Genomic DNA, 111,895 nt, shown 5'->3' on the forward strand with positions numbered 1-111,895 from the left:
GCCGATCAGACCCATGCCGTATAGCTGGCCTGCCTTTTCTTCGAATCGACGGATCAGCAGCATCTCGCGGTAGTACGTGGTCAGTTCTTCCGCAGAAACATTTGGTTTCTTTGTGGTTTTTCGCGCAGCCATAGTGGCGAACTCCCCCTTTCGGCAAGATAGTTTAGCGTTAAACTATCTATTAAAGCATTTCCTGCCGCCTGGCGAGTGATAATGTGACGCAGCGTCGCTTTACGCGCCTTCTGGCCGGGAGAATTGAAAAAAACAAAGGGTTACTAAGATTTTTCGACGAAAAATCTCTACGACCCTCAGCGAATGACGATTTCGTCCGCGCGGATCATCCCGAGAACGGATCGCGCCTGTTGATCCAGCAGGTCGAGGTCCAGATAGGTGTCCGAAAGCCGACGCGTCAGGTTTTCCATCTCGGTGATTTCCGCCCGCAGCTCCGCCAGATCGCGTGACAGGGCGTCCCGTTCCGCTGCAATTTCGACACGTCGAAACAAGCCGAAATCGCCCTGCACGGCGGCGAAGGTGAAATACACACCCAGCATGAATGCAACCATGAAGAAAACAACTGCGCCCAAACCGGGCCGACTGGAACGGGACACTCTGCTTACCGCCGTATGAATACTGCCTCGAAACGAGCCCTTTCGCGGGCTTCTGTCAGCACTATGTCACAGGTGATTCGGCTTGTGAATCCCTTATGTCGCCAAATATCGCCATCAGCGGCAATTGTGATTGCATGGCCTTCTGTTGCGGGTTTGAGAAAGCAGGAAGCAGAACCGGCACGGTTGCGGGTCTCATGGCAAATCGCGTGGAATACCATGAGAGGTAACTACGAACCGCAAGCTCCGCCAAAAGCTCTCCCGTGGCTTACTGCTCGAGTGCCGCGACACCGGGCAGGGTTTTGCCTTCCATCCACTCCAGAAACGCGCCGCCTGCTGTTGAGATATACGAGAAATCTTTGGCTGCATCCGATGCGTTCAACGCTGCAACCGTGTCGCCGCCACCGGCAACCGAGACGAGTTTTCCAGCGCGCGTCAGCTCTGCCGCCTTGAGGGCCGCCGCGTTTGTCGCCGCGTCAAAGGGGGCGATTTCAAACGCGCCGAGTGGGCCGTTCCAGATCAAAGTCTGGCTCTTGTCAAAAATCCCGACAACAGCTGCGACGCTTTCGGGACCTGCGTCCAGGATCATGCCGTCTTCGGTGCATTGGTCCGCAGGTAGAATCTGATGCGGCGCGTTGGCTTCGAATTTTTCCGCCACAACAATATCGGTGGGCAAAACAATGCTGCAGCCCGAGGTTTCCGCCTTCGCCATAATCTCGGCAGCGGTGTCTTTCATGGCGGTTTCCGCCAGCGACTTACCCACATTCACCCCTTTTGCGACAAGGAAGGTATTGGCCATGCCACCACCGATCACCAAATAGTCGACCTTGTCGATCAGGTTGCCCAGCAACTCCAGCTTGGTCGATACCTTCGCCCCGCCCACAACGGCTGTTACGGGGCGTTTAGGCGCACCCAACGCGCCCTCCAGGGCCTCCAACTCGGCCTGCATCAGACGACCAGCACAAGCGGGCAGCAAACGCGCGATGGCTTCGGTCGAGCTGTGGGCGCGGTGGGCGGCAGAGAAGGCGTCGTTGCAGTAGATGTCGCCCAGCTTGGCCATACCAGCAGCCAAATCGGCGTTATTCTTGGTTTCGGCCGCGTGGAAACGCGTGTTCTCAAGCAGCAGCACCTGTCCGGCCTGCAATTGCCCGGCAGCCAGTTCGGCCTCAGCCCCGACGCAATCGGCGGCGAACAGAACGGTGGCACCGAAAGCGCTTTCAAGGGTCGGGACCAATTGTTTCAAGGACAGTTCTTCGCGCCGCTCGCCGCCCGGTCTGCCGAAATGCGCCAGCAGAATCGGTGCACCACCCGCAGCAAGGATATCGCGCACGGTCGGCACGATGCGCTGAATGCGGGTGGCGTCGGTCACAACACCGTCAGCAACCGGCACGTTGATATCCACACGCACCAACACGCGTTTGCCGCTTAGCTCCATGTCATCCAGTGTTTTCCATGTCATCGTGCTGTCCTTGTTCTGCAAACCGGTTTAGGCGGTTCTTTTCCTGCATTTTGCCCTCAGGTCAATGCGTCACTTGGCATTCACGCGCATGGCGCATAGGTATTTGCGCAAGACAAACGACAGGAGGGCCAGATGGCCGAGATCAAGGATCCCGAAAACACAATCATCATCGAGCTGAAAGACGGCAACGTCGTGATCGAGCTGCTGCCGGATGTGGCCCCTCAGCACAGCGCTCGCATGAAAGAGCTGGCCCGGGGAGGGGAGTATGACAACGTGGCGTTCCACCGTGTGATTGACGGCTTCATGGCGCAAACCGGTGACGTGCAGCACGGCGATATGGAAGACGGGTTCAACTTGCGTATGGCGGGTACTGGCGGATCATCTCTGCCGAATGTTCCGGCGGAATTCTCGAAGCTGCCCCATGATCGCGGCACGTTGGGTGCGGCGCGGTCTCAGAATCCGGATTCGGCCAACTCGCAGTTCTTCATCAATTTCAAGGACAACCATTTCCTGAACGGCCAGTATACGGTCTATGGACGCGTGATTGACGGGATGGAACATGTGGATGCCATCGTGCGCGGCGAGCCACCCGCAAGCCCTGACCGCATGATCAGCGTCAAGGTGGCCGCCGATGCATAAGCTGGCCGCTGTATTTGCCTTGCTGGCCAGCCCCGCGCTGGCCACTGGGCTTGAGATCGAAATCGAAGGCGAGGGTGCCAATGGCACAGTCACCATTGACCTGTTCGATGATCTGGCCCCGAAACATGTTGAACAGATCAGCACTCTTGCCGCCGAGGGCAAATATGATGGCGTGGTGTTCCACCGCGTGATCGAGGGCTTCATGGCCCAGACCGGGGATGTAGAGCATGGTTTGCTGGGCAGCGATCTGCGCCGCGCAGGCACAGGCGGCTCGGATCGGCCAGATCTTCCGGCCGAGTTTTCGGATTATAACTATGACCGGGGCGTTGTCGGTATGGCCCGCGCGCAGGACCCCAACAGCGCGAACTCGCAATTCTTCATTATGTTTGCGCCGGGCCCGTTTCTGAACGGTCAGTACACTGTGGTCGGTCAGGTGACCGAGGGTATGGAGGTCGTGGATTCGATCAAACGCGGTGATGGTCCAAACGGCGCGGTGATCGGTCAGCCGGACGTGATGAAGAAGGTTACTGTCACGGAATAGGAAACTGGCCCCGGTGCTGTTTCGCATCGGGGCCTTTCCCGCCCGGAGCCGATCTCGAGCAATGTGCGCAACTGCTGAACGCAGCCCGTATCGCTGACATATGACCACGAAATTATGGTTTAGAAGCGGAATGCGTTCGCCAGCGGTTGCTCCTGGATACAGTCGGCGGGTGGTTTACGGGCGAGCTCGTTGACGGACAAGCCCCCACTAAATTATGCTTTTTGAATGACCAGCGGAAAGTATTTTGACGATCTGTCAGTTGGAGACACCTTCGAAACCGGTGGGATTGCACTCACCGAAGGCGCGATTATCGACTTTGCACTTACCTACGACCCGCAGCCTTTCCATGTGGATAAAGTGGCGGCGGCAGAGTCAATTTTCGGTGGGATCATTGCCAGCGGCTTTCAAACCATTGCTCTTACCTTCCGGCTGTTTCGTGACACGGGTGTTCTAACCGGCACGAACTTGGGCGGCCATGGCATGGACGAAGTGCGGTGGATGGCGCCGGTATTTCCGGGCGACACGCTCCGCGCGCGCGTCTCGGTCGAGGTGCTCACGCCATCACGCTCGAAGCCCGATCGCGGAACCGTTCGATTCCGCTATCGGACTTACAATCAAAAAGATGTCGAGGTGCTCAATTTGATCATGGACCACGTAATGGCGCGGCGGGCGTAAGCCTGTCTGCCGTTATGTCGCGGAACGTGGGTCTGGACTTGTAAGCCATCAGTCGTCGCCCATCGCCCGCCAGATCACCGCACCTATGGCGGCTCCGATCAGGGGGGCAACCCAGAACAGCCATAGCTGCGCAAGGGCAGGGCCATCCGCGAACAGGGCAACACCGGTAGAACGCGCCGGGTTGACGGATGTGTTTGTCACCGGGATTGAGATCAGGTGAATCAGCGTCAACCCCAGACCGATAGCGATCGGGGCAAATCCTTCGGGTGCAAAATTCGACGTCGCGCCAAGAATAATGATGATGAAAAACGCCGTCATCACGATCTCGGTCACCAGCGCGGACATCAGCGAATACCCTTCGGGGGATGCCGCGCCGTATCCGTTAGAGGCAAAGCCGCCAACACCTTCAAACCCGGGCGCGCCACTGACGATGAGATAGAGGACAACCGCCGCAGCAATTGCGCCCAATACCTGTGCGATCCAATAGGGGATCAGGTCCTTCGCCTCAAACCGCCCGCCGATCATCAACCCCAGGCTGACCGCCGGATTGAAGTGCCCGCCCGAGATATGTCCGACCGCGTAAGCCATGGTCAGGACGGTCAGGCCGAAGGCAAAGGATACACCCAACCAGCCGATACCGACATCGGCCACACCGGCCGCCAGCACCGCGCTGCCGCATCCACCCAGCACCAGCCAGAACGTGCCGAAGAATTCGGCCATGAGTTTTGATGACATGAAAAGCCCTCCAGAAATCAACAAGTTTCAGGGTAATGCAGAAATTTTGTTTTGTGAAACTGAACTATTGGGCTCGTACGGAACGGTAACTCATGCCCACGAATATCGGAAAGGCCACTTGGGGGATTTTGCCACGCGTTTTCGCGGCCATATCCACGCAACACTTCCGGGTTTCGCACGAATTTCGCGTTATTTGTGGGTGGTGGCGGTGACAATTCCAACCACATCTTCATTACTGTTTCCGAAACAAGCTCATGTTCACGAAAAAGTTGACTGACCGCTAGGAATGAGGCGAAATTGTGGCGGGTTTGGGTAACCAGTGTGTGGGATAAGTGTTATGAAACTAAGATATTTGAGGCAACTTGCCGTTGCCTCTGTGATGGCCGTTGGCCTCACTTTGATTTCAGAAAAAGCAGAAGCAATGTCGCTGCCAAGCGTGACCGGAGATTATTCGGGCACGTATAATCTTGGGGATGCGTTTCCGTCGCATGGTCTATGGCTTCCCAATTTTAAGAATGGGGCGTCAACAACATGGACCGTGACAGACGGTAAATTGAAATACGATCAGAATGCCGGAACATTGAACCTGTTGGGCAATGTGACCAATAATTCAAACTCCGCTCTGAAACTGCAGTTTGACTTTAGCCTCAATCAAATCGCGCATGCCGGGTCACCGGCGTGTGGCAGGCCCGGTTGTTCCAATCCGACGCCGGACATGGTCTCAAACGTCAAATACTTCGATTTCAGCAGCGCCATTTTGCGCGGGGTATCTGGCGTATTGTCAGGTTTGACCCTCGATCTGGCGATCAAGCCGGCCGATGGAACAAAACCACCACAATTCGGTTATGGCGCGAACTGGGTCGACCTGAATTTCGGGTATTCCAATTGGTTCTACTGGACGGCATCGGCCGCCGAACTGGCGACGTATGGGCTCAAGTCCACCGGGGGGTCCGGTGATGTGAACTTTAACGTGTCGCCCGTGCCGCTGCCGGCAGCTGGTTGGTTGATGGTTGCGGGCATCGGGTCGTTGGGGGCAATGCGGCGCTGGCGAAGACGACCGGCCACAGCCTGACAAAACAAAACGCCGCAAAATCAGTTTGCGGCGTTTTTCTTTAGATTGAATTCAGCGCGCTTACTGCTTCACTTCCGCTGCCGGATTGGCACCGGCTTTGCCGCTGCGGCCCGGGTTCAGGGGGTCGTCCTGGCGTTGCACGGAACCTTCGAAATGCGCGCCGCTTTCGATTGCGATGGTTTTGTGGATGATGTCGCCTTCGACACGCGCGGTCGAAGTCAGGCGAACCTTCAGGCCACGGACGCGGCCCACGATGCGGCCATTGACCACAACGTCGTCAGCGGTCACTTCGCCCTTGATCGTTGCGGTCTCACCGATTGTCAGCAGGTGCGCGCGAATGTCGCCTTCGACCGTGCCTTCAACCTGAATGTCACCCGAAGTTTTCATGTTTCCGGTGACATGCAGATCTGATGACAGAACCGATGCCGGAGGTTTCGGCTTGGGTGCTGTGCTGGGCCTTGATTCAGCGGGGGCAGGGGCCGCCGGAGTGGCCGGAGCCGCAGGTTTTACTGCCTCAGTCTCTTTTGAACCGGGCTCGTTGATTTTGCTCTTAGAAAACATTTCTCGCAGCCTTGATATAGGTCATTGGGTTAACAGGTTTACCGTTCACGCGCACTTCGTAGTGAAGGTGGGTGCCGGTCGACCGTCCGGTGCTACCCATATCAGCAATATGATCCCCGCGCGAGACCCTTTGACCAACCTTTACGCGTAACTTCGTGTTATGCGCATAAAGTGTCTCAATTCCGAAGGCGTGCTTGATCTTGACCAGTCGTCCGAAGCCCGATTGCCAGCCCGCATGTGTGACCACACCGTCGGCAGTTGCGAAGATATCGGTGCCTTGTGCACCGGCAAAATCAGCACCATTGTGCATCCGACGACCACCTGTTTTAGGATCGCGGCGGGTGCCATAGCCACTGGTAAAGCGGACTGCTGCGCGCACCGGGCTGGCGAAGGGGGCCTTTTCGGCAGCGATGCGATAGAGGTTCAGCTGATCCATCTGTTGCAGCAGGGTATTGGCGCGCACCTCGTCGGGGGTCAGTTCCTCACCGCGGGTGCTGAAGGATAAAGGGGTCAGCGGACCGCCCATACCGCTATACCCGCGCCGGACCTCTTCAAGGATTCGATCTGTGGGCATGCCTGCGCTGCGGAACATCTTGTCCAGCGGCTCGACCGAGATCACCATGGCCTCTTCCAGCTGGCGGAAGATTTCATCGCTGCGTTCCTGCATCAGCCGGATTTCCAGTTCCAGTTCATCACGCTGATCCAGTGCGCCTTGCGCGTCGGTGGCAATCTGGTCGCGCTGCGCGGCGGTTCGAGCCAGCGCATCAGTCATGAATGCCATCTGGGCGGGGTTGGCGGCGGCCATCATATATGCGCCGCCGCCTTCGGCTGCCTGTTTCAACTCTGCCAGCTCGACGCGCGCGTCTTCGCGTTGTTTCATTGTCGCGCGCAGTTTGGTCTGGATCACTTCGATCCCGGTTTCCAACTCATGACGGCGGTTTTCCGAGGCCAGAAGTTCCGATTGCATGACCGAAACCTGCTCCAGCGCCGCATTGAAGCGATCATGGGCGGCCAGTGCTTCGGCGGCGCGGGCGTCCCGCTCTGCCGACAGGATGTTCAGCCGCTCCTGATAGGTTGCCTGATCCCGTTTCGCCTGTTCGCGAAAATTGCCTGACCCGATGTTGTCCATCAGCAGGATCGCGGTAGCCACGGCGGTCCAGCCCACCATCACGGCAACACCCGCGACTGCAACGAATTGCGTCTCGGAACTCAGCCGGATGAATCGTGTATCTGTGTCGGATTTCAGGAAGACCCGGCGTTCGGGAAAGCGTCGCTCGAGCCATGCATGTAGTTTTATTGCCAGACGTGTCCGCACGCGTCTTACCTCAATTGTCCCCATATCCCGGAGCCGGTCGTGAGTGAGTAGCCGCTCCTTGGCCCGATTGCTTAATGGGGCAATTGGTGTTGGGCAAGTTTGTTAACCAATCAACAGTTCCAACCGGAGATTTCCCGCACATTATCGGCGGGAAATCGCCGAAAGCGATGGAAAAGTCTCAATCCGCTACAACTCCCGGTGGCGGCAGGTCTTCGGTCAGCGGCCAGTAGAAATCCGGCGGCAGCCCGGCCTCGGCGCGCTTTTCCTCGTTGAAGGGCGGTTTGAGTGGGCCGTGGAAGTAACGGCGGACCAACTGGTGGAACACGTCCTTGGGATCGGCATTCTCGCGTCCGCACAGAAAATGGAACCATTTCGAACCATAGGCCACGTGGCCAACTTCTTCGGCGTAGATCACTTCCAGCGCTGCCACGGCGTCGTCTGCCTTAGCCTTGCGGAAGATGTCGATCATGCCCGGTGTCACGTCCAGCCCGCGCGCCTCTAGCACCATGGGCACGACGGCAAGACGCCCCATCAGATCCTCTGCGGTATCTTCGGCGGCGCGCCACATCCCGGCATGGGCGGGCAGGGCACCGTAATGGCTGCCCATCTGTTCCAGACAATCGCAGACCATCTCGAAATGGCGCGATTCCTCTTCGGCGCATTTGACCCAGTCATCATAGAATCCGAAGGGCATGGTCACATGCCCGAAACGCGCGATGATGTCCCAATGCAGATCGACGGCGTTGAGCTCGATATGCGCGACCGCGTGCAACAAGGCGATACGTCCGGCTTCCGATCCGGGCCGCCTGCGCGGCACGTCGCGGGGTGACAGAAGTTCGGGCTGTTCCGGGCGCGCTGGGTTGAGCGGCGGAGAGGCCGTGCCGACCGCGATGTCGGGGGCTTCCCCTTTGCGGGCGGCAAACCAGGCGGCGGCATGGCGTTTGGACAGGGCAGTCTTGTCCCGACCGTTGGCTGTGGTCAGAACCTCGGTTGCCATCTGAGTCAGCGTTTTGGTCATTTGCCCCACCTGAATGCCGCGCGGCGGTCTTAAACCTGAACACCGCGCGGGTCGAGAGGTTATAGCGCCTGCACCGCCTCCAGCACTTCGTCGACATGGCCAGGCACTTTGACCTTGCGCCAGACGCGGGCGATGCGGCCGTCAGCGTCGATCAGAAAGGTTGCCCGCTCGATCCCCATGGATTTGCGGCCATACATGTTCTTTTCGACCCACACACCATAGTCTTCGCAAACGGTTTGTCCTTCATCGGACAGCATGGTTGTGGTCAAGGCGTGTTTGGCTACGAACTTGTCATGTTTGGCAACCGTATCCTTCGAAATGCCAAAAACGTGAGCACCCGCATCCGTGAACTGCTGCAAATGCTCGGAAAAACCGATGGATTCCTTGGTGCAGCCCGGCGTATCATCGCGGGGATAGAAGAATAAAACGACTTTTTGGCCACGTTGGTCCGACAGTTTGACCTCGCCGCCACCATCTCGGGGCAAGGTAAAGTCGGGGGCGAGGTCTGAGACGTCGGGCATGAGAAAACTCCGGCTGACAAAATGAACGGATGCCATCTATCATAGGGCGCCGCAGACGGGTTGAAAGACGTGAAACGTAAATTGGTCCAGCAAGAACAGCAGGATGCCGATCCCAAGGGCAAAGCGCCGCGCAAAAGGTCGCGTCGGCGCAAGGCCGGGATATGGGCGGGTGGCGGTGTTCTGATCCTGACCTTGCTGGCGGTGCTGACAGCGTTCATGGTCGTTGGCCACAACTTGCACGCCCCCGCATGGGTCCGTGACCGGGTCGAAGCGCGTCTGGATACCGCTTTGGGAGGGGTGCAGGTTCGCTTTGGCGATGTGAGCTTTGTGATCCATAAGGGCTGGCGGCCAAGGCTGCGGCTGTCGGATGTGCAGATCAGCGACGCAGCGGGTCAGCAGATAGCTGAAGTGTCGGACCTGCAGGCGTCGCTTGCCATGAGGCCGCTGCTGCGGGGTCAGGTGCGCCCAAAACGCATTATCCTGCAGGGCGCGCAGATTGCATTGACGCGCGGGCTGGACGGTGCCTTGTCGATGACGGTCGGAACCGACAGCGCGCCACTGGGGCAGGCGCCCAATCTGGCCGAGCTGATCGAGGACACGGATATCATGTTCCAGTCACCGGTCCTGTCGGCGTTGACCGCCGCCCAGATCGACGCGATCACGTTGAATTTTCAAGACCTGCGTCAGGGCCGGTCCTGGGTGCTGGATGGCGGTCATATCCAACTTACCCGGAACCAGCGCACGGTGCGGCTGGCGACCGGATTCTCGGTCCTGTCGGGGCGCGATTTCGTCAGCTCGATCGAGGCGAACTATACCAGCACGCTCGACAGCGCCGAAGCGCAGTTCGGTGTGTCGATCACCGATCTGCCCGCCGAGGATTTGGCGGGGCATACCCCTGCACTTGCCTGGATGGAAGTTCTGACCTCGCCCATCTCCGGGGCGTTGCGCGGCAGTATGGATCAGGACGGGGCGCTGGGTCCGGTGTTTGCAACGCTCAATCTGGGCGCAGGGGCCCTGCAACCCAACCTTGAAACCGTGCCGGTCAAATTCGAAAGCGCGCGAACCTATTTTACCTATGATCCGGCGAAACAGATGCTGGACTTCAACGAGGTTTCGATCAACTCGGCCTGGGGCAAAGTGCAGGCCGAAGGCAAGGCCTTCCTGCAAGGGGTCGAGGCGGGTTCGCTGGACAGTATGGCCGCGCAGTTCCAGCTGAGCGGCATTCAGATCAACCCCGCAGACCTGTTCCCCGAGGACCTGACGCTCAAGCGCGCGGATCTGGATTTTCAGGTCAAGCTGGAACCATTCCAGCTGCGTCTGGGGCAGATGACCGTCGAGGATGGCGCGCATCGTCTGTTTGTGAACGGTGCGCTGGAAGGGCAGACCGAAGGCTGGGCCGCTCAGATCAATGCACAGATTGACGGGATGTCGTCGCAACAACTTTTGAATTACTGGCCCGAATTGCTGGCACCCAAGCCGCGTCTTTGGGTGACGGAAAACCTGTATCAGGGCGAAATGTCAGATCTCGATTTCGCCCTGCGCCTGAAACCTGACGAAAAACCAGACGTCTATCTGGATTTTGAATTCGAACAGACCGAGGTCCGCTTTGCCAAGACCCTGCCGACGATACAGGACGCTCAGGGTCAGGCCAGCCTGCTGAATGGCCGGTTCACTGTCACCGCGCAAGAAGGGATCGTGATTGCTGATGAAGGCGGCGCGGTCGATGCGTCGGGGACGTCGTTCATCATTCCCGACACCGATATCAAGAAATCAGCCCCGGCCATCGCGAGGATACAGGCACGAGGAAGTGTGACAGCTGCTTTGTCTTTGCTGGAGCGACCGCCACTGAACTTGCTCAGCAAAGCCAATCTGCCGGTCGAACTGGCCGCAGGTCAGGTGCAACTGATCGGCACGCTGTCGCTGCCGCTCAAGAAGGGCCTCAAGTTCGAAGACACGCAGTTTCACTTTGATGGCAACCTCGCCAATCTGGACAGCACCAGGCTGGTGCCCGGTTTTGATGTCAGCGCCGGGCTGTTGCAGCTGGACGGGGATCAATCGGGGGTCGAGATCAGTGGCGACGGCTATTTCGGGGATATCCCGCTGAAGGCGCAATGGCGGCAGCCTATCGGCGGAGAGACCGCGCAGCGCAGCCAGTTGGTTGGTCAGATCGAACTGTCGCCGCGTTTGATGGATCAGCTTAACGCGGGGCTGCCCCGTGGTATGTTGACCGGGTTGGGCCAGGCGGATTTCACGCTGGGTATCGGCGCAGGGGCACCGCCCAAGCTGACCGCCCAGTCCGATCTGGTCGGTGTTGGTCTGGCCATTCCCGAACTGGGCTGGCGCAAGGCCGCCAGCAGCAGCGGTACTCTGACCACCGAAGTGACGCTGGGATCGGCCCTCAGCGTGGATTCGCTGCGGATCAACGCGTCGGGACTGCGGGCGCTGGCATCTATCTCGTTCCGCGACGGCGGCTTTGACCGCGTCACCTTCAGTTCTTTTGAGTTGGGAAACTGGCTGGCGGTTCCGGCGGTCCTGATCGGGCGAGGGTCGGCCGTACCGGATATCCGTGTTTTGGGAGGCGTGCTGAACCTGGCTAAATCCACGATCGGCGAAGGCGACGGGGGTGGCAGTGGCGGCGGCGGGCAAGGCCCGAAGCTGGATGTGAAACTGGACCGTTTGCAGGTGACCGAGACGGTCGCGCTGACCGGTCTCAATGGCGCGTTTCAGACAACCGGCGGTCTGACGGGTGGGTTCACTGCGCAGGTCAACGGCGGCGCGCCGGTCAAAGGCCAAGTGACCCCGCGGGCAGCGCGCAGCGCGGTTGAGCTGACCTCGGCGGATGCGGGCGCGGTTTTGCGTTCGGCGGGGATTATCACGCAGGCGCAAAAGGGCACGCTGGATCTTCAGCTTGAACCTGTCGCAGGCCCTGGCAATTACGACGTGGACCTCAAGATCAAAAACACCCGGGTCAAGGACGCCCCGGCCATGGCGGCCTTGCTGAACGCGATCAGCCTTGTGGGGCTGATCGACGAAATGGCCGGACAAGGCATCTTCTTTTCCTCGATTGACAGCAAGATGCGGATCACCCCGACTGAAGTCAAAATCCTCAGCGGCAGCGCCGTAGGCCCTTCGATGGGTTTGTCTTTTGATGGTACGGTCAACACGGTGGCGGGTCTTCTGGACCTGCGCGGCGCGATCTCTCCGATTTATCTGGTGAACGCCATTGGCAGCGTGCTGACCCGAAAGGGCGAGGGGGTGTTTGCCTTCAACTATACGCTCAAAGGACCATTACGGGACCCGAAAGTGTCGGTGAACCCGCTATCGGGGCTGGCCCCGTTGTTTTTGCGTAACCTGATGCGTGCGCCGGCCCCCACGGTGTCAGACGGACCAAACGCTTCGCCTGTGAACAGGGATAAACCCAATCCCGCGCTGCTTCACCGGGGCGAAGACCGCTAGCGATCAGCGGTGGCCGAATCTGTTCGGGCCTTGTAAGGCGCGCGCATGAAGCTGAGTGATTTCGATTTCCACCTGCCTGAGGACTTGATTGCCACCCGACCCGCCAGCCCCCGCAGCGCGGCGCGGTTGCTGGTGGCACAGGGCGAGCGCATCGGGGACCGCCATGTGTTCGACCTGCCAGACATCCTACGGCCCGGTGACCGTCTGGTGTTGAACGACACGCGGGTTATCCCGGCAAGGCTCAGCGGGCGACGGCATCGCAATAGCGCTCAGGGCCCGGTGTCCGCCGCCATCGAAGCCACATTGCTGGATCCGCAAGCGGATGGAAGCTGGGCGGCCCTGATCAAGCCTTTGAAAAAAGTGAGGCCGGGGGAAGAGATTGTGTTCTCTGACGATCTGACCGCCCAACTGGACCGGGTCGAGGGCGGGCAGGCCTATCTGCGGTTCAACCTGACCGGCGATGACTTTGACCGCGCGCTGGAACAAGCAGGCGCGATGCCGTTGCCGCCGTATATCGCCGCCAAACGGGCGGCAGATGAACAGGACAAAACCGATTATCAAACCGTCTGGGCGCGCCGGTCAGGGGCCGTGGCCGCCCCCACTGCGTCGCTGCATTTTGACGAGGCATTGTTGCTGGAACTTGAAGTGCACGGTATCACCTTTACGCATGTCACACTGCACGTCGGTGCGGGGACCTTCCTGCCGGTCAAGGTCGAAGACGTAACGACCCACAAAATGCATGCAGAATGGGGACAGGTCAGCCCCCAAGCCGCGGCCGAGATCCAAGCAACCAAAGACGCAGGCGGACGCGTGATCCCGGTGGGCACGACAGCATTGCGGTTGATCGAAAGCGCATCGCGCGAGGGCGCTATCCAGCCCTGGGAAGGCGAAACCGATATCTTTATCTATCCCGGCTTTCGGTTCCACGTGACCGATGCGCTGATGACCAATTTTCACCTGCCAAAATCCACGCTTTTGATGCTGGTTTCCGCGCTGATGGGGCAGGACCGGGTCCGGGCAATTTACGATCATGCAATCTTCAACCACTATCGCTTTTTCTCATACGGGGATGCGTCGCTTTTGATCCCTTAACCGTGTTTTTTTGACAGAGTGTTAGGACAAACTCGTAGACAAATCTGATCAGCACGGTCTTTGATCGCACCACGACAACCACACATCGACACGTTTGGACACACGATATGCTTCAGGTTCTTTCCAGCGCATGGGCGCTCTTGCTCGGTATGGGGTTGCTGATGGTCGGCAACGGGATGCAGGGCACATTGCTCGGCGTTCGCGGCGAGATTGAGGGGTTTTCGACCCTGCAGATGTCATTCGTCATGTCGGCCTACTTTCTGGGCTTCCTCGGAGGCTCGCGGCTGGCCCCCGAAATGATCCGCCGGGTCGGGCATGTGCGTGTCTTTGCGGCGCTGGCCTCGTTCATATCGGCTGTGATGATCATGTATCCAATGCTGACTGATCCGATTGCATGGTTTCTGGGGCGCGTGGTGATCGGATTCTGTTTTTCGGGCGTGTATGTCACCGCCGAAAGCTGGCTGAACAATGCGGCCAGTAACGAAAACCGGGGGCAGGCGCTGTCTTTGTACATGATCGTGCAGATGACGGGCGTGGTCAGCGCTCAGGCGCTGCTGCTGCTGGGCGACCCGGCGGGCTACGAATCTTTTGTCATTGCCTCCGTCCTCGTTTCGATTTCGTTTGCCCCGATTCTTCTGTCGATCTCTCCGACTCCGGCCTTCGACACCACCAAGCCGATGACGCTGCGCAAACTGATGGAGACCTCGCCGCTGGGCTGTGTCGGGATGTTCCTGCTGGGCGGCATCTTTTCAGCGCAATTCGGCATGAGCGCCGTCTATGGTGCCGAGGCGGGTTTGACGCTGGTGGAAATCTCGACCTTTGTTGCGGCGTTTTATGTGGGCGCGGTCGTCCTGCAATACCCGATCGGGTGGATTTCGGACCGAATGGACCGCCGCATCCTGATCCTGACGGTGTCTGCAGTCGGGGGTGTCGGGGCGCTGATCGGCATGGTGTTCGGGCTGACCTTCTCGATCCTGCTGGTCGCGGCCTTTATCATCGGCGGTATGACCAGCCCGCTTTATTCGCTGCTGATCGCCTATACCAATGATTACCTCGAATATGACGACATGTCGGCGGCCTCAGGCGGGTTGATCTTTATCAACGGCCTGGGGGCGATTGCCGGACCCATTACCACGGGCTGGTTGATGGGGGCAGGCGTTGTCGGGGCACAGGGTTTTTTCCTGTTCATTGCGGCATTGATGTTCGCAATGGCGCTTTATGCGCTCTACCGCATGACACAGCGGGCTTACGTGCCGGTGGATGAAACCGGAACCATCGCTCCGATCTATCCAACTTCCTCGCCGGTTGCGCTGGAGGTCGCGCAGGAAGTTGCGATCGAGGCGGCGCAGGATGAGGCGGATACGCAGGAAACCGCCTGAACGCCGGATTTGTGACGGTGATGTTGCAATATGTTACTGTCGCAAATCTGTTAAACGGATTTAAATGACGTTACGTCCTGGGGAGGACAATTACGGAGTCAAGGGCATGGTTGGTCCTGAAGAAGTATTGAGTTTTTGGTTGGATGAGATCGGCCCAGATGGGTGGTATCTGCAGGATGAGGCGCTGGACGCCAAAATCCGGGAAAAGTTTTTCTCAACATGGCAGGCCGCATGCGAAGGCAAGTTTTCGCTGTGGTTGACCTATCCAAGCGGCGCGCTGGCCTACATCATTTTGATGGATCAGTTGCCGCGCAATATGTTCCGCGGCAGTGGAAAGGCCTTTGCATCAGATCGCGCTGCGCTGGCGGCGGCGAAAGCGGCAGTCGACAAGGGGTGGGACCTCAAGATCGACGAACCGGCCCGCCAGTTTTTCTATCTGCCGATGATGCATTCGGAAAACCTGTGTGATCAGGAACGCTGTGTGCGTCTGATGCTGGAAAGAATGCCCGAACATGGCGCCGGTAACCTGCTGCACGCACGTGCGCATCGTGAGGTGATCAGAACCTTCGGTCGTTTCCCGTATCGCAACGAAGCGTTAGAGCGCCCCACAACCGAGCACGAAGCGGTCTATGTCAGCAATGGCGGATATGGTGCAACGGTTAGGGCCTTGCAAGCCGCGCGCTAAGAGGCGGGCTGACAGCCACGCAACTCGATCAGCTTGTTCGTCGCGACCTCGGCCGAGGTCGTGATTGCGTGGTTTATCAAATCCTCGGGGCGTTCGGCCAGGCCTGCCATTCTTTGCTGCGTGTCCGACAGTTTTTCGGTCACATTGTCCAGTTTTTGCAGCGTGGAGTTAAGCGCTGCTCTGCTTGAGACATCTAGTGCGGTGTCTTGATCCCGAAGGGCAGACAGGTTTGCAGACAGCCCCGCAAGTTCCTGGCGAATGCCTTGCGCTTGCTCTTGCAGGGGTGCCACGACCTGAAGATTGTCAGCAAAACCGTTTTGAACATTCTCGACGGTCTGGGCCAGCTTCCATCCCAAAAACAAGCAAATCGCCAACAGGATCAACGTGGCATTCAGCAAGGCGAGAAGAAGGTCTTTGATGGTTTTGGCCATGGTATCCCCTTATAGAAATTGCGAAATCTCTGCGCTCGGAACTTCGGTGCAATCCGGTTCTAGCCTTTGACACCCACCGGGTATAGGCTGAAATCTGCACATGAAGGAAAAAATGACCCTGCGTCACATATGTCGCGGGTGCGAATGTTGATGCGGTAAAAAAAATAGTTTAACGGTAAACTAGTTTTTCAACCGACCTGGGCCGAGAGGTAAACATGGCTGCACAATCCTTTGATCTGATCGTAATCGGGGCAGGCCCCGGCGGGTATGTGGCCGCAATTCGGGCCGCACAACTGGGCCTGAAAACGGCCGTGGTCGAACGCGAACATCTTGGCGGCATCTGTCTGAACTGGGGTTGTATCCCGACCAAAGCGATGCTGCGCTCGTCCGAGGTGTTTCACCTGATGGAGCGCGCCAAGGATTTCGGTCTGAAGGCGGACAAGGTTGGTTATGATCTGGACGCGGTCGTCAAACGCTCGCGCGGGGTTGCGGCACAGCTTTCTGGCGGTATCGGACACCTGCTGAAAAAGAACAAAGTCACCGTGGTGATGGGTGAGGCGACGATCCCGGCCAAGGGCAAGGTCAGCGTCAAAACCGACAAAGGCACCGAAGAACTGACGGCAAAGAACATCGTTCTGGCCACGGGTGCGCGGGCGCGCGAATTGCCGGGTCTCGAGGCAGATGGTGATCTGGTCTGGACATACAAGCATGCGCTGCAGCCACCGCGGATGCCCAAAAAGCTGCTGGTCATCGGCTCGGGCGCCATCGGCATCGAATTTGCCAGCTTCTACAACACGCTCGGAGCGGATACGACCGTCGTCGAAGTAATGGATCGGGTTTTGCCCGTGGAAGACGCGGAAATCAGCGCCTTCGCCAAGAAAGCGTTCACCAAGCAGGGCATGACCATCATGGAGAAGGCGATGGTCAAGCAACTGGACCGCGCCAAGGGCAAGGTTACCGCGCATATCGAGGTCAAAGGCAAGGTCGAGAAACACGACTTTGACACCGTGATCTCGGCTGTGGGTATTGTCGGCAATGTCGAAAACCTCGGGCTTGAGGCGTTGGGTGTGAAGATCGATCGCACTCATGTGGTCACGGACGAGTTCTGCCGCACCGGGGTCGAAGGCCTATATGCCATCGGCGACATCGCCGGCGCGCCTTGGCTTGCGCACAAGGCGAGCCATGAAGGTGTCATGGTGGCCGAGTTGATCGCAGGCAAACACGCGCATCCGGTCAAACCCGAAAGCATCGCGGGCTGCACCTATTGCCATCCACAGGTCGCCTCGGTCGGTTATTCCGAAGCCAAAGCGAAAGAGCTTGGTTATGATATCAAGGTCGGCCGTTTTCCTTTTATCGGCAATGGCAAGGCGATTGCGTTGGGCGAACCTGAAGGCCTGATCAAAACCGTCTTTGACGCAAAAACCGGCGAATTGCTGGGTGCGCATATGATCGGTGCGGAAGTCACAGAGATGATCCAGGGCTATGTGGTGGGTCGCCAGTTGGAGACCACCGAAGAAGACCTGATGAACACGGTCTTCCCGCACCCGACTCTGTCAGAGATGATGCACGAAAGTGTCCTGGACGCCTATGGGCGCGTGATTCACATGTAAATCACAGGGGGCTCTGCCCCCGCCGCGGCAAGCCGCGACTCCCCCGGGATACTTATAGCCAGATGAAGCAGGGGATCCTTACTTCATCTGGCCAAAAAATATCCCGGAGCGCGAGGCAGAGCCTCGCTTAAGATGCTTGACTGCTCAGAGCATCCAGAATTCGGGCCCAGGACCGAATGCCTTTGTGGAAGCTCTTGACATCATATTTTTCGTTTGGTGAGTGAATGGCGTCATCGTCGTTTGCGTAACCCACCAGCATCGAATCCAACCCGAGAACAGTGTCGAAATAACCAACTACCGGGATCGAGCCGCCCATCCCTGTAAAGACCGCCTCGCGCTGCCATTCATCGGACAGCGCATTGCGCGCAGCCTCGAATTCCGGGCGATCGAGGTTCATGACCGAGGCCGGAGAACCTTCCAGATCATTGTCCCAGACCACTTTGGCGTCAGGGGACAGACGATCTTCGACGTGTTTGCGAATTTTGTTTCGAAGTGCATCCGGGTCCATATCGCCGACCAATCGGCAGGTGATTTTGCAATGCGCCTCGGACGGGATCACCGTTTTTGAACCGGCGCCGTTATAGCCGCCCCACAGCCCATTGACCTCAAGTGTCGGCCGGGCCCATTGCTGTTCGAGTGTCGAGTAGCCTTTTTCTCCATGTGGCTGGGTATAGCCGACAGATGTGAGATATTCGGTCTCATCAAACCCGCAGGTTTCCCATTGACGCAATTGATCCGCCGGGACTTGCTGAACCCCTTCGTAGAAGCCCTCGACCGCGACGCGACCGGTGTCCTCGTCATAGAATGAGGCAACCAGGCGTGACAATTCCCGCAGTGGGTTCAGGCCCGGCCCGCCATAGTGTCCGGAATGCAGATCAATGCGGGGGCCGATGATGGTGAACTCGTCCTTGAGCATGCCGCGGAGTTGCGACGCAATCGATGGTACGCCGCGCGAAACCATGGATGTGTCGCAGACCAGCGCAAGATCGGCCTGCAATTCCTGCTTGTTGGCTTCAAGGAACGGGACAAGGGAGGGCGAGCCGGACTCCTCTTCCCCTTCAAAGAAAAAGGTGATGCGGCAGGGCAGGGTGCCATGCACTGCTTTCCATGCGCGGCAGGCCTCAACAAATGTCATCAATTGACCTTTGTCATCCGATGCGCCGCGTCCCCGGATCACTTGCCCATGATCGGTATCTTCCAGCGCTGGGTCGAACGGATCGCGGTTCCACAAATCCAGCGGGTCCACCGGTTGCACATCGTAATGGCCATAGAACAGGACACGCGGCCCATCACCTTCTCCAACATGACCAACAACCATGGGGTGGCCGGGTGTCACGCGTTTTTCAGCGGCAACGCCGATGCTCTGAAGATCGGCCACCAGCCAGTCGGCGGCTGAATCAACGTGATCCTTGAACGCGGGATCGGTTGAGATCGACGGGATGCGCAGAAATTCCATCAACCGGTCGATTGAGGGTGTCAGGTCAGTGTCGATCCTGTTCAAGACGGCTTCGAGCGACATGAGGGTCTCCTGAAAATGTGGGGTTTGGCGCTGACCCTAACAGGGCTGCCCCGGGCGTCCAGTCTGATTCAATGGAAAGCACGGATGCCAAAGGATATCTTCGTATTCGAAATTGCCGTGACCTGCGTCGTTTCCTCGCGTCTGATAGACGTAAGTTTACTTGTCGGTGCCGGTCCAAACCTATATTTGATGCAAATCAATGATGCGTTTCCTTTGGGGTTGTAGGTGATTGGCCCATAAGGAACGCAAAGTCGCCGACACAGGACCGCCTGTAGACCGTGACACATAAAGTCGCCCGGCTGCCGCGAACAGAGGCCGGGCATTCAAGGAGGGTCCGGTGGACTATACTGCTCAGCTCGATTCAGCGATTGCCAAGCTGCATGACGAAGGACGTTACCGGACCTTTATCGATATTGAACGTCGCAAAGGGCATTTCCCGCACGCAGTTCGCACCTGTCCGGACGGGTCGCAGCAGAATATCACCGTCTGGTGCGGCAATGACTATTTGGGGATGGGTCAAAACCCGGTTGTGCTGAACGCCATGCACGAAGCGGTTGAGGCGGCAGGGGCCGGGTCGGGCGGGACACGCAACATCTCGGGCACCACCGTTTATCACAAGCGGCTGGAGGCCGAGCTGGCGGATTTGCACGGCAAGGAAGCCGCGCTGCTGTTCACCAGCGCCTATATTGCCAACGACGCGACCCTCAGCACATTGCCCAAGCTGTTTCCCGGCCTGATCATCTACTCGGACGCACTGAACCATGCATCGATGATCGAAGGCGTGCGCCGCAATGGCGGGGCCAAGCGGATATTCCGCCACAACGATGTGGCCCATCTGCGCGAATTGCTTGAAGCGGATGATCCTGCCGCACCCAAGCTGATCGCATTCGAATCGGTCTATTCCATGGATGGGGATTTTGGTCCGATCGAAGAGATTTGTGATCTGGCCGATGAATTCGGTGCGCTGACCTATATCGACGAAGTGCATGCGGTTGGCATGTATGGCCCGCGTGGCGGAGGCGTGACCGAGCGTGATAATCTGGCGCATCGCATCGATATCATCAACGGAACGCTGGCCAAGGCCTATGGTGTGATGGGCGGCTATATCGCGGCCAGCGCCAAGATGTGCGACGCGGTACGCTCTTATGCGCCGGGCTTTATCTTTACAACTTCACTGCCGCCTGCGGTTGCCGCGGGTGCAGCGGCTTCGGTTGCGTATCTCAAGACCGCGCCGGAACTGCGCGAGCAGCATCAAACGCAAGCCAGTATCCTCAAGCTGCGCCTGAAGGGGATGGGATTGCCGCTGATCGATCATGGCAGCCACATTGTTCCTGTGATTGTGGGCAACCCCGTCCACACCAAGAAATTGAGCGACATGCTGCTGGATGACTACGGAATCTACGTTCAGCCGATCAACTTCCCCACTGTTCCGCGCGGAACCGAGCGCCTTCGGTTTACGCCTTCTCCGGTTCATGGGCCTGACGAAATGAACCGCCTGGTTCAGGCGATGGACGAACTTTGGTCACATTGTGCGCTAAATCGCGCCGAACTTGCTGGATAACCTCACGCTAAAGTGTGCAACGCGTTTGCCGCGTGTTAAGCTTAGGTAACAAAAGTGACGGACGAATCGTAATGGGAACGATTCTCCGTTAGCGTGAAACACGCGGCAGGCAGAATGGGGCAGCAGGATGATTGGGCGCAGATCACAGCGCGATTCCGAAATAGACACGGACGTCAGACCGAAAGGGTTTGACGACTACGAAGTTAGTCTTGGCGATGTCATGCGCGGCGAACGCGCGACAATGGGCAAGTCACTTCTGGACGTGCAGCGTGAACTGCGGATCAAGGCCAACTACATCGCCGCCATAGAAAACGCCGATCCCGACGCTTTCGATACCCCTGGCTTTATTGCCGGATATGTCCGGTCTTATGCCCGCTATCTGGGTATGAATCCCGACGAAACCTTTGCCACTTTCTGCGAGGAAAGCGGGTTTGAGGTTGCGCATGGCATGTCGGCCGAGGCTTCGGTGGTCAAGAAAGTCTCGGGTGGGTTGCCGTCTCGCGGGCCTATGGGACGCGATCCATTCATTTCTCCGAACACACCTTATATTCCCGGTCGCGAATCCGTAGTCAGCCAGATTGAGCCGAGGGCTATTGGATCGACTCTGGTTCTGCTGGCGGTGATTGGTGGCATTGGTTATGGCGGCTGGTCGGTTCTGAACCGTATTCAGCAAGTCCAGGTCAGCCCGGTTGAACAGGCGCCTGTGGTGCTGACCGACCTTGACCCCCTGGATGCCGCCCGTGTTCAGCCGCAGAGTGACGAAGTGGCCAGCGCAGAAAACCCAAGTGTTGAGGCGCTGGACCGTCTGTATCGTCCGCAAGCGTTGGACGTTCCGGTTCTGGTCGCGCGTGATGCGCCGATCTCGACTCTCGATCCGCGCACCGTGGGCACATTCCGGCCGCCGGAACCGCCCAAGATCGAAGTGGCTGAGGTTCACACGGTGGTGCGTCCTGATCTGCCGCAGGTTGTCGAAAAGATTGATACAACCTTGAAGATTGTGGCGGTTGCCCCAGCTTGGATGCGTGTCACTGCCGTGGATGGCAGCGTAATTTTCGAAGGCACGCTGGGCACCGTCGAACAGGGCAACACGTTCGAGGTGCCGTTGACCGAGGAGCCACCGCAATTGCGTGCCGGCGCTTCGGGATCGGTTTATTTCTCGATGAACGGCGAACATTTCGGCCCTGTCGGCGCGCCGGGCACTGTGGCCAAGGGTGTTGTGTTGTCGAAAGATGCCGTGGCTGAAAACTTCTCGGTTGCCGATCTTGAAGCCGATCAGAACAGCGCGCTCAAGCAACTGGTTGCGGAATTGCAGACCCGGGCGACAGAAGAGCCCACCGAGTAATCGGGCCATTGCGGCACAGCATCTGCCGGACTATCTAAAGGCGCAACCAAGGCAGATGCGAGCCCGTTCCCATGTCTCTGAACCACGTGCGCCCATGGCGCGATATCTATCGCCGTAAATCCCGCCAGATCATGGTCGGAAACGTGCCCGTTGGAGGCGACGCGCCGATAGCCGTGCAGACCATGACCAACACGCTGACCACTGATGTGGCAGCAACGGTTGCGCAGGTGCAGGCGGCAGCCGAGGCAGGCGCGGATATCGTGCGGGTGTCGGTTCCGGATGAGGCCTCCTCGAAAGCGTTGAAAGAGATCGTGCGGGAAAGTCCTGTGCCGATCGTCGCGGATATCCACTTTCATTACCGACGCGGGATCGAGGCTGCCGAGGCTGGTGCCGCCTGCTTGCGTATCAACCCGGGAAACATCGGTGACGAAAAACGGGTGAAAGAAGTGATCGCCGCCGCGCGCGACCACGATTGCTCGATCCGTATCGGGGTTAACGCGGGGTCGCTGGAAAAGCATCTGCTTGAGAAATATGGCGAACCTTGCCCCGAGGCGATGGTCGAAAGCGGGTTGGAGCATATCCGTATTCTTGAGGATAACGACTTTCACAACTTCAAGATAAGTGTGAAAGCCAGCGATGTATTTCTGTCGGCCGCCGCTTATCAGGGCATTGCCGAGGCGACCGACGCGCCGATCCATCTGGGTATTACCGAGGCCGGGGGGCTGGTCAGCGGCACCATCAAATCCGCCATCGGTCTGGGTAACCTGCTGTGGATGGGCATCGGCGACACGATCCGCGTCAGCCTGTCCGCCGATCCGGTAGAAGAGGTGAAGGTCGGATTTGAAATCCTGAAATCCCTGGGCCTGCGACACCGCGGTGTAAACATCATCTCATGCCCCTCCTGTGCGCGGCAGGGGTTTGACGTGATCAAAACGGTCGAAGCACTTGAGCATCGGCTGGAGCACATCAAGACCCCCATGAGCTTGTCGATCATCGGCTGTGTCGTGAACGGCCCGGGCGAGGCGCTGATGACCGATGTCGGCTTTACTGGCGGCGGGGCCGGGTCTGGTATGGTGTATCTGGCAGGCAAGGCCAGCCACAAGATGTCGAATGATCAAATGATCGATCATATCGTGGAGCAGGTCGAGAAAAAGGCCGCCGAATTGGATGCGGCAGCTGAAGCTGCCGAATAATCCAGGAAAAACTGTCACGCTGCCTGAACACTGGGAAGCTTCTAAGACCGTATTTCACGTTTGAAGATTTTTTCGAACCCCGAGATTCGATGCCATATTGTTGCCCAAGTCTGAATGAAGAAAGCCTATATAATAAAAATACTTAAGGGCATTACTTAATGAAATTAACTTGCAGTATCGCGGTGCTTATGTGCGTCGTGTTGGCGGCGTGCAGCAGTGGCTCGGGCGAGTTAGACCGCTATCCAAGACAGGTGGTTGTTCCGGTGCCAGACAACGTCGCCCAGACGAAGCTGCGATACCTGTCCGCCGGTTTGGCACCGGGTCGTACTGGCGACGCTGTCGATAGTCTTATCGTCACCTTAACGGTTGGGGGTCAGGGAAAACCGCCCAAAGATAAACCGCAGGTCCTGGCTGATCCGATTCTGGCGGCTCGGGTCGCAGAATCGCTTTGGGACGGAAGCGACCCCAAAGCCGCAATGAGTGTCGCACAACAGGTCGCCCGTGCAACCTATTGCCGATCCGGTCCGATCACCGCCAATACACGTGTCCGGCGCATCACCAATCCGCAGGACATCAATGCAGTTCTGGCGGAAAGCCGCAGGCAGGGGCGCGATGTCATTCCCGCCGGGATCCGAGGAGAATCTGTGCCCGCTGTGCAATTCCGTTCGGATGGGACGAACAGATGGGTTGTTTGGCTGAAATGTAACGCACCCTTTCCATACTGAGGGTGCGTTTCAAAGTTAAATTTTGGGCGGGGGACGGCGGTTTCCGCTCCTCGCCGGAATTACCCCTGTTCGGCGCGCACACCGTCTGCAATCTGCAACATCTGGTCGGCGGTCAGATAACCGCGCAACATCTCGGTGCCCAGAACAAACGAAGGCGTGCCCGAGATACGCATCCGCTGCGCTAACTCGCGAGTTTGCGCGATCTCGGCGGTCACGTCGTCACTGTTCATGGCCGTCAGGATCGCGTCGCTGTCCAGTCCCAGCCCATCCGAGATACGGCGCAGGGTCACCTCGGACGGTTCGCCGCTGAATTCCAGCAGCGCGTCATGGACCTGTTTATAGGCATCATCCCCGGCCACTTGCTTTGTAGCAATGGCAAAGCGCGAAGAGATCACCGAGGCGTCGCCCAGAATCGGAAGTTCCTTGATGACCAACCGGATGTTGCCATCTTCGGCCAGCAGGTTAGCGACTTCGGGAACCGCACGGCGGCAATAGCCGCAGCGATAGTCCATGAACTCGACCAGAGTGATGTCGCCATCGGGGTTACCGCCCACCCAGCTATAGCCGTCGTTGAACAGATCGTCTGCATTGGCAGCCACCAGTTCTTTGTCAGCGGCGGCCTCGGCGGCGGCGTTGCGCTCTTCGAGGATGTTGACCGCCTCAATGATGACCTCGGGGTTTTCCAGCAGGTATTCGCGCACCTGCGCGCCAAACTCGGCCCGTTCTGCGTCGGTCATCGCGTTCAGGTCCAGTGCCTGTGTGGGACCTGCGATCAGGGAAAGCCCCAGAAGGGCGGGTGCAGCATGTCTGAGGATCATTTCCGTTTCCTTTTCTTTTTTGTCGCTCTTTCGGAAGCAATCAACACATCCTGTGCCCTTTGCCAACCCGGAGAGCCGACGGGAAGCCGCGCAACTGCGCGTTTTGCATGGATACCTGCATCAGCCATCTTGCCTTGCAAGGCATAACGTTCAGCGGTCACGGCAGACGCCATGCCATTATTACCAACTTGTGAATACGCGACACCCAGATCCCGCATCAGCCGCGCATTGCGATGATCGCGGGCGCGTGCTTGCTCAAGCATATCCAGTGCATCTTTGGTCTGGCCATCAATCAGCAGGGCCCGACCATAGCCCGCCAGGACCAGCGGATCGTTGGGTGCCATTTCGACCGCCTGACCATAAGCTGCAACGGCTTCTTTTATCTGCCGGTTTTCCAGCAGTATCTGCCCTTTGAGCTCATAGTAAAACGCATCATCCGGTCGCAGCGCCAATGCGCCGTCAATGGCGGCGCGCGCCTTGGCCAGATCGCGGTTCTGGTGATGGGCGGAGGCTTCGCGCATCAAACGAATGTCCTGAGCCGTTTCTTCTTTCGCACGCCGCATCGTCCAGGTCGGCGAGCGCAGGAAGGCCGAGAGCTTGCCCTTCACCCGCGAAAACCAATAGTCGGCATTCTGGTTGGGTTGTGCCTGATCTCCGAACTCGTCCATGAACGCCTCGGCGGCGCGCAGACGTTCGCGGCTGGTGGGGTGTGAGCGCATGTAGGGGTCTTGATTGGTCTCGCTCAGAAACTCCTGACCGGCAAATTTCCGGTGCAGCTTGACCATGCCGCTGGGCGAAATGCCTGCCCATCGCAAATAGCTGGCGGCGCTGCGATCGGCCGACGCCTCTTCGGCGCGCGTATGACCCAGAAAGCTGCGCAGGGCGGATGATGTGGTACCGGCAGCGATCCCGGCTGCCGCCTGGCCGCCTCCGGCTGCGGCGGTGATCAGTGCAAGCGCAGTGCCCAGCCGGGCGTTGCGTTCCGCTGCCCGCAGGTTTTCGACCCGCCGTGCGAGGTGACCGTTGGCGATGTGCGCGGCCTCGTGCGCGATCACGGCCTGCAGCATTTCGGGGCTGTCGACCGCGAGGATCAGACCATAGTTCACATAGATGGCGTTATAGTCCACGACGAAGGCGTTGAACGTACTGTCATTGACCACAATGATGCGCACCTGATTGGTGTTCAGACCCGCGGCGCGCAGGACCGGAAACGCCAGTTCGCGCAGACCGTGTTCGATATCGGCATCCCGGATCAGGCTTTGGGCCGCGCTTTGCGCAGCACTTGTGATCCATGTCGCTGCAATCAGCAACAGGGCCGGGATTGACGCCAGCCTGGATACACGCTCAAAAGCCATGAACGCAATGTGGGAGATGGGCATGCGAAACTCAACCCGGTCCGAGGTCGATCCCTTTATCGTGATGGATGTGATGGAGGCCGCGCGCCGCGCCGAAGAGGCCGGTCGCCACATCATTCACATGGAGGTTGGCCAGCCCGGCACCGGCGCGCCCAAAGGGGCGACCGAGGCGCTTGCGAAGGCAATGGATCAAGGCCCGCTGGGTTACACGGTCGCTCTGGGACTGCCTGCGTTGCGACAGCGTATCGCGCGACTTTATGGCGAATGGTACAATGTCGATCTGAACCCCGAGAGGGTGGTGATCACGCCGGGCTCATCCGGCGGTTTCCTGCTGACCTTCACGGCGCTGTTCGACAGCGGAGATCGTGTCGGGATTGGTGCGCCGGGATATCCGTCTTATCGACAAATTCTCAGGGCGCTGGGCCTGGTCCCGGTCGATCTGCCCACTGCGCCGGAAAACCGGTTACAGCCAGTGCCAGATGACTTTGCCGGGCTGGACTTGCAGGGTCTGATGGTGGCTTCACCTGCAAACCCCACAGGAACAATGCTTGATCACGCAGCGATGGGAGCGTTGATTGACGCGGCTCAGACGCAGGGGGCCTCGTTCATCAGTGATGAAATCTACCACGGTCTGGAATACGAGGCGAAAGCTGTCACCGCGCTGGAACTGACGAATGAGTGCTATGTGATCAACTCGTTCTCAAAGTATTTCTCGATGACCGGCTGGCGTGTCGGATGGATGGTGGTGCCCGAGGATCAGGTGCGCGTCGTCGAACGGATCGCTCAGAACATGTTCATCTGCGCCCCGCATGCCAGTCAGGTCGCCGCACTTGCAGCGATGGAGTGCGAGGATGAATTGCAGGCCAATCTGGACGTGTACCGACGCAACCGCGCGCTGATGCTGGAAGGGCTGCCAAAGGCCGGTTTCACCAATATCGCACCGCCGGACGGGGCCTTTTATGTTTATGCGGATGTGTCTGATCTGACCGATGACAGCCGTGCCTTCGCGGCCGAGATTCTGGACAAAGCCGGGGTCGCCGTGACTCCGGGGCTGGATTTTGACCCGCGGCGCGGCCATGGAACGTTGCGGTTTTCCTACGCCTGTGCAACCGCGGATATCGAAGAAGGTCTGCGTCGCCTGCATCGTTTTATGTCTGAGCGTGGCGCGATCCCGGAACAGGTGTAAGGCGTTCACAAAACTGCCTCGGTGCGATAGTCTGGCGGTCAAACGATCTCGGGAACACTTGAGGCCATGAGCAGGATTTTCTACGCCATCGCGCTGGTATTGGCGATGACCAGTGCTGCATTTGCGCATGATTTCAGCGCACTTGCGCGTATTTTGCCAGATGACAGCCGCATCCGCGATGACGGGCGTGCAGGGGTGGTTGTCGAACTGGGCCTGAGCCAGGGTGTGCCCTACCGCGTTTTCACGCTGCGCGACCCTTACCGCATGGTGCTGGATTTTCAGGAGGTCGACTGGACCGGTCTGACACGCGACACGTTCTTGCAAACCGATCGGATCAGTGGCGTGCAATACGGGGCTTACGTGCCCGGTTGGTCACGCATGGTGCTGGATCTTGGCGCGCCGCTGGCGGTCGAAACCGCCGATATGCGAGTGGATGAGGGCGACGGCTCGGCCAGGTTGATCTTGCACCTGAAAGGCACCGATTTCGATCAGTTCGCGGCCACTGCCGGGGCACCGCGTCAGCCGGGCTGGGACTTGCCACCGCCCGAGATTGTTGCGACGCGACGTGACGCGGACGGGTCACGCCCTTTGCGCGTTATGTTGGATCCCGGTCATGGCGGCATCGATCCGGGGGCCGAAATTGCGCAAATCAACGAAAAAACCCTGATGCTGACCTTCGCCCGCGAATTGCGTGAGCTGTTGTTGCGGACCGGTGGGTTCGACGTGGTTCTCACTCGATCCGACGACCACTTCGTATCCCTGGAACGGCGTATCGCTTTGGCCCATCGGGCCGGGGCGGATGTGTTCATCTCGCTGCACGCGGACTGGCTGTCGGAAGGCAGGGCGCACGGGGCAGCGGTGTATACACTGTCCGAGGATGCTTCGGATGTGGCTAGCCACAAACTGGCCGAGCGCCATGATCGCGGCGACCTGATTGCGGGGATCGACCTGAGCGGTACCGATGATCAGGTCGCTGATATCCTGTTGGACATGGCCCGTCAGGAGACCAGGCCGCGCACGGACGCTCTGGCGCAGGCGTTGTCGCAGGGCATGACGCAGCAGGGCGGGCCGATGAACAGCAAACCGGTGCGAACGGCGTCTTTTTCGGTTCTCAAGGCGGCAGACATACCGTCCGTCCTGATCGAACTTGGATTTCTGTCCAGTCCTCGCGACCTGAAAAACATTCAGAATCCGGATTGGCGCATGGGCATGGCGCGCGGCATTCGCGACGGGTTGCAACGCTGGCGTCAGGATGATGTGATCAATCGGTCCCTGATTGGCCAGTGACCCGACGGCGTAAACCGGCTAATATTGGCCATCGTGTTTTGACCCTGAACAGGGTCGCTCCTATATAGGCGGCACCGCGAGCAAAAGGCAGTAACGTGATCCGTTTCATTCTTTCGTTTTTCGGGGCGATCTTCAGCCTCGTAACCCTGGGTATCTTCATGGCCGCACTGGTGATCGGTGCGGTGTTCTGGATGTATGGGCGCGACCTGCCCAGCCATGAATCGCTGGCGCAGTACAAACCGCCGACGATCAGCCGGATTTATTCCGGCGAGGGTCAGTTGATCGATGAATTCGCGCAGGAACGCCGCCTGTTTACGCCTTCCGAAGAAATTCCCGATCTGGTGAAACAGGCGTTCATCTCGGCGGAAGACAAGAACTTCTATACGCATCAGGGTTATGATCCGCGCGGGATCGTTGCCGCAGGCGTCGAGGCGGTCCAATCCAAGGGCGCGAATGTCCGCGGCGCGTCCACGATTACCCAGCAGGTGATGAAGAACTTTCTGCTGTCCGGCGACCGTCAGGCCGAGCGAAAGATCAAGGAAATCATCCTGGCCACCCGTCTGGAAGATACGCTCGACAAGGAACAGATCCTTGAACTCTATATGAACGAGATCTTTCTGGGTCAGAACTCTTACGGCGTGACGGCAGCGGCGCAGACCTATTTCAACAAGACGCTGCAGGAACTGGCCCCGCATGAGGCTGCAACACTGGCGTCGATGCCAAAAGCCCCGTCAAACTATCACCCCGTGTTCGAGAAACAACGCCTGCTGGACCGCCGAAACTACGTTTTGCGTGAGATGAATCAGAACGGATATATCGACGCGTCAACCTATGAGACCGAGGTTGCCATGCCGCTGCGCTCGGTCCAGAACGGCGATTTTGAAAGTTTCCGCACAGCTTTGCCGCCTCGCGACTACTTCACCGACGAAATCCGCCGCCAGCTGAGCGAGGATTTCGGTGAGGGTGAGTTCTTTACCGGCGGGTTCACCGTACGCGCTTCGGTGGACGAGGAAATGCAGGTCGAGGCGGCCAAGGCCCTGCGCGTGGCATTGCAGAAATACGACCGCTCACGCGGTAAGTGGCGGGGCACCGGAGAGGTGATCGCCGATGAGACGCTGGCGGACGAAGCCAAGTGGCGCGAGGCCCTGTCGACGCTGGAAATCCCGCGTGATGTGGTACTGCCAACGCAATGGTATCCGGCTGTTGTGCTGAACGTGGCCGAGCAATCGCTGACGGTCGGAATCGAAGATGGCCCTGCCGACGGGACAGTTCCACGCTCGGATATCCAATGGATGCAGGGCAATTTCTTCGACAATTTCAAACGGGGCGATGTCATTCTGGTCATGGCGGGCGAAGACGGCCAATGGTCGGCCCGTCAGGTGCCCGAGGTACAGGGTGGCTTTGTCGCGATGGACGTGAACTCGGGCCGCGTGCTGGCGATGCAGGGTGGGTTTTCCTATCAGGATTCGGTGTTCAACCGTGCCACGCAGGCGCAGCGGCAGCCTGGGTCCAGCTTCAAGCCCTTCGTCTATGCCGCCGCTCTGGACAGTGGCTATAGCCCGGCGACAATCGTTGTGGACGCGCCCATTGAGGTGAACACACCGCAGGGGCTCTGGCGTCCCAAGAACTCGTCGAACAAGTTTTACGGCCCGACACCGCTGCGCACCGGAATTGAACAATCACGGAACCTGATGACCATTCGTCTGGCGCAGGAAGTGACCATGCCGGTGGTCGCAGGTTATGCCGAACGGTTCGGCGTCTATGACCGGATGGGCGCGTTCCTTGCGAACTCGCTGGGGTCCGAGGAGACGACGCTTTATAAGATGGTCGCGGCCTACGCGATGTTCGCCAACGGCGGTGAGCGGGTTGAGCCCACACTGGTCGACCGCATTCAGGACCGCTTTGGCAAAACCATCTATCGCCATGACGACCGCCAGTGTCTGGATTGTAACTCAAGCTGGTTGGAGCCTGACGAGGCTCCGACAATCGAGACAAACAGGTCTCAGGTCATGGACGCGATTACCGCCTATCAGCTGACCTCGATGATGAAAGGCGTTGTGGATCGCGGCACCGCATCCAGCTTTGTCAATTTGCCGGTGCCGACGGCGGGCAAGACGGGCACGACCAACGACTCGAAGGATGCGTGGTTCATCGGGTTTACATCCAACATCGTGGCCGGGTGTTACATCGGTTATGATCGCCCGCGCCCCATGGGACGTGGCGCCTATGGCGGCACCATGTGCGGCCCGGTCTTCCAGAGCTTTATGGAACACGCGACCGAGAAATACGGTGGCGGCCCGTTCGACGTGCCAGAGGGCGGACATTTCATCAAGATCGACCGCTTCAGCGGCGCGCGCCTGCCCGAAAGCGCGACCGGCGACTATGTGGTCGCCGAGTATTTCCGCGATGGCGTCGATGGCTTCATCGACCGCGTCTATGACGGCGGCTTTGCGATGGGCTCTGATCTGCCGTTGTTCGAAGAGGCCAGTTCGGGCCGTCAGGTAACCACCTCGACCGGGAACACGATCACGGTTGGCCCGAACGCCAGTCAGGGCGATCTGCAGGGCGGCGGGCTTTATTGACCCGCTGCCTCCAGCAACAGACGCAACAGATCGGCTTCGGGGTCGTGCCCGATTGTTCCACCAGCCCGCCAAAAGATTGAAAGCGCACATTTAGCGGCAGCCCATTTCGCAAGCCGGTCGCGCGATACGTTCAAAGCACCAGCATAGAGCGTCAGACATCGTTCGATCTGTTCCGGACGCCGGACCAGATCTGACATCCCCTTGGGGTGGCGCAGGGCATTGGCCAGCTCAAACGCGCGATCGCCCACATAACCTTTGGCGTCAATGACCTTAGGTCCGGTGTTTGTCAGGATCACATTGTCGGGGTGCAGATCTCCGTGCAGCGGAACGGGGTTTGTTTGGTTGTCGAGCATATGATGCGCAAGATCGCAGGCCATCTGCATATCGGCTTTCAACCCCACCGGACAATCCGACGAGAACGCGAAGGTGTAGAGGGGGCCAAAGATATCGCTCAGGGGTCGCCATGCCGGATGATCGGGAATTGGTGCTGAATGGAGCCGTTCTGCCGTTTCAGCAAAAAGGGACAGTGCCTGCATTATCTTGCCGTCGCGGGCCATGTCGCCGAGTGTCGGGCCGCTCAGCCATTCCATGAGGACCGCGTTTTCTGTCTCGGCCAGAATCCTGACGGCACCGGCACCGTTCCACATCCGAAGAATTCGAGTTCCGGCGGCTTCGTTTCCACGATCCTGGCGATTGTAGAGTTTGAGGGCCGCCATTTGCCCGTCCTGCGTCCGGACCTTCCACACGCGCGCATGGCCGGTTTCCGAGACCAGAATGGCCCCGCTCAGCCCCCATGCATCAAGGATATCCGCCAGAGCGGCAGGCATTCGCGTCTCCTTCATCTTGTGGTGGCCTGAACCTCTTGCTATCACGCAGGCCTGATTGAGCAAGTTGGGACGTAACCATGCGCGCGGAAACCCAGAATATCGTGGCGGACATCGAAAAGTCGCTGGAGCTGTTGTCGCAGCGCATGGACTATGAAACCGCGCCGCACCGGCTGGAAGAGTTCAACGCCCGGGTCGAAGACCCCAACCTGTGGGATAACCCGGAAAATGCCCAGAAACTGATGCGCGAGCGTCAGATGCTGGTGGATGCCATTGAAACCTACGAGTCGATCAAGACCGATCTGAGCGACAATATCGAGTTGATCGAACTGGGTGAAATGGAGGAAGACGAAGAAGTCGTCAAAGACGCCGAAGATGCGATTGCCAAACTCGGCGCGAAAGCGGCCAAGAAAGAGCTTGAGGCGTTGCTGGACGGTGAAGCGGATGGCAATGACACCTTCCTCGAGATCAACTCGGGCGCCGGAGGGACAGAAAGCTGTGACTGGGCCTCGATGCTGGCGCGGATGTATGTGCGTTGGGCCGAGAAGAAGGGCTATACGGTCGAACTGCAGTCCGAGACGGCTGGGGAAGAGGCTGGAATCAAATCCGCAGCTTACAAGATTTCCGGCCATAACGCCTATGGCTGGTTGAAATCGGAAAGTGGTGTGCACCGGCTGGTGCGCATCTCGCCCTTTGATTCCGCGGCCAAGCGGCACACCTCTTTCAGCTCGGTCTGGGTGTATCCCGTGGTCGATGACAATATCGAGATCGAAGTGAACCCGTCGGATATCCGGATCGATACCTACCGGTCGTCAGGTGCGGGTGGGCAGCACGTGAACACGACGGATTCGGCCGTGCGGATTACCCATATCCCGACCGGAATTGTTGTGACCAGTTCGGAAAAGTCGCAGCACCAGAACCGGGATATCGCCATGAAGGCGCTGAAATCGCGGCTTTACCAGCAAGAGTTGGACCGGCGGAACGCGGATATCAATGCGGCGCATGAGGCCAAAGGTGATGCGGGCTGGGGTAACCAGATCCGGTCCTACGTTCTGCAGCCTTACCAGATGGTCAAGGATCTGCGGACGAATTTCGAAACTTCTGACACCAAAGGGGTGTTGGACGGTGATCTCGACGGGTTCATGGCCGCAACGCTGGCCCTGGATGTGGCAGGCAAAAGCCGGTCCGAAGCGCAGGGCGATTAGGTCGGGCAGGGGGCGCTGCCCCCGCCGCGGCAAGCCGCGACTCCCCCGGGATATTTTTGGCCAGATGAAGCCGGGGCGGGTGCGCGGTCGGATGGGAAAAGATACATCTAAACAGTGGGTTTAAATGCCGGGACGGCTTGGCTAGGCTGGTTGGTAACCGCTGATGAGGACGCTCGAGCCATTGATGGACCTGACCCAGATTTCTGCCCAGACCCTGCTGGCTGATTTGGCCGATCGACGCGTGTCCTGTGCGGAGGTGATGCAGGCCACGCTGAATCGGATCGGACAGGTCAATCCTGATGTGAATGCCATTGTTGCGATGCGCGATGAGCAGTCGCTGTTGGCAGAGGCGCAGGCGCTGGATGCAGGACCCGTTCGGGGGCCCTTGCACGGTTTGCCGATGGCGGTCAAGGATCTGGTCAATGTGGCGGGTATCGTGTCGTCGCAGGGCTCGCCGTTGTTTCGGGATTTTGTGCCCGAGGTGGATGATCTTCCGGCGGCGCGCTTGCGGGCGGCGGGGGCGATTTTGATCGGCAAGACCAATTCGCCGGAGTTTGGATTGGGATCGCACACTTTCAACCGGGTCTATGGTGCGACCAGCAATCCCTATAATGCCGAACGGACCTGTGGCGGGTCGTCCGGGGGCGCCGCGGTCGCGTTGGCAACCGGAATGCTGGCCTTGGCGGACGGCTCGGACATGATGGGCAGTTTGCGCAACCCTGCCGCGTGGAACAATGTGTACGGTTTTCGGCCAAGCTGGGGCGTGGTTCCGTCAGAGCCTTCAGGCGATGGATTCCTGCATCAACTATCGACATTGGGTCCGATGGCGCGGTCACCGGCAGATCTGGGGATCTTACTGGATGTCACGGCCGGTCCGGATGCAAGGCTACCCAACAACAGCCCCTTTGAGAACGGCGGCCTGGTGCTGCCATCTGACCTGTCCGGTATGCGGATTGGGTGGCTGGGGGATTGGGGCGGCGCATTTCCGTATGAGGCGGGTATTTCGGATATCTGTCAGGATGCACTACGGGTCTTTGCCGAGCTTGGTGCCCATGTGGACGAAGTGGCCCCGCCGTTTGATGCCGATCTTATCTGGGAGAGTTGGATCACCTTGCGATCCTGGTCGATCGCGGCGGGGTTAGAGCCGATGTCCGAGCGAAAGGACGCGCTGAAAGACAGTGCTCAGTGGGAACTTGACCGGGGGTTGGCGATGAGCGCGATGGAGATACATCGCGCCAGTGTCATCCGGTCGGACTGGTTTCGTAAGGCAGTTCGGGTGTTTGAAGATTTTGATGCGCTGGTCCTGCCATCGGCTCAGGTCTGGCCATTTCGGATCGATATCCCCTATCCGACTGAAATCGCGGGCAGTCTGATGGACACTTACCATCGCTGGATGCAGGTGGTGACTCCGGTCAGCCTGCTGGGTCTTCCCTGTCTGGGCATGCCCGCCGGATTTGGGATCGATGGGTTGCCGATGGGGATTCAGCTGTTTGGACCGCGCGGGTCGGACGCGCGCTTGTTGTCAATGGGCGCGGCCTATCACGAAGCCACAACCTGGCCGCAACGGCGACCGGCATTTTAGACATCTTCGGGGAGGAGAGACCGAGAATGGAGAGACAGTTTGGTGTACCGACGTTGAGACCCGTGGACACCGCGATGCTGAAAGAAGCGCTGCGCCAGGCGGGGCGGGATTACCGGCGCGCGCCGCTTTTTGGCTTGATCTTTGCAGGGTTTTACGTGCTGGCCGGTTGGGTGATGGCATGGGTGACCATTCAGTCGGGCACGTCTTTCTGGCTGGTTCTGGCCGCGATCGGATTTCCGCTGATCGGACCATTTGCTGCGGTCGGACTGTATGAGGTGTCGCATCGGCTGGATCAGGGCGAGCCCTTGGATTCCGCAGCAATTTTTGGTGTCGTCGTCCAGCAAAGTCGCCGGCAATTGCCGTCTATCTGTGCCATCATAGTGGTCATGTTCCTGTTCTGGTTCTTTCTGGGCCACATGATCTTTGCCTTGTTCATGGGGCTGTCCACCATGACGAACGTGTCGTCTTCTCTCGAAGTGTTTCTGACGCCGAACGGGGTGACCATGTTGGCTGTGGGAACCGCAGTCGGCGCCGTGTTTGCGATCCTGCTTTACATGATCACGGTTCTGTCTATTCCCATGTTGCTGGATCGTGAACTGGACTTTGTCACCGCCATGATCGCCAGTTTCGCCTATGTCAGCGCCAACAAAAAGGTGATGCTGGGATGGGGGGCTTTCATTGCGGTTATTACTTTTCTGGCGATGATCCCCTGGTTCCTGGGGTTGTTTCTTGTCCTGCCTCTGCTGGGGCATGCCAGTTGGCATCTGTATCGTCAGATATCGGAACCGCCCGCAAGCGCTTAGAATTTGGAAGGTTATGGGTCGCCGGGCCAGCGATTATAGCCGGGGCTGAACCGTCAGGACTCCGACGTGGGCGCAGAGCTCGGCGGAAATCTGAGATGAAAATCGGAACCATCAGAGTAAAGTGCGCGGCGCGCAATGCGTAATGCTGTCGGCAGATCTGTGCCTATGTGGTGCAACTCAACATGCTGCGGTCTGACATCGCCGCCGGTTTCGGCAGACAGGTCGAAACCTTTCCCAACCCAGATACGCGCGTCGAGCCCTTTTTGCTCAGACACTACGATCATCCGGCCCTGTCGCGCGTCTTTTCGTGTGATCAACGCACACACATGGGTTTTCGTTCCAGCGACAAAACCCATGACTTTGCGGTGGTGTGGTGACGCGGACGCCGCAAGTGCGCGCGGCTCGTATCCCCGCACCAATGTGACACCGCCGATCTGTCGAACGAAAAGCAGGCGAGACCTGGATACCTCGTTAACAGTGGAATGTGCCTCCAGAAGCAGAAAGAAGCCGGTCGGCAGGGACGCTCGGTTCTGATGAGACATGAACCAGTTCAAAGCCTCGGCTGGATGATCCAGAGGAGGGTCAATTTCGTCCAGCGGTTTCAGCAAAATGCGCGCATCGACGTTGAAAAACCGGCAAATACGATCCAGTACGTCCGGCCGGGGAAAGCTCTCTCCTGCGAGATAGCGATTGAACTGGGTCCGATTGATTCCCAACTCACGGCACAATGCCGAGACAGAAGGATAATCTTGAGCAAGCCGGCGCAAGTTTGCGCCGAACATGGCGCGCAAGTCAGCGGGACTGCGAGTGGTTTCAGTCATGTCTGTCCCAGTTTGATCTTGGCATTCAAAAACATGACGTACACAGCCTGAGGGCTGCATTGTCGTTCTGCGAAATCGTTAAAAGACCCCTGCAAGCAATCCCCGAGGATCACTTGAGGCCGCAGGCTATACGTACTGCCAATAAAAGCAACATATTAAAGCAGTTATGTTTGTGTTTTATTTATATTATGCCTGCATTAGGTCTAATTGCACTGTTGCAAAGACACAGGCGGGCCGCGTTTCTGCGCGCGGGACAAAGGCTTTCATCTGGAATGAGATGAAAGCCCCTGATCTGTCAATCACCGCGCAACAAGGCGGCGACACCGGTGCGGGCCACTTCGATCAGGCCCAGCGGACGCATCAGATCCGCGAAGGCATCGATTTTATCCGGCGCGCCTGTGATCTCGAAAATGAATGAATTCAACGTGCTGTCGACCACGTTGGCGCGGAAGATATCGGCCAGCCGCAATGCTTCGACCCGCTTGTCGCCTTCACCAACGACCTTAATAATCGCCAGCTCCCGCTCGACCGCAGCGCCTTCGACTGTCAGGTCATGCACGTCGCGTACGGAAACGATCCGACCCAGCTGTGCCTTGATCTGTTCGATCACCTGCGGCGTACCCGTTGTCACGATGGTAATGCGGCTGAGGTGGCCGGTGTGATCAACCTCGGCCACGGTCAGGCTGTCGATGTTGTATCCGCGCCCCGAGAACAACCCGATTACACGGGCCAGAACACCCGGTTCGTTCTCGACCAGAACGGCGATGGTGTGCTGTTCCTGAACGTCCGAGAAGGTGGGGCGTAGATTATAGGCCGAATGGCGGGTAGAGCCTTTTTTGATGTGTAGAGCAGACATGTTGGATTACTCCGGATAGACAATATACATGGTGCGCCTCAAGTCAGAGGCTCGGTTGAGGCTGGTGTGCGCAATCGTCGAATGATCGCTGCACAACAAACAATGATCGCGGCTGACGCAACCGGGGCAAAGGCCGCGCGCATTTCAAACTGGTCAAAGTCGGTAAAGAACATGACCACGAATGCGGGGGTGATCCCGACCCACATGAAGCCCGCCAAAACCAGCCCTGCCGGGCTGGAGCCAAGCACACCTGCACGCAGCAAAAAGAGGGCGGCGGCCGCGATCAGTGTGGATTCATAAAACCACAAGTAGGGGCTTGCACAGATAATCCCAAGCAACAAAGTGGCGACGCGCAGATCAAAGCAGATTTTTGGGCTGCGCCAGGTCACGAACACAACCAATGCTGCCAAAACAGCCAACACCCATTGCATCGACAATGCCATTGCGTCGGGCAAACCCAGCCCTGCGAAAATCGAATAGGCGCTGATCATAAGATCATTGGCACTGCTGGCGCTTCTTACATATTCGACCTGTAAATCCAGCAGAGCGCGCAATTCAGACCAGTATTCGACGCCAACAACGAAAGTGGACAGCACCGTGATCGCAATTGTTGTGACGGCTGCAGAGAAAAATGTTGCCCAGGACCCCGATGCGATCAACGCGATTGGGATCAGAAGTCCAAGCTGGGGCTTCAATGTCAGCGCGCCGATCACGATACCTGCCCAAATCGGTTTACCGTCCCGAAGAAGAGCCAACGCGCCGATCAGGCCTGCAATCCACAAGACGCTGGTTTGTCCTGTGGTAAGATTGGGCATCATGGCAGGGGCCAGCGCGAACCCGAGCCAGACAGGAGTTACTCCGCCCGAAAAGGGGCGATATGCGGCCAAAGAGGCCAGCAAAGATATTGCGGTGAAGACCGCCCATGCCACTGAAAAGTGCAGGGCTCCCAAAGGTGTGAGGACAATCAGGAAACCTGCTGGATATATCCATGGCATCCAGTCTTCGTTGATGATCTGGTGCGTTTGCATGAGCTTGTCCATGTCAAGCGCGTCCAGGGGTGCTCCGGATATGGCAAGGCGCGAAGCTGCCCAAAACACCCTGAAATCTATGTTCAGGGCGATTTTTCCATCGCGGACGATTTCCAGATAGCTGGTATAATTCCAGATGATGCAGAACAGGATCAGAAGTGCAGGTACCAACGTTCCGGCTTGCCACGCGCGGCGACTTTCAAACATCGACAGGCGCGCATCGGCGTAGTCCTTTTCGGTACGTATGTCCGTATGCATCTGAGCGCCTTGTCGAATTGAAGTTAAGCTGACGTTTTGTCGGCCGGGTCTGAAAAAAGTCAGACGAGAACTGATCCCTTCGAGTCGATCACGCCCTGCGTTTCAGCCTCGCCCAACAGCATCTCGTTATGGGCCTTGCCTGACGGGATCATCGGGAAGCAGTTTTCATGTTTTTCGACCAGACAGTCGAAGATGACAGGACCGTCATAAGCGATCATCTCCATGATGGCGTCATCCAGATCGGCGGGGTCGGAACACAAGATGCCCTTGGCACCGAACGCTTCGGCCAGCTTGACGAAATCGGGCAGAGCCTCGGACCAGGAATGCGAATAGCGCTCGCCATGCAGCAATTCCTGCCACTGGCGCACCATGCCAAGACGTTCGTTGTTCAGGATGAATTGCTTGACGGGCAGACGGTACTGCGCGGCGGTGCCCATCTCTTGCATGTTCATCAACCACGAGGCTTCGCCAGCCACATTGATGACCAGCGCATCCGGGTGCGCCATCTGCACGCCGATCGAGGCCGGGAAGCCATAGCCCATAGTGCCCAGACCACCGGATGTCATCCAGCGATTGGGGTCCTCGAACCCCAGATACTGTGCGGCCCACATCTGGTGCTGACCGACCTCGGTCGTGATGTAGCGGTCGTGGGTTTTCGTCAGCTCTTCCAGACGTTGCAGCGCGTGCTGCGGTTTGATCGTCTTTTCACTGTTGGTGAAAGCCAGACAGTTGATCTTGCGCCACTCGGCGATCTGGTTTTGCCATTGCTGAACGTTGGCCGCATCTGTTTTGCGTCCGCGTGCTTTCCAGACCTTCAGAATGTCTTCCAGCACATGGGCTACGTCGCCCACAATCGGGATGTCCACGCGGATCACTTTGTTGATCGAAGATGGATCGATATCCACATGTGCCTTGATCGAATTTGGTGAAAACGCGTCGATCCGCCCGGTGATCCGGTCGTCAAAGCGGGCACCTATATTGATCATCAGGTCACAGTCATGCATGGCCATGTTGGCCTCGTAAAGGCCGTGCATGCCCAGCATTCCCAGCCAGTTCTTGCCCGAGGCCGGATAGGCGCCAAGACCCATCAGGGTCGAGGTGATCGGAAAACCGGTCGCGTCCACCAACTCGCGCAGCAACTGGCTGGCGGCGGGGCCAGAGTTGATGACGCCGCCACCAGTATAGAAGATCGGCTTTTTCGCGATCTCCATGGCGGCCACCAGTTCGGTGATCTCTTCCAGATCGCCTTTCAGAACCGGTTGGTAATGCGAGGTCGACGGCTTGGGCGCACTGTATTCACCGGACGCAAACTGCACATCCTTGGGGATGTCGACCAGAACCGGGCCCGGACGGCCCGATGTGGCGACATGGAACGCTTCATGGATGGTTCCGGCAAGCGAATCCGTGTCCTTGACCAGCCAGTTGTGCTTGGTGCAGGGGCGGGTGATGCCGATGGTGTCAGCCTCCTGAAAAGCGTCCGAGCCGATCATGAAGGTGGGCACCTGACCGGTCAGAACAATGATCGGGATCGAATCCATAAGCGCATCGGTCAGTCCAGTCACCGCGTTGGTCGCGCCCGGACCCGAGGTCACAAGCGCGACACCCGGCTTGCCGGTCGAGCGCGCATAACCTTCGGCGGCGTGCACGGCTCCCTGTTCATGACGCACCAGAATGTGGCGAATGTCGTTTTGCAGAAAGATTTCATCATAGATGGGTAGGACGGCGCCGCCGGGATATCCGAATACTGTGTCCACGCCCTGATCCTTGAGGGCCTGAACCACCATCTTTGCGCCGGTCATCTCACGTGTCATCTGCTTTGCTCCGTTCGCGACATGTGTCTTGCGTTGTGCCAAAAAAAAGCCCCCGAGTTTCTCGGAGGCGCATGGGTTCGATTATGGTTTACCGTTACCGGCCCATGCGCGTGGTTCCTACGATTACGACTAGCGTTCTCATCGCCAGAGGCTCCTTTTCTGCTGGACCGGACATTATGGGCGGGCGCGAGGGGCGTCAACAGGCAATTGTGCAAATTTTCTATCTCAGGCGATCTATTTCGCGACATTTTGTTGCGTCTGGCGCCGCCTACTCGGAATTTCCGCGAAATTGATGGGGGTTAACGGTGCTGAATCGGAAATATTCGTGGGTCAAATGCGTCAGGGCGATGTCCGAAACAGGCATGATGACCGGCGTGCTCTGCGTCAGGCTGTTCAGACAGAGGATGAGTGAACGAGGGTTGTCATGCTGCACGATCTGGTGGATTTGGGCCGGTATCCGATCGATTGCCCGGGCTCGCATGCCTATGACCGGCTGATCGAGGACCTGCGCCGTGATCTGGGTCAGGACGGCTGTGCGGTGCTGCCGGGCTTTGTTCATGAGGCAGGGCTGACACAGCTGTTGGCCGAGGCCGACGCGGTTGCGCCCAACGCCCATCGCTCGTTCAACCGGACCAATCCGTATTTTACCAAGGATGACCCGCGTTTTGGTATCGGGCACCCTTTGCGCCGGTTCTATGACCGCTCAAACGCCTTTGTTCCGGCTGACAACTTTGCCAAGGATGGCCCGCTGCGCCGGATATACGAATTCGAAGGCTTCATGCCGTTCATCCGCGCTGCCCTGAACGAGCCCGAAGACCGGTTCTTTCGCTATGATGATCCGCTGGCCGATGTGATCATCAATGTGGTGGAAGAGGGGCAGGGGTTTCCCTGGCATTTCGATACCAACAATTACACGGTCACGCTGGCGATCCAAAATGGCGAAGAAGGCGGGGCGTTTGAATACGCTGCCAATTTGCGAAGCGCAGATGATGAGAATTTTGCCGCCGTCACGTCGGTTCTGGATGGCAATATGGGGCGGGTGCGCAGGCTCGAGTTGCAACCGGGTGATCTGCAGATCTTCCGGGGCCGGTATTCCCTGCACCGTGTCGCGCCGGTTAGGGGCGCGCACAAGCGTTATGTGGGAATATTCTCGTTTGTCGAAGCACCGGGCATGTGTGGCAGTGTCGAGCGGACCCGGCAGTTATATGGCCGCGTGCTGCCGCAACATCATGCGCGCGATGGCAACAGGACGGATCGGTTGCTGGACTGAACTGTGATAGGCTGAACCAAACTGTGTCAGGAGGGGACATGCCGCACCTGTTGGGCCTCACGCCATTTGTTTTGTGTTCCTCGTTGGAACGGCAGATCGCGTTTTATTGCACGCGGCTTGGGTTTTCCTGCACGTTCCGGCAGGAGAACTACGCCTATCTCAGGCGTGATCCGGTGGCCATTCGTCTGCTGGAATGCCCGCCACGACCGGATGGCAAACCGCTGGGTGCCGATCAATCTTTCTATATCGACGTAGTGGATATTGTTGCCTTGTATGACAGCCTTCGTCCGGGGTTGGAGGATTTGCCGGACGGGCGTATACGCGCCCCGTTTGATCAGCCCTATCAGCAGCGCGAGTTCCACGTGATCGATGAGGATGGAACGCTGATCTTCTTTGGCGAGGATATTCGGAGCAAAAGCTGACCCAAGCCGCTCCCGCCCGGTGTAGACACGCCTGCGGCGCGTCTTCGCCGGTTGGGCCCGGCAGCGCGTGCCGCGCTGCGGTCAGAGGCCGGAACCGGTGCCCTGCAGAACCCCATGCTCCAGCGCATAGCGGGTCAGACCGGCGGTTGAGGAAATGCCAAGCTTGCGTTTGATATTCTTGCGGTGCGTTTCGACTGTTCGGACCGAGATATCCAGTGTCTGGGCGACCTCTTTGTTTGATTTACCCTGCGCAAGCTCCAGCAGAATGGTCTGTTCCCGCCCGGTCAATGCCTCGCGCGTGTTGCCGTCCTTGGGTTCCAGCGAGCCGCTGGCCCCGGTGCAAAGATAACGCTCGCCCCGCATCACCGCGTCGATCGCCTGTTTGATCTCATCGGTGGGCACATCCTTGAGGATATACCCGCGCGCGCCATGGCTGAGGGCGGTCGAGATATACTCGGGGCTGTCATGCATTGACAGGATCAGAACCCGCGTGTCGGGCGCGCGCTCCAGAATGATTTCGGTCGCGCTCAGCCCGTTCAGGCCCGGCATGTTGAGGTCCATCAACACGACATCCGGCCGCAGCGCATCGGCCTGATCCACCGCCTCCTGTCCGCTTGAGAGTGTGCCGACCACTTCGATTTCGTCATAGCTTTCCAGAAGTGACTGGATGCCTTCGGCCACCATCGGGTGGTCATCGACGATCAGTACGCGTACCGGTTCTGTCATCATGAACCTGCCTTTCGGGTTGGGGTTGCGTCATCCTGAGGCGACAGCAGATGGCTCAGCGGCAGGGTCACTTCGATCACCGTGCCACTGCGTGTGCCGCGGGATGACAGGATGCGCAGGGTTCCGTCAAGCCGGTCCACACGTTCCTGAATGTTACGCAGACCGATCCCGGTGCCGGCTGAGCCCGGTTCATTCCGCAACCCGCGTCCGTTGTCGGTGATGCGCATGGTGGCGCCTTTCTTGTGTCCTCTCAGGTCGATGGTCACTTGGGTCGCGCCGGAATGGCGTTCGATATTGGTCAACGCTTCCTGCGCGATGCGGTAGAGGGCGATCTTGCTGTCCTGGTCCAGCCGGTTGCGGAATACCACGGTCGAAAACTCGGTTTCAACACCGGTGCGTTCCCGGAAATCATCGGTCAGCGCTTTCAAGGCGGGTCCCAGGCCCAGATCATCCAGAACCCCGGGCCTCAGGTCTCGGCTGATCCGGCGCACTTCGGTGATCGCGGTGCCTAGATTGTCGATGCCTTTCTGCAAAGGTTCACGTGCCCCGTCTTCATCCCCCTTGATCAGCCGACGGCGCGCATTGTCCAGCGCATAGCGGACGCCCACCAATATCTGACTGATGCCGTCATGCAGTTCGCGCGCCACCCGGCCACGCTCTTCTTCTTGGGTGTCGAATACTCTTTGCGTCAGTTCCTTGAGCTTGGCATCCGCCAGACGGCGTTCGCGAATATTGAGCAACATGCCCGAGGCAAACACGATCAGTACGGCGGCCAGAACGATACCGCCAATATACATGAAAGTGCGCCGAACCCGGGTTTCGACCTCGGCGCGGGCATTGGCCACGGTCGCCACGATGTCGTCGATGAACACGCCGGTGCCCACGACCCAACGCCAATCCTGCAGGCCGACCACATAAGCGATCATCTGCGCCTCTTCTCCGCTTGACGGTTTCTGCCACATGAAATTGTGCCAGCCCGCACCCTGACGGGCCAGACGGATAAACTCGTCGACCACAGGGGTGCCGTCGCTGTCGGTCAGGCCTTCCCAGTTTCGGTTGATGAATTCGGTCTGGCGTGGGCTGACCAGGTTGTTGCCGTCATAATCGTAGACAAAGAAAAACCCGTCCTTCCCATAGATCATCGCCGACAGGATCTGGGTGACCAGACTTTTTGCCTCGGCGTCATCGGGCGCGGCGCGTCCGTATATGTAGGCAAAACCGTTGCGGGCCTGCGTAACATAATTGCGCAGCTCGGCCCTTTTTGCCTCGATCAAGCGTTGTTCAAGTGCCTGGATTTCGCGTTCGGCTGTCGCGCGGGATTCGTAGGTGACAAGTGCGGCAATGGCGGCCACCGCGACAATCAGCGGAATCGCAGCCACAAGCGACAGCTTCTGTCCGTAAGTCAACCTGATTAGGTTTCGAACTCCTCCCATAGCCGAATCGATACGCAAGCTGCGTGGAAATTGCAAAAACATTGGGCCAAACCGGGTGATCTGGCCCCGGATCGGTGCCAACTGGGATCACATTGAGCCTTGAGAGGGCATTGAGTGCGCAAAAAAGGGCGCGTCTACGCAGTTGTAGGTATTCACATTCCCATGCCCCTGATTAGGCTGCGCACACTGACAACGACTGACCCGGTATGTGCCGGGTATTGAATATGCAGGGGAGGAACACTCATATGGATCGTCGTTCATTTCTGAAAACATCTGCTCTGGGCGGCTCGGCAGCTGCGGCCACCACGCTGGCGGCACCGGCTTATGCGCAGGGCAATCGCACCCTGACCATGGTGACATCTTGGGGTCGCGGTCTGGCTGGTGTGTTTGACAGCGCGCAGCGTTGTGCCGACAGCATCAACGCCATGTCCGATGGCAGCCTGACGGTTGACATCAAGGCGGCAGGTGAACTGGTTGGCGCGTTTGAGGTGTTTGACGCGGTATCGTCCGGTCAGGCGGACATGTACCACGCGGCGGACTATTACTTTGTCGGTCAGCACCCGGGCTATGCATTCTTCACGGCCGTGCCGTTTGGCATGACCGCGCAGGAACTGGTGAACTGGTACTACCATGCCGGTGGTATGGAGCTGCATGACGAGCTGGGCGAAATCTTCGGCCTGAAATCCTTCCTGGCCGGTAACACCGGTGCACAGGCAGGTGGCTGGTACTCGAAAGAGATTAACAGCCCCGAAGACTTCAACGGCCTGAAATTCCGTATGCCGGGTCTGGGCGGCAAGGCGCTGGGCAAACTGGGCGCATCGGTGCAGAACATCCCGGGCTCGGAAGTGTATCAGGCGCTGTCGTCCGGCGCGATTGACGGCACCGAGTGGATCGGTCCCTGGGCCGACGAAAAAGCCGGTTTCCAGGAAATCACCAAGACCTACTACACCGCTGGCTTCCACGAGCCGGGCGCAGGTCTGTCGCTGGCCACCAACCGCGACGTGTTTGATGAACTGACACCAGCACAGCAGAAGATCATCGAGATCGCCGCCGCCGAAGCGCACCAGTGGAATCTGGCGCAATTCCTGGCCAATAACGGTGCCGCTCTGCAGCGCCTGCAGGCTGGTGGTGTGAAGGTTCTGGAATTCCCCGACAGCGTCTGGGATGCCTTCGGTCAGGCCAGCCAGGAAGTGCTGGACGAGAACATGGGCGACGAACTGTTCAAGAAAATCCACGACAGCGCAATGTCCTCGATGGCCGCATCTTCGGCGTGGCAGAACCTGTCGTCGGGTGCCTACACCACGCAGCGTGACCGCGTACGCGGCTAAGCTGACTTGCAACAAACAGACCGGTTTCCCCGCTTGTGCGGGGAGGCCTTTCCCGTTGCGCAAAAGCGGTTCGGACTGACCGCGTTCAACAAAAGTGCAACCGAGACGACCTGGGGACAACATGCAGGACGATAACGGTATCTCGTTTTTCGGCGCCCTGTGGAATGGACTGATCTGGTTCATTCAGAACATTGCCGAAGCCTTCTATAACTTTGGATACGCGATCACGCATCCGCAACTCTGGCTGGACTGGTCAGACAAACAAGCCATCATGCGCTTTGTCTATTACGGCGGGTCGATCGAGTTTTTTTTCGTGATCTTCGCAGTCTTTCTGGTGGTGACAGCCGTTGGCCTTTACCGCAACAGCTTCATGTGGGGCGTGGTGCGGGTGCTGGAAGGCTTTGCCAATACCACAGGCCGCTTCTTTGCATGGGCAGGCTTGCTGATGGTGATTCAGCAGATCGTCATTGTCTTTATGCAGCGGGTTTTCGCGCGACCGGATATGAGCTTTGGCTTTGGTATCCCGTTTCAGATGGATATCAGCTGGTTTGCGGAAGAACTGAAACTCTACAATGCCATGGTTGTTTGCCTGTGCTGTACCTACACCTTTGTGCAGGGCGGCCATGTCCGCGTTGATCTGGTCTATGCGGGCATCAGTCACCGCGCCAAACGTGTGGTCGACATGTGCGGGGCCGTGTTGTTCATGATGCCGATGGCGGTGCTGACATGGATGTATGGCTGGTATTTCATGTGGCGGCACCTGATCGTGCCGAAACCTTCGGCCAGCGACACACTGGACCGGCTGGTAGCCAAATCCCGTGCCCTGCGCTGGAATGTTGAAACCATCGGCTTCAGCCCCAACGGGTTCAACGCCTACTTCCTGTTCAAAATTCTGCTGGTCGCCTTTGCGGGCATGGTCTTCCTGCACGCGGTCGCCTTCCTGTACCGGTCGTATCTGGAATTTGTGGAAGGGCCGGAGAGTGTCGGGAAATACCTCGACAAGGACAGCCTTGGCGAAGGTGAAGAAGCCTATGAAGGCGCGCATTAGGGACGGAGACCCAGACTATGCTATTCGGACTTGATGGCGTCGAGATCGGCCTCATAATTGTATTCTTCTGCCTTTTCGGAGGCATCCTGTCCGGTTTTCCGGTGGCCTTCGCCATCGGCGGGGCCGGGATCATTTCCTTCGGGATCATCGCCGCGCTGGACAGCGCCGGGCTGCTGATCCACCAGGCCATCGATACCGGCTCGCAAGCCTATCGGGATCTGGTGAATTCGGGGGTCAAACCGGACTCGGTGTCCGTGTTCCGATACCCGGACCTGCCACGTATCGCTGAGCCGGTCTTCGTTCAGGGTTGGGAAACGGCGCTGGACCGCAATGTGTCCTTCATCGTGAACCGGATGAACGAGCGTGTTCTGGCCGGGCAGTCCATCGAGACCCTGCTGGCCGTTCTGATGTTCGTTCTGATGGGTATCACGCTGGAACGCTCGAAGATCGCAAACGACCTGCTGACCACGATGGCGCGTGTCTTTGGCCCGCTGCCCGGCGGTCTGGCGGTGTCGATTGTGGTTGTGGGCGCGTTCCTTGCCGCCTCGACCGGGATCGTTGGCGCGACCGTGGTAACCATGGGCCTGTTGGCCCTGCCGACCATGTTGCGGAACAATTACTCGCCGGAACTGGCGACCGGTGTGATCGCGGCCTCGGGAACGCTGGGGCAGATCATCCCGCCATCGATTGTGATCGTTCTGCTGGGGACACTGGCCGGTGATCTTTACTCTACTGCGCAAGAAACCCGCGCCGTCGAGGCAGGCTGTACCGACGCGCTGACCTATCTGGGTGAACCTGCAGTGGTTTCGGTGGGGACGCTGTTCCAGGCGGCGCTGCTGCCAGGCATTATGCTGGCGCTTCTCTATGCACTCTATGCCTTTGGCTATGCGATGCTGAACCCGGATAAGGCGCCGGCTGTTGAGATGGCTGGCGGCAGCGGAGAGCCGATCACCCGCTCGGAAGGGCTGATCTGGTTCCTGGGCGCACCAATTGCCCTGATTGCAGGCGCGTTGTTGCTGGGCAGTGCCGGTGTCATCGGCAGTCAAAGTACAACGGTTTCGGCCTTCTCGGATATCGGAGAAGGGGCGTCGCTGCGCACCAACGTGTCGGAAGAGTGCCAGGCGTCGATGATCGAGCTACATGGCCAGTCGGCCTGGGATCAGGCGGTGGCCGAGCAGGAGGCGCTGGATGCCGCCGGTGGCGCCGCAGAGTCGCAGCGTCTGACTGAGGAAGAGCTGCTTGCCGCACGCGAAGCCAAGATTGCGGCCGCCGCGCCAATTGGCAACGGTGTTGCCGTGATCGTGGTGCTGCTGGGCCTGACGCTGGTGCTGGGCCGTGGGATCGCCCCGTCGAAATCACCGCAGCCCTTGATCCTAGGGGCCATCGGACTGTTGCTGATGCTGCTGGCCGATGTGTTGCTGATTGCGCCCACGACATCGTCTGGCGCAACCTTCCTGCTGCTGGCCTTGCCATTTGCTCTGGCGATCTACGGCTGTAAGGAAGCGGCGATCCGATGTTCCTCGAATGACCTGATCCGGGTGGTCTTCCCGCCCCTGGTTCTGATCATCGCGGTTCTGGGCTCGATTCTGGGTGGCATCACCAACCCGACTCCTGCGGCGGCGCTGGGTGCAGGCGGGGCCATCATGCTGGCGGCCTATCGCAAGCTGCAGGATCAGGGAAAATCCGGCATGGTGATCATCTGGTCGACCTTTGCCATCATCATCTGTTTGTTGTTGGGGGTGAACTTTGACCTTCGGATCAATCAGGGCGGTGTGTCGGTTGAAAGCTGGATCGCCTTCGTCTTCGCATATTCGACATATCTATATGCGCTGTTCGGCCTGTTGTTCGGGTGCTGGGTGCTGTTTGCGGGCGGTGTTCTGACACCGGTTGTCCGTGAAACCGCCAAGGTGACGTCGATGGTGTTCACCATCCTGATCGGGTCCCAGTTGCTGAACCTTGTGGTGATCTCGTTCGGCGGAGAGCACTACATTCAGCAATTCCTCAAGAGCTTCGACAACGAGTTCACGGTCTTCCTGATCGTGATGCTGGTGCTGTTTGTTCTGGGTTTCGTGCTGGATTTCCTCGAGATCATTTACATCGTGATCCCGATTGTGGGGCCGGTGATCTATGGTGGGTCATTCGATCCCAAATGGGTCACGATCATGGTTGCGGTGAACCTGCAGACCTCGTTCCTGACGCCACCGTTCGGGTTCGCGCTGTTCTATTTGCGCGGGGTGGCGCCCAAAGAGGTGACGACAGGGCATATTTATCGCGGGATCATTCCGTTTGTGATCATTCAGGTGGTCGGGATCGCGATCTTGTGGTCATTCCCGTCCATCGTGACCATTGTGCCGGATCTGATCCCGAATTGAGCCGGAAAACGGAAAGAGCACGATAAAAAGGGGGCCGTCGGCCCCCTTTGTTATGGAAGGGGCCAGCCCCTTCTTGGCCGTTGGCCAATTCAACCCCGGGATATTTTTTGGCCAGATGAAGAAGCGGATCAGAGGCAATTGCAAGGGTGCCCTAGTGCACCGGCGCAGCGGAGGGTGTCGCGATGAGTTCAGGACTGTCCGGGATCGTGAGATGGGGTCGATGCGGATTGCCGGGCGCGTCAGCCTTTGGTGGGGTGCCGGTCGGGCAGCTGGATATTTGCCACTTGCTCGGCAATCGGTGGCGACGAGAGCGGGTGGTGCGAGGTGTCGGTGAATGCTTCAGGGTTGGCAATTTTGCGCCACTCGCCGCCCAGATAGGCCTGCAGGCCCGAGAACTTGGCCTTGTAGCCCATCTTGGGGCTGCCCGGGACCCAATAGCCCAGATATACATAAGGTAGCCCCGCCTCGCGCGCGATCTCGATATGGTCGAGGATCATGTAGGTGCCCAGCGATTTTTGTTGAAACGCGGGTTCGAAGAACGAGTAGACCATGCTGAGCCCGTCATCCAGAACATCCGTGAGGCTGACAGCGATCAGTTCGTCCGTTTCGGGGTGGGCATATTCAACCACGCGGCTGCGGATCGGAGTTTCCTCGATCATCGCGGCGAATTCGAACACATCCATATCGGCCATGCCACCATCGGCGTGGCGGGCATCAAGATAGCGTCGGAACAGATCGAATTGTTCATCCGTTGCCCAGGGCGAGGTGGCGCGGCGTTTCAGGTAGGAATTGCGTTTCGTGGCGCGTTTCTGGCTTTTGCTGGGACGAAAGGCCGAGATGTCGATCCGGGCGGACAGGCAGGCGGCGCAATCGGTGCACGAGGGGCGATACAGCACGTTCTGAGATCGACGAAACCCTTGCTGCGAAAGACAATTGTTCAGCCCGTCCGCACCTTCGCCTTGCAGTGCGGTAAACAGCTTACGTTCCATTCTGCCCTCAAGGTAAGGGCAGGGCTGGGGAGCCGTCACATAGAATTGTGGCGCAATTGGCAGCGTGTGTCGCATGAAGGGTCCGCGTTTCCTCGGGCCGGATGATAGCAACCGTTCCCGGGTCCGCCAAGCCCTTCACGCAGGTGATTTTCAGGCGCGTTGGTTGATCATGACCGTGCCAAGAAACGTGTCGGTCAGACCCTGACACCGGGCGCTGGTCATCATCATGATGACCGAGATGATCTGAAGGATCGGAAAGGCCATGCTGACGAAGTATCCGGCGGTATGGGCAACCGCCTTGCCGGTATCCATCCGTTCGCCAAATGCGTCGCGCAGTTCGATCCCCATGAAGCGCATTCCCAGCGTCGCTGACCCGTTCGAGATGGTGACGACGCGGTAAATGAAGCTGAGCACGGCATAGATCAGGGCCAGAAAGAACAGGCCCAGCCCGGCTGTAAACAGGATGGCCACCGTACACAGCAGCGAGATGAAAGCGATATCAAACAGCCATGCGAAGAAACGCTTGGTGGCGACGGATTGGTAGAATTCCGGCTGGCTGTCGGGATCAGGCAGGTTGGTCATGTCTTGGTCCGGTTATTGGTCAAAGGCACCCTGTCCCGAAGATCGGGACAGGGCAAGGCTGGATCAAGCAGGTTGTGCACCGTTTTCGGTGTCATCGCGATTGTCGCGGGCGCGTTCGTCCATGAATTCATCGAACTCGGCCTTGTCCTTGGCTTCGCGCAGACGGTGCAGGAAGGCCTCGAACTCCTTCTGCTCGCGCTCCAGCCGGGCCAGCGTATCGGCCTTGTAGGCGTCAAAGGCGCTGTTGCCGGAAGGTTTCATCGCGCTCATGTGACTGTTCCAGGACGTACGGCGGCTGCAGGATTTGCTGAACATGCGTTTGCTCCAGATCATATAGGCCAGAAGGGCCAGGCCAACGGGCCAGAAGAAGATGAAACCAAGAACCATAGCGGCGATCCAGGCCCCTTTGCCCTTGGCGTCCATCCAGGTTTCAGCGCGGTGCAGCCATCCCGGATTTTGAGGGACGGCGGTTTCAGACAATGCGGTCATTTTGATCTCCGGGTTGATGTAAATCTTATTCACATTGTCTAGATGGGGAGCCCGGCTGGCGATGCAAGAGGTGAATGTGAAAAAGATTTACATTTATGTGCGGTGGCGGTTGATTGGTTGACCTCGGTTCGGATCAGGCGCAGGTTCCGGCTATGAACAATACCGAGACTACATCCCCTCCGTCGCTTGCTGAAATTCTGGATCTCGAGAAACAGGTGTGGGCGGCTTTGGTCGAAGGGGACGCCGCTGCGGACCGGGCGTTGCTGAGCCCTGATTTCCTGGGTGTCTATCCCAGCGGGTTCGCCAACCGGGATGATCACGTGGGTCAGTTTGCCGACGCCCCGACCATGGCGCGGTTCGACCTCAGCGACGAAAGGTTGCGCGTTCTGGCACCGGACATTGTGCTTCTGTCTTATCGTGCAGATTATCAGCGCCCTGGCGCGGACAAAGGGGAGGCCATGCTGATCACCTCGCTATGGGAACGGCGCAATGGCGTCTGGATCAACAGTTTCAGCCAGGATACCCCGTTGGAGGACCAATGACCGGGCCAATCGCTATCCGGCGTATGCCGCATCCGTTTGATCCGTCGCTGGGCGAAGAGACCAGACAGCAGGTCGATGTGGGGCCGGATCACGGTGACCTCATTGCGGGTGCTGCAGGGTCGAGCCCCTACCTGAAAAGTCTGATCGAGCGCGAAAGAATGTGGCTGCCGGAGGCTTTACAGGACCCGGATCAGGCGCTGGCACAGGTGATGGCAACAGCGCAGGAATTGCCCCGGGATCAGTTGAAACCGGGATTGCGTCAGGCCAAGCGGCAGGTGGCCTTGTTGACGGCCCTGGCCGATCTGGCAGGGGCTTGGCCTTTGGAGAAAGTCACGTCGGCGCTGACGGATTTCGGCGCTTTAGCCGCTGATGTGGCCGCCAGGGCCGAGATCGAGGCCCTGATCCGGCGCGGTAAACTGCCGGGTATGACCGAGCAAGACGCCGAAACGGCCGCCGGTATGATCATTCTGGCGATGGGGAAGATGGGTGCGCATGAGCTGAACTACAGCTCGGATATCGATCTGATCGTGCTGTTTGACGAGACCCGATTCGACCCTGATGACTTTTATGAGGCGCGTCAGGGGATGGTGCGGGCGACGCGGAATTTCTGTGCCACGCTCAGCGAAAAGACGGCAGACGGGTATGTGTTTCGCACGGATCTGCGTCTGCGGCCCGACCCTGCTGTCACCCCGGTCTGCATCGCGGCTGAGGCTGCCGAGCGGTATTATGAAAGCCTCGGTCGCACGTGGGAGCGAGCCGCCTATATCAAGGCGCGGCCCTGTGCCGGAGATGTCGCGGCAGGCCAGCGCTTTTTGGATACGTTGCGCCCCTTCGTCTGGCGGCGGCACCTGGACTTCGCTGCCATTCAGGACGCGCATGACATGCGCCTGCGCATTCGCGAGAACAAGGGAACGGGTGGGGCCCTGACCATTCCGGGGCACGACATGAAACTGGGGCAGGGCGGTATCCGCGAAATCGAGTTTTTTACCCAGACCCGACAGTTGATTGCCGGGGGGCGCGACCCCGATCTGCGTGTACGCGGGACGGTGCCGGGGCTGGCGGCTTTGGCCGAAAAGGGATGGGTTCCCGAGGACGTGGCCGAGAAGCTGACCGATCACTATCGCGCGCATCGCGAAGTTGAGCACCGCATTCAGATGGTCCACGATGCCCAGACCCACAAAGTGCCGCAGTCGCCGGACGGTATTGAACGGGTGGCATGCCTGATGGGCATCGACAGCACCGAATTGGCCGCGGACCTGACCCGCCGCCTGACCGAGGTACATGATCTTACAGAGGGGTTTTTTGCGCCCGGTGCCGCAGCCTCCGTGCCATCGCCCGAGATTTCCTTTGATAAGGGCGTCATGGCGCGTTGGAGGACCTATCCGGCGCTGCGTTCGCAACGCGGGGCCCGGATATTCGAGCGGCTGAAGCCTGAATTGCTGACGCGCCTCGCCAAGACCGCGAAACCGGATGAGGCGCTGCTGGCGCTTGACGGGTTCCTTTCCGGCCTGCCCGCCGGGGTGCAGCTGTTTTCTCTGTTCGAGGCCAATCCGCACCTGATCGATTTGCTGGTCGACATCGTGGGAACCTCGCATGCGCTGGCGGCGCACCTGTCGCGCAATGCCTCGGTGTTTGATGCGGTGATCGGAGGCAGTTTCTTCGATGACTGGCCGGGAAAAGACGCCTTGCAGGCTGATCTGGAACAGGCGCTGCAGCAAGAGGCGGACTATGAAAGCCAGTTGGACCTGGCCCGGCGGTGGTGCAAGGAATGGCACTTCCGCGTTGGCGTTCACCATCTGCGTGGCCTGATCGCCGGAACCCAGGCGGGCCAGCAATATGCCGATCTGGCCAGTGCGGTCATCGCCGCCATTCTGCCCTGTGTCGAGGCGCAGTTTGCAGCCAAGCACGGACCTGCTCCGGGGCGCGGAGCTGCGGTGCTGGGCATGGGATCGCTGGGGGCAGGGCGGATCAACTCGCAATCGGATCTGGATATGATCGTGATCTACGATCCGTTGGATCAGGATATGTCCGACGGTCCGCGCCCGTTGGCCACCCGCACCTATTATGCGCGGTTTACGCAGGCTTTGATCACGGCGCTTTCGGCCCCGATGTCTCAGGGGCGGCTGTATGAGGTAGACATGCGCCTGCGCCCCTCGGGCAATCAGGGGCCGGTGGCCACCAGTTGGGCCAGCTTTACCAACTATCAGCAGAATGAGGCTTGGGTGTGGGAACATCTGGCCCTGACCCGCGCACATGTGGTGGCCGGTGACGCGGCCCTTGCAGATGATATCGAGGCGTTCCGCACCGCGCTTCTCGCGCATCCCAGGGATCGTGCGCAGGTGTTGCACGACGTGGCCGAAATGCGCGCGCGTCTGGCCGCCGCGAAATCGCCCGCTGGTATCTGGGATGCCAAAACCGGAGCCGGGCGCATGATGGATATCGAGCTGATGGCCGAGACCGGAGCCCTGCTGGCCGGACTGGCGCAACGCGATGTGCATACCGGTCTGGACGGTGCTGTCGCAGCTGGCCTGTTCGATGTCGCGCAGGCGCAAACGCTGAAAGACTGCTACGATCTATGCTGGTCGGTACAATGCGCGGCCCGGCTGCTGTCGGGCAAAGTGATTGAGGCCGACAAGATCGGTGAGGGTGGCGCGGCTTTTCTGTGTCGGGCCACCGGGTTCGAACAGGTCGAACAGCTTCAGGCCGCGCTGCAGGAAAGTTACGACACTGCCGCCGCGCTGATCGGCACAGTGATTGCAGAGGATGACAATGGCGCGCAGTGACGATCCCAACGACCACAAGGGCCTGATCCGCGAGGCCTATAACATCGACGGCATCTCGTTGCCCGAATGCCGGAGCATCTTTCTGGACTGGGCGCTGAGCCTTCCGGCTGATCGGGATCAAAGGCAGGCACTGTCGGACCTACATGCGCTGTATTCGGCACAGGCGGCAGATCACCCGATGACACAGGTGCTGGCCGAAGGTCTGCAGGCGGCGCAGGCTCCAAAACGGCGCGGCGGCTGGCGCGCGCGTCAACGCTAGGGCTTTCCCCCATGTGCATTCGCCACTAAGAGGGCGCTATGACCCAACCCGACCGCCCCCGTATCCGATTGAAACCCAAAGCCAATGCGCGCGGTCTGCGCCACGGCTTCCCTTGGGTTTACGCCAATGACATCGTGGCCGACCGACGCACCCGAAAAATTCCGGCAGGGGCTCTGGCGATTCTTGAAGATGACAAGCGCGCGCCCATCGCTCTGGTGGCGGTGAACCCGGCCTCGAAAATCATGTGTCGCGTGCTGGATCGCGACCTGACCGCCGAGTTGACTCTCGACTGGTTCGAAACCCGCTTGCGCCGCGCGCTGGATATGCGCGCTCGCGTCTTCGACGCGCCTTACTATCGCCTGATCCATGCCGAGGCCGACGGGTTGCCCGGTGTCATCATTGACCGTTTCGGCGATACCTGCGTGATTCAACCCAATGCCGCCTGGGCCGAGACGTATCTGCAAACCCTGACAGATGCGCTCATCTCGGTCACCGGGGTCACGACGGTTCTGAAAAACGCCTCAGGCCGGACCCGTGGTCTGGAAGGCTTGGACAATGTCAACCAAACGCTGCGCGGAATTGCACCCAAGGCACCGGTTTCGGTGCCGATGAACGGCGCGACTTATATGGCGGATCTGACAGGCGGACAAAAAACCGGCCTGTTTTATGATCAACGCCCAAACCATGCCTTCGCCGCGCAGCTGGTTACACCGGGCGCACGAGTTCTGGACGTGTTCAGTCATGTCGGCGGCTTCGGTCTGGCCATGCTTGCAGGCGGTGCGGATCAGGCGGTGTCGGTCGATGGATCCGCGGCCGCGCTTGCCCTGGCCGCACAAGGGGCGCAGGCGTCGGGCGTCGCTGATCGCTTTGAAATCCGCCAGGGTGATGCGTTTGACACGCTGACAGCGCTGGGCGAGGAACAGGCACAGTTCGACGTGGTCATCTGCGACCCACCCGCCTTCGCGCCCTCGAAACAAGCGCTGGACGCTGGACTGCGCGCCTATGAACGCATTGCCCGCCTGTCCGCGCCGCTGGTTAAACCGGGTGGCTATCTCGGTTTATGTTCCTGCTCTCACGCGGCCGATCTTGGCCGGTTCCGGGATGCATCTTCGCGCGGGATGGGCCGGGCCGGGCGGCAGGCACAGCTGATCCATACGGGCTTTGCCGGACCTGATCACCCACAATTGCCGCAACTGGCCGAAAGCGGCTATCTCAAAGCCGTGTTCTATCGCCTGTGAAAGCGGTCCTCGATACCTGCGTCATCTACCCGACGGTGATGCGCGAGATGCTTCTGGGTGCCGCTAAACTCGGACATTTCCAACCGATCTGGTCTACTCGAATTCTAGAAGAATGGGCCCGCGCCGCCCGCAAACTGGGACCAACGGGCGAAGAACAGGCGCGTGCGGAAATCGCCCTGAGCCAGACCAACTGGCCACAGGCCGAACACCCTCCGGCACCGGGCCTCGAACACCGCCTCTGGCTGCCGGACGCAGCCGACATACATGTCCTCGCCACGGCCATTTCTTCTTCCGCCGACATGATCGTGACGCTCAATGCAAAGGATTTTCCCAAAAACATACTGGCTGAAGAGGGGCTCAGCCGCCGCGATCCCGACGCCTTGTTGTACGGCTTCTGGCAAGCCGATCCCCATGGTCTCAGCGAAATGGCGAACCGCGTTCTCACCGAAGCCAACCGGCTTTCCGGCGATCAGTGGACCTTGCGCACCCTGATGAAAAAAGCGCGCCTGCCGCGTCTCGGTAAAGCCCTGTCAACCTGAGCTCCACCTCCCGATCTTCATCTTTTCAAAAATACTCCGGGGAGCGCGAGGGGCTGGCCCCTCGCTGCACGAACGCTAGCCTTCTGCCCCCCACCGCTTTTCCAAAACCTCCAGCGCCGCTATCCGCTCATCGGTTTTGGGGTGACTCATCAACCAGGCCGGCGTGACCCCCGCCCGCTGCTGTGTCAGATCTTCCAGCTTGTGAAACAGGGATTTCTGCGGTCCGATCCCGATCCCGGCCTTGGTCAGCAAAGCGGCGGCATATTCATCCGCCTCATATTCATCTCCGCGCGACAAGCGCGAGGCCAGCAGATGCGTCAGCATATTCGCAATCCACGCCCCCACAAAGGGAATGAACCGGTTCAACAGCATCATCAACGCCGCCCGCAGCGCGTTTTGGCCGGAAAAATCAATCATCCGCCGCCGCGCATGTCCCAGCGCGACGTGGCCCAACTCGTGGGCAATCACGCTGGCCATCTCCTCGGCCGATACTTCTCCGTTGCGAAACTTGCGGTAAAACCCGCGTGTGATGAAAATCCGCCCGTCCGGCGCGGCCAATCCGTTCACCGGGTCGATTTCGTAGATGTAAACCGGTACCCGTTCGATCCCCAATGCCGCAGCCAGCCTGTCGGTCATACGCTTCAGCGCCGGGTCGGCCAACTCCGTCGATTTCGCATCCAGATCCCGATGCGTGCGCCAGACGGAAATCCGGTACATCACAATGGCATAACCAACAGCCAGCAGGATCGGTGTCAAACGCAGCATGAACTGGATATGGGGGTCTTTGCCAAAGAGAGCAAATCAAAATCGGTTTTTGGGTTTCGCTTCCCAGAAAATTGCCAGCTCAAGCGGTAGAGCGTTGCCATTCGACGCAGGCTGTTACGATCTGTCCCTGAAAAACGACCTCAGCCGCGCTCAGCTGCAGTGTCCCGTCCAGGAATCTTACCTGACGACGCTGTTCTGTCCCGACCCAGTTCGGAAAAGAAGCCTGCGTGACGCGATGTATCACGTGATCGCCGTAATACTCATATGGTCCTGCATAGGTGAACTGTGACTTGAAGGCCGCTGAATCCTCGGCTTCTGTTCCGCCAAATGGGTCGCTTTCTTTGAACAACCGCCGGTCTGCCGCCATAAGGTGCACAAATACAAACCCATCCGGAGAGTAGTTGATGTAACCGCTTGCGTTCGGCCCCAAGGGATAGAGGCGTTGGCCGGATTCGGTCTCGTTATACCAATCCATCAACGACCAGGTCCCGGTCAGCGGTGTCGTCCCTTTCATCGGGTCATCTTTCCATGAATTGCGCTTGGTGGCGGCGCGTTGCCCATGTCTGTTCGGTGGGGCGCGGTCAGACAATCGGGATTGCGTGGCCGGTCAGTTTTTGAGGGCATACCTGTCTGCTTCTTCAAACACATCGATCACACGCGTGCCCGCCTTGATCTTGCCGCCATGCTCGATTCCGGTCGGAATGGAATAGCTGTCGCCTGGGCGAAATACTTTGGTCGAACCATCGATGGTCAGTTCGATCTCGCCTTCGATCACAGTTCCCCATTGCGCGCCGTGTGCATGTGCAGGAAGTTCCATATCCTTATGAAAAGTGAAGAATGCAACCAACCCTGCCTCGGATTTGATCACTGCCGTGGTGACGACGTCCTCTGGGAACGGCACGTCGAGTCCTGGAAAGTCTGTGATGAATTTGGGGAAAGACATAAGGTTATCCTGAAAGGTGGGTCGGAAAATCTGGACACTACCTTGGCAGCGCAGGATTTCAAATGCAATTGTCGTGGTCTTTTTCTTTGAGCCAAGTAAGCGGTCTATCGCGTCAGCTCGCGCATGCCCTGTTCCAGCCCGGCCAGAGTCATCGGCACCATACGGTCCTCGAAAATCTCGCGGATCATGCCGACCGAGTGGGTATACTCCCAATACTTCTCGGGCACCGGGTTGATCCACAGATTTGACGACCACTGTTCGCGGGCACGTTGCAGCCAGACCTGCCCGGTCTCGGGGTTCCAGTGTTCGCTGGCACCGCCGGGATAGGCGATCTCATAGGGGCTCATCGACGCGTCGCCGACAAAAATGCATTTGTAGTCGGGCCCATAGGTGCGCAACACCTCATGGGTGGAGGTTTGCTTGTCCCAGCGGCGGCGATTGTCTCGCCAGACGCCCTCATACAGGCAGTTGTGAAAGTAGTAATATTCCAGATGCTTGAACTCGGTCCGCGCGGCCGAGAAAAGCTCTTCCACCACTTTGATATGCGGGTCCATCGAGCCGCCGACGTCCAAAAACAAAAGCACCTTGACCGCGTTGTGTCGCTCGGGGCGGGTTTTGACGTCCAGATAACCATGCTCGGCCGTGGCGCGGATGGTGCCATCCAGATCCAGCTCTTCCGCGGCGCCCTCGCGCGCCCAGCGGCGCAGGCGTTTCAGGGCAACTTTGATGTTGCGGGTGCCCAACTCAACCGTATCATCCAGGTTCTTGAATTCGCGCTTGTCCCAGACCTTGACCGCGCGCTGGTGGCGGCTTTCTTTCTGGCCGATGCGCACGCCCTCGGGATTGTACCCATAGGCCCCGAACGGAGAGGTGCCGGCGGTGCCGATCCACTTGTTGCCGCCCTGATGGCGGCCTTGTTGATCCTTCAGCCGCTCACGCAGCTTTTCCATCAGTTTGTCAAACCCGCCAAGGGCCTCAATCTCGGCCTTCTCTTCGTCGCTCAAGTGTTTCTCGGCCATTTTCTGCAGCCATTCGGCCGGGATATCGACGGCCTCGAGCACCTGATCGAAACTGATATCCTCCAGCCCTTTGAAGCTGGCGGCAAAGGCGCGGTCAAACTTGTCGATATTGCGCTCGTCTTTCACCATCGACACGCGGGCAAGGTAGTAGAACGCTTCGATATCATAGGTGGCCAGACCCTTCTTCATGCCCTCCAGAAAAGTCAGATATTCGCGTAAGGATACGGGAACACCAGCTTTGCGGAGGTTTTCGAAAAAGGGCAGAAACATCGCTCAGATCACCAGACGGACAAGGACCAGCGACAAGATCAGCCCCACAAGCGCAAAGGCAATGCCATAGCCGGCGGCATATTGGGCAATATCCGCGCCGCTTCCGTTACGTTTGCGCGCCGTCAGGCCCCCCAGGATCGCGCCCAGAACCGCCATTCCCACAACCACCAGCATGTGTCGTTATCCACCCGTGTTGACAGAGGTCGCCTGCGCCACGCTTTGTGTCACAGACCGCACCACCAGATCCGAGCCAAAGCCGTAGCGTGCCCATCCGATACTGTCCAGCCTGACGGCGCGTGCCTGGTTGATCCGACCTGCCTGACGCAGCGCCTCGGATTTCAGCAACAGCAAGGTCGCGAGTTGCGCGGCGTTTTCGGCACGGGTCATGACGTCGATTGCCTGGTTAAGCTCGGGCAGGGCGTCTTCGCCGCGCCCATTGGCCAGCGCAAAGGCGGCTGTTTGTGCGGTGACGTGCGCCTGCTGTACTTCGGTGCCGGGGGTGGCTTTCATGTATTGCTGCGCCAGCGCAAACTGTTGCTGTGCGGCATCCGGATCATCGAACTGGGTCATCCGGCCCAGCAGATAATGCGGGTAAGCGCGTCGATGGTCCGTCCAGCCCTGTTGCTGCCCGATCCGCGCGGCCTTTTGGGCGGCTCGAACCCGGCGCGGCGAGGGGCCACCTGCGCCAACCGCGTTCTGGATTGCATCGACCCATTCACGCGGAGTGTCGGACAGCGGTTGAGCCGCTAAAGCCTCTCCGCGGGGGTTCAGGCGTTTGAGAACCCCGGGCAGCACGGCCTCGACCTGTGTTTGGGTCATGCCGTTGCGGAGTTCAGGCGCATAGGCTGCACGCAGGATCAGCATGTCAAACCCGGTCAGCACGGTGTGGAAATTGTCGTCGTTGAACACCGAATCCGGCAGGTGGTACAGGTCGTTCAGCGGCCCGAGCGCTTGCGCCAGTTCTTCATGCAGGCAATCGCGCACTTCTTGCGGGCTGACGTCGTAGGGAATGAATATCCCGATCCGCTCGCGGCTGCGCAACTCGGTCCAGTTGCTTTTGCTTTTCCGGCGGTCACGGCGATATTCTTCCAGACTGGACGCGTTGGGCACCACGAAACAGGCCGCCTGTGGCAGGATGCGGCGGATTTGTTTCTGGCTGATAGCCTCGATGGTGATGTTGGCCGGACCGTCCGAGATCTGGCGAATGTCGATCCGGGCTTCTCGTTGGATGCGTGTCAGCAGCCGGGTCAGGTCGGTTTGCATCGATGGTGCAGGGGTGCCGGTCAGCCTGACGGTGACCGGGCCTTCAAATCGCGTGAAAACGGGCAGGGGGGCACCGCTTTCCAGCGCGAAGTGCAACGACACGAAATCTGCGGCGATGTTCTGGTTAGACCGCGCCGGAGGGCTGGGCCGCGCCAGACCAAAGGATTTGGTCGGCGGCAACGACGCCTCGACCACTTTGATGCGTGTCGGCAACTCGATCGTTTCGATCGAAGTACAGGCCGACAGCAATGTCAGCAGAAGCGCGACCCCGAGCCGTCTCATGGGCGCTGATACTTGATGAAGGGTGTCAAGGTTCCGATCCGGTCGTATAGCTTTCGGGCCGTCTGGTTGAAATCCTGCGTCAGCCAATAAACTGTTGGCGCATCTTGTCGGTCAGCCTCGTCATAAACCGCTTGAATCAAGGCACGTCCCACGCCTGTACCGCGCGCCTCTGGCCGGGCAAACAAGTCCTGCAGATAGCAAACCCGTTCAACCTTCCAGGCATGGCGATGAAACAGGTAATGGGTCAGACCCAGCAAGCGGCCTTCGGCTTCGGCCACGAAACAGGAGAAGTCCTGCGGGTCGTCGCCAAGAAGCCGCGCGAACGTGCTTTCATAGATGGCGTCCGGTACTTCGGTCTCATAAAACGCCAGATAATCGCGCCACATCTCGGACCATTGTGCACGGTCTTCGGGCCGTAGCGCGCGGATGACGGGGGCGTCGGGCAATTGGGGGTCCTGCTCTGAGTATTATGTGGTGTACGACCGGATTGTGGCCATGTTTGAAACAATGCTGACACCCGGCATGACAGAAGGCAAGCCGAGATCGGTTGATCGCCAAGAAAATATGGCGGTTTAACGCTTACTGCGCGCCATGAAGGCAAGACGTTCGAACAGGTGCACATCCTGTTCATTCTTCAAAAGGGCGCCATGCAGCTTGGGCAGCGCATTTGCGCCGTCGCGTTTGAGGTCTTCCGAGGTCAAATCCTCGGCCAACAACAGTTTCAGCCAATCCAGAACTTCCGAGGTCGAAGGCTTTTTCTTCAATCCCTGGGTGTCGCGGATTTCATAGAACTGCGTCAACGCGGTGGTCAGCAGGGCATCCTTGATGCCGGGGTGATGCACCTCGACGATGCGGCGCATCGTGGTCTCGTCCGGAAACCGGATATAGTGAAAGAAACAGCGCCGCAGAAAGGCGTCGGGCAGTTCCTTTTCGTTGTTCGAGGTGATGATGACGATGGGGCGGTGCTTGGCCCGGATCGTCTCGCCTGTCTCGTAGACGTGGAACTCCATCTTATCGAGCTCCTGCAGCAGGTCGTTGGGAAACTCGATATCGGCCTTGTCGATCTCGTCGATCAGCAGAACGACCTTTTCGTCGGCGTCAAAGGCCTGCCACAGTTTGCCCTTGCGGATGTAGTTCGAGACGTCATGGACCCGCTCGTCCCCCAACTGGCTGTCGCGCAGGCGGCTGACGGCATCGTATTCGTACAGACCCTGTTGCGCGCGGGTGGTGGATTTGACGTTCCATTCGATCATCGTCAAACCCAACGCACTGGCCACCTGTTTGGCCAGTTCGGTCTTGCCGGTGCCGGGCTCGCCCTTGACCAGCAGAGGCCGTTCCAGTGTGACGGCGGCGTTCACCGCAATGGTCAGATCATCTGTTGCAACATAATCTGCTGTGCTTTGGAAACGTGCGGTCATTGGCCTCTCATCTCATGGCGCCGTGTGTGCTTATCGGGTTACAGAGCGGCAGAGATTTTTACAAGACAGGCCGCTGCGTCGCCTGACGCGAATTTGCGCAATGACTCCAATGCCTTTGGTTGATTCGGGCGCTAACATTCAGTGCGACACTTTAGAAATTGCCCAGAAATCGCCCGTTAATCTTCACAGAAAAACAAGGTTTTGTTGTTTGATGTCTCATATTTAGACATCACATGATAAGGCGACGGCGACGCTCAGTTTGCATAGTGACATTCCCGACGCCGTCAGCTAAACGCTCCGCAGAAGGGATTGCCGCATGTCAGGTGAACAAAACGCACTCGGCGTTGCAGGCCGCACCGAGGGAGCAAAAATGAAGCAGGAAGTATTTCTGCCCGAAGATTATCGTCCAGCCGAAGACGAACCATTTATGAACGACAGGCAGCTTGAGTATTTTCGTCGTAAGCTGCTGGACTGGAAAACCGAACTTTTGGCAGGCAGCCGCGATACGATCGAGGGGCTGCAGGACAACACCCGTAACATTCCGGACGTTGCCGACCGCGCAAGCGAGGAAACGGATCGCGCGCTGGAATTGCGCACCCGGGATCGTCAGCGAAAGCTGGTGGCCAAGATCGACTCGGCCCTGCGGCGGATCGATGAGGGCGAGTATGGCTATTGCGAGATGACGGGCGATCCGATCTCGCTGAGGCGGCTGGACGCGCGTCCCATCGCCACCATGACGCTTGAGGCACAGGAACGCCACGAACGTCGGGAAAAGGTCCACCGCGACGATTGATCGCTGGCCATCAGAACACACATTCAACGCCGGGGTCTTCCACTCCGGCGTTTTTGCGTTAAGCCAGAGCCATGAATATCGACGGGTTGAGATTTGCCGTAATCGGCGGTGGCATTGGTGGGCTGGCGGCGGCTCTGGCATTGCGGCAACGCGGGGCCGAGGTGACGGTGTTCGAACAGGCACCTGAACTGGCCGAGGTTGGCGCGGGATTGCAGATCAGCGCAAATGGTATGGCAGTTCTTCGCGCGCTTGGCGTTGCGGGGGCCGAACCCGAAGCGGCGGTAAAATCCGGCGGCACAATACTGCGCGACTATCGCGCTGGTCGGCTGATAGGTGAAATCCCACCCCCTGCCGCCGGTCCGACCTTTTACTACCACCGGGCCGACCTGTTGGGCTTGCTGCACAAGGCGGCACTGCGGGCCGGGGTGGACCTGCGGTTAAGAGCCCGTGTCAAGGACGTTATCAAACACCCGGCCGAGGCCGAGGTCGTTCTTGATGATGGTGCCCGCTTCTGCGCGCAATGCGCTATCGCCGCCGATGGCGGACGAAGCGTAATCCGCTCCGAGCTGAACGGGCCGGGCGCGCCTGAATTCACCCATCAGGTCGCCTGGCGCGCTACGATCCCTTGGAACCGCAGTGACAAAACCGCCCACGCGGTTCTGACCATGGGGCCTGGGCGACATGTGGTGACCTACCCGCTGCGCGATCACACTCTGATGAATGTGGTGGCGGTCGAGGAACGCTCGGACTGGCGCGAAGAAGGTTGGCGGCGGCAAGGGGATCCGGTCGACCTGCAGCAACGGTTTTCCGATTTCGGAGGTCTTGTTGGGGACATTCTCGGACAAGTGCAGCAGGTGCATCTGTGGGCGCTGTTTCTGCGTCCTGTCGCGCGGCATTGGCAAAACGGGCGCCTGGCGCTGCTGGGGGACGCGGCGCACCCGACCTTGCCCTTTATGGCCCAGGGCGCGTGTTTAGCGCTCGAGGACGCGTGGGTTCTGACCCGCGCTTTCGAAGCCCAATCCGGCGTCACCCAAGCCCTTGCGGCCTATGAAGCAACCCGCCGATCCCGCGCGCAGCAAGTGGTCTTGGCCGCAGGCGCAAATGCGCGCAATTTTCATCTGCGTGGACCAATGCGTTTGGCGGCGCAGGCTGCTTTGATGGCCATTGGTCCCAGGCTGGCACGGCGATATGATTGGGTTTATGGTTACGACCCGACGGTCTGAGCCATTAAAGATCGAGGTCAACCCAAACCGGAACATGATCCGAGGGCTTTTCGTGCCCACGAATTTCCGAGTCAATTTGGCAATCGCGCATCAGATCAGCGGCCTGCGGCGTCAGAAGGAAGTGGTCAATGCGAATTCCGTCATTCTTGTTCCAGGCTCCGGCCTGATAGTCCCAAAATGAATAGTGACCTGGCCCTTGGGTGCGCGCCCGAAACGCTTCGGTGAACCCGAGATTCAGGATCTTTCGGAATGCTGCCCGGCTTTCTGGACGAAACAGCGCGTCCTCTCGCCACGCATTCGGCCGGGCAGCATCCTCGGCTTGCGGGATGATGTTGTAGTCCCCTGCCATCAAAGCCGGTCCCTCGGCGGCCATCAGGTCCTGCGCCCGATGATAAAGCCGCTCCATCCAGGCGAGCTTATAGTCATATTTCGGCCCCGGGACGGGATTGCCATTGGGAAGATACAATCCACAAATCCGAAGCGCCTGCGTTCCGACAACGGTGGCTTCAATCCAGCGGGCCTGTTCGTCGTCAGTGTCACCGGGCAAGCCGCGCGAGACATCTTCAAGCGGCAGCTTTGACAGGATCGCGACACCGTTGAAGCTTTTTTGACCATGGGTTTCTACATTATACCCGCGCGCCTCAAAAATCTCGCTGGGGAAGTTCTCGTCCACTGATTTGATTTCTTGTAACAGAACTACATCCGGTTGCGCGTCATCCAGCCATCGGGGCAGGGCTTCGGCCCGCGCTTTGATGCCGTTGATATTGAAAGTGGCGATTTTCATGCGCGATCCTCCGATGCTTGCGGCAACCTATCGCGCAGAAACGCCCCAGCGGCAAGTGGCCGGCCTGGGTTGCGAGGCACTGCCTCGCGCTCCGGGATATTTTTAGCCAGATGAAGCAACGGATTCTTAACCAGTCTGTATGTAATGTGTTCAGGCGGTACAGGCGGGGACGCCGATGACCGCGCCAGGTGAAGTTCTCTGGCCTTCGGGTCAGAGAGCGGATCCCTCTTCATCTGGCTGAAAATATCCTGGGGGTGTGGGGGCAAAACCCCCGCATGCATTCACATCGAAAACGATGTGCCACAGCCGCAGGATGAGGTGGCGTTCGGGTTTTCGATCACAAAGCGTGCGCCGATCAGTTCCTGCGTGAAGTCGATCACCGCATTTTCCAGAAACGGCAGCGAAATCGCGTCGACAATCACCTTTTCGCCTTTGCCCTCAAGCACAATGTCGTCTTCTTTGGGAGTGTCCAGTGCGATTTCATATTGAAAACCGGAACATCCGCCGCCTTCCACGGCAACACGCAGGGCTTGACCCTGATCCGCTGCGCCGATTTCGGCCAGACGATCAAAGGCGCGTTCGGTAACTGTTGGAGGCAGATTCATGCCGGGCTCCAAAGGTTTATTTCCTCTATTGGCTACAATATATGAAACCCGACGACAGGCGACAAGGATAAGACCTTTGAACAGAGCGGGTTTTGCCTCCGATCCGGAGCACGCACGCGGGCGGTTGGTCCCGGAAGAAGAGAGCAGCTTTCGGTCATGTTTTCAGCGCGACCGCGACAGGATTATCCATGCCAGCGCGTTTCGGCGGCTCAAGCACAAAACGCAGGTGTTTGTTGAGCATGAGGGTGACAGCTATCGCACGCGTCTGACCCACTCCATCGAAGTTGCTCAGGTGGCGCGGACGATCGCGGGTGCGCTGGGTCTGAACCCAGAACTGACCGAGGCGGTGGCGCTGGCGCATGATCTGGGGCACACGCCGTTCGGGCATACGGGCGAAGATGCGCTGCATGCCTTGATGGAGCCTTATGGCGGTTTCGATCACAATGCGCAGGCCATACGCATCGTGACCAAGCTGGAACGTCATTATGCCGAGTTCGATGGCTGCAACCTGACCTGGGAATGCCTGGAGGGTATCGCCAAGCACAATGGCCCCGTGGTCGGCGCATTGCCCTGGGCGTTGGCCGCGTGCAATCAGAGCTTTGATCTGGAGCTTCATACCCATGCCAGCGCCGAGGCACAGGTGGCCGCGCTGTCGGACGATATAGCCTATAACAATCATGATTTGTTCGACGGGCTGCGCGCAGGGTTGTTCAGCGACGCGGACATTCAGCAATTGCCGATCATTGATGCCTGTTTTGCCGCAGTGGATGCGAAGTATCCGGGGCTCGACCGGTATCGCAGGCGGCATGAGGCACTGCGGCGCGTCTTTGGCGTGATGGTTTCGGATGTCATCGACACCTCACGCGATCTGATCGCCGATTCAGGCGCGCGGTCGGTCGAGGAGATCAGGCATCTGGGCTATCCTGTTATTCGGTTCTCGGACGGGCTTTGGGCGCAGCTCAAACAAATCCGCGCCTTTCTGTTCTCACGTATGTACCGCGCGCCCAGCGTGATGAAGGTGCGCGCCGAGGTCAGCAAGGTGGTCGAGGACCTGTTTCCGATTTACCTGAGCGACCCGAAACAGATGCCCGGGCATTGGCACGGCGATATCGAAGCCGCACCCGATGAGACAGCATTGGCGCGGATCGTGTCAGACTATATCGCGGGCATGACGGACAGGTTTGCGCTGCAGGATCATGCTCGGCTGACCGGCGATCACTCGATCGCGATATAGGCAATCGCCCAGACCTGTTGCCCGGCCTGTGTCTGGGCGAGATCTGCGTCCTCGGTGGGGGGGAAAACGATCATCGTGGGGCCATAGCCACCGATGCCCATCGGCGCGCCATCCGCGTGGGTGGCGACGATGGGTTGGTGGGTCTCGATGCTCTGCCACGGGATCTCGGCCTGATAGCCGTCCAGCGCCATGGGCAGGGCCGATTTGCCTTCGGCCCCGGCCATGGCCATCACCGAAGACAGCAACGGGCCCGAGAAAGCATAGTCGCGTTGCTTGTCGGGTGGGCCGTATGGAATGGTGATCTCGATCTGTGGCAGGCCGTCGAGCATGGCAGCGTCAAAGCCCGCAGCGCCGTCATGCGTGACTTCGAGATAGCCCAGCAACCCGCCATCATCCGCCCCGCGTGCGGGCAGGTTGGTTTCACCAACAGCACCGCCCAGCGTCAGGATGACATGGCCTTCGGGGGTGGACATTTCGGCCCAGACGGGCAGGGCGGTGCTGAGAAGCAGGGCAAGGGGCAGGGCGCGGCGCATGGGCGGTCTCCGGTTGGTACGGTTTGGCCCGAGACTATCCGGACTGCGCGCCAAACCAAGCGCAAATATTAGGCGTCCATTGACCTTGGCGCTTTGCGTGGTAAACCGCCGGGCAAGCAAAAGGACATTCGAAATGAACCTGTTTTCCGAGATCCGCGCTCTGGTACTGGACGCGCTGGCGCAGATGCAATCCGAAGGCGCGTTGCCAGAGGGGCTGAGCTTTGACAACGTGGCGGTCGAGCCGCCGCGCGATGCCGCGCATGGCGACATGGCGACCAATGCGGCGATGGTGCTGGCGAAGCCGGCGAAGATGAAGCCGCGCGATATTGCCGACGTGCTGGCCGGGAAACTGGCGGCGGATGAGCGTATCACCAGTGCCGAGGTTGCCGGGCCGGGATTCCTGAACCTGCGTCTTGCGCCGTCTGTCTGGCAGGGTGTTCTGGCAGCGGTGCTTGAAGCGGGCACCGACTATGGCCGCTCGACCATGGGTCATGGGCAGAAGGTCAACGTGGAATATGTTTCGGCCAACCCCACCGGCCCGCTGCATGTGGGCCATACGCGGGGGGCGGTGTTCGGCGATGCCTTGGCAAGCCTCTTGGCCTATTCGGGCCATGACGTGACCCGCGAGTATTACATCAACGATGGCGGCGCGCAGGTGGATGTGCTGGCACGCTCGGCCTATGAACGGTATCGCGAGGCCAATGGCCTCAGCCCCGAGATTGCCGAGGGCCTTTATCCCGGTGACTACCTGATCCCGATTGGCGAGGCGCTGAAAGAGAAATATGGTGACAGCCTGATCGACAAGCCAGAGAGCGAATGGCTGGAAGATCTGCGCAGCTTCGCCACCGACGCGATGATGGACCTGATCCGCGCCGACCTGAAGGCGCTGGGTGTCGAGATGGACGTGTTCTTCTCGGAAAAATCGCTTTACGGCACTGGCCGGATTGAGGCTGCGCTGCAGTCCCTGACCGACAAGGGCCTGATCTATGAAGGCGTGCTGGAGCCGCCCAAAGGTAAGAAGCCCGAAGATTGGGAACCGCGCGAGCAGACCTTGTTCAAATCGACCGAACATGGCGATGACGTGGACCGCCCGGTGAAGAAATCGGATGGCTCATGGACCTATTTCGCACCGGATATCGCCTATCACTATGACAAGGTGACCCGTGGCTTTGACGCGCTGATCGACGTGTTTGGGGCGGATCATGGCGGTTACGTCAAGCGGATGAAAGCCGCCGTTTCGGCCCTGTCCGATGGCAAGGTGCCGCTGGATATCAAGCTGACCCAGTTGGTGAAGCTTTGGAAGAATGGTGAGCCGTTCAAGATGTCCAAGCGGGCCGGGAACTTTGTTACCCTGCGCGATGTGGTTGATCAGGTTGGCCCTGATGTGACCCGTTTCGTCATGCTGACCCGCAAGAACGACGCGCCTTTGGACTTCGATTTCGACAAGGTGCTGGAACAAAGCCGCGAGAACCCCGTGTTCTACGTTCAATACGCCCATGCCCGCGTTATGAGTGTGCTGCGCCGTGCTGCCGAGGCCGGGATTGCGGCTGATGACGCAGCGCTCGTGGCGGCCGATCTGAGCAAGAACGACCATGCCTCGGAACTGACCGTCGCCAAGAAACTGGCCGAATGGCCACGTCTGGTCGAGGTCGCCGCCCGCACGAACGAGCCGCACCGCGTTGCCTTCTATCTCTATGAATTGGCAGGGGATTTCCACGCGCTCTGGAACAAGGGCAATGATGAAACCCAGCTTCGGTTCATTCAGGATGGCGATGTTGCCACAAGCCAGTCGAAAATCGCACTGGCCCGGGCTGTTTCTGTTGTGATTTCAGCGGGCCTGGGTATTCTTGGCGTTACCCCGGCGCAGGAGATGCGATAATCAATATCGCCCGAACCGCCGGTACGAGGTAGGCAAGAAATGACCCGCGCGCCACGTTTTAAGGCGCAATCGGGCGGTGAGGCGGATATGGCACGTTACGATTACTCGGGGCAAATGCGTCCCGAGCAGATGCATTACACGAATCAACCCGATCCTCAGGATGGGTACGACTATTCCGGTGATACGCAGCACTATGAGACGGCTCCGCGCGGGGCAGGTCTGGGACGTATTGTCAACGCGCTGGGCGCCGTTGCGTCGCTGGCGCTGGTCGCGGGCATCGGTGTTTGGGGATACAAGCTGGTCGTTCGAGATGTCAGCGGCGTGCCGGTCGTTCGAGCGGTCGAAGGCCCGATGCGCATACAGCCGGAAAGCCCCGGCGGCACTCCGGCGGACCATCAGGGACTGGCAGTGAACGCGGTGGCTGCGGTTGGTTCGGCGGCCCCTCCGGCGGATCGCCTGATCCTGGCACCGCGTCCGGTCTCTCTGGCCGACGAAGATACGCCGATCGAAAACCTCAAGCCGACGCCTGCAGTGCATAAGGTTGAGGAGGAAATCTCAACACAGGATGCGGCAAAGCTGCGTCAAGGGATCGTTGATGCTCTGGTGGCCGAGCTGGCCACCGAGGCGGACAAACCGGACGAAGGACAGGCTCCGGGCGTCCAGCTTGCGGCGCTGACGACTCTCGACGATGAACCCGCGATTGATCCCGCTGATCTGGCGGCGCAATTGCCCGATCCCAAAATCGCTGCGCTGCCCGGGGTACGTCGGTCGCTGCGTCCGATTGTCCGCCCGGCGCGCAAGACGCCCAGCGGCGTCACACCAAACAGCCAAACCGAAGACGCAATCAATGCCGCCGTCAAAGCCGCTGTGGGTCTGGATGTTGACCCGGACGCGCTGCCCAAGGGCACCCGTATGGCGCAGCTTGGAGCGTTTGAAAGCCCCGAGGTCGCGCGCGGCGAATGGGATCGTTTGAACAGCAGATTTGGCGATTATATGAATGGAAAACAGCGCGTTATTCAGAAAACCTCAAGCGGTGGACGAACCTTCTACCGTCTGCGCGTGCTTGGGTTTGATGATCTGAGTGAATCCCGCCAGTTCTGTGCTGCGCTGGTGGCCCAGGATGCCGATTGCATTCCGGTTTCCGTGCGGTGACATTCGGCGCTGCGATCACCGATGCCGAAGGCCTGCGCCTGACGTCAGACGAAAAACACCTGTTCCGCGAGATGAACCCGTTCGGGTTCATTCTGTTTGCCCGCAATATCGAAAGCGCGGATCAGGTACGGGCCCTCTGCGATGATTTCCGCGAATCTGTCGGGCGCAACTGCCCGATCACCATTGATCAGGAAGGTGGCCGCGTTCAACGCCTACGCGCCCCTTTGGCGCGGGAATGGATGCCACCGCTGGATCACGTCGCGCGGGCCGGGGATCAGGCCGAACGGGCCATGTATTTGCGCTATCGCTTGATCGCCTTGGAATTGTTTGAGCTGGGCATCGACAGCAATTGCGCGCCGATGGTCGATCTGGCTCGCGAGGATACCCACCCCTTCCTGAAGAACCGATGCTATGGTTTTGATTCAAAAACGATTTCTGGTTTGGGACGCGCGGTTGCTGATGCGCATCTGGATGGCGGAGTCCTGCCTGTTCTCAAACATATGCCCGGCCATGGTCTGTCAACGTTGGACAGCCATTACGACCTGCCGCATGTGGATCTGACACAAGACTCGCTAGAGCAGGAAGACTTCGCGCCGTTCCGGGCACTGAATGACCTGCCGATGGGGATGACGGCCCATCTGGTTTATGACAGAATCGACCCTCAACCTGCTACGATCTCAGTCAAAATGATTGGTCTGATCCGGGATAAGATCGGCTTTGATGGTTTGATCATGACCGATGACATTTCGATGAAAGCGCTGTCCGGTGCACCGGAACAGATCGGCCGGCAGGCGCTTGATGCTGGGTGCGATGTGGTTCTGCATTGCAATGGTTCGTTTGAAGCGCGCAAACGAGTGTTGGACGCCGCCGGTGAAATGACGGCACAGGCGCAAAAACGCGCGGAGAAGGCGCTTTCGATGCGCCGTAAGCCAGCGGAACTTGACATCCCAGCCGCCGAGGCGGAACTATCTGCCCTAATGGGCGGGCAGGTATATGCAGGATAACCTTTTCAGCGAAGACCCGGTCTCGGTTGCTGACCGTCTTGCCGCCGAGGCACTGATCGTTGACGTCGACGGGTTCGAAGGCCCGTTGGACGTGCTGCTCACCTTGTCACGGACTCAAAAGGTCGATTTGCGTAAGATCTCGGTTCTTGCGCTGGCGCAGCAATATCTGACTTTTGTGGAAAAAGCCCGGCAGTTACGGATTGAACTGGCGGCGGATTATCTGGTGATGGCCGCATGGCTGGCCTTCCTGAAATCCCGCCTGCTGTTGCCGCCAGACCCGGATGACGAAGGCCCCTCGGGCGAGGAACTGGCGGCGCATCTGGCGTTCCAGCTTGAGCGTCTGCAAGCGATGCGTGACGCCGCCGCGCGACTGATGGCCCGGGATCAGCTGGGGCGCGACTTTTTCAAACGCGGACAGGGCGAGGACGTGACCCGCCTGCGGACGGTGACCTATTCCGCCACCCTGCTGGACCTGATGCAGGGCTATGCCCGCATCCGGACACGTGACGAATTCCGCCCCTTTGTAATGGATCGCGACGCTGTCTTTACCATGGAACAGGCGTTGGAACGGATGCGGCCTCTGATCGGATTTGCGGGCACCTGGACGGATATGGAAACCTATTTGCCCGATGGCTGGGACGCCGACCCGGTGCGCAGGCGGTCGGCGACGGCGGCAACTTTCGCGGCCTCGCTGGAGCTGGTGAAAGAAGGACATATGGAGATCAAGCAAAGCGACACCTTTGCCCCGATCCATCTGCGAAAAAGGACTGAAACCCGTGACTGACGCCAACCAGGACGAAGGCACCGGCACCCTGTTCGAAGCGCCCCCGATGGCCGAACAGGAACGGATGGTCGAAGCGGTTCTGTTCGCCAGCGCCGAGCCGGTGTTGATCGCTGATCTTGAGGCGCGGATGCCACATGGCAGCGACGCGGCGCAAGCTGTTGAAATGCTGCAAAAACGCTATGAGGGGCGGGGCGTCCGCGTGGTTCGGGTGGGCGAGGCCTGGGCCATTCGCACTGCGCCCGATCTGGGATTCCTGATGCAGAAGGAAACAGTCGAGACCCGAAAGCTCAGCCGCGCGGCAATCGAGACACTGGCCATCGTAGCCTATCATCAACCCTGCACGCGGGCCGAGATCGAAGAGATTCGCGGCGTGTCCGTTTCACGCGGCACAATTGATCAGTTGCTGGATATGGAATGGATCAGGTTGGGGCGTCGCCGCATGACACCGGGTCGGCCGGTCACCTTTGTGGTCACACCGCAGTTTCTGGACCATTTCGGATTGGAAAATGCCCGCGATCTACCGGGGCTGAAAGAGTTGCGCGCTGCCGGGCTATTGGAAAACCGCCCACCGCCCGGAGCTGTGCCGCTGAGCGATGGGCAGGACGAGGAAGACGAGGATCAGACCGAACTGTTCGAGGAAGAGTGATCACGCCGCCCTTTTATGGCCGCATGAGACCTCTATGTTGAGGGTCAGGAAACGGAGACGAGCAATGAATGCCAATCGACTGATCGATATGATCGTGCGTCAGGTCATGCGTCGCCTTGTCAATAAAGGCGTTGACAAGGGCTTTGACATGGCGGGCCGAATGGGGCGCAAACCGGGGCAGGACGCCGGCGACCCGAACGCTGGCAGTCATGTTCGGCAGGATGCGCAGCGGCAGCGGCAGAATATGAAACAGGCGCAGCGGATGAGCCGTCAGATGCGCCGGTTCATGAAATTTTAACCAACCGGTTTGAAATGTTTGGACAGTTTCAACCCCTGTCCCTGATAGTTCGAGGCGATGCCCGCACCATATAACTGCGTCGGCATCTCGGCCATTCTTTCGTAAACCAGCCGCCCGACGACCTGTCCATGCTCCAGCACAAACGGGGCTTCGTGGCAGCGCACTTCCAGCACCCCGCGTGACCCGGCGCCTCCGGCGGCGGCATGGCCGAAACCGGGGTCAAAAAAACCTGCATAATGCACGCGGAACTCTCCGACCATGGCGAGATAGGGGGCCATTTCTGCCGCATACATGGGCGGGATGTGCACCGCTTCGCGGCTGACCAGAATGTAGAACGCACCGGGGTCCAGAATGATGCGACCCTCGGTGGTGTGCACCTCTTCCCAGTATTCCTGCGGGTCGTATTCGCCGATCCGGTCCAGATCGATGACGCCGGTATGGGGTTTGGCACGGTAGCCAACCAGATCGGTGTCGGGCAGCTGCAAATCAACTGAAAATCCCAAACCGTCTTGAATGACGGCAGCTCCGTCCACCAGCGGCGAGTCATTGTGCAGCGCCGTCAGTTCCGCGTCGCTCAGCACTGCCTGACCTTGACGGAATCGGATCTGGTTCAGACGCATCCCCGGACGCACCAGCACCGAGAACGAGCGCGGACAAATCTCGGCATAAAGCGGACCGCTATAGCCTGCGGGCACGCGGTCAAACTCGGTGCCGCCATCGGTGATCGTGCGCGTCAACAGGTCCAGCCGCCCGGTCGAACTTTTGGCGTTGGCGACGGCGCTGACGTCATCGGGCAGGGCCAGCGATTCCATCAGCGGCACCAGATACACGCAGCCCTTTTCCAGTACGGCGCCGTTTGTGATGTCGATGCGGTGCATCTCAAACTCTGTCAGACGGTCTGCCACGGATCGGGTTTCGCCAGCCAGAAATGAGGCGCGGACCCGATAAGCCACTGTTCCCAAACGCAGATCAAGACTGGCGGGTTGGATTTGCGCAGGTAGAATGTCAGGGCTGCCAATAATTTCGGCGCGCGCAATCATCCCTTCGATCTGCTGGTTCGGGCATACGCCTGTCATTCCGATCCCCCCTGATGCCAGAGCGGGATCTGGCCTGTCTGCCTTAAACGTCGGTGTGATTTGGTCGGGCTAGCAGGACTCGAACCTGCGACCTTCCGTCCCCCAGACGGACGCGCTACCAGGCTGCGCCATAGCCCGACGTTGGAGTGTTCATAAAGACTTTCCCGGCAGGGGCAAGAGGAAATCATCGCCTTTTGTTTTATCCCGCCGACCGGGTTTCGATTCGGTTCAGGACCGCCCGCAGCTCTTGCGCGACGGGCGCGATCTGGCGCAGCAAATTGTCGTCGAAATCGACCTTGCTCCAGGCCCGAGAAGCGATGCCGCCCAACAAAGGGGCTTCATCCAGATTGACTGACGTGGGTTGGGTAGAGACCGGCGCAGGCTGGGCAGCAACTGGCGCGTCCAGATCCATATCCATCTGTTGGCTGGCCGCTGGCTGCGCCGTGAAGGGCACCACGATATTGTCTGCCGCATCCTCGACAACTTGTGTCGGCGCGTCATCATTCAACGAAGGCGACAGCGCGGCGACATGGGCCACACCCTTTTCCCGCAAGATACGCTGAACGCCTTTGATGGTGATGCCGTCCTCGTGCAACAATTTCTTGATCCCACCCAGCAGGCGCATGTCGTTGGGGCGGTAGTATCGCCGCCCTCCGGCGCGTTTGACGGGTTTGACCTGCGTGAACCGGCTTTCCCAGAATCGCAGCACATGAGCTTGAACACCAAGCCAATCCGCAACTTCACTGATGGTGCGAAAGGCGTCGGGGGATTTGCTCATGTCTTTCTGGTCCCGAGCTTACTTGCGGTTTCCTGCGGCGACGCGATCCTTCATCAGGTGCGACGGACGGAAGGTCAGAACACGGCGGGGCTGAATCGGAACCTCTTCGCCGGTCTTGGGGTTGCGACCGATGCGGGCTGTCTTGTCTCGAACGCTGAATGTGCCAAAAGACGAAATCTTAACCTGCTCGCCACGCACCAGCGCGTCGGACATATGGTTCAGAACGCTTTCGACCAATAGCGCGCTTTCATTGCGTGACAGGCCAACCTCACGAAAGACGGCCTCGCTCAGATCCATTCGGGTCAGTGTTTTGTCGCCCATGCTATTTTTCCCCTGTTGATGGTCGAGCATAGGGGCAGGGCAAATTCGCTGTCAATATCAATGAATTGCAGGTCGGTGTGTAAGCCGAATTGTGCCAGTTACCACCGCAGGAGGACCGAACCCCATGCCAAACCACCCCCGATTGCTTCGGTGATCAGAAGATCACCCTGTTTAAACTGCCCGCGTTGCTTGGCGACCGATAGGGCCAGTGGGATGGACGCGGCCGAGGTATTGCCGTGGTCCTGCAGGGTGACGACAACATGGTCCATGGGAACCCCGAGTTTCTTGGCAGTGCCCTGAATAATGCGGATATTGGCCTGATGTGGCACGATCCAATCCACATCATCATGCGTCAAACCCGCTTTTTCCAAGCTGGCCTCGGCAGTTGACGTCAGACGTTCAACCGCCTGACGGAACAGTTGATTGCCCTTCATTCGTAGATAGCCGGTGGTCTGAGTCGAAACACCGCCGTCGACATAGAGCATGTCTTTGTAGCGACCATCAGAGTTCAGATCGGTCGCCAGAATGCCACGATCCTCGGATGTGCCCGCGCCGTCCTGCCGTTCCAGTATCAACGCGCCTGCGCCATCGCCGAACAGCACGCAGGTTGAGCGGTCGGTCCAATCCATGATTCGCGAAAAGGTCTCGGCCCCGATCACCAGAACACGCTTGACCTGATCGGACAGGATCAGCGCGTTGGCATTGGTCAGCGCATAGACGAAGCCGGCGCAGACCGCCTGAACATCAAAGGCGAACCCTTTGGTCATGCCAAGGCGCGACTGAACCATGGTGGCGGCGGAAGGGAAGGTCAGATCAGCGGTCGAGGTCGCCAGAACGATGGCGTCGATATCATCCGCAGTCAGCCCGGCATCCGCCAGTGCAGCCTCGGCGGCCTTTGTGGCCATGTCCGACGTGGTCTCGTCTTCGGCGGCGATATGGCGGCGCTCGATACCGGAACGGGTCCGGATCCACTCATCCGTCGTATCCAGCGTCTTTTCAAACTCGGAATTCGGAACAATGCGCTCGGGCAAATAGTGTCCGACACCAACTACAACTGAACGGCCTGCCATTTTCGGGGTACTGCCTTTTTTGTTATTCTCCCGCCGTCGGCGGTGCATGCGCGGCATCTTGTGCAAGCTCGGCTGTTGATGCAACCCGTGCCGCCAATTTTTCGGCGAAACCGGACTGCGCCAGCGTAAAGGCCAGTTTGACAGCAGCCGACACACCGGTCGAATCCGCGCCACCATGCGATTTGACGACCGTTCCGTTGAGGCCAAGGAAGACCCCGCCATTCACACGACGCGGGTCGATGCGCTTTTTCAGGCGGTTGAGCGAGGTGATCGCAAGGATCGACGCCAATCGTGACAGGGGGGAATACTTGAACGCCTCGCGCAGCAGGTCTCCGATCAGGCTGGCAGTGCCTTCGCCTGTCTTGATGGCGACATTTCCCGTAAACCCATCTGTTACAATGACATCTGCTTTGTCGCCGGGAATGTCGCTGCCTTCGACAAAGCCGACAAAGTCAAAGCTGGCTTGATCGGCGAAATCCGCGATCAGGGTGTGCGCTTCCTTGAGCTCGGCGCGGCCCTTGTGTTCCTCGGTGCCCACGTTCAGCAAGCCGATCCGCGGGCGTTCCAGAGCCATGCCGTTACGTGCGTAAGAGGCCCCCATCAGCGCGTATTGCAACAGGTCCTTGGCGTCGGCGCGCACATCCGCGCCCACGTCAAGCATCACGTTGAACCCCTGCGGGTTGCGCGAAGGCCACAGTATCGCGATGGCCGGACGGTTGACGCCTGGCAGTTTGCGCAGGCGCATCATCGACAGAGCCATCAGCGCACCGGTATTGCCACAGGACACAGCCCCGTGCGCCTCACCCTGGCGCACCGATTCCAGCGTCGACCACATCGAGGTCTGCTTGCCGTTGCGTACAACCTGACTGGGCTTGTCCTCCATCGTGACCACATCCGGGCAATCACGAAAAACGACGCGCCCGTTCAGGACACGCCGTTTGGCGACAAGTTTGCGCAGCATTTCTTCAGGCCCGTGCAGGACAAATCCGATATCGGGATTTATGTCTGCTGACTTGGCAATGCCCGCCACAACAGCAGCGGGCCCCGAATCTCCGCCCATAGCGTCAACCGAGATAGTGATCCGTCCGGTTTGCGAGGGCTGTTCCGTCATGCCTTGGCCTGCGCTTCGAAAGGCTTAGGCCGCGTCTTCGTCCAAGTCGATTTCGTCGGCCTGAGCGACGACTTCGCGGTCATCATAGTGGCCGCAGGACGCGCAGACGTGGTGCGGGCGTTTCAGTTCACCGCAGTTTGCGCATTCGTTCGGGTTTGCAGCAACCAGAGCGTCGTGCGCGCGGCGATTGTTGCGGCGCGACTTGGAAACTTTGTTCTGTTGGACGGCCATGGTCTCAACCTTTGTCTAATTGGGGTCAGCAGATTCGCCGCCGACCGGGTTACATTCTTTGTTTTTCTCGTGGTTTGACGCGCGTTTAGGGGACGAGCCCCGCAATGTCCAACCCAAATTCCGATGAGCGCGCGAAAATACTGCGATTCTCGTCATGTTCAAGCGATTTTTCTGAGGGCGTGCTATGACAGGAATTCCAGCTCCTGTCACTCGTCTTTTTTCATTGCATCACGCAAACTGGCCAACCCGGCAAAGGGTTTGACGTCCTCGTCCGTCAGCGCCTGTTTGCCCGGTTCCGTATAGTCGGACTGCTCCAGCGCGGCGCCGTCTTTTCGTGGATATTGGGGCAGGGCCAGTGACAGGGCCTCGATCATCACCTCAGATGGATCGATTTCCGCCCCCAGCGGTTCCGACTCGTCACCCTCGGGGATTTCGAACTCTTCTTCGTCCGGATCGGACCAGTCCGCCAGATAGGTCCGGGCCACTGCAACATTGATCCGGGTGGTGACCGGTTCCAGTGTCACGACGCAGGGCTGAATCACCGTGGCACCCAGTTTTCCGGCCAAAACCCAGTCGCGTTTTCCCTGCGCGCGAACGTCTCCGGTAAAGCTGACCTTACGTAGCCCCAACAGGCCCAACGCGTCCTTGATGGCGCCTATAGCCGTTGCATCGGGGCGCAATTCAAAGGCGGTTGGCGCGTTTTGCGGCAGGTCAGCGACCCGCAGGGCTGTCTGGTTGGTCATTCGTGACCCTTTCCTGTGTTGAACCGGGGCTGCGGTTTGATGTAATCGGATAGGGTCCGCAAGGGGCCAAGGCAAGAGGGTGCGAATGGTGATGGGTGTGAACAGGTTGAAACCGGCGTCAAGAACGCTTGCCCTTGCGGTCTGTCTGGCGGTTATCGGCGCATGTTCGCCGGTGTTCAAGAATCACGGATATATCCCGACGCCCGAAGAACTGGCCGAGATTCAGGTGGGTGTAGACACCCGAGAAAGCGTGGTCGAGGCGGTCGGCGCGCCCAGCTCGTCAGGTGTGGTCCGTGATTCCGGGTTTTATTATGTCCGGTCGCGGATTCGCCGATCCGGCCCGAGAAAGCCAAAAGTCGTGTCCCGCGAACTGGTGGCGATCAGTTTCGATCAGGGCGGAGTGGTCCGGAATATCGAACGTTTCGGGCTTGAGGATGGGATTGTGATCCCGCTGGAACGGCGGGTGACAGAATCCTCGGTGCAAAACACCGGTTTCCTGCGCCAGCTTCTGGGGAATATTGGCAACTTCAATCCGGGCAATCTTCCGGGTGTATCGAACTGAGACCCGGCAACAGCTTGCGGTGGTCACCTGTTCGTCACATGTATTGTGACAAAGATCGTGTGACCGGGAACGGCTCGGCACTGCCGGAGGATGCGCCCATGGCGACAGGGTTTGGACAAGACCGGTACCGGGCGCGTACGGCCTGTTCACCCGGGGATATCGTTGCGGCGCAGCGTCTGCGAACGCTGGCGTTTGGAACTGCAGAAAGGGACCGTGACGCGTTCGATCCGGTGTGCACGCATATTCTGGTTGAAGACGCCCGCGCCGGGGGGCGGCTTGTGTGCTGCTTTCGAATGCTGAGAATGAATCAGGGCGCAGAGATCGGTCGCAGTTATTCCGCACAGTTTTACGATCTTTCCGCACTTGAGGGATTTGAGGGGCGCTTGGTGGAAATGGGCCGGTTTTGCGTGCACCCGGCATATAACGATCCCGATATCCTGCGCGTCGCCTGGGGGGCGATGACGGCATATGTGGATCGCAATGATGTGCAGATGTTGTTTGGCTGTGCGTCGTTTGCGGGAACGGAAACGACCGAGTATCTGGACGCGTTCGCCATGCTCAAACATCGGCATCTGGCCCCGAAACGCTGGCTGCCGCGGGTCAAGGCTCCGGATGTGTTTCGGTTTGCGGCGCGGTTGCGTCGACGGCCGGATGCGAAAAAGGCGATGCTGAGAATGCCGCCTTTGTTGCGCAGCTATCTGATGATGGGCGGTTGGGTTAGCGACCATGCGGTTGTGGACCGACACATGAACACGCTGCATGTGTTCACCGGGCTGGAGGTGCAGGCGATTCCCCCGGCACGGAAACGGTTGCTGCGGGCTTTGGCCGGGTGAATTGAGTATTTGGGAAAAGGTGAAACAGGGGCGTTGACGCCTTGCGCCCACCGGTTTAGCTGGCGGGCATGGCGAGAATTCCTTTGTTGCAGATGTCCGGCATATCCCTGACTTTCGGGGGCGATCCGGTGTTTTCGGGGCTGGATCTGGTGGTGCAGCCGGGCGACCGCGTGGCGCTGGTCGGGCGGAACGGATCGGGCAAATCGACACTGATGAAGGTGATGGCGGGGCTGGTCGAGGCGGATCGCGGCGACATCGTTATCCCTCCCGGTAAATCCGTGGGTTACATGGAGCAGGACCCGGAGATGGCCGGGTTCTCTACTTTGGGCGACTACGCATCCAGCGGCCTGGATCCAGGCGAGCTGTATAAAGTCGAGCGGGCGGGTGAGGGTCTGAAATTCGATCCGTCGCGTCCGGTTGAAACGGCTTCGGGCGGCGAGCGGCGTCGCGCGGCTTTGGCCAAGCTGATGGCCGAAGCGCCGGATTTGATGTTGTTGGACGAGCCGACCAACCATCTGGATATTGAAGCGATTGCATGGTTGGAGCGTGAATTGGGCGCAACGCGGGCGGTCTATGTTCTGATCTCGCATGACCGGGCGTTTTTGCGGGCGCTGACGCGGGCAACCTTGTGGATTGATCGCGGCGTGGTGCGTCGGCAGGAGCAGGGATTCGACGCATTCGAGAGTTGGCGTGACAAGATTTGGGAAGAAGAGGATCAGCAGCGGCACAAGCTGAACCGTCTGATCAAGTCCGAGGCGAAGTGGGCGGTCGAAGGCATCAGCGCGCGGCGCAAGCGCAATCAGGGTCGTGTACGGGCGCTGCAGGCGTTGCGGGCCGAGAAGGCGGCGCAGATCAAACGCCAGGGCTCGGCCGCGATGACGCTGGAGGCGGGACCAAAATCCGGGCGCAAGGTGATCGAGGCCCGCGGCCTGTCGAAAGCCTTCGGAGTGCAGCAGATTGTGCGCAATTTCGACCTTCTGGTTCAGCGCGGGGACCGCGTGGCCTTTGTCGGGCCGAACGGGGTTGGCAAGACCACATTGCTGAAGATGTTGCTGGGGCAGGAAGGCGCGGATGAAGGGTCGGTCACGCTGGGCACCAATCTCGAGATCGCCGTTTTTGATCAGTCGCGCGCGCAGTTGGATCCGGAGATGACCCTGTGGGACAGCCTGACCGGTGACCCCGAGATGCGGGTATCCGGCAAGGCTGATCAGGTGATGGTTGGCGGGCAGCCCAAGCATGTTGTTGGCTATCTCAAGGAGTTTCTGTTCGACGACGCACAGGCCAGAGCGGCCGTCAAGTCGCTGTCCGGTGGGGAGAAAGCGCGGTTGTTGCTGGCCAAGCTGATGGCGAAAAGCTCGAACTTGCTGGTGCTGGACGAACCCACCAACGATCTGGATGTGGAAACGCTGGATTTGCTGCAGGAGCTTCTGGACGATTACGACGGCACGGTTTTGTTGGTCAGTCACGACCGGGATTTTCTGGACCGCGTCGCCACCACGACCATCGCGATGGAGGGAAATGGCCGCGCCACCGTGTATGCGGGCGGGTGGTCGGATTATATTGCCCAACGCGGCGAGGTTGCGGGCAAGAAGGTTGAGAAATCAAAGGTTTCAAAGCCCAAGGTCAAGCAGGAAAGCGCGCAGAAACACGGGTTGTCCTTTTCGGAAAAGCATCGCCTGGACAAACTGCCAGCCGAGATTGCGCGCCTAGAAGCCGAGATCGGCAAGCTTGAGGAATTGATGTCCGACCCCGAATTGTTCACGCGTGAGCCTGTGAAATTCCAAAAGGCGACCGAAGCTTTGGTCGAGCGGCAGGCAAAGCTCTCGGCCGCCGAGGAGGAGTGGCTGATGCTGGAAGAGAAGGCCGACGGCGCTTAGAAACGGGGGCTATGGCGTCGCCAGTGCGCGCGCCGGGTTGCCCACAACCGTTTCGCCCGCGGGGACATCTTTGGTCACGACGCTGCCCGCGCCGATGATGGCGCGGTCGCCGATTGTGACGTCGGGCATGATGATCGCGCCGCCGCCAATCCAGACATTTGCGCCAATGGTGACCGGTCGGGCGATCTCGAGTCCCTGTGCCCGCTCGACCGGGTCTTTGGCATGCTGGGCGCAATAGATTTGAACATGCGGCCCGAACATTGTGCCGTCGCCGATGCGAACGGCGGCGGTGTCCAGAACCACGCAACCCGCGTTGAAATAGATGCGGTCTCCAAGGTGGATGTTCCGACCATAGGCGCAGTGGAAGGGCGCCTCGACAAAGCAATCCTCACCAACTGTGCCAAGCAGAGACCGAAGCGCCGGAGACAGTCTGCCGCGACGATCCGGATCGCAGCTATTGTGATCATGAACAGCGCGCCGCGCCTGGGCGCGTAATGATTCAAGCTCATCGTCCAGACAGCAATACCACTGTCCCGCTTCCATCTTCTCCCGCTCGGTCATGTGCCGTGCTTAGCGCATCCGCAAGGCCCCGTCGATGCGAATGACTTCGCCGTTCAGGTAACCCATCTCGACGATGAACCCGGCCAGCCGCCCGTATTCACGCGGATCGCCCAGACGCGGTGGGTTGGGAACATCGGCGGCGAGCTGCTGCTGCACCTCTTCCGGCAGACCTGCCAGCATCGGGGTCATGAATATCCCGGGTGCGATGGCCATCACCCGGATTCCGGTTGAGGCCAGATCACGTGCCATCGGCAGCGTCATGCCGACCACGCCCCCTTTGGAGGCCGCATAGGCCGATTGACCCTTTTGCCCGTCAAATGCCGCAATAGAGGCGGTGTTGATGATCACGCCGCGCGCGCCATCCGGCTCCGGGGCGTTCTTTGCCATTTCGACCGCCGCAAGGCGCGAGACGTTGAAAGTACCGATAAGATTGATGTCGATGGTCCGCTGGAAGGCCTCTAGCGGGTGCGGACCTTCGCGCCCAACGGTCTTGGCGCCAATGGCAATGCCCGCGCAGTTTACAGCGGCGGTGATCTTGCCCATCTGTTCCATTGCCAAGGAAATGGCCGCGGCGACAGAGCTTTCATCCGTTACGTCGGTGAGGGCAAAATGCCCGCCGATCTCTGAGGCAACCTGCTGGCCGCGCTCGGCATCCCGGTCCAAGAGAGTGACCTGCGCGCCATTGTCTGCGAAATGGCGGGCAGTAGCCTCGCCCAGTCCCGATGCGCCCCCGGTGACGATCGCTGCGGTGGTGGATAGTTGCATGATCGGTTCCTCCCCAGATATGAACACTCGTTCATTAAACGGATCGATGGGGATCTGTCCACTTTTTTGATGGTTTTGACCGGCTGCGAACTCTCGGGCTGAGAGATCACATCAACGTGGGCATTTTGTGAATGAACAATCTGCAGAGTGCGCGTGTTTAAGTTTCAGGAGGTACCGATATGGTTATGTTAACGAATGCGAAGCGGACACTGGGCGCGATTGTTGCGGCACCTGTCCTGGGGGTAATGATGACCGGCAGCGTGGTTGCTGCGCCAGAGGTCTGTGACGGACGAACGGCGCGGGCGTTGGCCAATGCCGGGGATTATGCGGGGTTGTGCGATTGTGCGCAGGTCACCCCGAGCTTTTTGAAGAGGCTGCAGAGGCGATCGGACTTTGAAGCAGTTTTGGGTTTCACCGGGGCGCAATGCCCGGGACTTGCCTCGCTGTTGACCGATTTGCCGACAGCAACTGTGTCTGGTGCCGTAACCTTCCGCGGCGAAGATCAAAGCTCCGATGCGAGCGCACCTGACGACGAAGACGATGATGATGTCGGTGGCGGCGAAGACGGCGAAGGCGAAACCGGCGGCGGCGGAGAAGAAGGTGAAGGTGAAACCGGCGGGGAAACCGGCGGCGAAGAAGGTGAAGGCGAAACCGGCGGTGAAACCGGTGGCGGCGGCGGAGAAGGTGAAGGCGAAACCGGCGGTGAAACCGGCGGCGGCGGCGAAGAAGGCGAAGGCGAAACCGGTGGCGGTGAAGAAGGTGAAGGCGAAACCGGTGGCGGTGAAGAAGGTGAAGGAGAAACGGGCGGTCTGAATGATGGGCAAGCCCGCGCGGCAGAAGCCCGGGCACGAGCCGAAGCCGCCCGTGAGAATGCCAATGCCGCGGTCGAGGCTGCAAGAGCCCGAGCAGAAGCCGCAAGATCGGGAAGCAAAGCCAAGGGAAAGAGCAGAAGCAAAGGCAAGAGTAAGAGTAAGGGGAAGAGTAAAGGCAAAGGGAAAGGGAAAGGCGGAAAGGGCAAGTCCAAACGCTGAGTCAGCCGCGTAACTCTTTGGAGTATGTGGAAACGGCCACCCGTCTGGGTGGCCGTTTTTGTTACTTTTGATCCAAAAGTGTGAGGTTAACCCAGCTGCACCAGAGCGTGCCGTTTTTTGCCTGCGCTCAGCTTGATTGGCGAGGACAAAGCGCCCGCGTCGATCATCATCCCTGCATCGGTCAAGGGCGCGTCGTCCAGCCGTGCGCCGTTTTCGGCGATCAGGCGCTTGGCCTCTTTGCCGGATTTCGCCAGACCTGATTTCACGATGATCTGCACGATCGAGGCGGGCAGGTCTTCGGCGTTCAGCGTCAGAGTTGGAAGGTCTCCGCCCACGCCGCCTTTCTCGAACACCTCGCGCGCGGTGGCCTCGGCGGTCGCGGCAGCCTCGGCCCCATGCAGCAGGGTGGTGACTTCGTTTGCGAGACGGATTTTGGCCTCGTTGATCTCGGATCCCTGCAGCGCGGCCATGCGGTCGCATTCGTCAACCGGCAACTCGGTGAAGATTTTCAGGAACCGGCCCACATCCGCATCGGTGGTGTTGCGCCAGAACTGCCAGAACTCATAGGCCGACAGCATGTCGCCGTTCAGCCAGACGGCGCCGCCTTGGGATTTGCCCATCTTGCGGCCATCGCTGGTGGTCAGCAGCGGCGTGGTCAGGCCATAGATTTCCTGATCCAGCACGCGGCGGGTCAGGTCGATGCCGTTGACGATGTTGCCCCACTGGTCCGAGCCGCCCATCTGCAGAACGCAGCCATAGCGGCGGTTCAGCTCTAGGAAGTCATAGGCCTGCAGGATCATGTAGTTGAATTCGAGGAAGCTGAGCGACTGCTCGCGGTCCAGACGCGATTTCACGGATTCGAAGGACAGCATCCGGTTGACCGAGAAATGCCGCCCGATATCGCGCAGGAAATCGAGGTAGTTGAGGCTGTCCAGCCATTCAGCATTGTTCAACATCAGCGCGCCGGTGTCGCTGTCATCATAGGACAGGTACTTGGCGAACACCTTCTGCATTCCGGCGATATTGGCGTCGATTTGTTCGGGCCCCAGCAGGGGGCGCTCATCCGAGCGGAACGAAGGGTCACCCACCTTGGTGGTGCCGCCGCCCATCAGGGTGATCGGTTTATGGCCGGTCTTTTGCAGCCAGCGCAGCACCATGATGTTCATCAGGTGGCCCACATGCAGCGACTGCGCGGTGGCGTCATAACCGATATAGGCCGTCCGCACCCCGCTGATCAGCGCCTCATCAAGGCCCTGATAATCGGTGCAATCGGCGAGGAAGCCGCGCTCGATCATCGTGGCGATGAAATCCGATTTGGGGTGGTAGGTCATGGCGTGCCCTTTGGGTTGATATTGCGGGGCACTGTATAGGCGGCGCGATGGGTAAGGAAAAGATGCGTTTTTGTCCGTCGGTCCCTGACGCGCCTATGATGCTTCGGAAGGAGCCGGTTGACCCAAAGGAGGCAGGCGAAAAGCAAAGATCATGGCGGCTATGTTGAGGATGGCAAGGATGAAAATCGGGGTGATCGGATCGTGCAGATGCGCCAGTGCTCCAAGGGCTGCGGCGAATACAATGCCGACGAGACCCGCACTTACGTCCCCGAGGGCCACGAGGTATGGGCGTTCAGTCTTCTTGGTCATCTCAATGACATACAGATAGCGACCCAGGATGACGCCATTGCCGCCCAATGACAGAAGCAGGATCACCAGCGCATATAGCCAGACATTGGTGGCATAGCCCATCAGGGTGAAGCCGATCGCCAGAACCGCCGAGAAAGCAGAGGTCACACAGCCCAGCCACATCACGGGCTTGACCGAGATGCGATCGCTGAGCCGCCCCCAGATGATCGAGCCCAACACTGTTCCGGCACTGGCGGCGATCACGAAATAGCTCAGGGAATGCTTGGTGCCGGTGTGGAAGGTGGCAGCGTGGATCGTATAAAACGGCATCGCCAGTTCGACCGAGACAAACATCAGCCGCGCGGTCAGGAACCTGCGATACCAAGGATATCCCATCCCGGTGTAAAAGCCGGTTGTCAGTTCCGCTATGGGTTTTGGTCTGGCGGTCGGGGCAGGGGGTGCGGTGCGCTCTTCTTCGAATATGCGAACACCGGCGAAACTGATCCCGGCGGCGAACATCGCGATCACGCCGCACCACATGACAACGATATGGCGTTGCATCGGCTGGTCCGAGGCCAGCAGGTCCTTGGTTGTCCAGACCACGAAGATGGCCAGAATTCCAGACACCGTAGCCTGCGCAAAGACCATCCGGTTGCGCTTGGTCTCGGGGACGGACACGCCGTAGATTTGACTGGTCCCCAGGCTGGCAATGCCCTGACACAGGCCCATAATGATGGCGGTTGTCAGAAAAAGCACAACCACCATCAGTTGCGGCAGATTGGTTGCGAACAGGGCGACGATGGCCAGAATTGTACCGGTCAAGATGTTCGGCACATAAACCGCCAGCTTGGCCCGGGTAATGCGATTGACGAAGGGTGACACAAAAATTTCGGCGATCAGGCGCGCGGCGGTCACAAAGGGCAACAGCAATCCGGCGATGAAACTGGGTGCACCTAGCGCGAGATACAGGAACGGCAAAACGAGGCGTGGATTGACCAACTGCCCACCGATCGTTGCAAGCGCGCCGGACCAGAAAATCAGCTGGTAGTTGCGACCGTCGCCCGACGTGTTCGAATTCCTGGGTGCTTTTTGGGTCTGCTCAGCGACCATGCGGTATTTTATCCTGTGTGGTCACATGTTCGGTTGGAGTTTTGGTTTCATGGCAGTTCGGCTTTGGCGGCATGTTTGCCCAGATACCGTTTTCGCGCAACGGTTTCCCGCCGCGCCAGGTTTTGCCATCTTGCAACACTTGGCGCTTGGTTACAGGGCGCGAAACCCGATTGGCGGGTCGGGCCTTGCGCAGTCTCGGGTTCTCGGGTCAGTTTGAACGTGTTTCACTGTATGGTTGTGCAGCCAGCGCAGGTCACATCCACATCGGACGTGCTAAACGGGAGAGACAGGCTTGAGACGGACCATCAGAGACAGCGAAGTACTCAGAGCTTTGGGAACCATGTCGGGCACGTCGCTGGACGGGGTGGATGCGGCAGTGGTGGAAACCGATGGCCGGTCCATTTTTGGGTTTGGTGATACTCAGTACAGGCCTTACTCGGACGCAGAAAAAACCGCGCTGCGCCAAGCCTTGGGTCTGTGGCACGGCGGTCCGGTGGATGAAGCGGCGGAGCTTGTAACTCATGCCCATGCGGATGTGTTGTCAGAGTTTGAAGATGTAGATCTGATCGGCTTTCATGGGCAGACGCTGGCCCATGATCCGCACGGGAAAGGGACGTTGCAGGTTGGGGATGGAGTCGGCCTGTCGCAGGCCCTGGGGCTTCCGGTGGTCTGGGATTTCCGCAGCGATGATGTGGCGCTTGGCGGAGAGGGTGCCCCGCTGGCCCCGTTTTTCCACTTCGCCTGCGCCAAATGGTTCGGCGCCAAAGAACCGTTGTGTTTTCTCAATCTGGGTGGAGTGGGAAACCTGACCTATGTGGACCCCTCGTTTGAAGGGCCAGAGGCGGACGGGGCCGTACTGGCCTTTGACACCGGCCCGGCCAACGCGCCGATTGATGATCTGGTTCAGGCCCGTTTGGGGCTGCCGATGGACCGGGACGGTGCGCTGGCGCGCGAGGGTAGTGTCGAGACCGGCGCGCTGGAGCTGTTTCTGGCCGAGCCATTCTTTGCACGCATGCCGCCGAAGTCGCTGGACAGAAATGATTTCTCGGAGATGATCGGGCTTGTGAAAGAGCTCGGAGATGCAGATGCCGTCGCAACCCTGACAGGGATGTGTGCCGCCGGGGTGCTGCAGGGGATGGAACATTGCCCCAAACCCCCGATCTGCGTTCTGGTCACCGGTGGAGGGCGTCACAACCCGGTCTTGATGGAAATGTTAAGGGTGTCTTTGGAATGTCCGGTCCAGCCGGTTGAGGCAGTGGGTTTGAATGGCGACATGTTGGAAGCGCAGGCTTTTGCCTATCTCGCGGTTCGCGTCGCGCGGGGAATGCCGACCTCCTGTCCCGGGACAACCGGGGTCAAGGCTCTGGTCGGGGGGGGCATCGTGTCAACGCCAACACAGAGTGCGATGGCGCAGGTTTAAGGGGGCGCTGCCCCCGTCGCGGCAAACCGCGACTCCCCCGGAGTATTTTCCAAAAGATGAAGTTGTGACTTTGGGGCCGGGGGCGGCGTTTGCCTATTGGTCGCGGGGGATGTCAAAGCCCGGTTCGGCCAGATCGAAGCCGTCGAATTCGAACCCTGGGGAGACTGCGCAACTGACCAGTGTATAGGTGCCGGTGGACCGGGCTGCCTGCCAGTGGTCTTTGGGAACGATCAGTTGCGGGGCGCCGTGCTTGAGGTCCGGGGTCAGCACGTGATCTTTGGCGGGGCCGGTTTCATCGGGGCTGAGCGACAGGACCAGAGGGGCACCGGCATGGAACAGCCAGATTTCCGTGGCATCCACCCGGTGCCAATGGCTGCTTTGACCTTCCGTCAGCAGGAAATAGATACAGGTGCCCGTGGCGCGACCTTCATTGTCGGCGCGCCAGGTTTCGCGGAACCATCCGCCCTCGGGGTGGGGCTGCAGGTTCAGATGTGTGATGATCTCTTGTGCGGTCATGAGGCTTTCCTGTGTTTCGGCGATTATGCACGGGAGCGCGTTTTGGGCTATGGTATTTGCGTCGAACAGGAATAAGTAACCCGCATGACCCTGACGATCCCATTCGATAACAGCTATGCCCGGCTGCCCAACAGTTTTTATGCCCGACAGGCGCCAGTGCCGGTGCGGGCCCCCCGGCTGATTGCGTTCAATTCGGAGCTTGCGCGAATTTTACGCGTCTCTCCGGGCGATATTGAGGATATGGCCGAGGCGTTTTCCGGCAACGCGTTGCCCGCCGGGGCCGAGCCCCTTGCACAGCTTTATTCCGGCCATCAATTCGGATCTTACAATCCGCAGCTTGGGGATGGGCGCGCGGTTCTGCTGGGCGAGACCGTGGGCACTGACGGGTTGCGCCGCGATATACAATTGAAAGGGTCGGGGCCGACGCCATTTTCGCGACAGGGCGACGGGCGTGCATGGTTGGGGCCTGTATTGCGCGAATATGTCGTATCCGAAGCGATGCACGCGCTTGGCATTCCCACCACCCGCGCGCTGGCGGCGGTTGAGACTGGCGAGGTCGTACTGCGCGAGGGGCCGATGCCCGGTGCCGTTCTGACCCGTGTGGCCCGGAGCCATCTGCGGGTTGGCACGTTCCAGGTGTTTGCTGCCCGCGGGCAGTTGGACAGTTTGCGCCGTCTGACAGATTATACCGTTCAACGCCATTACCCGGATGCTGACGGCCCGATGGGCCTGTTGCGGGCGGTGGTCGGGGCGCAATCCCAGCTGGTTGCTGCGTGGATGAGTGTGGGCTTTATCCACGGCGTCATGAACACCGACAATTGCTCGATCGCGGGCGAGACCATTGATTATGGGCCCTGTGCTTTCATGGACGGCTATCATCCGAATACCGTTTTCAGTTCCATCGACCGGACCGGGCGGTATGCTTATTCCAATCAGCCCGACATCGCGGTGTGGAATGCGGCCCAGCTGGCGACGGCGCTGATCCAGCAGATGGATGACAAGGACGCTGCGGTAGAGGAAGCGACCGAGATCGTGCACGCCATGCCTGATCTGTTGCAGCAGTGCTGGCTTGAGCGTTTCCGGGCCAAGATCGGGCTGGCGACAGCGGAAGCGGGGGATGCCGAGATGATCTCGGAACTTCTGGTCCGGATGGCGCAGAATCAGGCGGATTTCACCAATACTTTCCGTACACTGGGTTCTGATGCGGCGCGGGATCAGTTTGTGGACCCCACCGCCTATGATCAATGGGCCGAAGGATGGGTGGCGCGCAGGCGGCGCGAGGGGGCAGCAGCCGATCTTGCTGTGGTCAACCCGGCTTTTATCCCGCGTAACCACCGGATCGAGCAGATGATACAGGCGGCGGTACAGGGCGATTATGGACCCTTTGTTCGGTTGAGTGAGGTTCTGGCAGAGCCGTACGCAGATCAGCCGGATGCTGCAGAATATGCGCGACCTCCAGCAGAGACCGAAGTGGTTCACGCGACATTTTGTGGTACATAGCGCGCTTGGTGCGATCCGGTTCGTGTACTCGACGCGTGCCGATTCCGACTATTTTCGCACGATCTCCAGCACCGCCGCGCTGACGATCAGGGTCGCGCCGATAAGTTCGCGCAGCCCGAAGGGTTCTCCTGACAAGGCCGCGGCTGAGGCGAGGCCAACGACGACCTCGCTCATCAGTAAGATACCGACCCGTCCCGGTGATAGCTGCGTTGCGGGCCAGATGGTCATGTAGACCATCGGCAATGTGTAAAGCGCCGAGAGCAGAACAAATGTCAGAACCCGGGCCTGATCGTCGAGCGCGATGGATGGCAACACCTCGCCGCGCAGAAAGACAAGGCTGAACAGCGACAGGATCAATGCGCCTGCGACGAAGGCAAAGACTTGGCCGGACACGGAAACGCTGCTGGTTTTATAAAGGCCCAAAGTGCCAATCGCCCAGCAGAAGCCCGAGGCAAGTGCCAGCCAATCGCCGATATTCTGCGGCCATGGCACCAGCCCGGTTTCGCCGAGGACGACAAATAATCCTGCCAGACCGGAAATCAGGCCCGCAAGACGTTGCCTGCTGAGACGTTCGCCCAAAAACAGGACGCCCAGCAGCGTGCCCCAGATCGGTGTCAGGTAGAAAAGAAGGATCGAACGGACAACGTCGGTATAAACCAGACTGATCGAATAAAGGCTGAACGCCGCCCCGGTGAACATCCCGCTCAGTATCAGATTGCGCCATTGCGCGGCCAGCATCTGACGTTTTCGCCAGATCAGAGGCGTCAGCGCAAGTGTTGCGACGCTGTACATCGCGATGCCCGGCCAAGGTCCGGTCAGCCCGAGATCCAGCAGGAAGCGCACCGGAATCCAGTACAGACCCCACATCATGCCACCGATCACCAGAACAACACCGGCGCGCATATGGGTGCCTGGCTGTACTTCGTTCGAAATCACGGCTGAACCTCGCGCGTTGGTCCGTTGGTGGCTTTCTCATCGGGATAAAGCCACTCGGTGTCCGGGATCAACCATCTCGGCCAAGTATTGATCAGTTTTCAGGCGGCGCGCGGGGGTGAGTCCGCTTCTGTCACATCATCGAGATGAAAGGGTTGCGCCCGGCGTTCAGAATGGCACTTTGTGGACAGTCGTCTGATCGGGGTCTCATGCAAACTCATCCAACCCTGCGCATTGCCAGTTACAACATCCAGAAATGCGTCGGGCTGGACTTTCGACGCCAGCCCCAGAGGATCATGCAGGTGATCGACGGTATGCAGGCCGATATCGTGGTGCTGCAAGAGGCCGACAAGCGCCTGCCGCCGCGCCCTGCCGCGCTGCCGCATTTCATGCTGGACGAAGCCGGATGGCAGGTGGTTGATCTGGGCGGCGCGGGCAGTCTGGGTTGGCATGGCAATGCCGTAATCTGGCGCGGCGATGCGATCCGGGAACGGCGCAAAGGGCATCACGAACTTCCGGGTCTGGAACCGCGCGGTGCTGTTCGGGTAGAATTTGACACGCCCATCGGACCGCTGCGGGTCATGGGGATGCATCTGGGCTTGTTGCCAGCGTCCCGCCGCCAGCAGATCACGCATATCCGGCGTTGCGACGCGGACCTTGACCAGATGCCCACGGTCTGGGCCGGGGATTTCAACGAATGGTCGCGCCAACCCGTTCTGGATCATCTGGCGCCTGACATGCGCTTTCTGCCGCCCGTTCCCAGTTTCCCGGCTGCTCAGCCGCTGGGCGCGCTGGATCGGATCGCGCTGGGCGCCGGGCTGGAGGCGGTTGTGCACGGTGTGCATGACGCGCGACCGGCGCATATCGCATCAGACCATCTGCCCATTTGGGCCGACCTGCGGCGTGTAGCCCATGAGGCGTTTCCCCGGTAGCGCGCGCCGCGCAGACATATTAAGACAGAGAACCGAATAAGCCCCGAGGGTCACCATGTCCGATACGATCATCTCTCGCTGCGAAGCAAAAGGCCTGCGTATGACAGGCCAGCGCAGGACCATTGCGCAAGTTCTGCAGCAAAGCGCGGATCACCCGGACGTAGAGGAGCTGTATGCGCGGGCTTCGAAAGTAGATTCGGGCATCTCTATCGCGACAGTCTATCGCACGGTGAAACTGTTCGAAGAGGCCGGGATTCTAGAGCGCCTGGAATTTGGCGACGGCCGTTCGCGGTATGAAGATGCCGAGCGTGATCATCATGATCACCTGATCGACGTGCAGTCTGGCGAGGTGATCGAGTTTGTGGATCCCGAAATCGAAGCCCTGCAGGAGAAGATTGCCGCCAAGCTGGGCTACAAGCTCAAAGGGCATCGCCTTGAATTATACGGCGTTCCGCTGGATAAAGACTGACCGCCTGGGACAGGACAGGTTCGCGTCTGGGGCTTTGTTCTGTTTGTATCTGACGGATCGTCGCAGTTTGGCGCAAACAGTGCCATGAGGCTCCGTTAGCGATAACATCCATGGTTTACTTTTTGTGATGGGCTGCTATGACGCGTGCAACCGAATGCAGCCACAGGGACGGCCTCATGAGCACGATCATCGACATCCACGCACGCGAAATTCTGGACAGCCGGGGCAATCCGACGGTCGAGGTTGACGTGATTTTGGAAGACGGCACCATGGGCCGCGCGGCGGTACCCTCGGGCGCATCAACCGGCGCCTATGAGGCGGTGGAAAAGCGCGACGGTGACAAAGCGCGCTACATGGGCAAGGGCGTACTTGAGGCTGTTGCTGCCGTGAACGGCGAGATTGCCGAGGAACTGGTGGGCTTTGACGCGACTGAACAGGTCGCCATCGATCAGGCCATGATCGAACTGGACGGGACCGAAAACAAAGGCCGTCTGGGCGCGAACGCCATTCTGGGTGTCTCACTGGCGACCGCGAAGGCAGCGGCGGATTTCACCACGCAGCCTTTGTATCGCTATGTCGGCGGCACCTCGGCCCGCATCCTGCCGGTTCCGATGATGAACATCATCAACGGCGGCGAGCACGCGGACAACCCGATCGACATTCAGGAATTCATGATCATGCCGGTCTCGGCCAGCAATATCCGCGATGCGGTGCGCATGGGGTCCGAGGTGTTCCATACGCTGAAGAAAGAGCTGTCTGCCGCTGGTCTGGCCACCGGTGTGGGCGATGAGGGTGGCTTTGCCCCGAACATCGCCTCGACCCGCGAGGCATTGGATTTCATTCTGAAATCCATCGAAAAGGCGGGCTATCGCCCTGGCGAAGAAATCCATCTGGCATTGGATTGCGCGGCGACCGAATATTACAAGGACGGCAAATACGTTCTGTCGGGCGAGGGCAAAACCCTGACCTCCGAGGAAAACGCGGCCTATCTGGCGGCGCTGGTCAATGACTATCCGATCATTTCCATCGAAGACGGCATGTCCGAGGATGACTGGGACGGTTGGAAAGCCCTGACCGACGCCATTGGTAACGAAGTGCAACTGGTCGGTGACGACCTGTTCGTGACCAACCCCGAACGGCTGGCTGAAGGGATCGACCGTGGTTGCGCCAACTCGATGCTGGTCAAGGTCAACCAGATCGGCTCGCTGACCGAAACCCTGCGCGCCGTCGATATGGCCCATCGCGCAGGCTATACCAACGTCATGTCCCACCGCTCGGGCGAGACCGAGGACGCCACGATTGCCGATCTGGCCGTGGCAACCAATTGCGGACAGATCAAAACCGGCTCGCTTGCGCGATCGGACCGGTTGGCCAAATACAACCAGCTGATCCGCATCGAGGAATCTCTGGGTGAGGTCGCAGAATATGCCGGGGCGTCGATCCTGAAGCGCTAAACCAGTCCAGACAAAGACTTTGACCGGTCCCTGCCACAGGGGCCGGTTTTTTGTTGCATCGGGGCCCTACATGTTTTCTTCCACGACAATGCTGGCATAAGTTGTGCGGGTAGATTGGAGAATACGCATCTTGCTTAACAAACAACTCCTGATGGCCTGCCTCCTGAACATGCTGTCGCTGCCTGCTTGGGCTGAGTACAAGCTGACCGATGGCTCGACGGTTTCGCCGCTTGAGATGTTTCAGGAATGCGACGTCTGCCCCGAGATGATCGTTTTGCCTCTGGGCGATTTCATCATGGGCGGTCCTCCCGGTGAGTCGAAGCTGAATGTCCACTTGGAAGTCGGAAACATTCGCCTTGTCACGCCAGATGATCCTTACATTGCCTATCAAGAAGGACCGTTACACAAAGTCACAATCGACGTGCCGATCGCCATGGGCCGCAACGAAATTACCTACGATGAATGGATGACGTGCGTGGCAGATGGCGGGTGCGGTGGATATGTGCCGCAAGACTATGTGCTTCGAAGAAACGCGCCCCGTGCCAAGATCACCGGAAAACACCCGGTCATCACTGTGTCATACCTTGATGCCGTTTCTTACACGAAATGGCTCAACACAAAAGTTGGTGCGGATGTTTATCGTCTGCCAACCGAAGCTGAGTGGGAGTATGCCGCGCGCGCTGGCACCCAAACGCCCTTTGCGCAAGGGGAGGAAGTCACAACCGACCAAGTGAATTTCCTCGGACGCGCGACTGAAAAAATGCTGGGAGAAAAACGCCCCGAGTTAGCGTCGCGTGGGAAACCGGTTCCCGTGGATGAGCTTGATGCAGCGAATGCGTGGGGGCTTCGGCACATGTCCGGTAACGTTGCGGAGGAAACCATGTCGTGCTGGACAGACAGGCACACAGATTGGGCGTATTCCAGCATCTACCTGCAGCAAGCTCTCAACACAAAGTGTCAAAGCACTGTGACGCGAGGAGGTGCTTATCCAGCGGCGATGGACCACGCGCGGGTCGCGGCAAGGGGAAGTGGGTTTACTGATACTCGATCCCGTGTAGCAGGGTTTTGCGTGCTGAGGCAGTTGAACATTCTCCAGGTTGTTAAGTAGGCTGACCAAAGATGTTCACGGGTTTTTATATTAACTGACAAGGGGATACTTATGATCGCCGTCAAATACGTACTTGGCTGCACAGCCCTTTTGTTTCTGCCGCAGATTGCCTTGGCCGAGCAGCCCCCCGAAGCTGTATGCCAGAAAATGGTCGAAACCGATCCCAGCGGCGACATCACGATGGAAGAGTGCCTGTGTACATATAACGTGGCTGATACGGTTCTGGATGATGACATCAAGACCCTGTTGTTCCGGTCCTGGTTCACAGGTGAAAATGTCACCGATCAGTTAAAGGCCCTGCCACAGCCAAAGCGCGTGCCGCGGCAGTTCAAAACCATGGAGCAGACAATGCGAAAGAACTGCACCTGACGGGCGCGCAGCCCCAAGTTCGGCCCAAAAAGCCGAAAAAAGTTAACAAAAGTTGAATTTTGTGTGAACTTGTTCCTACAGGCAACGCCGGTTTCCTCTTACTCTGATCCCATAGCAGAGAGGAGAACGTTATGTCTGTTTCCAGATTTGTACTCGTAATTTCAATGCTTTCTGCCGGTCTTCTGGCCGCATGCTCCGAGCCTGGCACCTATCCGGTAACGGGCATGGAAGTATCTCAGAATGACCCTGTCAAAGAGATGTATAATCCGGGCCTGATTTTCCGCGGAGAATCACGCTAGAGCCTTTTGCTCATCAATGCGTATTGGTCGCGCAGCCTGAACCCTGAACGCAGATAGAGTTTTTGCGCGGCCTCATTGTTACGATCTACTTCCAGATGCAGCGCCGTCAGCCCGGCTCCGGCCAGGGCTTTGGGTAGATCGTGCAGAACCTCGGTTGCGATGCCACGGCCGCGTACGGCAGGGCGGATATAGATCTCGTCAACAAAGGCATCCATGCCGCCGAATTCGACGGACCAGCCGAAGGTCAGGATGATGTAACCCAACGGCGCACGTCCGGGGCCGATCAGGTAGATGCAACCATGCGGTATCCCCTCCAGCAAGGGGGCCAGAGCGTTACGACGCACATCATCATCCTGCGTAATCCCTTCTTCCGAATGAAATGCAGCGACCAGCATCATCAGACGGTCCAGGTCTTCGGGGCGGGCAAGGCGAAGGGCGGCGCTCATAGCAGTGCCAGCCGTTCGGTGAGAAGGGCAAAGAAGCCGTCGGCGTCCAGATCCCCCATGAAGGTCGCGTTGGGTGCGCGATCGGTGACGCCCCACCAATCGGCGACGGTCATCCCCATGGTCAGCTCGGACTGGGTCTCGATCTCGACATTCACGAAGCGGCCCGAGAACAGGTCTGGCCTGATCAGATAGGCGGTGACGCAGGGATCGTGCAGCGGTGCGCCTTCCGAGCCGTATTTGTTCTTGTCGAACCGTTCGAAGAAATCAGTCATCTGAGCCACGGCGATACCGACCCGGTTGCCAAGCGCGCGGAAGGCGTCGTTGCGGGGTTTGGTCACCAGCGCTTTATGGGTGACATCCAGCGACATGACGACGACAGGCCTGCCGGATTTAAATACGATATCAGCGGCTTCGGGGTCGACGTGGATGTTGAACTCCGCCGTGGGTGTGATGTTGCCAACTTCGAAATAGGCGCCGCCCATCAGGACGATCTCCTGCACCCGGTCTACAATGTCGGGGGCCTTTTGGAAGGCGGTGGCAATGTTGGTCAGCGGCCCCAGCGGGCAGAGGGTCACGGTCCCGGGCGCATGCGCGCGCAGGGTGTCGATGATGAAATCAACCGCGTGACCTGTGGTCAGTTGCATCTGAGGGTCCGGCAGGTCGGGGCCGTCCAGCCCGGTTTTGCCATGCACATGCTCGGCCGTGACAAGGGGGCGGTTCAGTGGGCGGTCACATCCGGCATAAACGGGGATCTCGGTGCGGCCGGCCAATTCGCAGACAGTCCTGGCATTTTTGGCGGTCAGTTCCAGTGGCACGTTTCCGGCGACGGCGGTGATGCCCAGAACTTCGATCTCTTCAGGGCTGGCAAGCGCCAGCAGAATGGCGACGGCGTCGTCCTGACCGGGGTCGGTGTCGATGATGATCTTGCGGGGGGGCATGGTCGTCTCCGGGGGTGGTGAAGGTCGGACACTCGCAAGTGTGGCGACGCTTGTCTACCCGTTTTAGTTGTCCGCAACGATATCCACCGGCGGGAGTTTGCCGTTAGCGCGGTGTTCCTCAAGCTTCACCTCATCCCACAGCGCGTCCATCTCGGCCAGATCGCTTTGGTTGGGGGTTTTGCCGCGTTCTGCCAGCCGGGCTTCGACCTTCTCAAAACGGCGGGTGAACTTGGCGTTGGTGCGCCGCAGGGCAGCCTCGGGTTCGATGCCCAGATGGCGGCCGAGGTTGACCATGACGAACAGGAGGTCCCCGAATTCGTCCTCAAGCGCGTCGGCATCCTTGGCATTGCGGGCTTCTTCCAACTCGGCGGCTTCTTCGGTGATCTTGGCCAGCACATGGCTGGCGTCGGGCCAGTCGAACCCCACGCGTGCGGCGCGTTTCTGCAGCTTGTGGGCGCGCAGCAGGGCGGGCAGGTTGGCGGCCACGCCGTCCAGCGCACCTTTCTGTTCTTTGCCTGCGCGCTCAGCCGCTTTGATGGTTTCCCAATCGCGGGTTTGCTGGTCGGCGGACTTGTCGCGGGACTCGTCGCCGAACACATGCGGGTGGCGGGCAACCATCTTGTCGGACATGGTGCGGACCACGTCCTGAAAAGTGAAATGCCCAGCTTCTTCAGCCATTTGCGCGTGGAAGACCGATTGGAACAGCAGGTCGCCGAGTTCGCCTTTCAACTCGTCATAGGCCTCGCGTTCGATGGCGTCTGCGACCTCATAGGCTTCTTCGATCGTGTAGGGGGCGATGGTAGCAAAATCCTGTTCGATGTCCCATGGGCAGCCGGTTTGCGGGTCACGCAGGCGGCGCATGATTTCCAGCAGGCGTTCAATGCCTGCGTCCGTATCGTGGATCAGAGGATTTTCGGCCATTGCGAACCCTTTCGTTCCGGTGTCAGATGCCATCCATCCCGCAGTCCCGATCAGGAGTCCACCCCAGATGCCCGTCGTCAACCGAATTGCCGATTACGCCGCCGATATGGCCGCATGGCGCCAGCACCTGCATACGATCCCCGAGTTGGAGTTCGAATGCTATGAGACCGCCGCTTTTGTGGCAGAGCGTCTGCGTGAGTTCGGAGTGGATGAACTGCACGAGGGTATCGCCAAGACCGGCATGGTTGCGATCATCAACGGGCAGGCGGACGGGCCTACGATTGGCCTGCGCGCCGATATGGATGCGCTGCCGATCACCGAGGAGACGGGGGTGCCTTATGCCTCAACCAACCCGGGCAAGATGCACGCCTGCGGGCATGACGGACACACGACGATGCTGCTGGGGGCAGCGCGCTATCTGGCCGAGACGCGGAATTTCGCGGGCCGCGTGGCGCTGATCTTTCAGCCTGCCGAGGAAGAAGGCGGCGGCGCAGGCGTGATGGTCGAAGAAGGGATCATGGAGCGGTTCGATATCTCTGAAGTCTACGGCATCCACAACGATCCGGGGAATCCAGAGGGCGCGTTTTACACCACCCCGGGGCCGATCATGGCGGCGGTGGATACGTTCGAGATTCATATTCAGGGGGTTGGTGGACACGGGGCCATGCCGCATCAGACCAAAGACCCGGTGATGGCGGCCTGCGGCATTGCGCAGGCGATCCAGACGATTGTCAGCCGCAACCATTATGCGGTTGAGGATCTGGTGGTCTCGGTCACGCAGATCCACGCCGGGACGGTGAACAACGTGATCCCCGATACCGCTTTTCTGAACGGCACCGTGCGCACCTTTGATCCTTCGGTGCAGAAGATGGTGATCGAGCGGATGGAGCAGATCGTGGCGGGGCAGGCGGCCTCTTACGGGGTTGAGGCCCGGCTGGATTATCAGGTCGGTTATCCGGCCACGATCAATGACGCGGACAAGGCCGCATTCGCTGCAGAGGTGGCACGAGAGGTCTCGGGGCCGGAGCGTGTGGTCGACGATATGGGCCGCGATATGGGGGCCGAGGATTTCTCGTACATGCTGCAGGCTCGACCCGGGGCGTATCTGTTTATGGGGCAGGGTGAGGGCGCGGGGCTGCACCACCCGAAATACAACTTCAACGACGAGGTCGCCCCCATCGGTGCGTCGTTTTTCGCGCGGATTGTTGAAACCGCACAACCGCTTGGGTGAAAGACATGGCACTGGAAGACGCAAAGAACCAGGTGGATGAGGCATTCACAAACCCTGATCTCAAGGGATTATCCTACGAAAACACCTTTGGCGGCGCGACCTCATTCCTGCGGCGGCTTTATACCAAGGACCTGAACGGCGTGGATATCGCGGTGACTGGCGTGCCCTTCGATCAGGCGGTGACAAATCGCCCCGGCACACGGTTGGGTCCGCGCGCCATCCGCGAGGCCAGTGCCCTGCAATCGCCCGATGCGCCCTATGGCTGGCCGTTTGATGCGCTCAGCGAACTGGCCATCGTGGATTATGGCGACATGGCTTATGACTATGCCAATATCCCGGCTTTTCCCGACACGCTGACCGATCACATCCGGACCATTCTGAAGGCTGATGTCGCCTCGGTCACGCTGGGCGGGGATCACTATATCAGCTTCCCGATCCTCAAGGCCTATGCCGAGAAATACGGGCCGATGTCTTTGCTGCAATTCGATGCGCATACGGACACATGGGCCGATGATGATATGTCCCGCGTGGATCACGGGACGATGTTCTACAAGGCGGTGAAGTCGGGGATCGTGGACCCGAAACGTTCGGTTCAGGTGGGGATACGGACGACGAATGAGGACACGCTGGGCGTCAACATTATCGACGCGCGCGAGGTCTACGAATCCGGCCCCGCCGCCGTGGCACACAAGATCAAAGAGATCATGGGGGACAGCCCCGTGTACCTGAGCTTCGACATCGACGGTCTGGACCCTGCCTTTGCCCCCGGCACCGGAACGCCGGTCTGGGGCGGGCTGAGTTCCATTCAGGCGCAGATCATCCTGCGCGACATTGCCGGGATCAACATCAAGGGCGGCGACGTGGTCGAGGTGTCTCCCCCCTATGACACCTCCGGCGCGACGGCGATTGCGGGGGCCCATGTTGCGACCCAGATCATTTGCCTGTTGGGCTGGAACAAGCTGAGGCCTTAACCTTTGGTTAGGCATAATTCCGGTATCTGCTGGATGAGGCACCAGATCGGAGAGAACACATGACCCAATACAACCAACCGATTGGCGGCAACGATCTGGCGCGGTTCTCGGGGCCGAATACGTTCATGCGGCTGCCGCAGGCGGCCTCGCTGGACGGGTTGGATGTGGCGGTGCTGGGCATTCCGATGGATATCGGCACCTCATGGCGGTCGGGCACGCGGTTCGGACCCAAGCAGATCCGCAGCGAAAGCGCGATGATCCGGCCTTATAACATGGCCAATGGAGCGGCTCCGTTCGATAATCTGCAGATTGCCGATATCGGTGATCTTGCGATCAACACCTTCTCGCTGGCAGACAGCCTGAAGATCATCAAGGACAGCTATGACGGTATTCTGGCGCAGGATGTGATCCCGGTGGCGATGGGCGGCGATCATTCAATCACCCTGCCGATCCTGCGGGCAATTGCCGAGAAACATGGCCCGATGGCGCTGGTTCATGTGGACGCCCATGCCGACGTCAATGATGAGATGTTCGGCGAGAAGGAAACCCACGGCACCGTTTTCCGTCGCGCCTATGAGGAAAAGCTGATCGTCGCCGACAAGACCTTCCAGATCGGTATTCGCGGCTCGGGCTATGCCGCCAGCGACTTTTCCGAAGCGCAAGGCTGGGGTTTCCAGCAATTCCCGGCCTGGGAGTTGTGGCAGCAGAACCTGACCGAGATCGGATCCCGCATCCGCAAGACAATCGGCGACCACCCGACTTATATCACCTACGATATCGACAGCCTTGATCCGGCTTACGCCCCCGGAACCGGCACGCCCGAGATCGGTGGGCTCACCACGCCGCAAGCGTTGCAACTGATCCATGCGCTGCAGGGGTTGAAGGTGGTGGGTTGCGATCTGGTCGAGGTCTCTCCGCCTTACGATCCGTCCGGTAACACGGCGCTGACGGCGGCGAACCTGCTGTTCGAAATGTTGTGCATCCTGCCCGGTGTGACGTCACGGTAGCGAGGCTGTTCCGGTCTTGCCTGACAGGGTGATCCGAATAGTTTGAGCGAAACGAAAGGTTCGGGATGAAAAAGATGGTTCTGCTCGTGCTGGTTGCGTTGGTCGTCCTGGCCGGGGCCTACATTCGCATGGCTCCGTCCGATCCTGTTAAATGGCATGTCGCACCTGACGCAACGACCGATCTGGACATGCGGGGCGGTGTTGTCCGCGTTGTCGAAATCGGTCCGGATGGGTTGGCCCGGCTCGACACACTTGCGCGCGCGACTCCGCGAACCGCGGTGCTGGCCGGGTCGGTGGAAGAGGGGATGATCACCTATGTCACCCGCACCAAGGTGTTCGGGTTTCCCGACTATACGACCGTGCTGCGAGACGGTGATACGCTGCGCATTCATGCCCGTCTGCGGTTTGGACGGTCAGATTTTGGGGTAAATCGTGATCGGGTTGAAGGATGGCTCGTCGCCCTCCAATCCTGAGGATAAGCAGCCGTCCTGAACCTCGCGCCACATCGGCACGTTTAGCGACATCTGGCATTGCGCCATAAACATGCGTCCGTCCACCTGCAAACAGATCATCTCGCCCAACTCGATGCGCGAGCCGGATTTATCCGTGCAATAACAATCGCGAACCTTGCCATCCGGACCGACATAATCTGCCATCGCAGGTGTGACAATCAGCGAAAAAACGAAAAACAACCCCTTCATGACGGTTAGCTTAGCATATGCTGGGGCCTTGACCAACGCTCCCGGATGATAGACACCGCCGGGATGATCCCCGAAGAACGCCTTGAACAGATAACACAGCGATTCCAGTACCTCGAAGCGGCCATGGCCGATGGGGCTTCGGGCGGGGATATTGCGGCTTTGGCCAAGGAATATTCCGACCTCAAGCCGGTGGTCGATCAGATCATGGGGTGGCGCCAATTGGTGGCCGATTTGGCCGAGGCGCAAGCGATGCTGGCCGATCCGGACATGAAAGAGCTGGCGGAAGAGGAAATCCCCGACCTGCAGGCCCGAATCCCCGAGGCTGAACACGCGCTGCAACTGGCGTTGTTGCCCAGGGACGCGGCCGACGCGCGCCCGGCGATGCTGGAAATTCGCCCCGGGACAGGTGGCGACGAGGCGGCCCTATTCGCCGGAGACCTGCTGCGCATGTATCAACGCTATGCCGAAGCGCGCGGCTGGCAGTTTGAGATCATCGAGGAACAAGCCTCGGATCTGGGCGGCATCAAAGAGGTCGTGGCGCATATCAAGGGCGATAACGTTTTCGCGCGGATGAAATACGAATCCGGCGTGCATCGCGTGCAGCGTGTCCCGGAGACGGAAAGCGGCGGACGTATACATACCTCCGCCGCGACGGTGGCGGTGCTGCCCGAGGCCGAGGATGTGGACATTCAGATCGACGCAAATGATATCCGTATCGACACGATGCGCAGTTCGGGGGCAGGTGGGCAGCATGTGAACACCACCGACTCGGCGGTGCGGATCACGCACCTTCCCAGTGGGATCGTGGTGACCAGTTCCGAGAAATCCCAGCACCGCAACCGTGAGATTGCGATGCAAGTGCTGAAAACGCGCCTTTATGATCTGGAACGGCAGCGGATCGACAGTGAACGGTCCGCCGATCGCGCCAGTCAGGTGGGCTCGGGCGACCGGTCGGAACGGATCAGGACCTATAATTTCCCGCAAGGGCGGATGACCGATCACCGTATCAATCTGACGCTGTATAAGCTGGATCAGGTGATGCAGGGCGATCTGGATGAGGTGATTGACGCATTGACCGCAGATGATCAGGCCCGGCTGCTGGCGGAGATGGCGCAATGATCGCGGCGCTGACAGCGGCTCAGGCCATGGTGGCCGCAACAGCGCGTTTGCGAGCGGCCGGCGTACCCGATCCGGCGCGGGACGCACGGGTTTTGCTGGCCCATGCGGCACGGATCGAAGCCAGCCGGGTGACGCTGATCGCGCCCGAGGAACTGCCGGTCGATATCGCAGAGCGCTATGACCAGCTGATATCGCTGCGCGCCATCCGGGTGCCGGTTTCGCATCTGTTGGGAGAGCGCGAATTCTACGGCCGCCGCTTCAAGGTCAGCCGCGATGTGCTGGATCCGCGCCCCGAGACCGAGACGCTGATCGAGGCGGCGTTGAGTGAGCCGTTCGATTATGTACTGGACTTGGGCGTGGGGTCGGGGTGTATCCTGATCACTTTGCTGGCGGAACGGGCAAGCGCCTCGGGGCTGGGTATTGATCTGAGCGAATCGGCCTGCCTGCAGGCCAGCGCCAATGCCGTCCAGCATCAGGTGCAGACGCGTTTGGAAATTCGGAAATCCGACTGGTTTGGCGACATTGATGGTAGATTTGACCTCATTGTCTCCAACCCGCCATATATTTCGATTGATGAAATGGAGGCTCTGTCGCCGGAAGTGCGCGAACATGAGCCCAGATTGGCCCTGACCGACGAAGGGGATGGTTTGGGGGCATATCGCCGGATCGCGGCGGGCGCGCCGGATTTTCTGATGCCTGACGGGCGGTTGCTGGTGGAAATTGGCCCAACGCAGGGCGTGCAGGTCTGTGCCTTGTTCGATGCGGCCGGGTTGTGCGATACGCGGATTATCCCAGATCTGGACGGTCGTGATCGCGTCGTTTTTGCCCGAATGCCCCTTTGATCGGGCGTTTTGAGGCTGAAAAACGCCGATCAATGTAAAAAAGCTGCGAATTGTGGGACAAAGCTCTTGTCTGAGGCCTCAGGACGTGTTTACTCAGGATTAGTCGGAGAGGTTGACGCTGTCTCAGCGGGCCCCTGACGCCAAGCCCAAAAACGTCGACACCGTGTCACATCTAAGGCCTTTGAGCAGTGTAAGACGCGGACGGATCGACAGTGTAAGACAAGGCTGACGTAAAGTAAGATGAGATCTTCCAAATCCCGCTCGCGGGCCAAGAATAACCGCAATCGCCCTTCTGGCGGCAACGTCGTTAACCGGGTTTTCGACAGCTCGGGTCCCGAAGGCAAGGTGCGTGGCACGCCGCAGCAGATCATAGACAAGTATAACCAGCTGGCCCGCGATGCTCAGCTTTCCAATGACCGTGTGGCGGCTGAGAACTTCCAGCAGCACGCCGAGCATTACCTGCGCTTGCTCAGTGAGGCGCAGCGTGAAATGGAAGCGCGCCGGGAAGAGCAGGAGCGGCAGAACCGCGAACGCCAGGCCGAGCGTGACCGTGAACGCGCCGAGCGTCAGGAACGCGAAGCCGCGCGCCAGGCTGACCCGGCGGAAGCACCACAGCCGGATGTGATGGGTTTCACGCCCGATGTCGCGCCGGAAAGTGGTCTGGTCGAGACGCCGGAAAGCAAAGGTTCAGAGCCTGCCGCACCGGAGAAAAAGGAAAAGCCGGCACGCAAACCCCGCGCCCGCAAGCCCAAGCCTGCAGCCGAGGATCCCGCCAAGGACAAGGGTGATGCGCCGGAAGCGGCTGAGTAAGCCCTGAGCGATCGATTTTGCAAACCCCGAGGCCCGCGCTTCGGGGTTTTTCGATTCAGAGGTTTTGAACTTCGCGAGCGAGGGCGCAGAACGCCTCGAGCGGGACCTGCTCGGCGCGCTCGGTCGGTTGAATACCCGCGGCCAACAGACGGTCTTCGATATCCGGGGCGACGCCTTTCAACGACGCGCGCAGCATTTTGCGTCTTTGATTGAAAGCGGCTGCGACGACGCGAGACAGCGTGGATGCATCGGCTGGAAAGCGAGGTTGGGGCAGAGCGGTCAGGTGGACCACGGCGCTTGAGACCTTTGGTGGAGGGGTGAAGGCCCCGGGCGGCAACGACATCGCGATGCGCGCCTCGGCCCGCCACTGGGCGAGGATGGCAAGGCGGCCGTAGGTCTTGCTGCCGGGCTGTGCCACGATACGTTCAGCCACTTCACGCTGGAACATCAGGGTCAGGCTTTGCCAGAACGGCGGCCATTCGGGCGGCGTTAGCCAGCGCACCAGAAGTTCGGTTCCCACGTTATAGGGCAGGTTGGCAGCCACCCGGATGGGCGGTGTCAGATGTCTGAGCGGGTCGATTTCCAGTGCATCGCCGTTGATGACATCCAGACGTCCGGGATAGGCAGTTGCGATCTCGGTCAGGGCGGCAATACAGCGGGTGTCTTTTTCGACCGCCACAACTTTGCGCGCACCCTCGGACAGCAACCCCCGGGTCAGACCGCCGGGGCCGGGGCCAATTTCCAGAACGTCGCATTGCGTCAGATCCCCGGCCTGACGCGCGATCTTGGCGGTCAGGTTGAGATCCAAGAGGAAGTTCTGGCCCAGCGATTTGCGGGCTGAAAGCTGGTGGGTTGCGATGACTTCACGCAGCGGAGGAAGGGTGTCGATGGCGCTCATGATCCAATCACCGTGGCGCGTTTTGGCCGGGCAGCGCCAGAGGTTTTTTGCCTCCGGCGGGGATATTTTCAGCCAGGTGAAGCATCAAGGGGTTTGTGCCATACGTCGGGCGAGTTTCAGAGCCTCGATCAGGCTGGTCGGGTTGGCAATGCCTTGTCCGGCGATGTCCAGCGCAGTGCCATGGTCGGGCGAGGTGCGAATGAAGGGCAGGCCCAGCGTCACGTTCACGCCCCGGTCGAAATCCAGCGTCTTGATCGGGATCAGCGCCTGATCGTGATACATGGCAATGGCCGCGTCGTACCGCGTGCGTGCAGCCGCGTGGAACAAGGTATCCGCCGGGTGGGGCCCGGTGAGTGTGTAGGTATCAGGGTTCAGGCTGGTGATCAGATCGTTGATCCAGTCAAGCTCTTCAGAGCCCATTTTGCCGCCTTCACCGGCATGGGGGTTGAGACCGGCGATAGCGATCCGGGGCGTGGCGATGCCGAATTGGGTGCGAAGGCCGCGGGCTGTGATCTCGATGGTTTCCCGCAGCAGATCCGCCGTCAGTTTTGCGGGAACCTGAGACAGAGGGATGTGAATCGTCGCTGGGACCACACGCAACTGGTCGCTGGCCAGCATCATGACGACCCGATCTCGGCCTGCCAGCGCGGCCAGAAATTCAGTGTGACCGGGATAGGCAAACCCGGCACCATCGATCAGGGCCTTCTTGTGGATCGGCGCGGTACACAGGGCTGCGGCCTTGCCGGATGTGACCAGAGACACGCCGTCCTTGATGGACTGAATGACCTGTGCTGCATTTTGCGGATCAGGGCGGCCCGGCACGTTCTTGGATGGGAAGTCGAGCTGCAGGACCGGCAGCGCATGGGCGCAGATGGATGATGCTGCTGACGGATCGTCGATCTGTTGGGTTGGCGTGCCTTTTGGCAGGTGGTCTGCGTCACCGATATAGAAAAACGGGCAATCCTCGCGCAGCGCGGCCCAGGCTTTTGCGGCGATTTCAGGTCCTATTCCAGCCGGATCGCCGCAGCTGAGCGCAATTGGCGCGGTCATTGATCGACGATGACGGCGTCGGCTCTGAGCTGTTCCAGCAAGCTGTCGGAAAACGCCTGAAGCCGTTGTTGTGTCAGCGCGTTGGCCACATCCGCGCGCGATGTGTCCTCGCCCAAATCGCGGGTGCGTCCACACAGCATCAGGAACATCAGAGTTTGTCCGTTGTTGCGCGTCAGCGCGGTGGACACCTCATTGGGATCCAGCTTGCCAAGCTCCAGTGCGATGTCGCGGGGGATGTTGGCCGGGCTTGCCGTGGTCCGCTCCAGTACTTCAGGAGACTGATCCTTGACGATCCCGTAGAGGTCATCGCAATTGTCCACGTTTTCAGTCAGCTGAGCGGCGGCAGACAGGGTTTCTGCGCTGCGCCCGCCGGGCAGCAGGTATACTGCGTAGTCGATCTCGGAATATTGCGGCGTGCCTGCCGCAACCTCGCGCAACCCGCGCATCTGGAACAGGGCCACGGCGTTGGGCAGGGAAATCGGCTCGGTAATCTGGCCGTTTTCCAGACCCAGAATGACCGGTTGAAGGGCCGGGGGCAGGTTGCTCAAGGGCAGCCATTCCAGCCGTCCGCCATTGTCACGTGTGGCTGCCGCTGAATACTGTGTAGCTGCTGACGAGAACGCCTCTTGCCCTGTCAGCAGCGCGATTTCATCCGCCAGGGCCTGAGCTTGCGGCAATGTTTGCGGGGTCACGGGGATGATGATTTCCGACAGCAGAACTTGCAAACCGCCCCCGCCGCCTTGCCCGAGCGCGCGATTGATCTCGTCTTCGCTGGGACGGGCCTGCGACAGAAAGCGGGCGCTGATATAGTTGCGCCAGGCCAGTTGGTCGGCAATGAAATCCCGTACGGTTTCCTGATCCACGCCGGCTTCGCCGAGAATTTGCAGGAACTGTTCGGTGGTCAGTTGGCCGCGAGACGCGAATTCGTCGATCCCGGCCTGAACATCCTCGGGCGAGGCGGAGATTCCGGCCTGTTGCATCGCCTGTTTGCGCAACCGGTCGTCGATCAGAGCCTGCCGCACTTCGTCTTCCGAGCTGCCGGGGACACCGAGCAGGTCGAGGAATTGCTGGCGTTGCTGCAGCTCGTACCAGGTGACGATGTCCTGATTGACTCGCACAGCCGGCGAAAACAGGCTTTGCGCAAATGCCTGCGGGGCAGAGGTGGCAAGCACTGCCGCGGTCAGAACGGCCTTACAGGGGCCGGAACGGAAAAAGGTGGTGAGTCCTGAGATCAGCTGCATGTCTTTTTGAACTTCTTGCCTTCGCCTGCGACAGAATACCCGGTGAGAGCTACGGTAAAGCCGAATTCTGTCGAAGGCTCAATACTTGATGTCGATGTAAAGCGTCGGCTGACAGACATGTTAACCTGAACGCATTCGTTTCTGTACGTGAGGCCAAACCCATACCGCAAGGGTTCAGTTTCGCTCACATCATAGCGCCAGCTTGCGCGGGTCAGCCAGTTTTGGTCGATGGCATGACGCCCGGTCAGCAATATCTCGGAGATTTCGTCGCCACCGGTTTCCGCCTCATCGGGTTCCAGCCAGACATAGCTACCGGTCAACAGTGTTTCACCCTGTGACCAAGCGCTTCGAATTTCGGCCTTGGTAAAGCTGAAATCACTGTTGAGAAGACCCCGCGCGGCCAGAGACAGCCCGTTGCCATTCTGCAGTTGCCCGGCCAGCAGGACGTCCGACTTGGATCCCTGCAAGCCCGAGGTCAGTGTGAAATCGGGGTCTGAGTCGCTGCGGAACACCTGTCCTACGGTTGCCCGCGCCTGCCAGCCGCCGGGTGCAAATCGGGCCCAGTTCAGGCCAAACACGGCAGCAGTGCCGTCTTCCCTGCGGTCTTCGGCGGGAAAGCGGGACAGGGACAGCAGGTTGCCCTGATCGAATTCCTGAAAGGTGCTTTCATCGTTGGGAACATCCGTGTTGGTCACATGAGTCCATCCCAACTGAGCGATGGGTTCCAGATATTGGGTGGCGCCCCCCTGTTCGCGCCGGACCATCGGATACCGCAGGGTAAAGGCGGCGCGTGGCGTTGCCCGGGTGATCTGGTTGGGAAATTCGCTGTCATTCTGGATGTCGAACGTGTCGACCGACGCCCCCAGTTGCGCCTGTGCCCGCAAGCCGGTCGCAAAGGTCCAGCCGCGCAGCCATTCGGCATCTGCCGTTGCGCGCGCCACGTCGCGGCCCAGAACGTCCTGACTGCTGGTGCGATGATGGGTATGCCCGATAAAGGCCAGTTCAACCTCGCCGCCGGCGGACTTGGGGAAATACCGTTTTCGATAGTCGATATCGAACACGCGCGAGGGGATTTCATCCTGATCCTCGCTGTCGCGCAGCGTTTTGAAATGTATGAAGCTGGTCCGAAACGCGGTATCGCGTTTGATCCGTTCCAGCGCGACTTCGCTGCGCAGGCGGTCAAGGTCGGGGTTTCCGAACCCGTAATCGGCCAGATAGGCGTCGTCCGAGGCGGTCTCGATATCAAAGGTCAGCCGGAAATCGTTCTTCAGAAGGAAATAGCCGTCCGCAAAGAAGAACCCGCGATCCTGATCTTCCTGCAGGTCGTCCCGGGTATGAGCGCCGCGCAACCGAATGCGTCCGTTCTTGAAGGCTTGCCGATACCGATAGCCCAGAGTGCGTGTGTTGGGCGAAAGATACGGCGTCAGCGTCAGGTCCTTGTGATCCCCAAGCTTGAAGAAATACGGCACTTGCAAGCCGGTTCCCAGCTGCGAGGTGGTCCGGATCGAGGGCACAAGGAAACCCGTTGCCCGGTCCAGAGTCGGGTCGGGCAGGCGCAGGACCGGAAAGTAGAAAACCGGCAGGTCCAGAATGCGGAACTGCGCGCCTTCGAAATACAGCTGCCTCTCAAGCTGATCATGGGTGACCTTGCGGGCACGGATTTGCCAAAGCGGGGGCCTGCCATTGGCGCAGACATGGCACGAGGTCGCGGCCACTTTGCTGAACTGCGTATACCGCCCCGACACCCGGTTGGCCTGAACCGATGCGACCTGCACTTGCTGGTCGAACACCATGCGCGCTCCGGTCAGCAACCCGTTCTGGATGCCGCTGTCCAATTGCGCGGAATCGGCCAGCAGAGTGGACTGCCCGCCCTGATCGATACGAATCGGACCGGTCAGGTTCAGCTCTCCGGTGTCGCGGTCAAAGGTTACACGGCTTGCCGTCAGCTTGGTATCGCCCTGATAGGCTTCGACATTGCCTTCGGCGACAAGAAGGCGGTCGGGCGTGATGAAAATCTTGTCCGCGATCAGCAGAGCCGGCTGGTCCTGCTGGGCGGCATCCGCGGGCGGTTCCGGGGCGGTCGGGTTTGACTGAGCCATGACCTCGGGCGCGGTCAGTGCCAGCGCGCCAAGCATAACCAGAGGAAGCAAACTGCGCATCAGCCGTCCTCCGCATGTAGCAAAAGGCCGAGCGACAGCATGATGGCGGCAAACGGCGGCGCCCAGGCAGCGACCAGAATGGGCAGCTGTCCGTTTTCCCCCAAAATCTGCGCGAAGTTACGCACGAAATAGATACCGAACCCCAGCAAAACGGCTGTCAGGATCGCGATGCCGGTGCCGCCGAAACGCACATGGCGCATGGTAAAGGCGGCTCCGATCAGGACCATCGACACCAGAAACAGCGGGCGGGCCAGCTGTACCTGCAGCCAGACTTCATATTGCTTGGTGGAAAAGCCCGCTTCGCGCAGGTCGCGGATCAGCTGCGGCAGGTCATAGACCGAGACCGATTCCTGTTTGCCCAGCGTGTCCAGAATCCGGTCGCGCGTCAGCGTTGTCGGCAGGTTCAGAACCTCGTGGCTGATGGCGTTGGCTTCGGGGTTCAAATCGTCCTGAATAGGCCAGACCTTGGCCTGATGCAGCGCCCAGTGTCCGTTCTCAAGCTGGGCCGTCTTCGCCGAGATCTGCTCGTTGGGTTTGCCATCCGCCGAAAAGGTCGTGATCGTGACATCGCGCAGCCCCAGCTTGTCGCCGTTAAGGGTGCCGGTGGCATGGATGACGGACTGTCCGGCGGCTGATCCTTGCCGCAGCCAAAGCCCTTCGCGGCTGATGGACAGGGTCGAGCTGCCATTGTTGCGATAATCATCTGACAGGCGCTGGAACTCTTCCGAAGTCGCCGCCGAGATCGGATTCAGCAGGGCCACGGCCAGAACCCCAATGACAAGCGCCAGAAAGCACGGTGCGACCAAGGCCCGGATACCCGAGCGTCCGATGGCCCGCGTTACCACCAGTTCCGAGCTGCGCGCCAATCCGACGAACAGGGCAATCGTCGCCAGAATGGTTAGCAGAGGCAGCATTTCACCAATGGCGGCAGGTGTATTCAGCAGCGTCAGTTGCAAAAGTTGCCCGAACGACAGTTTGGCGTCATCGAAGCGCCGGACCTGTTCGATCAGATCGATCAGGATCATCAGCGTCAGAAAAATCCCGCCGATCACAACAAAGCTTTGGATAAAACGCCGGGCGAAGTAACGGTCTAGGATCACGCGGACGCTCCGGGGTGTGCGTGATCGAAGAGAATCACATAAGCCGCGTCACCGCGCAATAACATGCGCGACGGCCTATGCCTGCCGAATACTGCCAAGATGTTTCCCCCGATGCCTGCCGGTTATTTTCCGGCGACCTTACTGCAATTGCGACGCTTGGAAAACTGATATCTGGTCAACTGCGACCTTGCGGGCTAGGTCTTGGGGAACGCATTGAACAGGAGCATGGCATGAGCAGTTTGGTACCGGTCCGTTTTACCCCCTTTGATCTGGATGCAATGGCTGCGGCCGAAGGTCGTGTGGCCATT

At 59.3% G+C, this 111,895-nt stretch carries 113 protein-coding genes and 1 tRNA gene (2 of these 114 cut by a window edge); 58 read left to right on the top strand and 56 right to left on the bottom strand.

All coding sequences use genetic code 11. The features are described from left to right. The 3 genes from pdhA to ACR0K4_RS01425 all read right to left on the bottom strand — a co-directional run. Positions 1-132 carry the beginning of a pyruvate dehydrogenase (acetyl-transferring) E1 component subunit alpha gene (gene pdhA, locus ACR0K4_RS01415; RefSeq protein WP_480852537.1) on the bottom strand. Its footprint begins 858 nt before the window's first position, so the window shows 132 of its 990 coding nt (coding positions 1-132); it begins with the start codon at positions 130-132; its stop codon lies off the left edge, out of view. A 176-nt stretch (positions 133-308) separates the two neighbouring features. Next, complete coding sequence (locus ACR0K4_RS01420) at positions 309-608, bottom strand: FtsB family cell division protein (protein WP_480515415.1); 300 nt, start codon at positions 606-608, stop codon at positions 309-311. A gap of 265 nt (positions 609-873) precedes the next feature. Beyond that, on the bottom strand, positions 874-2,064 hold the full coding sequence (locus ACR0K4_RS01425; protein WP_480515414.1) for a phosphoglycerate kinase: 1,191 nt from the start codon (positions 2,062-2,064) through the stop codon (positions 874-876). A 132-nt stretch (positions 2,065-2,196) separates the two neighbouring features. Between ACR0K4_RS01425 and ACR0K4_RS01430 the strand changes: the two genes are divergently transcribed. The 3 genes from ACR0K4_RS01430 (at position 2,197) to ACR0K4_RS01440 (ending at position 3,919) form a co-directional block, all read left to right on the top strand. Further along, positions 2,197-2,703, top strand: coding sequence for a peptidylprolyl isomerase (locus ACR0K4_RS01430; RefSeq protein ID WP_170793244.1), 507 nt, complete (start codon positions 2,197-2,199; stop codon positions 2,701-2,703). Next, positions 2,696-3,244 carry a peptidylprolyl isomerase gene (locus ACR0K4_RS01435; RefSeq protein WP_480852538.1) on the top strand — a complete coding sequence of 183 codons (549 nt, stop codon included), beginning with the start codon at positions 2,696-2,698 and terminating at the stop codon, positions 3,242-3,244. Before ACR0K4_RS01430 ends, ACR0K4_RS01435 begins: the two co-directional genes overlap by 8 nt. Positions 3,245-3,469: 225 nt before the next feature. Continuing rightward, positions 3,470-3,919, top strand: a complete 450-nt coding sequence (locus ACR0K4_RS01440; protein ID WP_480852539.1) for a MaoC family dehydratase — start codon at positions 3,470-3,472, stop codon at positions 3,917-3,919. A 48-nt stretch (positions 3,920-3,967) separates the two neighbouring features. Here the strand turns inward: ACR0K4_RS01440 and aqpZ are convergent, their stop codons facing one another. Next, complete coding sequence (aqpZ, locus tag ACR0K4_RS01445; protein WP_480852540.1) at positions 3,968-4,654, bottom strand: aquaporin Z; 687 nt, start codon at positions 4,652-4,654, stop codon at positions 3,968-3,970. Between aqpZ and ACR0K4_RS01450 the strand changes: the two genes are divergently transcribed. Both ACR0K4_RS01450 and ACR0K4_RS01455 read left to right on the top strand, forming a co-directional pair. Further along, on the top strand, positions 4,638-4,931 hold the full coding sequence (locus ACR0K4_RS01450) for a hypothetical protein (protein WP_480852541.1): 294 nt from the start codon (positions 4,638-4,640) through the stop codon (positions 4,929-4,931). The genes aqpZ and ACR0K4_RS01450 overlap by 17 nt on opposite strands. Before the next feature lie 144 nt (positions 4,932-5,075). Continuing rightward, entirely contained in the window at positions 5,076-5,726 is a 651-nt protein-coding gene (locus ACR0K4_RS01455) for a VPLPA-CTERM sorting domain-containing protein (protein WP_480852542.1), read from the top strand. 60 nt (positions 5,727-5,786) lie between these two features. On the opposite strand, the gene ACR0K4_RS01460 is transcribed toward ACR0K4_RS01455, so the two are convergent. The 4 genes from ACR0K4_RS01460 to ACR0K4_RS01475 form a co-directional block, all read right to left on the bottom strand. Further along, positions 5,787-6,287 (bottom strand): bactofilin family protein, encoded by a 501-nt coding sequence (locus tag ACR0K4_RS01460; protein ID WP_480515405.1) that lies wholly within the window; start codon positions 6,285-6,287, stop codon positions 5,787-5,789. Beyond that, complete coding sequence (locus ACR0K4_RS01465; RefSeq protein ID WP_480852543.1) at positions 6,277-7,602, bottom strand: DUF5930 domain-containing protein; 1,326 nt, start codon at positions 7,600-7,602, stop codon at positions 6,277-6,279. Before ACR0K4_RS01465 ends, ACR0K4_RS01460 begins: the two co-directional genes overlap by 11 nt. A gap of 178 nt (positions 7,603-7,780) precedes the next feature. Further along, on the bottom strand, positions 7,781-8,620 hold the full coding sequence (locus ACR0K4_RS01470) for a ferritin-like domain-containing protein (RefSeq protein WP_480852544.1): 840 nt from the start codon (positions 8,618-8,620) through the stop codon (positions 7,781-7,783). 59 nt (positions 8,621-8,679) lie between these two features. After that, a complete protein-coding gene (locus ACR0K4_RS01475) occupies positions 8,680-9,141 on the bottom strand; it encodes a peroxiredoxin (RefSeq protein WP_480852545.1) in 462 nt (153 codons plus the stop codon). A gap of 69 nt (positions 9,142-9,210) precedes the next feature. On the opposite strand from ACR0K4_RS01475, the gene ACR0K4_RS01480 reads away from it, so the two are divergent. From ACR0K4_RS01480 to ACR0K4_RS01495, 4 genes are all read left to right on the top strand, one after another. Continuing rightward, on the top strand, positions 9,211-12,597 hold the full coding sequence (locus ACR0K4_RS01480) for a YhdP family protein (protein WP_480852547.1): 3,387 nt from the start codon (positions 9,211-9,213) through the stop codon (positions 12,595-12,597). Positions 12,598-12,642: 45 nt separating this feature from the next. Next, positions 12,643-13,689 carry a tRNA preQ1(34) S-adenosylmethionine ribosyltransferase-isomerase QueA gene (gene queA / locus ACR0K4_RS01485; RefSeq protein ID WP_480852548.1) on the top strand — a complete coding sequence of 349 codons (1,047 nt, stop codon included), beginning with the start codon at positions 12,643-12,645 and terminating at the stop codon, positions 13,687-13,689. Positions 13,690-13,796: 107 nt separating this feature from the next. Beyond that, complete coding sequence (locus tag ACR0K4_RS01490) at positions 13,797-15,068, top strand: MFS transporter (protein ID WP_480852549.1); 1,272 nt, start codon at positions 13,797-13,799, stop codon at positions 15,066-15,068. A gap of 106 nt (positions 15,069-15,174) precedes the next feature. Next, entirely contained in the window at positions 15,175-15,753 is a 579-nt protein-coding gene (locus ACR0K4_RS01495) for a DUF924 family protein (RefSeq protein ID WP_480852550.1), read from the top strand. Here ACR0K4_RS01495 and ACR0K4_RS01500 read toward each other — a convergent pair. Then, a complete protein-coding gene (locus ACR0K4_RS01500) occupies positions 15,750-16,184 on the bottom strand; it encodes a hypothetical protein (RefSeq protein WP_480852551.1) in 435 nt (144 codons plus the stop codon). The genes ACR0K4_RS01495 and ACR0K4_RS01500 overlap by 4 nt on opposite strands. Before the next feature lie 215 nt (positions 16,185-16,399). Here ACR0K4_RS01500 and lpdA point away from each other — a divergent pair, with 215 nt between their 5' ends. Continuing rightward, positions 16,400-17,794 carry a dihydrolipoyl dehydrogenase gene (gene lpdA, locus ACR0K4_RS01505; protein ID WP_480852552.1) on the top strand — a complete coding sequence of 465 codons (1,395 nt, stop codon included), beginning with the start codon at positions 16,400-16,402 and terminating at the stop codon, positions 17,792-17,794. A 127-nt stretch (positions 17,795-17,921) separates the two neighbouring features. Here the strand turns inward: lpdA and ACR0K4_RS01510 are convergent, their stop codons facing one another. Beyond that, entirely contained in the window at positions 17,922-19,313 is a 1,392-nt protein-coding gene (locus tag ACR0K4_RS01510) for a M20/M25/M40 family metallo-hydrolase (RefSeq protein ID WP_480515386.1), read from the bottom strand. A gap of 337 nt (positions 19,314-19,650) precedes the next feature. On the opposite strand from ACR0K4_RS01510, the gene hemA reads away from it, so the two are divergent. The 4 genes from hemA to ACR0K4_RS01530 all read left to right on the top strand — a co-directional run bounded on the left by hemA (position 19,651) and on the right by ACR0K4_RS01530 (position 24,134). After that, positions 19,651-20,874 carry a 5-aminolevulinate synthase gene (gene hemA / locus ACR0K4_RS01515; protein WP_480852553.1) on the top strand — a complete coding sequence of 408 codons (1,224 nt, stop codon included), beginning with the start codon at positions 19,651-19,653 and terminating at the stop codon, positions 20,872-20,874. A gap of 127 nt (positions 20,875-21,001) precedes the next feature. Then, positions 21,002-22,216 carry a helix-turn-helix domain-containing protein gene (locus ACR0K4_RS01520; protein WP_480515382.1) on the top strand — a complete coding sequence of 405 codons (1,215 nt, stop codon included), beginning with the start codon at positions 21,002-21,004 and terminating at the stop codon, positions 22,214-22,216. Between the two features lie 71 nt (positions 22,217-22,287). Then, complete coding sequence (gene ispG, locus ACR0K4_RS01525; protein WP_480852554.1) at positions 22,288-23,409, top strand: flavodoxin-dependent (E)-4-hydroxy-3-methylbut-2-enyl-diphosphate synthase; 1,122 nt, start codon at positions 22,288-22,290, stop codon at positions 23,407-23,409. Between the two features lie 158 nt (positions 23,410-23,567). Continuing rightward, entirely contained in the window at positions 23,568-24,134 is a 567-nt protein-coding gene (locus ACR0K4_RS01530; protein WP_480852555.1) for a hypothetical protein, read from the top strand. A 59-nt stretch (positions 24,135-24,193) separates the two neighbouring features. Here ACR0K4_RS01530 and ACR0K4_RS01535 read toward each other — a convergent pair whose 3' ends face one another. Together ACR0K4_RS01535 and ACR0K4_RS01540 are read right to left on the bottom strand one after the other, a co-directional pair. Beyond that, positions 24,194-24,952, bottom strand: a complete 759-nt coding sequence (locus tag ACR0K4_RS01535) for a DsbA family protein (RefSeq protein ID WP_480852556.1) — start codon at positions 24,950-24,952, stop codon at positions 24,194-24,196. Further along, the gene (locus ACR0K4_RS01540) at positions 24,949-26,331 is read right to left on the bottom strand and encodes a M48 family metalloprotease (protein ID WP_480852557.1); all 1,383 of its coding nucleotides are present in this window, start codon (positions 26,329-26,331) and stop codon (positions 24,949-24,951) included. Before ACR0K4_RS01540 ends, ACR0K4_RS01535 begins: the two co-directional genes overlap by 4 nt. On the opposite strand from ACR0K4_RS01540, the gene ACR0K4_RS01545 reads away from it, so the two are divergent. The 3 genes from ACR0K4_RS01545 (at position 26,330) to ACR0K4_RS01555 (ending at position 31,362) form a co-directional block, all read left to right on the top strand. Beyond that, on the top strand, positions 26,330-27,493 hold the full coding sequence (locus ACR0K4_RS01545) for a pyridoxal phosphate-dependent aminotransferase (RefSeq protein WP_480852558.1): 1,164 nt from the start codon (positions 26,330-26,332) through the stop codon (positions 27,491-27,493). The two genes, ACR0K4_RS01540 and ACR0K4_RS01545, sit on opposite strands and share 2 nt — an antisense overlap. A 66-nt stretch (positions 27,494-27,559) precedes the next feature. Beyond that, on the top strand, positions 27,560-28,780 hold the full coding sequence (locus ACR0K4_RS01550; protein ID WP_480852559.1) for an N-acetylmuramoyl-L-alanine amidase: 1,221 nt from the start codon (positions 27,560-27,562) through the stop codon (positions 28,778-28,780). A 95-nt stretch (positions 28,781-28,875) separates the two neighbouring features. Further along, a complete protein-coding gene (locus ACR0K4_RS01555; RefSeq protein WP_480515368.1) occupies positions 28,876-31,362 on the top strand; it encodes a penicillin-binding protein 1A in 2,487 nt (828 codons plus the stop codon). On the opposite strand, the gene ACR0K4_RS01560 is transcribed toward ACR0K4_RS01555, so the two are convergent. Then, the gene (locus ACR0K4_RS01560; protein WP_480852560.1) at positions 31,356-32,189 is read right to left on the bottom strand and encodes an aminoglycoside phosphotransferase family protein; all 834 of its coding nucleotides are present in this window, start codon (positions 32,187-32,189) and stop codon (positions 31,356-31,358) included. The genes ACR0K4_RS01555 and ACR0K4_RS01560 overlap by 7 nt on opposite strands. Before the next feature lie 77 nt (positions 32,190-32,266). On the opposite strand from ACR0K4_RS01560, the gene prfB reads away from it, so the two are divergent. The 3 genes from prfB to ACR0K4_RS01575 all read left to right on the top strand — a co-directional run bounded on the left by prfB (position 32,267) and on the right by ACR0K4_RS01575 (position 35,776). Continuing rightward, positions 32,267-33,391: a peptide chain release factor 2 gene (gene prfB, locus ACR0K4_RS01565; protein ID WP_480515364.1), complete on the top strand. Its 1,125-nt coding sequence runs from the start codon at positions 32,267-32,269 to the stop codon at positions 33,389-33,391. 184 nt (positions 33,392-33,575) lie between these two features. Further along, positions 33,576-34,973 (top strand): amidase, encoded by a 1,398-nt coding sequence (locus tag ACR0K4_RS01570; protein ID WP_480852707.1) that lies wholly within the window; start codon positions 33,576-33,578, stop codon positions 34,971-34,973. Between the two features lie 26 nt (positions 34,974-34,999). Further along, positions 35,000-35,776 (top strand): DUF2189 domain-containing protein, encoded by a 777-nt coding sequence (locus ACR0K4_RS01575; protein ID WP_480515362.1) that lies wholly within the window; start codon positions 35,000-35,002, stop codon positions 35,774-35,776. Between the two features lie 53 nt (positions 35,777-35,829). Here the strand turns inward: ACR0K4_RS01575 and ACR0K4_RS01580 are convergent, their stop codons facing one another. The 4 genes from ACR0K4_RS01580 to ACR0K4_RS01595 all read right to left on the bottom strand — a co-directional run bounded on the left by ACR0K4_RS01580 (position 35,830) and on the right by ACR0K4_RS01595 (position 40,550). Then, positions 35,830-36,558, bottom strand: coding sequence for a helix-turn-helix domain-containing protein (locus ACR0K4_RS01580; protein WP_480852561.1), 729 nt, complete (start codon positions 36,556-36,558; stop codon positions 35,830-35,832). 334 nt (positions 36,559-36,892) lie between these two features. Further along, complete coding sequence (gene ilvN / locus ACR0K4_RS01585; protein ID WP_480515359.1) at positions 36,893-37,453, bottom strand: acetolactate synthase small subunit; 561 nt, start codon at positions 37,451-37,453, stop codon at positions 36,893-36,895. Positions 37,454-37,491: 38 nt separating this feature from the next. Next, positions 37,492-38,739 carry a glycosyltransferase family 87 protein gene (locus ACR0K4_RS01590; RefSeq protein WP_480852562.1) on the bottom strand — a complete coding sequence of 416 codons (1,248 nt, stop codon included), beginning with the start codon at positions 38,737-38,739 and terminating at the stop codon, positions 37,492-37,494. Between the two features lie 59 nt (positions 38,740-38,798). Then, positions 38,799-40,550 carry an acetolactate synthase 3 large subunit gene (locus ACR0K4_RS01595; protein WP_480852563.1) on the bottom strand — a complete coding sequence of 584 codons (1,752 nt, stop codon included), beginning with the start codon at positions 40,548-40,550 and terminating at the stop codon, positions 38,799-38,801. 424 nt (positions 40,551-40,974) lie between these two features. Here ACR0K4_RS01595 and ACR0K4_RS01600 point away from each other — a divergent pair, with 424 nt between their 5' ends. Next, positions 40,975-41,820, top strand: coding sequence for a HalD/BesD family halogenase (locus tag ACR0K4_RS01600; RefSeq protein WP_480852564.1), 846 nt, complete (start codon positions 40,975-40,977; stop codon positions 41,818-41,820). Positions 41,821-41,858: 38 nt separating this feature from the next. Continuing rightward, the gene (locus ACR0K4_RS01605) at positions 41,859-42,242 is read left to right on the top strand and encodes a bleomycin resistance protein (RefSeq protein ID WP_480852565.1); all 384 of its coding nucleotides are present in this window, start codon (positions 41,859-41,861) and stop codon (positions 42,240-42,242) included. 81 nt (positions 42,243-42,323) lie between these two features. Here ACR0K4_RS01605 and ACR0K4_RS01610 read toward each other — a convergent pair whose 3' ends face one another. Together ACR0K4_RS01610 and ACR0K4_RS01615 are read right to left on the bottom strand one after the other, a co-directional pair. Next, positions 42,324-42,968, bottom strand: coding sequence for a response regulator transcription factor (locus ACR0K4_RS01610; RefSeq protein ID WP_480515349.1), 645 nt, complete (start codon positions 42,966-42,968; stop codon positions 42,324-42,326). Then, positions 42,968-44,401, bottom strand: coding sequence for a cache domain-containing protein (locus ACR0K4_RS01615; RefSeq protein ID WP_480852566.1), 1,434 nt, complete (start codon positions 44,399-44,401; stop codon positions 42,968-42,970). Before ACR0K4_RS01615 ends, ACR0K4_RS01610 begins: the two co-directional genes overlap by 1 nt. A 245-nt stretch (positions 44,402-44,646) precedes the next feature. Here ACR0K4_RS01615 and ACR0K4_RS01620 point away from each other — a divergent pair, with 245 nt between their 5' ends. The 3 genes from ACR0K4_RS01620 to ACR0K4_RS01630 all read left to right on the top strand — a co-directional run bounded on the left by ACR0K4_RS01620 (position 44,647) and on the right by ACR0K4_RS01630 (position 49,149). Then, positions 44,647-45,729: a TRAP transporter substrate-binding protein gene (locus ACR0K4_RS01620; RefSeq protein ID WP_480515345.1), complete on the top strand. Its 1,083-nt coding sequence runs from the start codon at positions 44,647-44,649 to the stop codon at positions 45,727-45,729. A gap of 121 nt (positions 45,730-45,850) precedes the next feature. Then, the gene (locus tag ACR0K4_RS01625; protein WP_480515343.1) at positions 45,851-46,777 is read left to right on the top strand and encodes a TRAP transporter small permease subunit; all 927 of its coding nucleotides are present in this window, start codon (positions 45,851-45,853) and stop codon (positions 46,775-46,777) included. 17 nt (positions 46,778-46,794) lie between these two features. Next, a complete protein-coding gene (locus tag ACR0K4_RS01630; protein ID WP_480852567.1) occupies positions 46,795-49,149 on the top strand; it encodes a TRAP transporter large permease subunit in 2,355 nt (784 codons plus the stop codon). Between the two features lie 239 nt (positions 49,150-49,388). Here the strand turns inward: ACR0K4_RS01630 and ACR0K4_RS01635 are convergent, their stop codons facing one another. The 3 genes from ACR0K4_RS01635 to ACR0K4_RS01645 form a co-directional block, all read right to left on the bottom strand. Then, positions 49,389-50,213 (bottom strand): arginyltransferase, encoded by an 825-nt coding sequence (locus ACR0K4_RS01635; protein ID WP_480852568.1) that lies wholly within the window; start codon positions 50,211-50,213, stop codon positions 49,389-49,391. Positions 50,214-50,288: 75 nt separating this feature from the next. Beyond that, positions 50,289-50,720 carry an RDD family protein gene (locus ACR0K4_RS01640; protein WP_480515337.1) on the bottom strand — a complete coding sequence of 144 codons (432 nt, stop codon included), beginning with the start codon at positions 50,718-50,720 and terminating at the stop codon, positions 50,289-50,291. Between the two features lie 63 nt (positions 50,721-50,783). After that, positions 50,784-51,209: a DUF2852 domain-containing protein gene (locus ACR0K4_RS01645; RefSeq protein ID WP_480515336.1), complete on the bottom strand. Its 426-nt coding sequence runs from the start codon at positions 51,207-51,209 to the stop codon at positions 50,784-50,786. Between the two features lie 113 nt (positions 51,210-51,322). Here ACR0K4_RS01645 and ACR0K4_RS01650 point away from each other — a divergent pair, with 113 nt between their 5' ends. The 5 genes from ACR0K4_RS01650 to ACR0K4_RS01670 are packed head-to-tail and all read left to right on the top strand — an operon-like array spanning position 51,323 to position 56,570. Next, positions 51,323-51,751 (top strand): nuclear transport factor 2 family protein, encoded by a 429-nt coding sequence (locus tag ACR0K4_RS01650; RefSeq protein WP_480852569.1) that lies wholly within the window; start codon positions 51,323-51,325, stop codon positions 51,749-51,751. Beyond that, positions 51,748-54,534 carry a [protein-PII] uridylyltransferase family protein gene (locus ACR0K4_RS01655; RefSeq protein ID WP_480852570.1) on the top strand — a complete coding sequence of 929 codons (2,787 nt, stop codon included), beginning with the start codon at positions 51,748-51,750 and terminating at the stop codon, positions 54,532-54,534. Before ACR0K4_RS01650 ends, ACR0K4_RS01655 begins: the two co-directional genes overlap by 4 nt. Beyond that, positions 54,521-54,793 (top strand): hypothetical protein, encoded by a 273-nt coding sequence (locus ACR0K4_RS01660; protein WP_480515330.1) that lies wholly within the window; start codon positions 54,521-54,523, stop codon positions 54,791-54,793. The genes ACR0K4_RS01655 and ACR0K4_RS01660 overlap by 14 nt, the downstream gene beginning before the upstream one ends. A 38-nt stretch (positions 54,794-54,831) precedes the next feature. Beyond that, complete coding sequence (locus tag ACR0K4_RS01665; RefSeq protein WP_480515328.1) at positions 54,832-56,031, top strand: RSP_2647 family RNA methyltransferase; 1,200 nt, start codon at positions 54,832-54,834, stop codon at positions 56,029-56,031. Continuing rightward, complete coding sequence (locus ACR0K4_RS01670; protein WP_480852571.1) at positions 56,028-56,570, top strand: RSP_2648 family PIN domain-containing protein; 543 nt, start codon at positions 56,028-56,030, stop codon at positions 56,568-56,570. The genes ACR0K4_RS01665 and ACR0K4_RS01670 overlap by 4 nt, the downstream gene beginning before the upstream one ends. 75 nt (positions 56,571-56,645) lie before the next feature. On the opposite strand, the gene ACR0K4_RS01675 is transcribed toward ACR0K4_RS01670, so the two are convergent. The 8 genes from ACR0K4_RS01675 to ACR0K4_RS01710 form a co-directional block, all read right to left on the bottom strand. Further along, on the bottom strand, positions 56,646-57,335 hold the full coding sequence (locus ACR0K4_RS01675) for a M48 family metallopeptidase (protein ID WP_480515324.1): 690 nt from the start codon (positions 57,333-57,335) through the stop codon (positions 56,646-56,648). A 79-nt stretch (positions 57,336-57,414) separates the two neighbouring features. Further along, positions 57,415-57,849, bottom strand: coding sequence for a lipocalin-like domain-containing protein (locus tag ACR0K4_RS01680; RefSeq protein ID WP_480852572.1), 435 nt, complete (start codon positions 57,847-57,849; stop codon positions 57,415-57,417). A 93-nt stretch (positions 57,850-57,942) separates the two neighbouring features. Beyond that, positions 57,943-58,278, bottom strand: coding sequence for a cupin domain-containing protein (locus ACR0K4_RS01685; RefSeq protein ID WP_480852573.1), 336 nt, complete (start codon positions 58,276-58,278; stop codon positions 57,943-57,945). 104 nt (positions 58,279-58,382) lie between these two features. Then, positions 58,383-59,567 carry a vWA domain-containing protein gene (locus ACR0K4_RS01690; protein ID WP_480852574.1) on the bottom strand — a complete coding sequence of 395 codons (1,185 nt, stop codon included), beginning with the start codon at positions 59,565-59,567 and terminating at the stop codon, positions 58,383-58,385. A gap of 3 nt (positions 59,568-59,570) precedes the next feature. Further along, a complete protein-coding gene (locus ACR0K4_RS01695; protein ID WP_480515317.1) occupies positions 59,571-59,741 on the bottom strand; it encodes a hypothetical protein in 171 nt (56 codons plus the stop codon). A 6-nt stretch (positions 59,742-59,747) separates the two neighbouring features. Further along, positions 59,748-61,112, bottom strand: coding sequence for a DUF2927 domain-containing protein (locus ACR0K4_RS01700; protein ID WP_480852575.1), 1,365 nt, complete (start codon positions 61,110-61,112; stop codon positions 59,748-59,750). Next, positions 61,109-61,498 carry an N-acetyltransferase family protein gene (locus ACR0K4_RS01705; protein ID WP_480515890.1) on the bottom strand — a complete coding sequence of 130 codons (390 nt, stop codon included), beginning with the start codon at positions 61,496-61,498 and terminating at the stop codon, positions 61,109-61,111. The genes ACR0K4_RS01700 and ACR0K4_RS01705 overlap by 4 nt, the downstream gene beginning before the upstream one ends. A 186-nt stretch (positions 61,499-61,684) precedes the next feature. Next, on the bottom strand, positions 61,685-62,530 hold the full coding sequence (locus ACR0K4_RS01710) for an AAA family ATPase (protein WP_480515313.1): 846 nt from the start codon (positions 62,528-62,530) through the stop codon (positions 61,685-61,687). 370 nt (positions 62,531-62,900) lie between these two features. Between ACR0K4_RS01710 and dksA the strand changes: the two genes are divergently transcribed. Continuing rightward, the gene (gene dksA / locus ACR0K4_RS01715; protein WP_480515311.1) at positions 62,901-63,323 is read left to right on the top strand and encodes an RNA polymerase-binding protein DksA; all 423 of its coding nucleotides are present in this window, start codon (positions 62,901-62,903) and stop codon (positions 63,321-63,323) included. Between the two features lie 71 nt (positions 63,324-63,394). Then, positions 63,395-64,546, top strand: a complete 1,152-nt coding sequence (locus ACR0K4_RS01720; protein WP_480852576.1) for an FAD-dependent oxidoreductase — start codon at positions 63,395-63,397, stop codon at positions 64,544-64,546. Positions 64,547-64,550: 4 nt separating this feature from the next. Here ACR0K4_RS01720 and xth read toward each other — a convergent pair whose 3' ends face one another. Further along, positions 64,551-65,330, bottom strand: coding sequence for an exodeoxyribonuclease III (gene xth / locus ACR0K4_RS01725; protein ID WP_480852577.1), 780 nt, complete (start codon positions 65,328-65,330; stop codon positions 64,551-64,553). Positions 65,331-65,611: 281 nt separating this feature from the next. Further along, complete coding sequence (locus ACR0K4_RS01730; RefSeq protein WP_480515305.1) at positions 65,612-65,935, bottom strand: HesB/IscA family protein; 324 nt, start codon at positions 65,933-65,935, stop codon at positions 65,612-65,614. A 76-nt stretch (positions 65,936-66,011) separates the two neighbouring features. On the opposite strand from ACR0K4_RS01730, the gene ACR0K4_RS01735 reads away from it, so the two are divergent. Then, positions 66,012-67,169 (top strand): deoxyguanosinetriphosphate triphosphohydrolase, encoded by a 1,158-nt coding sequence (locus ACR0K4_RS01735; RefSeq protein ID WP_480852578.1) that lies wholly within the window; start codon positions 66,012-66,014, stop codon positions 67,167-67,169. Here the strand turns inward: ACR0K4_RS01735 and ACR0K4_RS01740 are convergent. After that, positions 67,151-67,702: a putative pterin-binding protein gene (locus ACR0K4_RS01740; RefSeq protein WP_480852579.1), complete on the bottom strand. Its 552-nt coding sequence runs from the start codon at positions 67,700-67,702 to the stop codon at positions 67,151-67,153. The two genes, ACR0K4_RS01735 and ACR0K4_RS01740, sit on opposite strands and share 19 nt — an antisense overlap. 133 nt (positions 67,703-67,835) lie before the next feature. Here ACR0K4_RS01740 and argS point away from each other — a divergent pair, with 133 nt between their 5' ends. The 6 genes from argS to ACR0K4_RS01770 all read left to right on the top strand — a co-directional run bounded on the left by argS (position 67,836) and on the right by ACR0K4_RS01770 (position 73,465). After that, complete coding sequence (argS, locus tag ACR0K4_RS01745) at positions 67,836-69,581, top strand: arginine--tRNA ligase (RefSeq protein WP_480852580.1); 1,746 nt, start codon at positions 67,836-67,838, stop codon at positions 69,579-69,581. A 39-nt stretch (positions 69,582-69,620) separates the two neighbouring features. Then, positions 69,621-70,733 carry an SPOR domain-containing protein gene (locus tag ACR0K4_RS01750; RefSeq protein WP_480515297.1) on the top strand — a complete coding sequence of 371 codons (1,113 nt, stop codon included), beginning with the start codon at positions 69,621-69,623 and terminating at the stop codon, positions 70,731-70,733. Further along, on the top strand, positions 70,730-71,737 hold the full coding sequence (nagZ, locus tag ACR0K4_RS01755) for a beta-N-acetylhexosaminidase (RefSeq protein WP_480852709.1): 1,008 nt from the start codon (positions 70,730-70,732) through the stop codon (positions 71,735-71,737). Before ACR0K4_RS01750 ends, nagZ begins: the two co-directional genes overlap by 4 nt. Then, a complete protein-coding gene (locus ACR0K4_RS01760) occupies positions 71,727-72,521 on the top strand; it encodes a segregation and condensation protein A (RefSeq protein ID WP_480852581.1) in 795 nt (264 codons plus the stop codon). The genes nagZ and ACR0K4_RS01760 overlap by 11 nt, the downstream gene beginning before the upstream one ends. Beyond that, complete coding sequence (gene scpB, locus ACR0K4_RS01765; RefSeq protein WP_480515293.1) at positions 72,514-73,167, top strand: SMC-Scp complex subunit ScpB; 654 nt, start codon at positions 72,514-72,516, stop codon at positions 73,165-73,167. The genes ACR0K4_RS01760 and scpB overlap by 8 nt, the downstream gene beginning before the upstream one ends. A 64-nt stretch (positions 73,168-73,231) precedes the next feature. After that, on the top strand, positions 73,232-73,465 hold the full coding sequence (locus ACR0K4_RS01770; protein ID WP_480515291.1) for a hypothetical protein: 234 nt from the start codon (positions 73,232-73,234) through the stop codon (positions 73,463-73,465). Here ACR0K4_RS01770 and ACR0K4_RS01775 read toward each other — a convergent pair. From ACR0K4_RS01775 to ACR0K4_RS01810, 8 genes are all read right to left on the bottom strand, one after another. Then, positions 73,462-74,541, bottom strand: a complete 1,080-nt coding sequence (locus tag ACR0K4_RS01775; protein WP_480852582.1) for a 2'-deoxycytidine 5'-triphosphate deaminase — start codon at positions 74,539-74,541, stop codon at positions 73,462-73,464. The genes ACR0K4_RS01770 and ACR0K4_RS01775 overlap by 4 nt on opposite strands. A 61-nt stretch (positions 74,542-74,602) precedes the next feature. Then, positions 74,603-74,679: transfer RNA gene (locus tag ACR0K4_RS01780), tRNA-Pro, on the bottom strand. Positions 74,680-74,740: 61 nt separating this feature from the next. Then, positions 74,741-75,319 (bottom strand): MerR family transcriptional regulator, encoded by a 579-nt coding sequence (locus ACR0K4_RS01785; RefSeq protein WP_480852583.1) that lies wholly within the window; start codon positions 75,317-75,319, stop codon positions 74,741-74,743. Between the two features lie 18 nt (positions 75,320-75,337). Then, a complete protein-coding gene (ihfA, locus tag ACR0K4_RS01790; RefSeq protein ID WP_480515285.1) occupies positions 75,338-75,640 on the bottom strand; it encodes an integration host factor subunit alpha in 303 nt (100 codons plus the stop codon). 98 nt (positions 75,641-75,738) lie between these two features. After that, positions 75,739-76,710: a beta-ketoacyl-ACP synthase III gene (locus tag ACR0K4_RS01795; protein ID WP_480515284.1), complete on the bottom strand. Its 972-nt coding sequence runs from the start codon at positions 76,708-76,710 to the stop codon at positions 75,739-75,741. Between the two features lie 22 nt (positions 76,711-76,732). Beyond that, positions 76,733-77,821 carry a phosphate acyltransferase PlsX gene (gene plsX, locus ACR0K4_RS01800; RefSeq protein WP_480515282.1) on the bottom strand — a complete coding sequence of 363 codons (1,089 nt, stop codon included), beginning with the start codon at positions 77,819-77,821 and terminating at the stop codon, positions 76,733-76,735. Positions 77,822-77,845: 24 nt separating this feature from the next. Continuing rightward, the gene (gene rpmF, locus ACR0K4_RS01805) at positions 77,846-78,052 is read right to left on the bottom strand and encodes a 50S ribosomal protein L32 (protein WP_037316137.1); all 207 of its coding nucleotides are present in this window, start codon (positions 78,050-78,052) and stop codon (positions 77,846-77,848) included. Between the two features lie 206 nt (positions 78,053-78,258). Next, complete coding sequence (locus tag ACR0K4_RS01810; protein ID WP_480852584.1) at positions 78,259-78,795, bottom strand: YceD family protein; 537 nt, start codon at positions 78,793-78,795, stop codon at positions 78,259-78,261. Positions 78,796-78,880: 85 nt separating this feature from the next. Here ACR0K4_RS01810 and ACR0K4_RS01815 point away from each other — a divergent pair, with 85 nt between their 5' ends. The 3 genes from ACR0K4_RS01815 to ACR0K4_RS01825 all read left to right on the top strand — a co-directional run bounded on the left by ACR0K4_RS01815 (position 78,881) and on the right by ACR0K4_RS01825 (position 82,067). Continuing rightward, the gene (locus tag ACR0K4_RS01815; RefSeq protein WP_480515278.1) at positions 78,881-79,357 is read left to right on the top strand and encodes an outer membrane protein assembly factor BamE; all 477 of its coding nucleotides are present in this window, start codon (positions 78,881-78,883) and stop codon (positions 79,355-79,357) included. Positions 79,358-79,455: 98 nt separating this feature from the next. After that, positions 79,456-80,190 carry a GNAT family N-acetyltransferase gene (locus tag ACR0K4_RS01820; protein WP_480852585.1) on the top strand — a complete coding sequence of 245 codons (735 nt, stop codon included), beginning with the start codon at positions 79,456-79,458 and terminating at the stop codon, positions 80,188-80,190. A gap of 68 nt (positions 80,191-80,258) precedes the next feature. Further along, a complete protein-coding gene (locus tag ACR0K4_RS01825; protein WP_480852586.1) occupies positions 80,259-82,067 on the top strand; it encodes an ABC-F family ATP-binding cassette domain-containing protein in 1,809 nt (602 codons plus the stop codon). Between the two features lie 9 nt (positions 82,068-82,076). Here the strand turns inward: ACR0K4_RS01825 and ACR0K4_RS01830 are convergent, their stop codons facing one another. Both ACR0K4_RS01830 and ACR0K4_RS01835 read right to left on the bottom strand, forming a co-directional pair. Continuing rightward, positions 82,077-82,628: a sugar O-acetyltransferase gene (locus tag ACR0K4_RS01830; protein ID WP_480852587.1), complete on the bottom strand. Its 552-nt coding sequence runs from the start codon at positions 82,626-82,628 to the stop codon at positions 82,077-82,079. 9 nt (positions 82,629-82,637) lie between these two features. Further along, positions 82,638-83,393, bottom strand: coding sequence for a 3-hydroxyacyl-CoA dehydrogenase (locus tag ACR0K4_RS01835; RefSeq protein ID WP_480852588.1), 756 nt, complete (start codon positions 83,391-83,393; stop codon positions 82,638-82,640). A 179-nt stretch (positions 83,394-83,572) separates the two neighbouring features. Between ACR0K4_RS01835 and ACR0K4_RS01840 the strand changes: the two genes are divergently transcribed. Then, complete coding sequence (locus tag ACR0K4_RS01840) at positions 83,573-84,424, top strand: hypothetical protein (RefSeq protein ID WP_480852589.1); 852 nt, start codon at positions 83,573-83,575, stop codon at positions 84,422-84,424. Between the two features lie 86 nt (positions 84,425-84,510). On the opposite strand, the gene tyrS is transcribed toward ACR0K4_RS01840, so the two are convergent. Together tyrS and ACR0K4_RS01850 are read right to left on the bottom strand one after the other, a co-directional pair. Further along, positions 84,511-85,755, bottom strand: a complete 1,245-nt coding sequence (gene tyrS, locus ACR0K4_RS01845; protein WP_480515268.1) for a tyrosine--tRNA ligase — start codon at positions 85,753-85,755, stop codon at positions 84,511-84,513. Positions 85,756-85,848: 93 nt separating this feature from the next. Then, positions 85,849-87,153, bottom strand: a complete 1,305-nt coding sequence (locus tag ACR0K4_RS01850; RefSeq protein WP_480852590.1) for an MFS transporter — start codon at positions 87,151-87,153, stop codon at positions 85,849-85,851. Between the two features lie 340 nt (positions 87,154-87,493). Here ACR0K4_RS01850 and ACR0K4_RS01855 point away from each other — a divergent pair, with 340 nt between their 5' ends. After that, a complete protein-coding gene (locus tag ACR0K4_RS01855; protein ID WP_480515888.1) occupies positions 87,494-88,573 on the top strand; it encodes an anhydro-N-acetylmuramic acid kinase in 1,080 nt (359 codons plus the stop codon). Positions 88,574-88,666: 93 nt separating this feature from the next. On the opposite strand, the gene ACR0K4_RS01860 is transcribed toward ACR0K4_RS01855, so the two are convergent. After that, on the bottom strand, positions 88,667-89,089 hold the full coding sequence (locus ACR0K4_RS01860) for a cupin domain-containing protein (protein WP_480852591.1): 423 nt from the start codon (positions 89,087-89,089) through the stop codon (positions 88,667-88,669). A gap of 84 nt (positions 89,090-89,173) precedes the next feature. On the opposite strand from ACR0K4_RS01860, the gene ACR0K4_RS01865 reads away from it, so the two are divergent. After that, positions 89,174-90,589 carry a protein adenylyltransferase SelO gene (locus ACR0K4_RS01865; RefSeq protein WP_480852592.1) on the top strand — a complete coding sequence of 472 codons (1,416 nt, stop codon included), beginning with the start codon at positions 89,174-89,176 and terminating at the stop codon, positions 90,587-90,589. Between the two features lie 48 nt (positions 90,590-90,637). On the opposite strand, the gene ACR0K4_RS01870 is transcribed toward ACR0K4_RS01865, so the two are convergent. Further along, positions 90,638-91,525, bottom strand: coding sequence for a DMT family transporter (locus tag ACR0K4_RS01870; RefSeq protein ID WP_480852593.1), 888 nt, complete (start codon positions 91,523-91,525; stop codon positions 90,638-90,640). Positions 91,526-91,731: 206 nt separating this feature from the next. Between ACR0K4_RS01870 and ACR0K4_RS01875 the strand changes: the two genes are divergently transcribed. The 5 genes from ACR0K4_RS01875 to ACR0K4_RS01895 all read left to right on the top strand — a co-directional run bounded on the left by ACR0K4_RS01875 (position 91,732) and on the right by ACR0K4_RS01895 (position 95,854). After that, a complete protein-coding gene (locus tag ACR0K4_RS01875; RefSeq protein WP_480515259.1) occupies positions 91,732-92,454 on the top strand; it encodes an endonuclease/exonuclease/phosphatase family protein in 723 nt (240 codons plus the stop codon). Between the two features lie 55 nt (positions 92,455-92,509). Next, complete coding sequence (locus tag ACR0K4_RS01880; RefSeq protein ID WP_480515257.1) at positions 92,510-92,923, top strand: Fur family transcriptional regulator; 414 nt, start codon at positions 92,510-92,512, stop codon at positions 92,921-92,923. Between the two features lie 176 nt (positions 92,924-93,099). After that, entirely contained in the window at positions 93,100-94,377 is a 1,278-nt protein-coding gene (gene eno, locus ACR0K4_RS01885; protein ID WP_480852594.1) for a phosphopyruvate hydratase, read from the top strand. 130 nt (positions 94,378-94,507) lie between these two features. After that, a complete protein-coding gene (locus tag ACR0K4_RS01890; protein WP_480852595.1) occupies positions 94,508-95,485 on the top strand; it encodes a formylglycine-generating enzyme family protein in 978 nt (325 codons plus the stop codon). A 51-nt stretch (positions 95,486-95,536) separates the two neighbouring features. Further along, positions 95,537-95,854, top strand: coding sequence for a hypothetical protein (locus ACR0K4_RS01895; protein WP_480852596.1), 318 nt, complete (start codon positions 95,537-95,539; stop codon positions 95,852-95,854). A 295-nt stretch (positions 95,855-96,149) separates the two neighbouring features. Here the strand turns inward: ACR0K4_RS01895 and ACR0K4_RS01900 are convergent, their stop codons facing one another. The 3 genes from ACR0K4_RS01900 to mazG all read right to left on the bottom strand — a co-directional run bounded on the left by ACR0K4_RS01900 (position 96,150) and on the right by mazG (position 98,458). Next, on the bottom strand, positions 96,150-96,599 hold the full coding sequence (locus ACR0K4_RS01900) for a GNAT family N-acetyltransferase (protein WP_480852597.1): 450 nt from the start codon (positions 96,597-96,599) through the stop codon (positions 96,150-96,152). Next, entirely contained in the window at positions 96,596-97,537 is a 942-nt protein-coding gene (locus tag ACR0K4_RS01905) for a nucleoside hydrolase (RefSeq protein ID WP_480515248.1), read from the bottom strand. The genes ACR0K4_RS01900 and ACR0K4_RS01905 overlap by 4 nt, the downstream gene beginning before the upstream one ends. A 63-nt stretch (positions 97,538-97,600) precedes the next feature. Next, positions 97,601-98,458: a nucleoside triphosphate pyrophosphohydrolase gene (gene mazG / locus ACR0K4_RS01910; protein WP_480515246.1), complete on the bottom strand. Its 858-nt coding sequence runs from the start codon at positions 98,456-98,458 to the stop codon at positions 97,601-97,603. Positions 98,459-98,525: 67 nt separating this feature from the next. On the opposite strand from mazG, the gene ACR0K4_RS01915 reads away from it, so the two are divergent. The 4 genes from ACR0K4_RS01915 (at position 98,526) to ACR0K4_RS01930 (ending at position 102,140) form a co-directional block, all read left to right on the top strand. After that, positions 98,526-99,689: a M20 aminoacylase family protein gene (locus ACR0K4_RS01915; protein WP_480852598.1), complete on the top strand. Its 1,164-nt coding sequence runs from the start codon at positions 98,526-98,528 to the stop codon at positions 99,687-99,689. A 5-nt stretch (positions 99,690-99,694) separates the two neighbouring features. Further along, positions 99,695-100,660 (top strand): agmatinase, encoded by a 966-nt coding sequence (gene speB, locus ACR0K4_RS01920; RefSeq protein ID WP_480852599.1) that lies wholly within the window; start codon positions 99,695-99,697, stop codon positions 100,658-100,660. A gap of 59 nt (positions 100,661-100,719) precedes the next feature. After that, positions 100,720-101,667: an agmatinase gene (speB, locus tag ACR0K4_RS01925; RefSeq protein WP_480515240.1), complete on the top strand. Its 948-nt coding sequence runs from the start codon at positions 100,720-100,722 to the stop codon at positions 101,665-101,667. Between the two features lie 65 nt (positions 101,668-101,732). Further along, a complete protein-coding gene (locus tag ACR0K4_RS01930) occupies positions 101,733-102,140 on the top strand; it encodes a DUF1499 domain-containing protein (RefSeq protein WP_480515238.1) in 408 nt (135 codons plus the stop codon). Here the strand turns inward: ACR0K4_RS01930 and ACR0K4_RS01935 are convergent. Next, positions 102,081-102,368, bottom strand: coding sequence for a hypothetical protein (locus ACR0K4_RS01935; protein ID WP_480515237.1), 288 nt, complete (start codon positions 102,366-102,368; stop codon positions 102,081-102,083). The genes ACR0K4_RS01930 and ACR0K4_RS01935 overlap by 60 nt on opposite strands. Positions 102,369-102,431: 63 nt before the next feature. Here ACR0K4_RS01935 and prfA point away from each other — a divergent pair, with 63 nt between their 5' ends. The 3 genes from prfA to ACR0K4_RS01950 all read left to right on the top strand — a co-directional run bounded on the left by prfA (position 102,432) and on the right by ACR0K4_RS01950 (position 105,139). Further along, a complete protein-coding gene (prfA, locus tag ACR0K4_RS01940) occupies positions 102,432-103,487 on the top strand; it encodes a peptide chain release factor 1 (RefSeq protein ID WP_480515887.1) in 1,056 nt (351 codons plus the stop codon). Beyond that, on the top strand, positions 103,484-104,329 hold the full coding sequence (gene prmC, locus ACR0K4_RS01945) for a peptide chain release factor N(5)-glutamine methyltransferase (protein ID WP_480515235.1): 846 nt from the start codon (positions 103,484-103,486) through the stop codon (positions 104,327-104,329). The genes prfA and prmC overlap by 4 nt, the downstream gene beginning before the upstream one ends. 240 nt (positions 104,330-104,569) lie before the next feature. Further along, positions 104,570-105,139 carry a DUF4167 domain-containing protein gene (locus ACR0K4_RS01950; protein ID WP_480515234.1) on the top strand — a complete coding sequence of 190 codons (570 nt, stop codon included), beginning with the start codon at positions 104,570-104,572 and terminating at the stop codon, positions 105,137-105,139. 55 nt (positions 105,140-105,194) lie between these two features. Here ACR0K4_RS01950 and rsmA read toward each other — a convergent pair whose 3' ends face one another. The 5 genes from rsmA to lptG all read right to left on the bottom strand — a co-directional run bounded on the left by rsmA (position 105,195) and on the right by lptG (position 111,587). After that, entirely contained in the window at positions 105,195-106,037 is an 843-nt protein-coding gene (gene rsmA, locus ACR0K4_RS01955) for a 16S rRNA (adenine(1518)-N(6)/adenine(1519)-N(6))-dimethyltransferase RsmA (RefSeq protein ID WP_480515232.1), read from the bottom strand. An 84-nt stretch (positions 106,038-106,121) separates the two neighbouring features. Next, positions 106,122-107,087, bottom strand: coding sequence for a 4-hydroxythreonine-4-phosphate dehydrogenase PdxA (gene pdxA, locus ACR0K4_RS01960; RefSeq protein ID WP_480515230.1), 966 nt, complete (start codon positions 107,085-107,087; stop codon positions 106,122-106,124). Further along, entirely contained in the window at positions 107,084-108,328 is a 1,245-nt protein-coding gene (locus tag ACR0K4_RS01965) for a peptidylprolyl isomerase (protein ID WP_480852600.1), read from the bottom strand. The genes pdxA and ACR0K4_RS01965 overlap by 4 nt, the downstream gene beginning before the upstream one ends. Further along, a complete protein-coding gene (locus tag ACR0K4_RS01970) occupies positions 108,319-110,487 on the bottom strand; it encodes an LPS-assembly protein LptD (RefSeq protein WP_480852601.1) in 2,169 nt (722 codons plus the stop codon). The genes ACR0K4_RS01965 and ACR0K4_RS01970 overlap by 10 nt, the downstream gene beginning before the upstream one ends. Further along, positions 110,487-111,587, bottom strand: coding sequence for an LPS export ABC transporter permease LptG (lptG, locus tag ACR0K4_RS01975; RefSeq protein WP_480852602.1), 1,101 nt, complete (start codon positions 111,585-111,587; stop codon positions 110,487-110,489). Before lptG ends, ACR0K4_RS01970 begins: the two co-directional genes overlap by 1 nt. A gap of 230 nt (positions 111,588-111,817) precedes the next feature. On the opposite strand from lptG, the gene ACR0K4_RS01980 reads away from it, so the two are divergent. After that, a protein-coding gene (locus ACR0K4_RS01980) for a leucyl aminopeptidase (RefSeq protein ID WP_480852603.1) crosses the window boundary here: on the top strand, positions 111,818-111,895 show its 5' portion. Its footprint extends 1,389 nt past the window's final position; 78 of the gene's 1,467 nt are visible here — the first part of the coding sequence; its start codon is at positions 111,818-111,820; its stop codon lies off the right edge, out of view.

Source organism: Ruegeria sp. K11, from assembly GCF_056531905.1.

Bases quoted from the DNA above. Each gene is read 5' to 3' on its own strand.
- ACR0K4_RS01425 (WP_480515414.1), bottom strand. From the start codon at position 2,064: ATGACATGGAAAACACTGGATGACATGGAGCTAAGCGGCAAACGCGTG.
- ACR0K4_RS01430 (WP_170793244.1), top strand. From the start codon at position 2,197: ATGGCCGAGATCAAGGATCCCGAAAACACAATCATCATCGAGCTGAAA.
- ACR0K4_RS01435 (WP_480852538.1), top strand. From the start codon at position 2,696: ATGCATAAGCTGGCCGCTGTATTTGCCTTGCTGGCCAGCCCCGCGCTG.
- ACR0K4_RS01440 (WP_480852539.1), top strand. From the start codon at position 3,470: ATGACCAGCGGAAAGTATTTTGACGATCTGTCAGTTGGAGACACCTTC.
- ACR0K4_RS01450 (WP_480852541.1), top strand. From the start codon at position 4,638: ATGAGTTTTGATGACATGAAAAGCCCTCCAGAAATCAACAAGTTTCAG.
- aqpZ (WP_480852540.1), bottom strand. From the start codon at position 4,654: ATGTCATCAAAACTCATGGCCGAATTCTTCGGCACGTTCTGGCTGGTG.
- ACR0K4_RS01455 (WP_480852542.1), top strand. From the start codon at position 5,076: ATGTCGCTGCCAAGCGTGACCGGAGATTATTCGGGCACGTATAATCTT.
- ACR0K4_RS01460 (WP_480515405.1), bottom strand. From the start codon at position 6,287: ATGTTTTCTAAGAGCAAAATCAACGAGCCCGGTTCAAAAGAGACTGAG.
- ACR0K4_RS01470 (WP_480852544.1), bottom strand. From the start codon at position 8,620: ATGACCAAAACGCTGACTCAGATGGCAACCGAGGTTCTGACCACAGCC.
- ACR0K4_RS01475 (WP_480852545.1), bottom strand. From the start codon at position 9,141: ATGCCCGACGTCTCAGACCTCGCCCCCGACTTTACCTTGCCCCGAGAT.
- queA (WP_480852548.1), top strand. From the start codon at position 12,643: ATGAAGCTGAGTGATTTCGATTTCCACCTGCCTGAGGACTTGATTGCC.
- ACR0K4_RS01490 (WP_480852549.1), top strand. From the start codon at position 13,797: ATGCTTCAGGTTCTTTCCAGCGCATGGGCGCTCTTGCTCGGTATGGGG.
- ACR0K4_RS01495 (WP_480852550.1), top strand. From the start codon at position 15,175: ATGGTTGGTCCTGAAGAAGTATTGAGTTTTTGGTTGGATGAGATCGGC.
- ACR0K4_RS01500 (WP_480852551.1), bottom strand. From the start codon at position 16,184: ATGGCCAAAACCATCAAAGACCTTCTTCTCGCCTTGCTGAATGCCACG.
- lpdA (WP_480852552.1), top strand. From the start codon at position 16,400: ATGGCTGCACAATCCTTTGATCTGATCGTAATCGGGGCAGGCCCCGGC.
- ACR0K4_RS01510 (WP_480515386.1), bottom strand. From the start codon at position 19,313: ATGTCGCTCGAAGCCGTCTTGAACAGGATCGACACTGACCTGACACCC.
- ACR0K4_RS01520 (WP_480515382.1), top strand. From the start codon at position 21,002: ATGATTGGGCGCAGATCACAGCGCGATTCCGAAATAGACACGGACGTC.
- ispG (WP_480852554.1), top strand. From the start codon at position 22,288: ATGTCTCTGAACCACGTGCGCCCATGGCGCGATATCTATCGCCGTAAA.
- ACR0K4_RS01530 (WP_480852555.1), top strand. From the start codon at position 23,568: ATGAAATTAACTTGCAGTATCGCGGTGCTTATGTGCGTCGTGTTGGCG.
- ACR0K4_RS01535 (WP_480852556.1), bottom strand. From the start codon at position 24,952: ATGATCCTCAGACATGCTGCACCCGCCCTTCTGGGGCTTTCCCTGATC.
- ACR0K4_RS01545 (WP_480852558.1), top strand. From the start codon at position 26,330: ATGCGAAACTCAACCCGGTCCGAGGTCGATCCCTTTATCGTGATGGAT.
- ACR0K4_RS01540 (WP_480852557.1), bottom strand. From the start codon at position 26,331: ATGCCCATCTCCCACATTGCGTTCATGGCTTTTGAGCGTGTATCCAGG.
- ACR0K4_RS01550 (WP_480852559.1), top strand. From the start codon at position 27,560: ATGAGCAGGATTTTCTACGCCATCGCGCTGGTATTGGCGATGACCAGT.
- ACR0K4_RS01560 (WP_480852560.1), bottom strand. From the start codon at position 32,189: ATGCCTGCCGCTCTGGCGGATATCCTTGATGCATGGGGGCTGAGCGGG.
- prfB (WP_480515364.1), top strand. From the start codon at position 32,267: ATGCGCGCGGAAACCCAGAATATCGTGGCGGACATCGAAAAGTCGCTG.
- ACR0K4_RS01570 (WP_480852707.1), top strand. From the start codon at position 33,576: ATGGACCTGACCCAGATTTCTGCCCAGACCCTGCTGGCTGATTTGGCC.
- ACR0K4_RS01575 (WP_480515362.1), top strand. From the start codon at position 35,000: ATGGAGAGACAGTTTGGTGTACCGACGTTGAGACCCGTGGACACCGCG.
- ACR0K4_RS01580 (WP_480852561.1), bottom strand. From the start codon at position 36,558: ATGTTCGGCGCAAACTTGCGCCGGCTTGCTCAAGATTATCCTTCTGTC.
- ilvN (WP_480515359.1), bottom strand. From the start codon at position 37,453: ATGTCTGCTCTACACATCAAAAAAGGCTCTACCCGCCATTCGGCCTAT.
- ACR0K4_RS01590 (WP_480852562.1), bottom strand. From the start codon at position 38,739: ATGCATACGGACATACGTACCGAAAAGGACTACGCCGATGCGCGCCTG.
- ACR0K4_RS01595 (WP_480852563.1), bottom strand. From the start codon at position 40,550: ATGACACGTGAGATGACCGGCGCAAAGATGGTGGTTCAGGCCCTCAAG.
- ACR0K4_RS01600 (WP_480852564.1), top strand. From the start codon at position 40,975: ATGCTGCACGATCTGGTGGATTTGGGCCGGTATCCGATCGATTGCCCG.
- ACR0K4_RS01605 (WP_480852565.1), top strand. From the start codon at position 41,859: ATGCCGCACCTGTTGGGCCTCACGCCATTTGTTTTGTGTTCCTCGTTG.
- ACR0K4_RS01610 (WP_480515349.1), bottom strand. From the start codon at position 42,968: ATGACAGAACCGGTACGCGTACTGATCGTCGATGACCACCCGATGGTG.
- ACR0K4_RS01615 (WP_480852566.1), bottom strand. From the start codon at position 44,401: ATGGGAGGAGTTCGAAACCTAATCAGGTTGACTTACGGACAGAAGCTG.
- ACR0K4_RS01620 (WP_480515345.1), top strand. From the start codon at position 44,647: ATGGATCGTCGTTCATTTCTGAAAACATCTGCTCTGGGCGGCTCGGCA.
- ACR0K4_RS01625 (WP_480515343.1), top strand. From the start codon at position 45,851: ATGCAGGACGATAACGGTATCTCGTTTTTCGGCGCCCTGTGGAATGGA.
- ACR0K4_RS01630 (WP_480852567.1), top strand. From the start codon at position 46,795: ATGCTATTCGGACTTGATGGCGTCGAGATCGGCCTCATAATTGTATTC.
- ACR0K4_RS01635 (WP_480852568.1), bottom strand. From the start codon at position 50,213: ATGCGACACACGCTGCCAATTGCGCCACAATTCTATGTGACGGCTCCC.
- ACR0K4_RS01640 (WP_480515337.1), bottom strand. From the start codon at position 50,720: ATGACCAACCTGCCTGATCCCGACAGCCAGCCGGAATTCTACCAATCC.
- ACR0K4_RS01645 (WP_480515336.1), bottom strand. From the start codon at position 51,209: ATGACCGCATTGTCTGAAACCGCCGTCCCTCAAAATCCGGGATGGCTG.
- ACR0K4_RS01655 (WP_480852570.1), top strand. From the start codon at position 51,748: ATGACCGGGCCAATCGCTATCCGGCGTATGCCGCATCCGTTTGATCCG.
- ACR0K4_RS01660 (WP_480515330.1), top strand. From the start codon at position 54,521: ATGGCGCGCAGTGACGATCCCAACGACCACAAGGGCCTGATCCGCGAG.
- ACR0K4_RS01665 (WP_480515328.1), top strand. From the start codon at position 54,832: ATGACCCAACCCGACCGCCCCCGTATCCGATTGAAACCCAAAGCCAAT.
- ACR0K4_RS01675 (WP_480515324.1), bottom strand. From the start codon at position 57,335: ATGCTGCGTTTGACACCGATCCTGCTGGCTGTTGGTTATGCCATTGTG.
- ACR0K4_RS01680 (WP_480852572.1), bottom strand. From the start codon at position 57,849: ATGAAAGGGACGACACCGCTGACCGGGACCTGGTCGTTGATGGATTGG.
- ACR0K4_RS01685 (WP_480852573.1), bottom strand. From the start codon at position 58,278: ATGTCTTTCCCCAAATTCATCACAGACTTTCCAGGACTCGACGTGCCG.
- ACR0K4_RS01690 (WP_480852574.1), bottom strand. From the start codon at position 59,567: ATGTTTCTGCCCTTTTTCGAAAACCTCCGCAAAGCTGGTGTTCCCGTA.
- ACR0K4_RS01695 (WP_480515317.1), bottom strand. From the start codon at position 59,741: ATGCTGGTGGTTGTGGGAATGGCGGTTCTGGGCGCGATCCTGGGGGGC.
- ACR0K4_RS01700 (WP_480852575.1), bottom strand. From the start codon at position 61,112: ATGAGACGGCTCGGGGTCGCGCTTCTGCTGACATTGCTGTCGGCCTGT.
- ACR0K4_RS01705 (WP_480515890.1), bottom strand. From the start codon at position 61,498: ATGTGGCGCGATTATCTGGCGTTTTATGAGACCGAAGTACCGGACGCC.
- ACR0K4_RS01710 (WP_480515313.1), bottom strand. From the start codon at position 62,530: ATGACCGCACGTTTCCAAAGCACAGCAGATTATGTTGCAACAGATGAT.
- dksA (WP_480515311.1), top strand. From the start codon at position 62,901: ATGAAGCAGGAAGTATTTCTGCCCGAAGATTATCGTCCAGCCGAAGAC.
- ACR0K4_RS01720 (WP_480852576.1), top strand. From the start codon at position 63,395: ATGAATATCGACGGGTTGAGATTTGCCGTAATCGGCGGTGGCATTGGT.
- xth (WP_480852577.1), bottom strand. From the start codon at position 65,330: ATGAAAATCGCCACTTTCAATATCAACGGCATCAAAGCGCGGGCCGAA.
- ACR0K4_RS01730 (WP_480515305.1), bottom strand. From the start codon at position 65,935: ATGAATCTGCCTCCAACAGTTACCGAACGCGCCTTTGATCGTCTGGCC.
- ACR0K4_RS01740 (WP_480852579.1), bottom strand. From the start codon at position 67,702: ATGCGCCGCGCCCTGCCCCTTGCCCTGCTTCTCAGCACCGCCCTGCCC.
- argS (WP_480852580.1), top strand. From the start codon at position 67,836: ATGAACCTGTTTTCCGAGATCCGCGCTCTGGTACTGGACGCGCTGGCG.
- ACR0K4_RS01750 (WP_480515297.1), top strand. From the start codon at position 69,621: ATGACCCGCGCGCCACGTTTTAAGGCGCAATCGGGCGGTGAGGCGGAT.
- ACR0K4_RS01760 (WP_480852581.1), top strand. From the start codon at position 71,727: ATGCAGGATAACCTTTTCAGCGAAGACCCGGTCTCGGTTGCTGACCGT.
- ACR0K4_RS01770 (WP_480515291.1), top strand. From the start codon at position 73,232: ATGAATGCCAATCGACTGATCGATATGATCGTGCGTCAGGTCATGCGT.
- ACR0K4_RS01775 (WP_480852582.1), bottom strand. From the start codon at position 74,541: ATGACAGGCGTATGCCCGAACCAGCAGATCGAAGGGATGATTGCGCGC.
- ACR0K4_RS01785 (WP_480852583.1), bottom strand. From the start codon at position 75,319: ATGAGCAAATCCCCCGACGCCTTTCGCACCATCAGTGAAGTTGCGGAT.
- ihfA (WP_480515285.1), bottom strand. From the start codon at position 75,640: ATGGGCGACAAAACACTGACCCGAATGGATCTGAGCGAGGCCGTCTTT.
- ACR0K4_RS01795 (WP_480515284.1), bottom strand. From the start codon at position 76,710: ATGGCAGGCCGTTCAGTTGTAGTTGGTGTCGGACACTATTTGCCCGAG.
- plsX (WP_480515282.1), bottom strand. From the start codon at position 77,821: ATGACGGAACAGCCCTCGCAAACCGGACGGATCACTATCTCGGTTGAC.
- rpmF (WP_037316137.1), bottom strand. From the start codon at position 78,052: ATGGCCGTCCAACAGAACAAAGTTTCCAAGTCGCGCCGCAACAATCGC.
- ACR0K4_RS01810 (WP_480852584.1), bottom strand. From the start codon at position 78,795: ATGACCAACCAGACAGCCCTGCGGGTCGCTGACCTGCCGCAAAACGCG.
- ACR0K4_RS01815 (WP_480515278.1), top strand. From the start codon at position 78,881: ATGGTGATGGGTGTGAACAGGTTGAAACCGGCGTCAAGAACGCTTGCC.
- ACR0K4_RS01820 (WP_480852585.1), top strand. From the start codon at position 79,456: ATGGCGACAGGGTTTGGACAAGACCGGTACCGGGCGCGTACGGCCTGT.
- ACR0K4_RS01825 (WP_480852586.1), top strand. From the start codon at position 80,259: ATGGCGAGAATTCCTTTGTTGCAGATGTCCGGCATATCCCTGACTTTC.
- ACR0K4_RS01830 (WP_480852587.1), bottom strand. From the start codon at position 82,628: ATGACCGAGCGGGAGAAGATGGAAGCGGGACAGTGGTATTGCTGTCTG.
- ACR0K4_RS01835 (WP_480852588.1), bottom strand. From the start codon at position 83,393: ATGCAACTATCCACCACCGCAGCGATCGTCACCGGGGGCGCATCGGGA.
- ACR0K4_RS01840 (WP_480852589.1), top strand. From the start codon at position 83,573: ATGGTTATGTTAACGAATGCGAAGCGGACACTGGGCGCGATTGTTGCG.
- tyrS (WP_480515268.1), bottom strand. From the start codon at position 85,755: ATGACCTACCACCCCAAATCGGATTTCATCGCCACGATGATCGAGCGC.
- ACR0K4_RS01850 (WP_480852590.1), bottom strand. From the start codon at position 87,153: ATGGTCGCTGAGCAGACCCAAAAAGCACCCAGGAATTCGAACACGTCG.
- ACR0K4_RS01855 (WP_480515888.1), top strand. From the start codon at position 87,494: ATGTCGGGCACGTCGCTGGACGGGGTGGATGCGGCAGTGGTGGAAACC.
- ACR0K4_RS01860 (WP_480852591.1), bottom strand. From the start codon at position 89,089: ATGACCGCACAAGAGATCATCACACATCTGAACCTGCAGCCCCACCCC.
- ACR0K4_RS01865 (WP_480852592.1), top strand. From the start codon at position 89,174: ATGACCCTGACGATCCCATTCGATAACAGCTATGCCCGGCTGCCCAAC.
- ACR0K4_RS01875 (WP_480515259.1), top strand. From the start codon at position 91,732: ATGCAAACTCATCCAACCCTGCGCATTGCCAGTTACAACATCCAGAAA.
- ACR0K4_RS01880 (WP_480515257.1), top strand. From the start codon at position 92,510: ATGTCCGATACGATCATCTCTCGCTGCGAAGCAAAAGGCCTGCGTATG.
- eno (WP_480852594.1), top strand. From the start codon at position 93,100: ATGAGCACGATCATCGACATCCACGCACGCGAAATTCTGGACAGCCGG.
- ACR0K4_RS01895 (WP_480852596.1), top strand. From the start codon at position 95,537: ATGATCGCCGTCAAATACGTACTTGGCTGCACAGCCCTTTTGTTTCTG.
- ACR0K4_RS01900 (WP_480852597.1), bottom strand. From the start codon at position 96,599: ATGAGCGCCGCCCTTCGCCTTGCCCGCCCCGAAGACCTGGACCGTCTG.
- ACR0K4_RS01905 (WP_480515248.1), bottom strand. From the start codon at position 97,537: ATGCCCCCCCGCAAGATCATCATCGACACCGACCCCGGTCAGGACGAC.
- mazG (WP_480515246.1), bottom strand. From the start codon at position 98,458: ATGGCCGAAAATCCTCTGATCCACGATACGGACGCAGGCATTGAACGC.
- ACR0K4_RS01915 (WP_480852598.1), top strand. From the start codon at position 98,526: ATGCCCGTCGTCAACCGAATTGCCGATTACGCCGCCGATATGGCCGCA.
- speB (WP_480852599.1), top strand. From the start codon at position 99,695: ATGGCACTGGAAGACGCAAAGAACCAGGTGGATGAGGCATTCACAAAC.
- speB (WP_480515240.1), top strand. From the start codon at position 100,720: ATGACCCAATACAACCAACCGATTGGCGGCAACGATCTGGCGCGGTTC.
- ACR0K4_RS01930 (WP_480515238.1), top strand. From the start codon at position 101,733: ATGAAAAAGATGGTTCTGCTCGTGCTGGTTGCGTTGGTCGTCCTGGCC.
- ACR0K4_RS01935 (WP_480515237.1), bottom strand. From the start codon at position 102,368: ATGAAGGGGTTGTTTTTCGTTTTTTCGCTGATTGTCACACCTGCGATG.
- prfA (WP_480515887.1), top strand. From the start codon at position 102,432: ATGATCCCCGAAGAACGCCTTGAACAGATAACACAGCGATTCCAGTAC.
- prmC (WP_480515235.1), top strand. From the start codon at position 103,484: ATGATCGCGGCGCTGACAGCGGCTCAGGCCATGGTGGCCGCAACAGCG.
- ACR0K4_RS01950 (WP_480515234.1), top strand. From the start codon at position 104,570: ATGAGATCTTCCAAATCCCGCTCGCGGGCCAAGAATAACCGCAATCGC.
- rsmA (WP_480515232.1), bottom strand. From the start codon at position 106,037: ATGAGCGCCATCGACACCCTTCCTCCGCTGCGTGAAGTCATCGCAACC.
- pdxA (WP_480515230.1), bottom strand. From the start codon at position 107,087: ATGACCGCGCCAATTGCGCTCAGCTGCGGCGATCCGGCTGGAATAGGA.
- ACR0K4_RS01965 (WP_480852600.1), bottom strand. From the start codon at position 108,328: ATGCAGCTGATCTCAGGACTCACCACCTTTTTCCGTTCCGGCCCCTGT.
- ACR0K4_RS01970 (WP_480852601.1), bottom strand. From the start codon at position 110,487: ATGCGCAGTTTGCTTCCTCTGGTTATGCTTGGCGCGCTGGCACTGACC.